We start from the raw sequence: 115,343 nt of genomic DNA, 5'->3' as shown, positions 1-115,343 counted from the left end.
CGGGTAGACCGCCGGTACGTGTGGGTATTTCGATTGGCGATTCTTTAGCTGCTTTGCATGCGGTGATTGGTTCCTTGATGGCCTTACGTCATCGTGAGGTACAGCAGGGCGGTGGTCAGGTGGTTGATGTGGCCTTATATGAATCTGTGTTCAATATGATGGAGAGTCTGGTTGCCGAATACGCACATTTTGGTGAGGTACGACAGCCTGCTGGTAGTAGTTTGCCAGGGATTACACCAAGCAATGCCTATTTATGTGCCGATGGCAAATACGCCTTAATCGCCGGCAATGGTGATAGTATTTTTAAGCGTTTGATGTTGTTGATAGGACGACCGGACATGGCAGAGGATCCGGCTTTTGCGCATAATGACGGTCGTGTTGCTGAAGCGGAATACATTGATGGCGTTATCGCTCAATGGGCGGCTCAGCATAGTTTGGATGAGGTCTTGCAGGCATTGCATGAGCACAGAGTACCGGCGGGTCGAGTGTATGATGTGGCAGATATTTTTAAGGATCCGCATTATCAAGCGCGTGAGATGCTCATTCAAGGAGAGTTAGAGGATGGTACAGCGGTGACCTTACCGGGTATCCTACCCAAACTGAGTAAAACTCCCGGCGGCGTCGAGCGTAAGGCGCCCACCTTAGGGCAGGATACGGATGAGGTTTTGCTTAGCTTAGGTTTTGATGAAGCAACACTTCATCAGCTTCGAGCGCAGGGTGTGATCTAGCTAGGGTGTTGTGCATCAATACGATGGTTGCCTAATACAGCTTGCTAGGCACAGTGTCTGGCGTTACAGCTAGACCCTAAGCTACTCCAATTGGATCTGGTTTTTATCAATAATTTGTTTATAGCGTTGACTATCCTTTGCGATCAGCTGAGCCATTGCCGTAGCGCTACTGGCTTTGGGGATAAAGCCGGCTTGCGTGAATTTTTGCTGCACTTGATCGTCTTTTAGAATAGCAGCAATTTCCTCCGTCATTCTTTCGATAATGGCATCAGGGGTGTGCTTAGGACTGATCAGAGCGACCCATGAGGAAAGATCAAAGTGTTGATAACCAAGCTCTGTCATCAAGGGAATGCTAGGCTCATCAGGCCATTTGCTCTTAGCCGACAGCGCTAGCACCTTTAGCCGACCCTCTTTTACATAAGGCATTGGCACTAAAATCGGGTCAAATACCATATCGACTCTACCGGCTAATAAATCGCTAATAATCGGTGCGCTGCCACGATAGGGAATATGTGTCATCTCGAGTTGATTAATATTGGCAAAATGCAAGGCAATCATATGGGCACTGGAGCCGGTGCCACTTGAGGCAAAGTTTAAATGATGCTTTTTGCCATAATCAACAAGCTCAGCCACATTATCGACTGGCAGCGCTTTAGAAACAAATAAAAACATAGGCAGCTCGGCCAGTTGCGTTACTGGCGCAAAGGACTCCTCATTGTAGGGGAGTTGATACAAATGAGGGTTGACCGCATGCGCAGCAATCACCGTGGCAAAATGATAGCCATCTGCCGGCGAGCGAGCTAATTGCGCTGTACCGATGGTGGCGTTGGCGCCAGGACGATTATCAATGATAATGCGTTGACCAAGTCGTTTGGAGAGCTCATTCATCACTATACGAGTGACCGTATCGGTTGCACCGCCAGGTGTATAGGGTACAATCACGGTAATTGGTTTTTGATGAGGCCAGTTAGTATCGGTTGCAATGCTTTGCTTGATGCTTGCACTATGCTCACTCGCATAGGCGCCACCTAGCATCAGGCTTAAGAGGCAAACACAAGATGTGCGTAAAAGCTGTTTGAACATGCATTATCACCGGACAGTCAAAAACATCATGATAAATTTCAATTGCTAAGGTCTCAAGGCATAAAAACCACAATATCTATGCAAATTAAACGAAGATAGGCGAAATTAAGCCATTGTCTGACTAATGCTTATAAGATATGGCAAGTTTGCTAGACAGCTCAGTTGCTTGATGATATCATATAAGGCTTGTTGAATTATCTATTTATCGCAATTTCTTTGCGGATTTTTGGTATTCACAACACGCTTCATCGAGTTTGGGCTCGTTTGCGCCAGTCCTAACTGCATAGTCTTAAGAGATTTCAGTTATTCCTAGCCTAGTCATAAGGTAGTGATGCTTTATGTGAGCCCTTATTTTATGGAGCTTATAACTCGTTATTATTAGGTCAAAAAAGTGCTGCACCTCATTGTAGCCACCTAGTTTTAGCAATCAATTTAGAGTGTTATTATGCCTAAAATTAAAACCAAAAAAAGTGCTTCTAAGCGCTTTCGCGTACGTCCGGGTGGTACCGTTAAGCGTGGTTTTGCCTTTAAAAGCCATATCTTAACTAAGAAAACCACAAAAAATAAACGTCAATTACGTGGCACTACTGAGGTTCATCAGTCTGATGTACCTTCAATCAAAGCCATGATGCCTTACGCATAATTAGGAGAAGAAGATGCCTCGTGTAAAAGGTGGTGTGACTGCCCGTGCTCGTCATAAAAAAGTATTAGCTGAAGCTAAAGGTTTCCGCGGTCGTCGCGGTAATGTTTTCCGTGTTGCTAAGCAAGCGGTAATGAAAGCGGGTCAATACGCTTATCGTGACCGTCGCAACAAAAAACGCACTTTCCGTTCACTTTGGATTGCTCGTATTAACGCAGCGGTTCGTGAGCACGGTGTGACCTATAGCGCCTTTATCGCTGGTTTACGTAAAGCCTCCATCGACTTAGACCGTAAGGTATTAGCCGATATGGCGGTAAATGACAAAGCTGGCTTTAAAGTAGTGGTTGAACAGGCTAAAGCAGCCCTTGCCGCTTAAGTTAGACTGTTAAGCACGTAGAACAGTGTAGCAATTCTGTATTCATATCAAGGCGGGGTTCTATTTTAGGATCCCGCCTATTTTTTTATCAATGGTTTGGACAATGACTGAATCCTTAGACGACTTAATTAAACAAGCAGAAGAAAAATTTGCAGCAGCGCCTGATGTGGCCAGTCTGGAAAATGAAAAAGCTAAATTTTTAGGTAAAAACGGTGCCGTTACCAGCTTACTTAAGGGACTCGCCAGCTTGCCTGTTGAGGAGAAAAAAGCAGTCGGCCAGCGCATTAACCAAATCAAACGAGAGATTGAGGCTTTGCTGACTGCGCGTCGCGAACGTTTTGCCGAGGAGCAATTGGCGCAGCGTCTGGCAGCTGAAAAAATTGATGTGACCTTACCCGGCCGTGGTTTAAATCGCGGTGGATTGCATCCAGTAATACAGTCGACTTTAAGGATTGAGGGTATTTTCCGTTCCATTGGTTTTGATGTGGCTGATGGTCCTGAGATTGAGACAGACTGGTATAACTTTACCTCCTTAAATAATCCGCTAAATCACCCCGCACGCTCCATGCAGGATACCTTTTATATCGACCATCAAGATGAAGCGGGTTTGCCCTTGATGTTACGTACCCATACCAGTCCGATGCAGGTGCGCTATGCGCGTCAGCATAAACCACCGATTAAGGTGATTGCGCCTGGCCGTACTTATCGTGTGGATAGTGATGCGACCCATAGCCCGATGTTCCACCAGGTGGAGGGCTTGTGGATCGATGAAAATACTTCTTTTGCCGAACTCAAAGGCGTTTATACCAAGTTTTTACAAGCATTTTTTGAGACGGACGATATTCAGTTGCGTTTCCGTTCATCTTTCTTTCCCTTTACCGAACCTTCCGCCGAGATCGATATGATGTTTAATAGCGGACCGATGAAAGGGCAGTGGTTGGAAATTTCCGGGGCGGGTCAGGTGCACCCGAACGTAGTACGCAATTTTGGCTTAGATCCAGAAAAATACATGGGTTTTGCCTTTGGTTCCGGTATTGAACGTCTCACCATGTTGCGTTATGGCGTTAATGATTTACGTTTATTCTACGAAGGTGATTTGCGTTTCTTAGAGCAATTTAATCGCTAGTTGATTTAGGTTTAAACGAAGTATTCATTTCCTATCCCATTCGTTTTTTGTAAAGAATTTACTATGTTTATTTCAGAATCTTGGTTAAGAAGTTTAATCAATCCGGACTTATCTACGGAGGACATTTGTCATCGCTTGACAATGTCAGGTCTTGAGGTTGAAGGCGTTGAAACCCTAGCGCCGGCCTTTGAAGGGGTGGTGGTGGCTGAGGTTAAAGCGATCGCAGCGCACCCAAATGCCGATAAATTGCGTATTTGTCAGGTCGATGATGGTTCCGGTGAGTTGATACAGGTCGTTTGTGGTGCGCCCAATGCCGCAGCGGGTATTAAGGTACCCATGGCGCGTGTTGGTGCAGTCTTGCCTGGTGATTTTAAGATTAAAAAGGGCAAGTTACGCGGTGAGTTATCACTCGGTATGCTGTGTTCAGCACGTGAATTAGGTATTAGTGACGAGCATGCCGGTTTGATGATTCTGGACGATAGCATGGAGGTCGGTACCGATATTCGACAAGCGCTAAATTTAGACGATAAAGTGATTGAGTTTAAATTAACTCCAAACCGCGCTGATTGTTTATCCGTATATGGTGTGGCGCGTGAGGTGCAAGCCTTAACCGGCGCTAAGTTGCAAAAGCTGGATTTCACACCAGTGGAGGTGAGCTTAGACGAGTCCATGCCAGTGCGCGTGGAGGCACCGGATTTATGCGGTCGCTTTGCTGGTCGTATTATTCGTGGTGTGAATGCCAAGGCTGAGACCCCAGATTATATTAAACAACGCATTATCGCAGCGGGTATGCGTCCAGTATCAGCTTTGGTGGATATTTCCAACTATGTGATGTTGCAACTGGGTCGACCAACGCACGTGTTTGATATTAAAAACATCGATACCGCTAAGGGCTTAAGTGTACGTTGGGCTCGTGCTGGTGAAAAGTTAAAGCTACTCGTGGGTGAAGAGGTTGAGCTAAGCGAGGATACTGGTGTTATTTGTTATGAGGATAGGCCAGAGAGCATAGCTGGTGTGATGGGTGGTGATGCGACTGCGGTGGATTTGGAGACGCAGGATATTTATCTAGAAGCTGCGTTCTGGTTTCCGGATGCCATTGCAGGTCTAACCCGTAAGTATAAAATTTCATCCGAAGCGGCTTATCGCTATGAGCGTGGTGTCGACTTTTTAAATATTGTTGAGCATATTGAGTATATTAGCCGTTTAATTCTTGAGATTTGTGGCGGTCGTGCCGGCCCGGTGCAGGACCAGATCATCAATTTACCTGAACGTAAGGCAGTCTCAATGCGCTTAGACCGATGTAATAAGGTTTTGGGCGTTGAGGTTTCGCTAGAAGAAGTCAAGCAAATCTTCACTAATCTGGAGTTTGATTTTGAAGTTGATGCGGAGCAGGTCTTTACGGTCAAGGCACCTTCTTATCGTTTTGATATCGCCATTGAAGAGGATTTAATTGAAGAGGTGGCGCGGGTGTATGGCTTTGAACGTATCCCAGCCCGTGAACCAATTGCACAAGCCAGTATTTTCCCATTCCCTGAGGTACGTCGTTCAGAGCATGTTTTCCGTCATTTGATGGCGGCTATGGACTATCAGGAAGTAGTGAATTATAGCTTTGTGGATGAAAGTTGGGAGCGTAATTATCAAAATAACGATAAGCCCATCCGTCTTTTAAATCCGATTTTTGCGCAGTATGCGGTGATGCGTTCAAGCTTAATTGGCGGCTTATTAAAAACCATCTCACACAATGCAAAATACCGTCAGAATCGTGTGCGTATTTTTGAGTTAGGTCGAGTGTTTTTTGATGCACCTCAGGTTGAGGCCAGTGAAACGACGGTCAAAGGCATTCATCAACCGTTGTACTTTGCGGCAGCCAGTTGGGGCTTAGCATTGCCCGAGCAGTGGGGTGAGAAATCACGGCAAGTGGATTTTTTCGATTTGAAAAATGATCTAGTAAACTTGTTGGGTTCACAGGCCAAGGACTTGCGCTTTGTGGCCGAAGCACATCCGGCCTTACACCCGGGTCGTAGTGCGACGATTTTTTATCGTGATCAAAAAATTGGTATCATCGGCGAACTTCATCCACAATGGTTAGCTGAGTTGGATCTGCCGACGGCACCTGTGGTGTTTGAAATTGACATTGCACCACTGATGGAACATGACTTAGCAGCGTATAAGGAAATTTCCAAGCAACCGGTGGTGATCCGTGACTTAGCAGTTTGGGCTCCTGCTGATATTGCTTACCAACAAGTAATGGATGCCTTAGCACCCATACAGGCTGAGGGTATTCTTCGGGATGTTACATTATTTGATGTTTGGAAGGATCCTAAATCTGAACAGAACGAACGCAGTTTAGCCATGCGCTTTATGCTGCAAGATGCCAAAGCCACGCTGGAAGATGCTCAGGTGGAGCAGTTAATGAGCAAAATTCTTAATACCCTCGTTGAAAAACTGGGTCTTAGATTACGATAGTTCGGGGAGAATAATAGATGACTACATCAGTAAAGCCTTCGTTAACTAAGGCCGATTTAACTGAATTACTATATGATCGCGTCGGTGTTAATAAACGTGAGGCAAAAGATATTGTTGATGGTTTTTTTGCGCAAATCAGCGATGTATTAATCGAGGGTAAAGCGGTGAGAATTTCCGGTTTCGGTAATTTCCAATTAAGAGATAAAGCCGCGCGTCCAGGTCGTAATCCCAAGACCGGTGATTTGATTCCGATTTCTGCTCGTCGAGTGGTGACATTTCATGCCAGTCAGAAGTTAAAAGAGCTGGTTGAGGATTGTGCCGATTAGATATTATTGGCCTTTTGTAGCATTAGGGCGGGCTGTTGCTAATCTGCAATGAACCGCCTTAATCTTTTTAGAGACCGAGATTGCCGTATTAGAGGTGCACGATAATAGTCGGTTTTGTGCTACACTTTGATAAGTCAAAACAATTACAAATGCCTACCCTCAGTGGTTTAGGCTAAAGATGCGATGGAACAAACCGAAATTCAAGAAACTGTCACAGTAGAGTTACCACCCATCCCTGCTAAACGCTATTTCACCATTGGTGAAGTGGCTGAGCTTTGCCAGGTAAAGCCGCATGTGCTGCGTTATTGGGAGCAGGAGTTTACCCAGCTTAATCCGGTCAAACGCCGAGGTAATCGTCGTTATTACCAGCATCATGAGGTATTATTGATTCGGCGAATTCGTACCCTGCTATATGATGAGGGCTTTACGATTGCCGGTGCACGTAATCGCTTGGGTAATCCACGCCAGCAGGAGGAAGCAGATGCTGCGGTGCGTATTCCAGCCAATGATCTGCAAACCATCCGTGCGGAGTTGGAAGGGATCATTCAGGACTTAAATAAGCTGATTTAGATTTTTGCTATTGATCGATAGGGCGTTTGATGATTGGATCAAACGCCCTAAGTATTTGTTAAGCGTCATATTTCTGCCATAAAACCGTCATTCTGTTGTCATATGGATATGTAATGATTAACACGATTGTTGGTAAATCATTAAAAGGATCGATAGTATGAAATTAAAATTATTCGCTGCCGCTGCGTTATGTTCAGTATCTGTTATGGCTCATGCGGCTGATATGCCTAAAGCATGTGAGGATTACTTTAATGCGGTAGAAGACTTTGCAAAAAAACATCCTCAAATGGCTGATAGCTACAAACAAATGGTTGAGAGCACGAAGCAACAATTAAATACGGTGGCTGATAAATCCATGTTAGCCCCAGGTTGTGAGCAGGCTTTAGAAACCTTTAAGCAATCAACCGTTGGCATGTAAGTCATTGCTTAATTGATTGCTAATAAAATAGCAGCTGTATGGTTGAAATACAGCTGCTATTTTTTTACTGCTTAAAAAGGGAGTTTAGCTAGCGAGTTTAGCCATTTGCTCTTTAACTTGCACTAATTGTTCGCCAAATTTAACTACACGCTCTTTCTCCTGTTCTACCACAGCGATAGGGGCTTTGCTAACGAAGTTTTGGTTATTTAGCTTCGCTTGTGCCTTGGCAATTTCACCCTCTAAGCGTTGTAGCTCCTTAGTTAAGCGAGCCAATTCAGCTTCTTTATCAATTTCTACCTTAAGCATTAATTGGCTTTGTCCCAAGCTTTGTACTGGGAAGCCGAGATCAGGCAACTCGTCCACAATCTGCACCTCACTTAGCTTGGCCAATGCTCGTAAATAAGGGGCATAGCTAGTTAGCTTGTCTGCATCGCCGACGGCCAGTAGCGGTACGCGCTCAGCAGGGGAGAGCTGCATTTCGCCACGTAATACACGAATTGCCTCAATATGTGCTTGCAGATCCTCAGCCATGGCAATGGCGTTCTCATCAATTAAGCTGTCATTGGCTTGAGGATACGGTCTGATACTAATGGAGGTTTTTTGCGATTTTGTCATGACGCCGGCGGCTAGTGCCACTTTTTGCCACAATTCCTCGGTGATAAAAGGAATCACCGGGTGAGCGATGCGCAATAAGGACTCTAACACATTAATTAGGGTACGACGTGTGCCACGCTGCAACGCTTCATTTTGATTTTGTAGCTGTACCTTGGCCATCTCCAAGTACCAATCGCAATAGACATCCCATACAAAATGGTAAATGGCGTTGGCGAGGATATCGAAGCGGTAGTCGGCAAAGGCTTTAGCAACGACCTTTTTGAATTTGTGTAGTTCACTAATAATCCAGCGATCGACAAAACTTAATTCGAATTCGGATTTGTCAAGGCTATGACCCTCCACATTCATCAACACAAAGCGAGTCGCATTCCACAACTTATTGCAGAAGTTGCGATAACCCCCGCAGCGGTTCAAGTCAAAGTTCATATTGCGGCCCGGCGTGGCGTAAGCAGCCATGGTAAAGCGTAGTGCATCAGCACCATAAGGCTCAATACCGGTAGGGAAATTGGCGCGCGTGGTTTTCTCAATTTGTGCCGCTTGCTGAGGATTCATTAGACCCTCTGTGCGCTTTTTGATTAGCGTTTCTAAGTCCACGCCGTCAATAATATCGACTGGATCCAGGGTATTGCCCTTGGATTTTGACATTTTCTGACCCTGGGCATCTAAAATCAGACCATGAATGTAGACCTGCTTAAACGGGATCTGACCGGTTAAGTGCTTGCTCATCATAATCATCCGAGCAACCCAGAAGAAGATAATATCAAAACCTGTGACCAGCACATTGGAAGGCATGTAGCGATTGTAATCAGGTGTTTTCTCCGGCCAGCCCATGGTAGTAAAGGGTACTAAAGCAGAGGAGAACCAGGTATCTAGCACATCCTCATCACGAGTGAGCGGGCCCTCAACACCAGCTTTTTTGGCTTGTTTTAGCGCTTCACTCTCGGTGCGCGCAACAAATACCTGTCCGTCTTTGCTGTACCACGCAGGGATCTGATGGCCCCACCAGAGTTGACGCGAAATGCACCAATCCTGAATATTATTTAGCCATTGGTTATAGGTGTTGACCCAATTCTCAGGGTGGAACTTAATCTCACCACTACTCACCGCCTCTAAAGCCACTTCGGTAATGCTTTTGCCGGGGTGATAGGTGTCCTCGGGAGCGGGTTTGGACATAGCCACAAACCATTGATCGGTTAGCATTGGTTCAAGTACGGTTTTAGTACGATCGCCACGCGGCACCATTAATTTATGAGGTTTAATTTCTGCTAATAAATCTAGTTCTTTTAACGCCTCTAAAATCGCTTGACGAGCCTCAAAACGATCCATACCTTGGTACTGTGCTGGGGCATTTTCGTTAATTTTAGCGTCTAGCGTGAGGATATTAATCAACTCCAGATGATGGCGCTGACCAACCGCATAGTCATTAAAATCGTGCGCGGGTGTGACTTTGACGACTCCGGTACCGAAGTCCTTGTCGACATAGTCATCGGCAATAATCGGAATCACGCGATTACTAATCGGTAAAATCACTTCCTTGCCGATTAAGTGCTGATAGCGCTCATCCTCAGGATGTACCATGACGGCTGCGTCACCAAGCATCGTTTCAGGGCGGGTTGTCGCAACCACGACATGGCTTAAGCCATTCACCGGCTCCACCAGCGGATAGCGAATATGCCAGAGCAGACCACTTTCCTCGGTGTTTTCAACCTCTAGGTCAGATACCGCTGTACCTAGTACGGGGTCCCAGTTAACTAAGCGCTTGCCACGATAAATCAAACCCTGTTCATATAGGCGCACAAAGGTCTCAATCACACCCTTACTCATGCGCTCGTCCATGGTGAAGTACTCACGACTCCAATCAGCTGAGGAGCCTAAGCGACGGAACTGCGACATCATGGTGTTGCCGGACTTTTCCTTCCAGTCCCAGACGCAATCGATAAACTTCTTGCGTCCTAAGTCATGGCGAGAGATTTTTTGTGCATCTAATTGGCGTTCAACAACAATTTGAGTCGCAATGCCGGCATGGTCGGTACCGGGCACAAAGACCGTGTCACAACCGAGCATCCGGTGGTAACGGATTAAACTATCCATCACCGTTTGGTTAAAAGCGTGCCCCATATGTAGGGTACCGGTGACGTTTGGTGGTGGGAATTGAATGGTATATGGCTTACCACTTTCGGGTGAGGTGGTTTGGGTAAACTGTCCCGCTTTAAAAATACCTAATTCATTCCACCGATCATACCAGGAAGATTCGATGTTTTTAGGCTCAAAACTTTTGGCAAGTTCATCGCTCAGAGGGGTTTGATTCATTTGATTACCGTCGTTAAATACTGGATTAATTCAAGTGTTATAAAATCATGCTTTTTCTTTTTAATGCTCTATTTTAAGGTGTAAGAGCAACTGTTTGCATGTTAAAATGAGTGATTCTGTAAAACAGCTCAAAAATACGCATAAATTAGTCATTAAGTAGCGAATAGTAATTTATCGAGTCGTGCCAATCCGTGCTTGATAAACAATTACTTATGGGCTTAATTGCTACGTTTATTAGCACATTATGGCATTAAGTGTAGCTTTCTTGAGCTTAAATGCTAGTTGAGCTTTTTATCTGTTTTTTACTATTAAACTTTTATTTGGGAGCAAACCATGGCGGTTGAACGTACCTTATCTATTATCAAACCTGATGCTGTCGCTAAAAATGTGATTGGTGAGATTATTTCTCGCTTTGAAAAAGCTGGTCTTAAAGTGGTTGAAGCAAAAATGGTGCAGTTATCTCGCGCTGATGCAGAGGGTTTCTACGCAGTGCACAAAGAGCGTCCTTTCTTTAATGACTTAGTTGAGTTCATGATTTCTGGTCCAGTGTTTGTGCAGGTCTTAGAGGGTGAAAATGCGATTGCTAAAAACCGTGAATTGATGGGTGCGACCAACCCTAAAGAAGCAGCGCCAGGCACTATTCGTGCTGATTTCGCTGAGAGTATTGATGCTAACGCAGTACATGGTTCAGACGCCCCTGAAACGGCTGCCGTTGAAATTGAGTACTTCTTCGCTAAGTAATACAATTTTTATTTCAATGACTGAAAAGCAAAACTTATTAGGCTTAGATTTAGACGCCCTGACCGCCGAACTACAGGCGGCAGGGCATAAGCCTTTTCGTGCTAAGCAGTTGCTGCGCTGGGTCCATCAGCGCGGCGAAGCCGATTTTGCATGTATGAGCGATTTGGCCAAGGACTTTCGTGCTGAGCTACAAAATCGCTACACCGTAGCCACGCTTACGCCTATCGTGGATAAAATTTCTAGCGATGGTACGCGCAAATGGCTGTTCGATGTGGGCGATAATAACGCCATCGAATCCGTTTTTATTCCTGAGGATGATCGCGGTACTTTGTGCATTTCAAGTCAAGCTGGCTGTACTGTGGCATGTCCTTTTTGCTCAACCGGTTATCAGGGTTTTAACCGCAATCTCACCACGGCTGAGATAATTGCTCAGCTTTGGTATGCGCGAGCTGAATTACTCAAGAATCAATCCGCTGCACGCACCGATGGGCAATTGCCTGTTGAACCATTACGCGTCATTTCCAATGTCGTGATGATGGGTATGGGTGAGCCCTTACTTAACTATCGCGAGTTATTGCCCGCCTTAAAATTAATGGTTGAGGATAATGCTTACGGCCTATCACGTCGTCGGGTGACGGTTTCCACCTCTGGCGTGGTGCCGATGATGGATCGTTTGGCTGAGGATTGTCCCGTGGCTTTGGCTGTTTCATTGCATGCGCCAAATGACGATTTACGCGATCGTTTGGTCCCTTTAAATAAAAAGTATCCTTTACGTGAGCTGCTTGCTGCTTGTAACCGTTATTTAGCACATGCGCCCCGTGATTTCATAACATTTGAATATATTATGCTTGATGGGGTAAATGACTCCGATCAGCATGCAGATGAATTAATTGCAATCGCTAAAGAGGTGCGTTGCAAATTAAATCTGATCCCATTTAATCCTTTCCCGCAATCTGGTTTGAAGCGCTCTTCCAATAATCGAGTGCGAGCTTTTGCCGAGCGTCTACAAGCGGCTGGTGTGATCACAACGACGCGTAAGACACGTGGTGATGATATTGATGCTGCCTGTGGTCAATTAGCGGGTGATGTTAAGGATCGCTCCAGAATTACTCAAAAGCGCCGTGGTGACGAGGTGATTCCCGTTGCCGATGGGGTTATTCCAATATACGAGGTACAAAAGTGAACCCTCAAGATCAAATGCCTGATTTAAGCAAAGAATCTGCGCCACAGCCCGAATTAGCGGATTCCTTAGGCGGTTTATTGCATGCCAGCCGTCTTCGTAAGAATTTAAGCTTAGAGGATGTGGCTAATGTGACTAAATATAGTAAGCGTCAATTACAAGCACTTGAAGATAAAAACTGGGATTTGTTACCTCAGGGTTTTGCTTTACGCGCCTTGGTGCGTAAGTACGCCCAGGCTTTAGACGTTGATCCTGCGTTAGCGCTTGAAATGTTGACCCGTGAAACGGGTAATAAGCCCGCTGTTGCTAAGGCCTCCAAGTCAAATTTAGTCAGTAGTCTGGATTATCGTATGTCGCCTACGCCGACCGGAGCATCTAAAGGGGGTGGTTTTTCCATTTTTACCATCATTTTCTTGTTGTTATTAGTGATTGTGATCGCGCTGGGTGTGGCGCTTTGGCAGGGTGCGATTAGCTTTGATGACCTCAATTTGGGCTTTGTCAAAGACTGGTTTGAGGCTGTTTAAACACGATGATAAAAACAAATCTTGAGTTGAGTGATAAACCATTTACTGTTGGTCCACTAAGACGGCACCATACACACCAAGTCAACATTCAATGGCAGGACCGGATTGTTGCTGTTGGTGGCTCAGCCCCGGTGGTCGTGCAGTCCATGACCAATACTGACACGGCGGATGCGATTGCGACAGCAATTCAGGTCAAGGAATTAGCCTTAGCGGGCTCTGAGTTAGTGCGTATTACGGTAAATACACCGGATGCGGCTAAAGAAGTGCCAGCCATTCGTGAGCAGCTTGATAAGATGGGCATTAATGTACCCTTGGTGGGGGACTTTCACTATAACGGTCATAAGTTGTTAAGTGATTATCCCGAATGTGCTCAAGCCCTTTCAAAATACCGTATTAATCCCGGCAATATGGGTGGTGGCAAGCGTCGCGATGATAATTTCGCCAAAATGATTGAGGTCGCTCTCAAAAATAATAAGCCAGTACGCATTGGGGTGAACTGGGGTAGCCTGGATCAGGACTTGATGGCCAAGATGATGGATGAAAATAATCATCGTGCCAAACCTTGGGAGGCGCAGGCCGTTATGCGTGAAGCGCTGGTTGTATCGGCTATTAGCAATGCTATGCGCGCTGAGGAATTGGGTATGACCGCAGATAAAATTATCTTATCTTGCAAGGTCAGTCATGTGCAGGATTTAATTGCCGTTTACCGTAATCTCGCTACTCGCTGTCATTATGCTTTGCATTTAGGTTTAACTGAGGCAGGGATGGGCTCTAAAGGCATCGTCGCATCGACGGCTGCCTTAGCAGTACTGATGCAAGAGGGGATTGGTGATACCATTCGTATTTCATTAACACCTGAGCCGGGCGGCAATCGCGCTAATGAAGTGATTGTGGCACAGGAAATGCTCCAATCTATGGGACTGCGTGCCTTTACACCGATGGTGGTCGCTTGTCCTGGCTGCGGTCGTACCAGCAGTACGTTTTTCCAAGAGTTGGCGGATAGCATTCAGCAGTTTTTAAGAAAAAGTATGCCTGAATGGAGTCAACGCTATCCCGGTGTTGAAAATATGAATGTGGCGGTGATGGGATGTGTGGTAAATGGCCCTGGAGAAAGTCGCCATGCAGATATCGGTATTAGCCTACCGGGCACTGGTGAAGTGCCTGCGGCGCCAGTATTTATTGACGGCGAGCGTCGCATGACGCTAAAGGGTGAGGGTATCGCTGAAGAGTTTCAACAGATTGTCGAAGCATATGTTGAGCAGCGTTATGGTCAAAAGTCTTAATTAAAACTATTTACAAATCGTTCTTATGTCAAAAACCTTTAATAAAGTTCATGCCATTCGCGGCATGAATGATATTTTGCCCAATGAAAGTTATAAGTGGGAGCAACTAGAAAGTATCATCAAATCCTTACTCGCACAATATGGATATCAAAATATCCGTACCCCCATTCTTGAGCAAACCCGTTTATTTGCACGAGGTATTGGTGAGGTGACCGATATTGTAGAAAAGGAAATGTACACCTTCACCATGAAAAAAGACGCTGATAAAGTCGACCCTGAGGATATGTTGACGATGCGTCCGGAATTTACTGCTGGCGTGGTGCGAGCCGCTATTGAGCATAATCTGTTATATGAGCGTCCGCTGCGGGCTTATGCCATGGGGCAGGTTTTTAGACATGAACGCCCACAAAAGGGTCGTTATCGTCAATTCCACCAATTGTCAGTCGAAGCGATGGGCTTCGATGGGCCGGATATGGATGTGGAAATCATCCTATTATTAGCCCGTTTATGGCGTAAATTAAAATTAACTAATATTCGTTTAGAGCTTAATTGTTTAGGTCAAAGTGCTGAGCGTGCACAGCACCGTGAGGCATTGATTGCCTATTTGGAAAAGCATGTGGCTATTTTAGACGAAGATGCTAAGCGTCGTATGTATAGTAATCCCTTGCGTGTGCTTGATACTAAAAATCCCACCATGCAAGAGATGGCTAATAATGCACCTAAATTATTTGATTATTTGGGGGCAGAGTCTAAAGCGCATTTTGAGGCGGTATGTGAACGTCTGCAGCAAGCAGGTATTGATTATGTTATTAATCCACGCTTAGTGCGAGGTCTAGATTACTACAACCTCACAGTCTTTGAGTGGGTGACTGATGCCTTGGGTGCCCAGGGTACTGTGTGTGGTGGTGGTCGCTATGATGGTTTATTTGAGCTCTTAGGCGGTAAAGCGACCCCGTGTGTAGGCTTTGGTTTGGGCTTAGAACGTTTATTAGAGTTAGCTGATGAGCAGGGTGTATTTCAGAGTCCGCAAGAAACAGAAATTTATTTTGTGCATCAGGGCGAAAAGGCTTCACAGGTAGCTGCCTTATTGGCTGAAAAATGTCGTGATGCGGGTTGGAAAGTGATGGTTCACGCCGGTTCAAGTGGCTTTAAATCACAATTCAAACGGGCTGACCTCAGCGGTGCTCGCTGGGCGGTCGTGATCGGCGAGGAAGAATTAGCACAGAATAAAGTAGCACTTAAGCCGTTACGTGCGACAGAAAATGGTACTATTGAACATCAGTTTGAGGTGCCTCAAGCCGATTTGGTTCAGGTGTTAGCAGAAAGGAAGTAGTAAAGCATGGCTTTTGATTTAGAAGAACAGGAAAAAATTGACCGGCTTAAGGCATGGTGGGAGCGTTGGGGTAATCTACTCAGTGGTCTGATACTTGTTATCTTATTGGCTATTTTAGGCTGGTATGGCTGGAACTGGTACCAAAGCTATCAAACACGTAATGCGCTGGCCTATTATGATATTGTAAATAGCACCTATAAAGCCAAAGATGAGGCCAGTTTACGTCGTTTGCAAGAGGCTAATCAAATCTTACAAGATAAGTACAGTGCTAATGTCTACGCCGGTCGTGCGGCCTTGTTGGCTGCACGTGCTTATGCTGATAAGGGTGATGATGCTCAGGCTGAGGCCGAGTTACAGCGTGTGTTAGATGCTGCTAATAAGCATCCAGAATTACAAGGTGCGGCCAAGTTGCAATTAGCGACCTTGTACACGAATCAAGAAAAGTATGATTCAGCTTTCAGTCTATTAACGCAGGATGTCAGTGGTTACGAGGCATTGTTTGCTGATAAACGCGGTGATATCTATTTTGCTCAAGGTGAGCTCAAGAGTGCGCTTGAGCAATGGTCTCAAGCAATACAAACTGCCGGCGTAAGCGCTGAATTCATTCAGACAGTACAGTTCAAGCTTAATGTATTAGGAGGGGTAAATGAGCAACCTCAAAGCTAAATTCAAATCAACTCGTTTATTTGCTGTGGCTGCACTGAGTGCCATGAGTTTAAGTGCTTGCGGCTTATTTTCATCCGAAAGTCGTTTTGACCCGGTGGAGTTAACGAGTTATGAGCAAACTGCACAGGGTCATCTGGTGTGGTCCCAAGCGATTGGTTCTGCGGGTGATCATGGTTTTGCTCCTATCGTGTTGGGTGATGAGGTCTTTGCAGCAACGCCAAACGGTCAAGTTGCGCGTCTAGCCCTAGCAAATGGCGCTGTTCGCTGGAATACAAATATAGGCACGCAGTTAGCGGCGGGCGTGGGTACCGATGGTCAAGTCGTTGTCGTCACCACGCGTGATGGTCGTGTTATTGCTTTGGATGCAGCCAGCGGTTCGCAGTTATGGGAAAGTAAGACCTCAACTATAAGCTCAACACCACCCGTGGTTGCCGCTAATATGATCGTTGTGCGTAATGATGATTATCGTGTCCAAGGGTTTGATCGCCAAAGCGGTGAATTGCAGTGGTCATACATGCGTACCAATGCACTGCTATCACTAAAGACTGATACCCGCATGATTGTGGTGGACAACTTAGTGATTGTGCCGGTGCCAGTAGGACGTATTGTGGCACTTAATTTAGCGGATGGTCGACCGCTATGGGATATTAAAATTAGTTCAGCGATCGGTGCGACCGATTTAGATTCGGTCATTGATGTTGTTGGTTTGCCGGTACGAGTGTCTGATGCGGTATGCGCTAACAGCTATCAAGGGGCGATTTTATGTTATCAAGGCGGTAGTGCTCAAGTGGCCCCTCAACTAAAATGGACTCGTCCTTTTTCTAGTTCGGTTGGTTTAGGCGCCTATCAAAATCGCCTATTTGCCTCTGGTATGCACGGTGAAGTGACTGCCTTAGACGGTGCGAGCGGCGAGATTATTTGGCAGGATAATGAATTGCGGAATCGCGGTTTAACTAATCCGGTTTATTTTAACAATAAAGTTTTTGTTGGTGATTACCAGGGCTATGTGCACTTCTACGAGCCTAATACAGGTCAGTTACAGGGCCGTATTTCGGTAGGCGATAGTCGCGCTATTCAATCACCGTTGACTGCCACTCCCTATGGTGTGCTTGTACAAACGGGTGGTGGTCGTTTAGTTATGCTAGGTGCGCAGTGAGGTCAACATTTAAACCTGTAGTGGCTATTGTTGGTCGTCCCAACGTTGGTAAATCCACTTTATTTAATCGTCTGACACGCTCACGCGATGCGATTGTAGCCGACTTCCCCGGTCTGACGCGCGACCGTCACTATGGTGAAGGGCGGATAGGTGATTCACCGTATTTGGTGATTGACACGGGCGGCTTTGAGCCTGAAACGAAAAGCGGTATTCTGGTCGAAATGGCCAGACAAACCGAGCAAGCCATCATCGAGTCTGATGTGGTTATCTTTTTAGTAGATGCTCGTGCTGGTATTAACAGTCATGACCATGATATTGCAGTTAAAATTCGCCGTATTGGTAGACCGGTGATTCTTGCTGTGAATAAGGCTGAGGGTATGCAAGCGGGGCAGGCTGCAGCGGAATTCTATGAGTTAGGTTTAGGTGAGCCCTATCAAATTTCCTCGGCCCATGGTGATGGTGTTAAGCAGCTGATTGATTTGGCACTCGACAAGGCACATGAAACTTATGCTAAGCACGAGGATTTAATTAGTCTTGATGCGGAAGAGTCCTCTCTGGATGAGCTGTACGATCCGGAGGCAGAGCTTAGCGAAGAGGCCATTGCTGCCTTAGAACAAGAGGCAGATGCGCTTGACGTTGATGAGCTGCTGCCACATGAGGCTGAGGCAGCCGAATCTGCAACGGCGGCTTTTAACGATCATCGTATTAAATTAGCCATTGTCGGGCGTCCTAATGTCGGTAAATCCACGTTAATTAATACCTTGCTGGGTGAAGAGCGCGTGATTGCCTATGATTTACCCGGTACTACGCGTGATGCCATTGAGATTGAATTTAATCATGGTGATCGTAAATATACCCTCATTGATACAGCTGGTTTGCGCAAGCGAGGACGCATATTTGAGAGCATTGAAAAGTTCTCTGTAATTAAAACATTGCAAGCCATTGAGGCTTCGAATGTGGTCGTTTTAGTGTTGGATGCACAGACTGAAATATCTGAGCAGGATGCGCATATTGCCGGTTTTGTTATGGAAAGCGGTCGCGCCTTGGTCGTCGCAATTAATAAATGGGACGGCTTGGACGACTATAACAAAGAGTGGATTGAGCGTGAGTTTAATCGTAAATTACGCTTTTTAAGCTTTGCCAAGATGCATAAAATCTCTGCCCTTAAGGGACGCGGTATCGGTGCTTTATTGCGTTCAGTAAATGAAGCCCATGCAGCTGCTTTTCTTAAGCTTTCTACGCCTAAATTAACCCGCATCTTGCGTGAGGCGGTTGAGCAACAAGCGCCACCCCGCAAGGGGATTTTCCGCCCTAAATTGCGTTATGCCCATCAGGGTGGTCAAAATCCGCCATTGATTGTGATTCATGGTAATCAGTTGGAAGCGGTGCCAGATTCCTATCGTCGTTATTTGGAAACGCGTTTTCGTAAGGCGTTTAAATTGGACGGCACACCGTTGAGGATTCATTTCAAATCCTCCCGTAATCCCTATATTTAAATTATAAAATAGCCTGTGACCTCAAGGGTTTAGTAGGCTATTTTAGTTAAATTCTATCCTGTTTATAAAGTCACGATTGAGTTAAGCATGAGTAAGTTTTGGAGCCCCTTTGTTGAGTCATTACAGCCCTATGTGCCAGGCGAGCAGCCTAAAGAGGGAGAGTTTATTAAGTTAAATAGTAATGAATCGCCGTTTCCTGCAGCGCCGGCGGTGGTGGCTGCGATTAAAGCAGCTGCGGACGGTGCATTACAGCTATATCCACCGGCTGAGTCGGAAGAACTGCGCCAGGTAGTAGCCGATTACTACGGGATTGAAGCAGCGCAGGTATTTGTTGGAAATGGCTCCGATGAGGCTTTAGGACATGCCTTTAACGCGTTATTTTGTCATCCAGGTAAAAAACTGGTATTTCCGGATCTCTCCTATAGTTTCTACCCAGTATATGCTGGTTTATATGAGATTGATTTTGCGACGATGCCTGTGACTGAGGATTATCGTATCAATATTGATGATTACTGTGCCTTAGATCCAGCAGAGGTTTCCAGTATTATTTTTCCAAATCCTAATGCACCGACCAGTGTGGCGCTGGGGCTAGATGAGATTGAGCGTCTCCTAAAAGCGCAGCCCAATATCCTGGTAGCAGTGGATGAGGCCTATGTTGACTTTGGCGCCGAGACGGCGATCCGTTTGATTAAGGATTATGCCAATTTGATTGTTTTTCAAACCTTATCAAAATCACGTTCCTTAGCGGGTTTGAGAGTGGGTTTTGCTTTTGCCCAGGTGGATTTGATTCAAGCCTTAACCCGTGTCAAAAATAGCTTTAATTCCTATCCTATCGATCGTTTAGCACAAGCTGGGGCGATTGCTGCATTTCAAGCGGATGATTATTTTCAAGAAACTCGTCAAAAAATCATCCGGTGGCGTGATGAACTCAGTGCGGATTTAAAGGCCTTAGGTTTTGAGGTGCTGCCCTCATCGGCAAATTTCCTCTTTGTAACCCATCCTGCACATGATGCAGAGGCATTGGCGCTCGCTTTACGGGAAAGAAAAATTTTAGTGCGTCACTTTAAAACAGAGCGTTGCGCCCCATATCTGAGAATTACAATCGGTCTTAAGGAAGCGTGTGATGCTTTAGTTAAGGCCTTAAATGATTATTTTAGTGCTACCGACACTAAATAAGCCTTTAAAAAGTGTTAAAGTAATAGCTTCCATTACATAATTACAATTTTAATCATATAAATACTAACGGAGTCTCAAGCATGAGCAATAAAGGACAATCATTACAAGATCCTTTCCTAAACACACTACGTAAAGAGCATATCCCCGTATCAATTTATTTAGTTAATGGTATTAAGCTACAAGGTCAAATCGAGTCTTTTGACCAGTATGTGGTGTTATTAAAAAATACCGTAACACAAATGGTCTATAAGCACGCTATTTCAACAGTGGTTCCTGCCCGTGCCGTTAATTTACAGGGCGAAGGGGAGCCGGAGGCTGAAGCTTAAGCCACGCCTAACATATACAGAGAGCACTTGGTATGACGACGATTACCAAGTTTTTTTAGCCGTAATAAGCCCGCTTTTTACGCGGGCTTTTATTGTTAATAGCCCGGTATATTAGTTTATTTCTATTACTTACTACCTTGAGGGAGACTCCCATACACGCACCTACAATGCAAGCATTTATTGTTGACGTTAATCTTTATGGCGATCTTGATTTCCAAGCCCATCACGAGGAGTTAATCATGTTGGCCAAAGGTGCAGGAGCAACGATTGTCGGCACCCTAGTGGCTAATCGAGAGCGTCCGGATCCTGCCTTTTTTATTGGTAAGGGCAAGGTTGAGGAAGCGGTGGCATTGGCAAAGGCGGCTAGTGCAGAGATCGTTATTTTTGGTCAACCCTTATCACCAGCACAACAACGCAACCTGCAAGAGGAGTTTAATTGCCGTGTGGTCGACCGAGTGGCACTGATTTTGGATATTTTTGCCCTTAGAGCGCAAAGCCATGAGGGTAAGATTCAGGTAGAGCTTGCGCAATTACAGTACATGCGTACCAGATTAAGTATGATTTGGTCCAAGTTCGAACAGCAGCAGGGCGGTATTGGCACCCGTGGTCCCGGTGAGACTCAGCTAGAATTGGACCGACGTATTATTGGTGGACGCATTAAGGCCTTGGGCGAACGTCTTAAAAAGGTGCGTAAGCAGCGTGAGAATCAACGTCGTCAACGTATGCGTAGTGGTACCTTTATGGTGTCTTTGGTGGGCTATACCAATACCGGTAAGTCCACATTATTTAATGCCATGACGCGGGCTGATGCGTATGCCGCCGATCAGCTCTTTGCTACGCTGGATACCACCACCCGGCGTGTTTGGATAGAAGGGGCGGGGCAGATAACTTTATCAGACACGGTGGGTTTTATTCGTGAATTGCCGACGACCTTAATTGAGGCCTTTAAGGCCACGCTTGAGGAGAGTTTATATGCCGATGTATTACTGCATGTGATTGATAGTAGTAGCCCTCAAAAAGAGGAGCAGATTTTTGAAGTAAATAAAGTTCTACAAGAGATTGGTGCGCAACACATCCCCACCATTCTTGTTTACAATAAGACTGATTTGACTGAGCAGGAGCCTAGACTGGAATTGGATGAGTCCGGCCGTGTTAGTCGTGTCTTTTTAAGCGCCGCCGAGCGCAGTGGTTTAGAGTTTCTTAGAGAGGCTATCGTTCTAACTAAACAGCAATTAGAGAAAACTATTGATGCTAAGTAAGATTTTTAATTTAAATGATCCGGGTTGGGGCAAAAAGCCTCAAAGCGATGAGGGTTCACGTGAGCCTAAGCGACCACAAGAGGGACCTAATAGTCCACCCGATTTAGACCAGGTTTGGTCTGATGTAGAACAAAAGTTTAAATCACTCTTTGGCGGTGGTAATCGCGGCGGTTCCCCCCAGGGTCCACGACCGGCAGGCGGCCGTTCTGGCAAACCCTTATCACCGAATTTCTTCCGTAAAGGCATTGTATTTGCTTTAATTGTCGGTCTGTTATTGTGGTTGGCTAGTGGCTTTTTTATTATTCGTGAGGGTCAAGTTGGCGTTATAACCCAGTTCGGTGAGTATAAACGTACGGTGATGCCTGGTTTTCAATGGCATATCCCACAACCAATCGAAAGTGTGGAGCATGTTGATATTGCTAATGTCCGTGCCTTTTCTATTGGTTACCGTGAAAACTCTCGCAACAAGGTTTTACCTGAAGCCTTGATGCTGACCGAGGATGAAAATATCGTCGATGTGCAATTTGATGTACAGTACCGCATCAAGGCGGGTGTGGCCGATGTGGAAAATGGGGATGTTAATACCCGCGCCTTAAGTCCTGCGGCGAGTTACTTATTTGCCACCGCTGACCCTGACGAGTCGGTACGCCAAGCGGCTGAAACCGCTATGCGCGAGGTGGTGGGTAAGGAATCAATGAATAATATTCTTTACGAAAGTCGTACTCAAGCGGCGCAAGATGTGATGCGTTTAATGCAGGTGATTTTAGACCGGTACAATACGGGGATTGAGGTGATCACCGTGGCGATTCAAAACGTACAGCCGCCGGAGCAAGTGCAGGCCGCTTTTGAAGATGCGATTAAGGCAGGTCAGGATAACGAGCGCCAGAAAAACGAGGGTCAGGCCTATGCTAGTCGCGTCATCCCAGAGGCTCACGGTCGTGCTTCTCGCTTATTACAAAGTGCTGAGGGTTATCGTGCCAAGGTGGTGGGTGAGGCCATCGGTGAAGCCGAGCGCTTTAAGCAAATCGCGTCTGAGTATGCGGCAGCACCTGAGGTGACACGCGAACGTATGTATATCAGCACCATGGGCGAAATCTATTCTAATGCCTCTAAGGTGATGCTTGATACGGCTGAACAGCAAAATAATCCTCTGATGTTTATGCCTTTGGACAGCATTTTAAATCGCAAACCTGCTGCTACCACTCGTACTGTGCCAGCGCCGCAGCAAGCGTCTGCGAGTGATGCCTCGTCCTTTGAGCATGGCAGTGCCAATGAATCGCACAGCACCGCTAGCAGTGCCTCTACTGAGGCCGAGTATCGTAGCCGTAATTTAAGTCGTGATCGCGAAGCGTCGGCGCGCCGTTAATTAAGAGGAAGTTAGTTATGAAAAGACCTGTTTTTTGGGCAATATTACTAGGGCTTGCATTTATCATCATTTCCTCTAGTGTGTTTACGGTCAATGAGCGTAATTTCGCCTTGGTGTTTAAACTAGGTGAATGGCAGCGCACGGAGACAGAGCCGGGCCTAAAATTCAAAATGCCGGCCCCATTTGCCAATGTGGTATTCTTGGATAAGCGTATTCAGTCAATTGAATCCAGAGATGCTGAGCGCATTCAAACGTCTGAGAAAAAGAACTTAATTATTGACTCCTACGTTAAGTGGCGTATTTCTGATCCTCGTCTTTACTACATTTCTTTTGGTAACTCTACCCAAGCTGCGCAGGATCGTTTGGCCGCACAAATCCGTGATGCGCTTAACGCAGCGGTTAACGTACGAACTGTGAGAGCGGTGATTTCCTTTGATCGTGATGTGGTGATGCAGGAAATTTTGGCAAATATTTCTACTCGTGCGGCTCCGCTAGGTATCGAGGTGGTTGATGTGCGCTTAAAACGGATTGAGTTCTCAGCCGAGGTTTCTGATTCAGTCTATTCTCGTATGCAGGCTGAGCGTAAGCAGGAGGCGAATAGTCTTCGCGCCAGCGGGGCAGCAGAAAGTGAGCGTATTCGTGCGGAGGCGGATCGTCAAGTAGCCGAAATTATTGCTCAAGCGCAAGCCGAAGCCGAAGCGGTACGTGGTGCTGGCGATGCCGCAGCAACCAAAATTTATGCCGAAGCGTATTCGCAGCAGCCTGAGTTTTTTAGCTTTTTTAATAGCTTAAATGCTTATCGTTCATCTTTTGCTAATAAAGAAGATACGATCGTGGTCTCGCCGGATTCCAGCTTCTTTAAATACTTCGGTAATCCAGTTGGCGAGTAGATGGAGTAATGATGCGAGCTAGTAACTGGTTATTACCGGAATTTATTTCAGATATTCTACCGGCAGAGGCGCGTAGACTTGAGGAATTGCGTCGTCAGCTACTTGATCTGTATCGATGCAGTGGCTTTGAATTGGTGGCACCACCTTTAGTGGAGTTTACCGAGTCCCTTTTTGCTGGACAACGCAATGACTTACCACTTAAAACCGCTATACTAGTAGATCAATTGAGTGGTCGCACCATTGGTATTCGTCCCGATATTACCCCACAGGTGACGCGTATTGACGCACATTTACTTAATCGTCAGGGTGTAACGCGTCTCTGTTATTGTGGTGTGGCTTTTCATACTAAGCCCAACGATCTGATCGGGGACCGAGAATTGGTACAAATCGGTGCCGAGATATTTGGCTACGCAGGTATAGAAGCGGACTTACAGATTATCGGTTTGGCGTATCAAACCTTAAAAGTGGCCGGTATTCATAATGCGACCTTGGATTTAAATCATCCTGGCATTATGCGAGCGCTGGTAGCCTCCCATCCCGCTTTAGAGTCTGAGGCTGATAAGTTGAACGCCTTTGTGCGTGAAAAAGCCATTACTAGTTTGCGGGTCTTTTTAAATCAGTTAGACGAGGTGCCTGAGGACATTAAAAAGGCACTCTTGGCATTACCCAATCTTTATGGTGGTAAAGAGGTACTCGAGCAAGCGCGTCAATGCTTGCCTAAGTTAGCCGAGATTGATAGCGCACTCAATGATCTAGAGCAGGTTGCACAGCGTTATCCAACGCTCAGCATCGATTTAGCCGATATTAGTGGCTATGATTATCACACGGGTATTAGCTTTGCTTTATATGCCGAGGGTTGGCATAATGCCTTAGTGCGTGGTGGTCGTTATGATAAGGTGGCTACGGCATTCGGCAGAGAACGTCCTGCGACCGGTTTTAGTTTAAATTTGCGTAGTTTGGTCCAAGGATTAGCCAGCGCTGAGCCTGCTGAAGCGATTAAAACGCTTTGGACTGACGATGCGGCTCAGCTCGCCATCATCCAGCAGCTGCGCCAAGCGGGGCAGATTGTGGTACAGCTTTTTCCTAACACTGAGCAAACCATTGAGGAGTATGTCTTTACGCAAGAATTGGTCTTAGATAATGATCAATGGCAGTTAAAAAGCATTAATAATTAAATTACTGCCGAATATGCAATTTTTGCGATAGACTAGCATAGTTGCGGTTTTTTTTTTATCTAAAATATGAGCAAGAACGTTGTAGTGATAGGTACCCAATGGGGTGACGAAGGCAAGGGTAAGATTGTTGACTGGTTAGCAGAATCGGTGCATGGTGTGGTGCGCTTCCAAGGGGGTCATAATGCCGGTCATACCTTATGGATTAACGGCGTTAAGACGGTATTACGTTTGATTCCATCAGGTATTATGCATCCGCATACGGTCTGTTATATCGGTAATGGCGTGGTTTTATCTCCCGAGGCATTATTTTCGGAGATTAAGGAGCTTGAGAGTGCCGGTATTGATGTGCGCTCTCGCTTAAAGATTTCTGAAGCTTGCCCCTTGATCTTGCCTTATCATGTTGCCGTGGATAAGGCGCGTGAGGCTCAAAGCGGTGCCGATAAAATTGGCACCACGGGTCGCGGTATTGGTCCGGCCTATGAGGATAAAGTTGCGCGTCGTGCTTTGCGTGTGCAAGACTTGTTTATGCCAGAGGTATTCGAGAAGAAATTACGGGCGGCGGTGGATTATCATAATTCCATTTTAGAGCATCAATTACAGGTTGAGCCTATCTCATTTGCCGAGGTTAAGGCACTCTGTGAGGAGCTGGCTGAGGTGCTTGAGCCAATGGTGGCAGACGTATCGTATCTACTTTATGAGGCTAAAAAGGCGGGTAAGCGCTTATTATTCGAGGGTGCGCAGGGAGCTTTACTAGATATTGATCATGGTACTTATCCTTTTGTAACCAGTAGTAATTGCATTGCTGGTCAAGCCTCGGCAGGGGCTGGTGTGGGTCCGCAAGAGTTGCACTACGTGTTAGGTATTACGAAAGCGTATTGTACTCGCGTGGGTTCGGGGCCTTTCCCTTCGGAGTTGTTTTGTGATATCGGTAGGCATTTAGCCAAACAGGGTAATGAGTTTGGTGCGGTGACTGGCCGACCTCGTCGCTGTGGTTGGTTTGATGCCGCCGCGCTTAAGCGTTCAGTGATTATTAATGGCATTAATGGTCTCTGTGTTACCAAGCTTGATGTGCTGGATGGCTTAGAGGAAGTCGGTCTTTGCGTTGGTTATGAAATCGACGGCAAGCGTTTAGATGTGTTGCCTTATGGTGCTCACAAGGTAGCCGAGGCACAGCCCATTATCGAAATGATGCCAGGCTGGTCTGAAAGTACTGCGGGTATTAAGCGCTATGAAGATTTGCCTGAAAATGCACGTAAACTGGTAGCACGCATTGGTGAGTTATGTGATGTACCGGTAGCGATGATCTCTACTGGTCCTGAACGTTCAGAAACGATTATGTTAGATAATCCTTTCGGTTTATAATTAGCGTTTTTTACGGATATTCTTAAGGAGAGAAGAGGGGTCACGTATGGGCATGCCACCAAGCACGGATAGAGACCTTTGGGTTAGTTGGAGTGATTATCACCGATTAATTGAACAACTAGCGCTCAAGGTGTATGAGTCAAAGTATCGCTTCGATGCCATTATTTGTTTAGCTCGCGGCGGTGTTAGGGTAGGTGATGTGTTATCCCGTATTTTTGATGTGCCCCTGGGTATTCTGGCGACAAGTAGTTATCGTGAGGCCGCGGGCACAGTGCAAGGTCATTTAGATATTGCTCAGTTTATTACTATCACACGTGGTAGTTTAGAGGGGCGTATTCTGTTGGTCGATGATATGGTGGATACGGGCTTTACTTTTCAAAAGGTCTATGAGCATTTGCTAAAGGAATTTCCGAGTATTGAGGAGATGCGTTCAGCCGTCCTATGGCTCAAGGGTCACGCTACTGTACAGCCAGATTATTACTGTGAGTATTTACCTACCAACCCTTGGATACACCAGCCGTTTGAGGATTATGATAGTTTACGCCCACATCAGTTAGAATCTTGGATCCGCAAGGGTACAAGTTCCGCAGATAGCTAGTTATGTCGCTTAATCGCTCAAAACCCCTTTATTTTCTGCTTTTTAGGCGGATAAGTACTAGATTTACTTGCTTTTTCTATGGTTTTAAGCTATAGTAGAGGGCTATTATTTTAGTTTCATTTATTAAACCTTTTTAGTTGATTGTCTATGCCACAAGTACGTATTAAAGATAATGAGCCGTTTGAAGTTGCTTTACGCCGCTTTAAGCGCACAATTGAGAAAACTGGTCTTTTAACTGAGTTGCGCGCTCGCGAATTCTACGAAAAGCCTACCGCTGAGCGTAAGCGTAAAAAAGCTGCTGCCGTTAAGCGTCACTACAAGCGCATCCGCAGCCAGCAATTGCCTCCACGTATGTACTAATTGATGTACTAAACGAGTAATTATCGTTATATTATTCTGAGTTGATTCCTGAAGACTTTATACAGGAGCTACTTGCACGAGTTGATATTGTTGATGTTGTCGGCAAGTATGTTCAACTAAAAAAAGGCGGCCAAAATCTCCAAGGACTTTGCCCCTTTCATCAAGAAAAAACACCTTCATTTACCGTGAGCCCTACGAAGCAGTTTTATCACTGCTTTGGTTGTGGTGCTCACGGTACTGCTATTCGTTTTGTCATGGATCATGTGGGCCTGAGTTTCCCCGATGCCGTACGGCATTTGGCGGACTCGGTCGGTATGGTGGTGCCTCAACCGAATTATAGCCCTGAGGCGCGAGCTCGTTTTAAAGCACGTAAAACACGCTATGACCTATTGCATGAGGCCTTAGATAAGGCACAAAACTTTTATCATCATCAATTAAGTCAATATCGTCCTGCGCAGGATTATCTGATGCAGCGCGGCTTAACGCCTGAAGTTGCTCAGCGCTTTGGATTAGGCTGGAGCGGCAGCGAGCGTCAGAATCTGCGACATGTTTTTGAAGACTATGCTGATGAGCTCTTAATTGACGCAGGTATTGTTATTCAAAACGAGCAAGGCTTGCGTTATGATCGCTTTCGTGAGCGCATTACCTTTCCAATCTACAATCAACGGGGTCGTATCATCGGTTTCGGAGGTCGTGTCATTGGCAAAGGGCAACCTAAATACCTTAACTCGCCTGAGACTGAGCTATTCCATAAGGGTAGCGAGCTCTACGGTTTATGGGAAAACCGACAAGGTATTCGTAAAGCTGCCACCGTGCTAGTGGTGGAGGGCTATATGGATGTGGTGTCCTTGGCTCGCTATGGTATTGACTATGCGGTGGCCACGCTTGGCACCGCAACCACGGCCGATCATATTAATAAATTAGTCAAAGCAACGAATCGCATTGTTTTTTGCTTTGACGGCGATGCTGCCGGGCAACGAGCGGCATGGCGTGCCTTAACGACTTCTTTGCCTTTATTGCGCGATGATATTGCTTTACGCTTTTTGTTTTTACCGAAAGAGCATGATCCCGACTCCTTTGTGCAAGCCTATGGCTTAAAGAAGTTTGAAGAAAAGGTGAGTGAGGCTCAGCCTTTGTCAGCCTTTCTTTTAGAGACACTGGCAGCGGATTACAATTTAAATGAGGCGGAGGGTAGGGCGGCTTGTCTTAATGCAGCGATTAGCTTAGTCGATCAAATACCGACCTCAACGATTCGCACCCAAATTGAAAAAGAATTGGCACGCTTAGTACGTTTTACTGTCGATGAGTTTAGCGTGGTCTTACAGCGTCATCAAGCGGGTAAAAATAGTACAACTAGTGTGCACTCAATGGCATCATCTAGCGCTAGTGAGCCGCTGCCCGAGCGTGTTGCGCCGACTGCGCCGTTGTCGGACCATGCTACTCAAACAAGGAAGACTAGCAGCTATCGTGCCACCCCCACTTACCAACGTGCTCGACCCAAAGCTGATGCTATCCGTCAGCCGATGCCTTTAGCGCGCCAGCTATTGAGCCTATTAGCGAATCATCCGAGCCTTTTGGATAAGATTGGGGAGCGACAGCTTGAAATTCTGCGTCAACATCCCCATATGGAAGTTGTCGTTGAGTTTATCAGCTTTGCTTTTCGTAGTGGGGCACGTCATATTGGTTCTCTGATACAGCAAGCAGAACATGGAAGCCCGCTTCATCAGCTCCTACTCTCATTAGGCAAAGATAGCTCAAGCATTGAGGCACTCCCAAATCCTGATGCGGAGTGGAACGATGCACTTAAAAAGCTTGAACTGGATATTTTACAAGCTGAGATAAATACATTAATAAGCTCAGGGATGGAAACAGAAAGTGAACGGCGGCGTTATATGGCGGTGCTAGCGCGTTTTAATTTTCTAAAGTCTTAAGCAGTTCATGCTACAATATTTAGTTATTTTACCGCCGAAACTTATGTTGACAGGGTACTTATTAAATGGTTAATAAAACTAGCACTACAAAAAAAGTGGCTGCCAAAAAAGCAGCATCAAAAGCATCCGAGTCTATTGATGAGACTATCAAAACTACGACAGCGTCAACTGAGGATGTAAGCGGCGCCGTTGCAAAAAAAGCGGCAAAAAAAACTACCGCTAAAAAAGCAGCAGCTAAAAAAGCAACGGCCAAAAAAGCCACTGCAAAGAAAGCGGCAGCAAAAAAGGTTGCCGCCAAAAAAGCGGTTGCTAAGAAAGCACCAGCAAAAAAAGCGGCTGCTAAAACCGTCCCTGAAATTAAAGCGGCTCCAGCTACCAGTGATGATTTCGATGATGATTTCGATGGTGAATTATCGGATGATTTCGATGCCGATGGTGATTACGATGAGTATGATGATGCCGATGAAATCGTTGACGTAGATGAGGACTTAGACGAGGTTGCGGCGACATCTACTAAGAGCCGTGCTGCCAAGGCAGGACGTAAGAGTCGTTCCGGCCGTGGCGCTGGCGGCAGTTCACGTAATGCCTCTCCTGAAATGTTGGAGGAGCGTCGTAGCCGCCTTAGACAGTTGATTAAGCTTGGTAAGGATCGGGGTTACCTGACCTTTAGTGATATTAATGACACCATGTCAGACGATCTGGTAGATACCGATGCGATGGATAGCATTATCGGCACCTTCGACGAGATGGGGATTAAGGTCTACGACCAAGCGCCTAGTGCTGAGGATTTATTACTGAGCGATGCCAATCCTATCAGCGATGATGACGATGTTGAGGATGAGGCTGAGGTTGCATTAACCACGGTAGATTCAGATTTCGGTCGTACCACAGATCCGGTGCGCATGTACATGCGTGAAATGGGTCAAATTAATCTCTTAGATCGTGAGGGCGAGATTGAAATCGCTAAGCGTATCGAAGACGGTTTAAAACACATGGTGATGGCCATTGCAACCTTCCCTGCAACCATTGAAGAAATTCTCAATAGCATCACCAAGGTACGTGAGGGTGAAGCTGCCATTGATGACTTTGTTGATGGCTTAATTAATGAAGAGGGTGAGGATTACGCAGGTTCTGGTGTCACCGCTGAGGGTGAAGAGGCGCAAACCGGTGCGATGAGCTCTAAGCAAATCGAAAATCTTGAGCTTCAAACCTTAGAAAAGTTCGATATTATTGAGCAATGCTATAAAAAAATGCAGGCCGAGGTTGATGCCGGCAATATTCGCTCCAAAGTATATTTGGAGGAGCAGGCTAAAATGCTTGATGAGTTGGTCGGTATACGCTTTACCGCAAAAATGACGGAGTCCTTATGTGACTTGCTACGTCATAAAATGGAGAGTGTGCGGGCCTTAGAGCGTTCGATTTTAGCTACGGTAGTGGACCGTGTGAAGATGCCACGTTCTGATTTTATCTCTACTTTCCATGGTAATGAGACGAATCTTGATTGGGTCCATCAGGTACTTGCTAAAAAGCCACCCTATGCAGAGGTTTTAGAACGTGCCATTCCTGATATTCAAGATGATCAGAAAAAGATTCTCGAGATCGAAGACGAGATGATGATGTCAGTGCAAGAGCTAAAAGAGATCAATCGTCGTATGGTTAATGGTGAGAATAAAGCCAAAAAGGCCAAGAGCGAGATGATTCAGGCAAACTTGCGTCTGGTGATTTCGATCGCTAAAAAGTACACGAACCGTGGCTTGCAATTCCTGGATCTGATCCAAGAGGGTAATATCGGTTTGATGAAAGCGGTTGATAAGTTTGAGTATCGTCGCGGTTATAAGTTCTCAACCTATGCTACTTGGTGGATTCGTCAAGCGATCACTCGTTCCATTGCGGATCAGGCGCGGACAATTCGGATTCCGGTGCATATGATTGAGACAATCAATAAGATGAACCGTATTACACGTCAAATTCTCCAAGAAACTGGTGCGGAACCTGATCCAGCAACAATTGCCCAGAAAATGGATATTACCGAGGATAGAGTTCGCAAGATTCTTAAAATTGCCAAAGAACCTATTTCTATGGAAACACCAATAGGTGATGACGATGATTCACATTTAGGTGATTTTATTGAAGACACAACCACCATGTCGCCGGAGGAGGCCTCTACTTATAAATCCATGCAGGAGGTATTTGATGAGGTACTGAACTCCTTAACTGAACGCGAGGGTAAGGTACTCCGTATGCGCTTTGGTATTGGTCTAAGCTCTGATCAAACACTAGAAGAGGTGGGTAAGCAGTTTGATGTAACACGTGAACGTATTCGTCAGATTGAGGCAAAGGCCTTGCGTAAATTGCGCCATCCAAGTCGTGCAGATAAGTTAAAAAGCTTCCTAGATAGCGACAACTCTAACTAGTGATTTTTTGTTATTCATCTGATCTTAAAGCCGAGAGTGAGCCCCCTCATGACTCGGCTTTTTTACTGTATCTATGTATTACCGAGCACAACATGCATAATGAAAATGATATTGTGATGTCAATCAAGGGCATCAGTAAATCCTACGATAATGGCTTTACCGCATTAAAAGAAGTGAATTTAGATATCCATCGGGGCGAAATTCTAGCCCTTTTAGGTCCGAACGGTGCAGGTAAAACCACGCTTATCGGTATTATCACTGGCTTGGTCAAGGCGAGTTCGGGTGAGGTGGTAATGAATGGATTAAATACCATGCAACATCAGCGCCAATTACGTCAAAAAATTGGTTTGGTGCCTCAAGAACTGCTGACAGAGTCTTTTGAAACCGTGTTAAACACGGTGCGTTTTAGTCGAGGTTTATTTGGCTTAGCACCTAATCCCGCATTTGAGGAACAGTTGCTGAAGGATTTATCGTTGTGGGACAAGCGTCACAATAAAATTCTCAGCCTCTCGGGTGGTATGAAGCGGCGCGTGTTAATTGCTAAGGCTTTAATTCATGAGCCGGAGGTTTTATTTTTGGATGAACCAACGGCTGGCGTCGATGTGGAGTTACGCCATGACTTATGGCGTATGATACGTCGCCTTTCCCAAGACGAGTCATTAACTGTGATTTTGACCACGCATTATATTGAAGAGGCCGAGGATATGGCGGACCGAATTGCGGTGATTAATGCGGGTGAAATTATGCTGGTCGAAGAAAAGGAGAGGCTGATGCAACAATTTGGGAAAAAAACACTGCGCATCAAGCTAAAAGAGCCACTTACCGAGTTGCCCAAAGCGTTGCAGGAGGCTGCCTTGGAGTTGGTGGATAATGGACAAAGCCTGCTGTATACCTATCATCAAGATGGTGACGTGGCTAATCAGGACGGTGCTAGTTTATCAGAGCTACTCAGCTTATTATCGGCCAATAATATAGAAATTCTGGATTTGATCTCGCAGAAAAGCAGTTTAGAAGAGATTTTTGTTTCTTTGCTGGAGAATCAAGATGGCGCAGCGAAAGCGCTTAAGGAGTAGGGATGAATTTTTTTGCAATTAAAGCGATTTATCGTTTTGAAATGGCGCGTGCTTTACGTACTTTTTGGCAAAGTATTTTTTCACCGGTGATAACGACTTCATTATACTTTATCGTTTTTGGTGCAGCGATGGGCTCTAGAATCGGTGATATCTCAGATGTCAGCTATGGCGCTTTTATTGTACCGGGCTTATTAATGATGTCTTTGCTAGGCCAAAGTGTCAGCAATGCCTCTTTTGGGATTTATATGCCGCGTTGGAATGGGGCGATTTATGAGGTATTATCAGCACCGATTAATGCAATGGAAATTATGCTCGGCTATGTCGGCGCTGCAGCCACAAAAAGTATTATTTTGGCTATTTTGATTTTAGTCACTGCTCGTCTTTTTGTGGATTATAGTATTCAGCACCCAGTCTGGATGGTGATCTTTTTACTACTGACAGTGATTAGCTTTAGTATGTTCGGATTTATCATCGGTCTCTGGGCGGATAGTTTTGAGAAGCTACAAGTCATTCCTTTAATGGTATTGACACCCTTAACTTTCTTAGGCGGTGCCTTTTATTCAATAGACATGCTCCCCGGTATTTGGAAAACGATTGCCTTATTCAATCCGGTGGTTTATTTAATTAGTGGTTTCCGTTGGAGCTTCTATGGGGTATCTGATGTTAATCATATCTTGAGTTTTGGGATTATTCTCGCTGTATTATGTGCGTGTAGCGTATTAATCGCTATTATTTTCAAAACCGGGTATAGACTAAGACCGTAGTCATGGTAGGCGGTGGTAAATGAGTTTATAGTAATGAGCGATACTGGATTTTTCTGATATCGCTTTTCTGTTAAAAATACTTTTTTTGTGGTTGTCTCATGAAAAAAATAGGGGTGATTTTTTTACAATTGATCGTTTTTTTCTTGGCTGTGCTGATACATATGTTTTTTGGCTTAGGTATGAAGCATACTTTCCTGTTTATCCGGAGTGGTTTATTCATTTGTTGCTCAGAATTTGCCATATAACTCAAAAATATTGCGGTCAAGAGACGCTTTACGACTTGTATTTCTTGAGCGGTTCCATTATTAATGTCAGCGTACTTGCGCTAAGTATCTATTTGATTTATCGTTTTTTAAAATCAAAGCAAAAAGCCGATAGCAGTACTTAGTCTGTCTATCGGCTTTGCGTTTTAGTCAAAATGACAAGCTACTTATTATCTTCGACTTTACGTAGATGTGGGAAGAAGAGTACATCACGGATGCTGGCGCTATCGCTTAAGAGCATAATTAAGCGGTCAATCCCGATACCACAGCCACCGGTGGGTGCCATACCATATTCTAAGGCACGAATATAGTCAGCATCGTAGAACATGGCTTCTTCATCACCCGCATCTTTTGCTTCAACCTGTGCTAGGAAGCGTTGTGCTTGATCCTCAGGGTCGTTTAACTCCGAGAAACCATTAGCAATTTCACGTCCTGTAATAAAGAGCTCAAAACGCTCAGTAATGTCAGGATTATCATCCGAAGCACGTGATAGTGGGGATACCTCAGCCGGGTAGTCAATGATAAAGGTAGGGTGCCATAGTTTACTCTCTGCCGTTTCTTCAAAAAGCGCCAACTGTAAAGCACCTAAGCCAGCACGACTTAATACCGGGCCATCCACTTCTGCGCCTAAGAACTTTCTTAATTCATTGCGTACAAAGTCGACGTCTTGTAATTGGGCTTCAGTGTATTCTGGCGCATGCTTTAAAATAGCTTGGATAATAGTTAGCCGCTCAAATGGCTTGGATAAATCCAGTGCTTGACCTTGATAGCTTAGTTCTTGCGTGCCTAGGGTGCGTTGCGCAACCTCGCGAATCACAAATTCGGTAAAATCCATCACCCAGCGATAATCACGGTAAGCAGCATAGAACTCCATCATGGTAAATTCCGGATTATGGCGCGGGCTGACTCCCTCATTACGGAAGTTACGATTAAGTTCAAACACACGTTCAAAGCCACCCACGATCAGACGCTTTAAATAAAGCTCTGGCGCAATGCGTAAGTACATATCCATGTCTAAGGCATTGTGGTGGGTAATAAAGGGTTTAGCCGCAGCGCCCCCAGGAATCGGGTGTAGCATTGGCGTTTCCACTTCCATAAAGTGATGCTCCGCCATGATCTGACGTAGGTTATTGAGCGCTTTACTGCGGGTGCGGAAAGTCTGACGTGTTTGCTCGTTCATAATCAGATCGACATAGCGCTGACGATAACGAATTTCTTGATCGGACAAACCGTGGAATTTATCTGGTAGTGGGCGCAAGGACTTTGAAATCAGACGCAAGCGATTAGCATGAATGGATAATTCACCGCGATTAGTTTTAAACACGCGTCCTTCAACCGCTAAAATATCACCAATATCCATGTGCTTAAAGGCCTCGTAGGCCTCCTCGCCAATGGCTTTTTTATCTAAGTAAATCTGGATGCGACCGCTACTATCTTGGAGGGTTGCAAAGCTCGCTTTACCCATAACGCGCTTTAGCATCATACGGCCGGCAACCTTAGCTGGATTAGCTTGGGGGTCAAGCACTTCTTTTTCTAAATCATCATATTTAGCGTGTAAATCAGCAGCATGGTCTGCGGGTACGAAATCATTAGGGTAGGCTTGTCCCTGCTGACGTAACTCGGCTAACTTTTGACGACGTTCGGCAATTAAACGGTTCTCATCAAGTTGGCCTTCAGCAGTGGCTGTGCTATTTTCTTGTTCTGACATATTTAAATTCCTTGTTTTAAGCTGGCCTCAATAAAGGGGTCTAAATCCCCATCCAGCACCTTTTGTGTATTTGAAACTTCAACTCCAGTGCGCAAGTCCTTGATGCGACTTTGATCCAGTACGTAAGAACGAATCTGATTACCCCAACCCACATCACTTTTAGCATCTTCGACAGCTTGTAGTTCACTTTGACGCTTACGCATTTCATACTCATAAAGCTTAGAGCGCAACATGGACATGGCTTCGGCTTTATTACGATGTTGAGAACGGTCGTTTTGGCACTGCACCACAATACCTGTAGGGTTGTGCGTAATACGCACAGCTGAGTCGGTACGGTTCACGTGCTGACCACCAGCCCCACTGGCACGAAAGGTGTCGATACGTAAGTCGGCAGGGTTAATTTCAACTTCAATTGAGTCGTCAATTTCCGGATAAACATAAATGCTGGCAAAAGATGTATGTCTGCCCTGAGCCGAATCAAAAGGGCTTTTACGTACCAAACGATGAACCCCGGTTTCAGTTCTTAAAAAACCGTAAGCATAGTCACCCTCAATTTTAAGTGTGGCGGATTTAATACCGGCCACGTCACCATCGGACTCTTCGAGTACCTCGGCTTTAAAATCCTTATGCTCACAATAGCGCAAATACTGTCTTAATAGCATCGATGCCCAATCCTGGGCTTCGGTACCGCCGGCACCGGCCTGAATGTCTAAAAAACAGTTTAAGGGATCAGCGGGATTAGAGAACATCCTTCTGAACTCAAAATCTTCAATGATTTTGGCGTAGCCAGCCACGCTTTTCTCAAGGGCAGCAAAGGCTTCCTCATCATTTTCATCAATAATCAAATCAAGTAACTCTCGGCTATCCTGCAAATTGACTTTAAGCTTGTCTAGTACTAACACTACATCATCTAGGCTCTTTTTCTCCTTGCTGATAGCTTGAGCTTTTTCTGGCTCATTCCAAAGTTCGGGATTTTCAAGCTCTAAATTAACCACTTGTAAGCGTTGCCACTTACCCTCGTAGTCAAAGATACCCCCGTAAACCGGCTTCTCGTTCGATTAAATCATCAATTTCAGCAGCCAAACTATTTTGCTTTTCGGCTTCCATGGATTATTCCTTTAAGTGTAAAATATATTATCTCTTCTAAACCCTATATTTTACAGGGTTTAGCAGCTTTTTGGGCAAAGTAGAAACGTTTAAATGCTAAGGACTTGGTGGGTTAGAGATGTTTCTATAAGCGCCACCTACTGTACCTACCATCTCATCAATTGCGCCGCGAGGATTTGGGTGAGCGCAAGCAAGGAGCGTACTTAGCAGTCCTAGCAGTAATGCTTTAGTCAAGGTATTCATATCCATTTGAATCAAGATCGATAGGCACAAAAACTAATCACTGAACCGCTGTGTAAGCTTCTGCATGTTGTATCAGCAATTGTACATTGACTTGCCCATTCCATTCATTGGCTTTCAGCTCATAAACCACACGTGCCATCTCTGGTAGTAGTTCTGTATGATTAAACCAAATGGCGTCATATAGCACCTGATCTTTTTCCAGTCGTAGCTTTAAATGCTTATCTTTGAGGATGCGTTGGGAACGCACGATAAATACATCATTAAAGCAGGGCGGCGGAAAACCGGCACCCCATACTTGTTGATCTAGTAAAGTGGCCACTCGGCTGCTCGCATGTTCAGTAGCAAGCGGACCATCGGTTTCAATCACAGAGGCAAAGCTGCTTTTACCGCTCATCGTGATAATGGCTTCGTGTAAGGCGAGCTTAAAAGCCTCAAAGTCTTCTTGGCGAATACTTAAACCGGCTGCCATGGCATGACCACCAAATTTTAAAATCATCTCAGGATGACGTTTAGAAACCAAATCTAATACATCTCTTAGGTGTATCTCTGGAATAGAGCGTCCAGAGCCACGCAGCTCACCATTATCGGCTGGTGCAAAGGCGATTACCGGGCGCCAAAACTTTTCTTTAAGGCGTGAGGCAACGATGCCGACCACACCCTGATGCCAATCCTCCTTATAAACAGCAATGGAGGCTAAGGGGGTAGCATTTTGCTCCTCTTCTTGGGCTAATGATTCCAAGGCCTGCTCATTCATTTCCTGTTCGATATGGCGACGCTCTTGGTTGATTTTATCGAGTGCCTGAGCTAGTTGCATCGCTTCTGCTTCATCTTCGGTGATTAAGCAACGAATACCAATGCTCATATCGGCTAGACGTCCAGCGGCATTAATTCGAGGACCGATTCTAAAGCCTAAATCACTGGCACTGGCTTGATGATAACTGGTACCAGATACCTCAAACAGGGCTCGTATGCCGGGGCGCATCAGTCCTCTGCGCATGCGTTCAAGACCTTGGCTTACTAGAATACGATTATTTGCATCTAGCTTGACCACGTCAGCCACTGTACCGAGTGCCACTAAATCCGCTAAGCTGTCTAAACGGGGCTGATTAGTTGCATCAAAATGACCACGCTGCTTTAATTCGGCCCGCAACGCCATGAGTAAGTAGTACATCACCCCCACGCCGGCCAGGTTTTTTGATGGAAAATGGCAATCCGCTTGGTTAGGATTAACAATGGCTAAGGCAGCGGGCAATTCATCCCCGGGTAGGTGGTGATCCGTCACAATCACATCAATGCCTTGTGCTTGGGCATAATTCACGCCATCGACACTGGCAATGCCATTGTCCACGGTAATAATCATGTCAGGTAGCTCATCGTAACGTGCCAAAATCAGATCAATGACTTCACGTGATAGACCATAACCCGTCTCAAAGCGATTGGGTACCATGAAGTCGACCGTAGCGCCCATAGCTTTAAGCCCACAGATTGCTACTGCGCAGGCAGTGGCACCGTCACAATCGTAATCAGCGACAATCAAGAGGCGCTTATTTTGTTCAATGGCATCAGCAATCAACTGTGCCGCTTTTTGGTTTTGGCTCAGTTGCTGGGGATGGATTAATTGATTCCAACGGTAGTCGGTTTGGCTTGCGGATTGTACACCGCGCGCTGCATATAAACGGGCGAGTAGGGGGTGTAGGCCGCTCGCCTCAAGTGCTTGACTATGTGCTGTTGAGCTTTGACGCTCTTTGATTATGACTGATGCCACCATGATTTCCAATGATTTGATTGTTTAAAGGTATTGACTGTGCGTTGCCAGAGGCTCAATGGTTGAAGCTTGATTAACTGATCGTAGCCGGCCAATAAAAACCGGCTGCTTTTGGGAACCGCAGTAACGGGTCCTCGATAAATAATTGCCGCGTGGCTATCCGCTTCCTCCTGCCCTGGTTTTAAACTATTAAATGGGTTATCAGCCTTGGCCTTGGCTGCGGCACGGGCGTGATGGTATTGGGCACTTTGGACCGTGTTAATATCCGCTTCAAGTTGCGGCAACAGATCAAGCCATTGGCCCCAATTCTCATTGCGATAGGCTTGCTCTAAGGTAGTAATCACGGCATAGGGAGATAAGGGAGTCGCCTGAATTTGCTTAGGATGTACACCGCCGTATAGCCACGGGCTGTTAATTTCTTTCAGTCCTTGAGCCTTGCGCTGCTGATTGACCTCATGCTCATGCCAAAGCATTTGCACTTCGTTTAGCAATTGGCGTAAGGACTGATTTTTGTCGTCTTTAGGCCAATAGTCGTGTAATTTTTTATACGATAATAGATTTGGTGTGGCAATACTGCCGGCAAAGGATTGGGGCAGGGAAATGACCCAATGATCGGCATGAATTGCAATTAATTTAATTTTTTTCTCAGCAAATAGATATTTGACCGCTTCAAATAATGCTAAGCTTTGCTCTTTAGTTATCTGTAGCTCATGACTTGGGAACAAGCGTGTACTTTGGAAGTCTATGTGTATATTACAGAGGGCTAGCGTGTAAATGCCGTGATAGTCATCAATGCGTTGCGTCTGATAATCCAAACTTGGCAACGCATCCGCATAGCGTTGACCGGCAATGGGGTTAAAATCCTGCTGTTGCACCTGATAGTATTCCGCTGGGGTGCAGCCAATCAGATCACTATCAAGTTGATAGCGAGTCGGCTGATGCTGCTGTAAGCGCTTAATAAAGGCCGAGTCTTGAGGGATTTCTTTGATAAGCGCAGTTGCGATGCGCTTTGGTGGTAGTGCACCGGTAATAATAATTTCCATCATATAATTGTAATAGTTAACGCAGTAGAAAGGTTTAAAGTGTTCAAAACACCATATGAATTATGGATCGGTAGTCGTTATGCCGGTTTAACTCGTTCGCGCGGGCGCGGTAAGCGTCGTGACGGCTTTGTGTCATTTGTGGCCGGTAGTTCCATGGCCGGTATTGCTTTGGGTGTGGCCGCGCTCATCGTCGTGATGTCGGTGATGAATGGCTTCCAAGTGCAAGTCCGAGATCGTATGTTATCAGTTATTCCCCATATACAGGTCTTTCAAGCAGATGTGGATGCGGTGACAGGCTTAGAAAAATGGCAAGAAATTGCTGCTATTGCACAGCAAAACCCCCATGTTATCGGTGCCTCGGCCTTTGTTTCGTCGAGCGGTATGCTGAGCCGAGGCGATACCTTACGTGGGGTAGAAATCCGCGGTATTGATCCGCTCAATGAGCATCAGGTCTCTGATTTGCCTAAGCAAATGATTGCCGGTGAGTTGGCAAGCTTAGAAAAAGGCTCTTTTAATATTGTGCTCGGTCGTTATTTGGCTAATATGTTGGGTGCCTATGTGGGGGATACGGTGCTGTTAATGTCGCCTCAAGGCTCAATTAACCCATCGGGTTTTGCCCCTAGAATGCGCCAATTTACCGTATCCGGCATTTTCTCATCGGATCATTATGAGTACGACTCCTCCATGGCCTTTATCAGCGTGGATGATGCAGCGATTTTATTTAGGGACAAGGGCTTAGCCGGCGCCCGTTTGCGCATTAAGGATATGCTTAAGGCACAAACGGTGGCCGATGAGCTGTTAGTGTCTATGCCGGCTGGTTTGGTTGTCAGAGATTGGACGCAGGATAATCGCACTTGGTTTGCAGCGGTTAAAACTGAGAAGCGTATGATGTTTTTGATTTTAACCTTAATTGTGGCGGTGGCTGCCTTTAATTTACTGTCATCTTTAGTGATGGCGGTTAAAGATAAGCAGTCGGATATTGCGATTTTACGTACTTTGGGTGTGAGTCCTTTTTCTATCGCAAAAATCTTTTTGGTGCAGGGGTCCTTAATCGGTATTATCGGCACCTTCTTGGGGGTCGTGTTGGGTTGTTTGATTGCCTATCATATTGATGTGATTATTCCGGCGATTGAAGGGCTGTTCGGTGTGCAGTTTTTGGATCCGAGCATTTACTTTATTACCCAATTACCGTCCGAGCCGGTACCTCATGATATTTTAGTGGTGGCCGTGGTGTCTTTGGTGCTGTCGTTATTGGCTACACTGTACCCAAGTATTCGAGCTTCACGTTTACAACCGGCGGAGGTGCTACGTCATGATTAATTCCGTAGCTAAGCAAGCCGTGATTATCGCTAAGGATGTGACCAAGGTCTACCATGACGGTAGGGAAGAGTTGCAAATACTTAGTGGTGTTAATATCTCAGTGGCTTTGGGCGAGATGCTAGCCATTGTTGGCGCATCTGGTTCAGGTAAAAGTACCTTATTGCATATTCTTGGCTTATTGGATAAACCAAGCTCTGGTGAGGTATTAATTGACGGCCAAAGTAGTCACAATTTATCGGAGCATGAGCGTAGTATTATCCGCAATCGTAAATTAGGCTTTGTCTATCAATTCCATCATTTATTGCCCGAGTTCTCAGCCTTGGATAATGTCGCCATGCCCTTAATTGTACGCCGGATGCCGCGCTCAGAAGCACGCGAACAGGCGGCTGAGGTGCTTGAAAAAGTGGGCCTAGCAGAGCGCATATTGCATAACCCCGGCCAATTATCTGGTGGTGAAAGGCAGCGTGTGGCCCTAGCACGTGCTTTAGTGACGCAGCCTTTATGTTTGTTGGCAGATGAACCTACTGGTAATCTTGACAGCCGCACAGCGGCCAATATGTTTGATTTGCTAGTGCAGATTCGTCAAGATTTTAATACTGCTTTTATTATTGTGACTCACGATCAGAAATTAGCTGATTTAGCCGTCCGTCAACTCCTGATGGAGCGTGGGGTGCTATCAGCCGCTAGATAAGAGTTATATTAAATTCTGATGCCTATGTTGATCGATAGCCACTGCCATTTAGATGATGCTTTGTTTGACTCTGACCGCGAGGATGTGATTCAATCTGCACAGTCTGCTGGTGTCAAAGCCATTATTATCCCAGCCGTGATGCAGGCAAATTTTGCTGTGGTACGACAAGTGGCGCAGCAATTCGAGGGTGGTTTTTATACCTTGGGTATTCACCCGATGTGTGTGCAGCAAAGTGATGAGGAGGATTTAGACTTTTTGGCAGATGCGGTAAAGGAATCCATGTCAGATCCACGTTTTGTTGGTATCGGTGAGATAGGACTGGATTTTTTTATCAAGAACATTGCTGAGGGTGAGCCGCGTCAAAAGCAAGAATATTTTTATAATGAACAATTAAAGTTAGCTCGACGTTATGATTTCCCCGTGATACTGCATGTGCGCCGTTCACAGGATATCATTTTGAAGTATTTGCGTCGTTATGATGATTTACGAGGCATTGCGCATGCCTTTAACGGGAGTGAGCAGCAAGCTAATCAGCTGATTGAATTAGGTTATTTACTTGGCATTGGTGGCGCCATGACTTTTGAACGTGCCAAACAAATACGCGCTCACGCCACACGTTATGATTTGAGTCATTATGCCCTGGAGACCGATTCTCCGGATATTGCGCCTGCGTGGTTGGGGTCGCACACAGCCCGTAATACACCTGCTCAGGTCAAGGGGATTGCCGAAGCCTTTGCTGTGCTTAGAGGGCAGAGTTTAGCAGAGATACAACAACAAACAGGGGAAAATGTCTTAAACACTTTCCCCAAAATCAAAGCGTTATTGATTTAACACAAGTGCTGGATTAGTACATGTGTAAACCGCCGTTGATAGCGATATTGGCACCGGTCATAAAGCCTGCGCTTTCAGAGCAGATATAGGCGACTAATTCACCGATCTCCTCAGGCTTACCTAAACGACGCATCGGGATTTGTGGGATGATTTGCTCATTCACAATCTCTTGAGGCATTTGAGCGACCATCTCAGTCATGATATAACCTGGTGATACCGTGTTAACGGTAATGCCTTTAGCCGCAAACTCTAAGGCTAAGGTTTTGCTAAAGCCATACATACCGGATTTAGCAGAAGAGTAGTTAGCTTGACCAAACTGACCCTTGCTACCATTGACCGAAGAAATAGTCACAATACGACCCCACTTGGATTCAAGCATATCATCAATGACTTGCTTAGTGACATTAAATACTGAATCTAAGTTAGTACGTAATACGGCTTCCCAGTCTTCATAAGACATTTTGCGGAATGAACGATCCTTGGTGATACCGGCGTTATTAACCAAAATATCAATTTTGAAACCATCCACATGAATTTTTTCAACCATTTGCTGACAAGATTCAAAATCGGCAACGTCAACAGCATAAGCTTTAAAATCATAGCCGTCTTCTTTTTGCTTGGCGAGCCACTCAGTGGGATTGTCGGATACATAATAGGCAACTAGTACTTGATGACCGCGATCGGCAAGTGAACGAGCGATAGCAGTACCTAAACCGCCAATACCGCCGGTAACCAAAGCTGTTCTTTTTGTTTCACTAGTCAAAACACTTCTCCTAAAAAAGGTTATTTAATAACGTGTTAATACTTATCTAAATAATAACAAGTTATTATGAAAATAATGTTGCAACGCAACAAAAAAGTTCGAAATTTAAGCCTCGTCAAAGGATAAACAGGGGAGAAATTCGCCGCTTTTTGGGTTTCTATAGTACAACATACCGGAGGCGATACCAAAGTAGGCCCCGTGTAGAAATAAATCACCGCTTTCTACACGTTCCTTAACCGTTGGGAAAGTCATTAGATTATTAAGACTATGCTCAACCACACCTAATTCAATTTGACGAATCCAAGAGGCCTCATCCTCTTCAGCTTCGGGACGTGGACCGATTTTATCCACCACACCTTTGATTTGCGACATCCATTTGCCGATAAAATCGCTTTTTGAAAGCGGGGCGATTTTATTCGCATAGGCGCGCACACCGCCACAGTTAGCGTGACCTAAGACCACAATATGACGTACACGCAGTGCATTAGTTGCGTATTCGACTGCCGCGGAGGTGCCATGTTGGGTGTCGGCATTAGAGTGACCGCTCTCGACTGAGGGCACTAAATTAGCAATATTACGAATGACAAAGAGTTCACCCGGTCCAGCGCCGAAAATAATCTCCGGTGCTACGCGTGAGTCACCACAGCTGATGACCATAATTTCAGGGACCTGTCCCTGCTCACCGAGTTGCTTATAGAGATGGCGCTCCTTTTCCATGCGCCCGTTAAGGAAGTCGTTATAACCGTTAATTAATCGTTGGGGAAACATAGTTAAAAAGATTAAGTTAATACCCTTATATTTTACACTGCAGCACACCATTTCTCTTTAAAAAAGCCGCTTTGAATGGACAAATTTAGCCGCTGGTGAACTATGTAATTGCTGTTGCAGTAGCCTAAGCCTATGGATGACAGGGTTTGGAAAGATGGTAATTTGGTTTTTAATGATCTTGTCGGCGCTTAGTGGTTTTGTGGTAGTGCAGCAATTACCAAGTTTGGTGGCACTTACTAACTTATTGTGGGCCTTTGGCCTTTGTTTAGTGAGTGGCTTGTATATTACTTTTTTTAGTACTTGGCGTGCTGAATTACGGCAGCCCTTAGTGTTGCTTATGAGCGGTTTGTTGCTGTTTTTAATGAGTTTTACTTATGCCACGTGGCGTGCAGAAACTAGACTAGCTGATGCACTGGCGCCCCAGCATGATAATCAAGTATCTAAATTGGTAGTAGAAGTCAGTGATCTAGTGAACTACGGTGATAGCTATTTACAGTTTGCGGCGCGCGTTCTGAGCTCTAGGCCAGCAAGCGGGATTCCTAAGCAGGTGTATTTGCGTTGGTCCTTTGGCGCTTTTAGTGGACCTTATCAGCAAAGACCACCACTGCAAGAGCCCATGCCTGAAATTAAACCGGGTGAGATCTGGGAATTTTCGGTGTTATTAAGAAAACCTTATGCGGCCTTTAATCCAGGGCAAGGGGATATGCTGAGTTATCGCTTTGCGAATAATCAGCGTGCGATTGGTACGATTAAGGGGCAAGGCAAACGTCTGGCTGAGCAAGGGGATTGGCGTTGGTCTATAGAAGTAGCGCGCTGGCGCCATGAGTTACGTAAGACAATGAATCGTTACTTAGTCGATAAGCGCTATGGTGCCGTTATGATCGCTTTGGTGATGGGTGATCAAGCAGCGATTTCGCAAGAGGATTGGCGCCTATTTAATCGGGCTGGATTAACCCATTTGGTTTCAATCAGCGGCACCCATATTACGATGCTTAGTTCTTTAGCCGCTTTGCTCAGCCTAATGTTGTTACGCCGTTGCTCCTTGGCTACAAAACTGTTGGCTGAGCGTGTGGCAGCACAGCGTTTAGCGGCTATCGTTGCTCTCTTTGTTGCTTTTTTATACTGTCAAGTAGCGGGCTGGGGTGTGCCAGCACAGCGCAGCTTTTTTATGCTGTTGATTTTTTTTGTAAATTGGCTATTTGCTTTGCAATGGTCTATTCAAATGGTGCTTAGTCTCGCGGCCTTATTCATATTAGTACTTGATCCGTGGGCATTGATGAGTATTGGCTTTTGGCTTTCCTTTGCGGCTATGTTGCTGCTAGTTACTCTTCTCAAAGAAGTGGCTAAAGGGCAGAATCTCAAGCAACGATTACAGTTCGCTATACGCTCATGGCTGCGGGCGCAGCTTGCGGTGTTTGTCGGCTTAGCTCCCTTATTAGCTTTGCTGTTTAATCAAATTTCATTGATTTCACCGATAGCCAATGCCTACGCTATTTTTATCATCGGTACTGTAATCACGCCCGCAAGTTTACTGCTAGCCTTTACCTCACAATTTGATGCCTTAGCCTTTATTAACCAAGCGCTTGCTGATGCCGTGCATTTTTTATTGTACTTAACGCTGACACTCAGTGCCAAACTGGCGGCCTGGCCTTATGCCTTATTAGATGTGTCAATGCTTTCAAAAGCAGCTGTGGTGTTTGCCTCGATGGCGTTCTTGCTGTTACTTAAGGTAGGTTTATCTAAATGGACTGTGCTTGCGATGTTGTCTTTTGTGCCGATTGTTAGTGGCAGCGGTAGTACTAAGGAGCTTTTAAAGGCAGGGGAATGGCAAGCCCATGTGTTGGATATCGGTCAGGGTAGTGCAGTTTTAATCAGTACCGAAAATAAGCATTGGTTATTTGATTTAGGACCTCGTACCTCCTATGAACATGAGGCTTCTAATCGTATTACGATACCGGTCTTAAGAGCTTTGGGTGTTAAACATCTGGATTATGTTGTGGTCTCGCATAGTGACCTGGATCATGTGGGTGGTTTTTCTGAATTGATTAGTCAAGTGTCAGTCGGGCATGTGTTTGCCTCTTTTCGAGTGGATCAGTGGCTTAATCAGGAGGAACAGGTATTTGCTAAGGACTATAGTCCATTAAATTCCGCACTTAAGGCAGAGGCTTGTTATGCTGGGCAGCAGTTCGAGCACGATGGGGTGCGTTTTAGCTTTATTTGGCCTGAGCCCCTGGATATCTTACCGCTTAGCGCAAAAAGTGCCAATGCAGAGAGCTGTGTGTTATTAGTCGAGGGGCGCTACCATAAGTTGTTGCTTACTGGCGATATTGATAAAGGTGTGGAAAATAAACTGCTGGTGGCACAGCGTTTGCCACCGGTGGATGTGATGGTGGTTGCGCATCATGGTTCAAAAACCTCTTCCTCTAAGGCTTTTGTAGAGCATAGCCAAGCGACGATAGCGATTGCTCAAGCAGGGCATTATAACCGCTATCATCACCCTGATCCGCAAGTGGTCCGTCAATGGCAGCAAGCAGGGAGTCTTTTTTACAGCACCATTGATAGCGGTGCCATCCGGGTGCAGTCACGTGCCTTGGGTCTATTGCATCAAGCAGAAAAAGAGCAACGAAAGCGTTATTGGCATTAAAGGACTATAATAGAACAAGCTTAAGTTGTTAGATCAACGCTAAAATTTATAGGATAGCTCATTGAACATTAATCATTTTATGCCAGTGGATTTGCATTGCCACTCTACCATTTCAGATGGTGTTTTAGCACCTGCCGCAGTAGCTGAGCGTGCCTACCATAATGGTGTACGTTTGTGGAGTCTCACTGATCATGATGAAGTAGCAGGTCAAGCAGAAGCACAACAAGCGGCTCAGGCCTTAGGCATGGATTATGTCACGGGGATCGAGATTTCAGTGACGTGGCAGGATCGTACCTTACATATGGTGGGCTTAGCCTTTGATCCTGAAAATCAGACCCTAAATGAGGGTTTAGCGGCGATTCGTGAGGATCGTAACAGTCGCTCATTTAAAATTGCTGAAAAATTCGATGCCTTAGGTATTCCAAACACCTACCAAGGTGCTTTAGCCTTGGCTGACAACCCAGACTTAATCAGCCGTTCTCATTTTGCCCGTTATTTAGTACAGGCAGGGCATTGTAAAAGCATGCAGGAGGTGTTTGATCGTTATCTGAGTGATGATGGGCCAGCCAATGTACGAACTGCGTGGGCCTCATTACCCGAAGCCGTGTCTTGGGTGAAGGCGGCTGGTGGGGTTGCGGTGATTGCGCACCCGGGACGTTATAAGTATAGTCGCAGTCAGTTTGTGGAGTTATGGCGTACTTTTAAGGCCTTGGGCGGAGAGGGTGTTGAGGTTGTCACCGGTTCACACACACCGGATCAGTATTATCAATACGCTGATGTTTGCAGACAATACGGCTTTTTTGCTTCTGCCGGATCGGATTTCCATGGGCCTAAGGAGGGGCGTTTAGATTTAGGTCATTTACCGCCCTTACCAAGTGGCTTAACACCCATTTGGCATCATCTTGGGTACCGCCAGTATTAATTTGGATTGAATAATGAGTAAGGCGTTTGTAAAAGAAGATAGCGAGCTTGATGATGACTTAATGACTGCGGATGCATCAATTCCGCAGGGCGTTAAAAACTATATCACGCGTGAGGGCTACAATAAAATGCGTGAGGAATTAGCGGATTTGCTCAATAACGAGCGTCCCGCTGTGGTCAATACCGTTTCTTGGGCCGCCTCAAATGGCGACCGTTCGGAAAATGGTGACTATATCTATGGTAAAAAGCGCTTGCGTGAAATCGATCGACGCATCCGTTTTTTAACTAAACGCATTGAAAGCATTGAGGTTGTGGATACGCATCTACAAACAAATCGTGATCAAGTGTTTTTTGGTGCCACGGTCGACTATATCAACCAAGACGATGAGGCTTTCAAGGTGACCATTGTCGGGATAGATGAAGCAGAGCCATTAGCCGGAAAAATCAGTTGGATATCACCGGTTGCACGTGCCTTAATGAAAGCAAAAGAGGGGGATGTGGTGTTTGTTAAAACCCCTAATGGCATGCAAGAACTGGAAATCCTTGAGGTTAGCTACCCAGAACACTAAGGTTTTGCGCTATGTGCATTGATTCTTGATGATAGATAGTTGATAATGATTCTCAATATTGTATTATTTTATCATACTTAAGTTATATTGAGGAGTGTCAATGACTAAGTTAGCAAAAGTACTGTTCGTGTCTTTTTTGTTTAGTCTACCCACTCGCTTATCGGCGTTTGAATTAAAGCACAGTGAGGGTATCGTAAAGCTTGCCGCACCCCCTCAAATCATCGTGAGTTATGATTTGGCGGTACTTGACAGTTTACATTATCTGCAAATACCAGTGGCTGGTATGCCCGATGTGCGTCAGCGTGAGCCATTTCAAAAATATGGGGAAATGCCTAGCGTTGGTAGCTTGTTTGAGCCTGATTATGATGCTTTGAATAGTCTTAAGCCTGATTTGATTTTTGCCAGTCGCCGCACTCAGGATAAGTTAAGCAAGCTGAATCAAGTCGCACCGGCTGCCTATTTGTCAACGGCGCCGGGGCAGTTTTTAAGTGATTTTAAATCGCATCATTTACATCTAGCGAAAGCTTTTTCAAAAGAAGCGGAGGTAGAGCCTAAGTTGGCAGCAATTGAGGAGGATTTAACTAAGCTACATCAACTCAATCAGGGGCGGACTGCAGCCTTATTAATGGTCTTTAATGATAGAAAAATCATCAGTCAAGGAGCCGGCGATGTGATGGCTTATGCCTTTGAGGTACTAGGACTTAGCGTCGTGCCGACTGCTAAGCCTGAGCCAGCTGCTCAAGCCAAAGCTCACCAAGCTCATTCACCAAAGAAGCGTAAGCAAGGGGCAGCTGAAAATGCTTACCGACGTCATCAGCAACAACTACAAGCCATCGCCGAGGCAAATCCTGATTGGTTGCTTGTGATGGATCGCCAAAAAATGCGTACTGGAAAACTGCAAGCGGATGCCATCATTCAAGCGCATCCTGTGTTAGGCAATATGGATGCGGTAGTGCATAAGCGTGTGCTTTATCTTGACCCGGCTAGGTGGTATTTGATGCGAGGTGGTCTTGATAACTTGCACCAACTTATCACTACGACCAGTCAAGCGATGCAAGGAGACTAAAGCGCATTATTTTAATGACGAGCCGCCATTCTTCTTTATTAATCCGCTTTTCATCTTAAAATGATGGGTTAATTATTTACTCAATTCATGGATATAGATTGAATGTTAGATTTTATTCGTAAACATCAGAAGTGGATGTTGGTGTTCATCATTATTCTTGTGGTACCGTCTTTTGTGTTTTTAGGCGTTGCAAACTATCAAGGCATGCTAAGTAATGATGCAACACTTGCCCAAGTAAAAGAGCAAAAAATTAGCCGCGAGCTATTTAATATGGAATGGCGCGATCGTCTAAATCAGCTTAGAATCCAAGGTGGCAATCAGTTCGATATCAGTCAGGTAGATGTTCCGCAAAATCGTCGCGCCTTTTTAGATCAAATGATTAATGCACGTGTGCTGCATGAGCAAGTGCTGGCTAAGCATTACTCAGCGACTGACGATATGGTGCGCCAAGCCATTGCTGCAGATCCTCAGTTCCATGATGAGGGTCGTTTTAGTGTACAAAAATACAGTGACTTTTTACAACGCCTCGGTATTGATGCCAATATGTACCAAAATAGCGTGCGTTATAGTCTGGCCTTGGAGCAGGTGACTGAGCCTGTTACTGCTGCATTATCGGTGCCCGTAGCGGTGGAAAAGGCAGTACTCGCTTCTTTATTGCAAGAGCGCTCGGTACGTTTAAGACTGTTTGAGGCCTCAACATATTTTGCAGAAAATGAGCCGACAGAAGCCGAAGCAAAAAGCTGGTATGAGCACAATAAAGAGTCGCTCAAAGTTCCTGCCTCAGTGGAGGCACAGTATATTATTCTGAATGAAGCGGCAGCGGTCAAGGCGGTACCTCAACCGACGGATACCGAATTAGAGCAGTATTATGAGTCTAATAAAGCACGCTACGCATCACCGGAGCGTCGTTCCATTAATCATATTCAGTTAAATTTACCTGCCGCAGCAACGCCTGAACAAGTGGCTGAGGTTGAGCAAAAAGCGACAGAGCTCAAGCAACAATTAGATGCTGAGCCAGCAAAATTTGCTGAGTTAGCGAAGCAATACTCTGATGATGCTGGTTCGAAGCAATCAGGCGGTCGTTTGGGTATGCTCGCCAAGGGAGATATTCCGGAGTTAGATGAGCTGGCGTTTAGCCCCGCAGAAACCGGTATTTATGGTCCGTTGCGTATTGATAATGCCTTACATATTATTCAGCTTGATAGCATTGAAGCCGCAGTGACAAAACCCTTTGCTGATGTACGCGATGACTTAATTCATGAAGTCCGCTTACAAGTGGCTTCCGACCGCTTTGCTGATTTATCGAGTGAGTTAGTGTTATTGGCCAATGATGCGCATCAAAGTTTAGAAGATATTTCTACACGTTTAGAATTGCCCATTCATACGGTAAAAGGGGTAGGCCAAGCAGGCATGGTGGCTGGTGCTGAGCAAACTGAGGACACAGCTATTTTTACTAAGTACCCGCAACTGCGTGAGACCTTATTTAGTCATGCCTTATTAGAGGAAGGCGCAACCTCCGGGGTAGTGGAATTATCACCCACCGAATTGGTGGTGCTTAAAGTAAGTGAGCACACGCCAGCTTATGTACCCGAATTTGATAAGGTTAAAAATGAGGTGGTGACGGCGGTTAAAACGGAGAAAAGTCTGGCTCAAGCGAAGGCCTCTGCAGAGGAAGCAATGGCTAAGCTAAGCTCTGGACAAAGCACCTCATTAACAGATTTTGATGAGCCCATCACGGTTAGCCGCTTAATGGGCAATTTACCACAAAGTTTATTAGATGCGATTATGTCGGCGCCGGTAGATAATTTACCGTCTTATACCACCTTCTGGATCCCTCAGGGCTATGTGGTGGCTAGAATTGAGTCGGTACAAGAAAGCCAAGCAGCTGACGATGGCTTGAAAGCACAGATTGAACAGTTATTGTTGATTGGTCAACAAACGGAGCTGCAAAGACAGATGCTATATACGCTTAGAAATAATATGAAGGTCAAAGTATTTGACGAAAGTGAGCGTGTCATCAACGATGTGGGCATGGAATGATGCTGATGCCTGTGGGCCAATATTAGTTTTTAATGCGAGTGATTCGATGGACTGCGCGAATGGTACGTAGCTTACGAATCACTTTGGCTAAGTGGTCGCGATCCTCGACTTGAATGGTGGCATGAACCTTAGAAATATTCATACCACCGTCCTTGGTGGTGATATTAATAATATTTGAATCCGCCTCGGCAATTTTAATCATTAATGCACCTAAGGCACCTTTTTCATTGTCCAAAGTGATTTCTAAGCGCGTCGATAAATGCTTAGAGGGATCCTCATCCCAGGCTACCTTAACCCAACGCTCAGGTTCTTTTTCTTTGGATCGTAAAGCGGTAGGACAGTCATTGGTATGTACGACAATACCGTAACCGGGTCGTAATACAGCCATGATCTGATCGCCGGGGATCGGCATACAACAAGGCGCTAATTGAACTGCTTGTCCTTCTTTGCCTTGGATTAAAATGGTGGAACGATAGGCGGTTGACATTTCATCTAGCACGGCGGCCGTGGTCGCCAACAGTGGATTGTCGATCAAGAAACGCCGTGCTACCACCTGTGCTAGGCGTGTGCCCAGACCAATATCTAAAAATACTTCATCAATACTCTTGGCACCGGCATTAATTGCCAAGCGATACCAAATCGGGTCTTCATCTTCAGGAACGCGAATGCCTAATTCAGCCATCGCTTGATGTAACAGCTTTTCGCCGAAGCGCATGGAGTCATTAGAATTTGATTTACGTAAAAAATTACGGATTTCTGCGCGTGCTCGTCCAGTACGTACAAACTCCATCCATGAGGTTTTAGGGGTGGCGTCCTCAGCCGTGATGATATTTACCGTTTGGCCGCTGTGCAATGGTGTATTGATGGCAACTGCTTCACCATCAATCTCGGCAGAAACAACGTGATTACCCACATCGGTGTGAATAGCATAAGCAAAGTCAACTGGCGTGGCACCGCGCGGTAATGAAATAATCTTGCCGCGTGGTGTGAGCACAAATACCGCATCGGGGAAAAGATCTACCTTAACATAATCCAAGAACTCCGCTGAGTCATGCGTTTGTTGTTGGATATCGAGTAGCGACTGTAACCATTGATGCGTTTGCTGCTGAATATCGTTAAGATTGGCTCCCTTGGATTTATAGATCCAATGCGACACCAAGCCTTTTTCAGCCATATTATGCATATCACGGGTACGGATTTGAAATTCAACGGCATTACCATGTGGACCGATTAGGGTTGTATGCAATGACTGGTAGCCGTTAATTTTAGGGATCGCAATATAGTCTTTAAACTTTCCCGGCACCGGGCGATAGAGCTGGTGTAATACACCGAGTGCTAAATAACACTCCGGCAGAGTATTAACAATCACTCTAAAACCATGCAAATCCAGGACTTCCGCAAAACTTTTCTTTTGCTCGACCATTTTGCGATGCACGCTGTAGAGTGACTTTTCACGACCATTGACCTCTGCCTCAATGCCTTGGGCTGTTAAGCTAGAGACCACGGTATCGAGAATTTTAGTTAACACCTCACGGCGATTACCCTTGGCTGCCATCATCGCTTTTTCAAGCACTTGATAGCGGAAGGGGTGGGCTGCAGCCAGACAAAGATTGTGGAATTCACGTACTAAGGTATTGAGACCAAGACGATCAGCAATAGGGGCATAAATTTCTAGGGTTTCACGTGCCACACGGCGCCCCTTTTCAGGTGTCACGCCGCCTAGAGTGCGCATATTGTGCAATCTATCCGCTAGCTTGACCAAAATAACACGTACATCCTTAGCCATGGCCAGGAGCATTTTTCTAAAACTCTCAGCCTGTTGTTCGGCCTTTGATGTAAAGCGGATTTTATCTAATTTGGTGAGGCCGTCAACGAGTTCAGCAACGTCGCTATTAAAGGCCTCAGCAATTTCCTGTTTGGTGACGTCTTGATCTTCAATGGTGTCGTGCAATAATGCTGCCACCAAAGCATTAATATCTAGCTTCCACTCAGCGCAGATCTCGCACACAGCTACCGGGTGCGTAATATAGGGAAGACCGCTATCACGCATTTGTCCTAGATGTGCTTTATCTGCAAAATGATAGGCACGGACAACGGTATCGATATCTTCATCGGATAGATAAAGACTGATTTTTTGTAAAAGATTATCAAGAATCCCAGCCTTTGCGGGATCCTTGTCCTGTGACTTAGCTTTAGCGTAGCTATTTAATAATAAGTAGTTTTGTACCGCAACTTGAAGGTTTTTTGCTTTAGGCACAGCCTTGTCCTCACGTGATGCTGAACCACGTCTAAAACGACTTAAGAAATCGCTTGCGCCTTTTTTACTCATAAGCTTGTATTATTCCAATTCATTACGCACAGTACAAATGCCACCACTTTAAGTATAAAGCATTAAAGCGGCACTTTGCGAAGCATTTCTAAACCAGTTTTACCTGCTGCAATTTCGCGCAAAGCAATCACGGTAGGTTTGTCACGGTTGACATCGACACGCGGTTCATGACCTTGTGCAATTTCACGGGCACGGTAGGTTGCTACTAGGGTTAAATCAAAGCGGTTATTAATTTTTTCTAAACTATCTTCAACGGTGATACGAGCCATATGTTAATAATTCTCATGAAAATGGGTTAAAAACTGAAGCCATTCATTAAAGATGGCTTCAATATACTGATAAAAAAGCTGGTGAAGGCTATTTATTGAGCTAAAATTCCATAACTTTGGAAGAGCTCACTATGCTTTTTTGCTTGACTGGCAAAACGCAGACGAGCAACCGCAACAATTTGTTGCAATTGCTGTAGCGCCACACTAAAGTCATCATTAATAATAACATATTCACATTTATCAGCTTGCGCTATTTCTTTGCTCGCTGCAAGGACACGACGCTCGATCACTGCCTGACTATCTTGGCCACGCTTATTTAAGCGTTCATTTAAAATTTCAATCGACGGTGGCAGGATAAAAATATCAATCACTTGTGGAAATTGCTCACGTACTTGAGCAGCACCTTGCCAGTCGATTTCCAATAAAATATCTTGTCCCTTGTTGATACGCTCCTGGACATAGGCTTTAGGGGTGCCATAGTAGTTGTCGTGCACTTTGGCCCACTCCAGCAGTTCATTATTATCTCTTAGCGTTTCAAATTCCTCGACCGAGAGAAATTTATAATGCACATTATCCTGTTCGCCGGGACGCGGCGCACGGGTAGTGCAGGAGATAGATAAGCCGATATTGCTGTCTTCCTTTAAGAGTGCACTGATCAAGCTGGATTTACCAGCACCACTGGGTGCCACAACCATAAAGACATTGCCTGGGAAATTTTTCATGGATGCTACTTTGATAATTCAATAATTCAATTAATATATTACAAATTGTACATAATTTAGATCGTTTATCGGAGTTTTAGGTGCAAAGTTGGCAAGAGTTAATTGAACATGAGCAGTCGCAAGCTTATTTTAAAAATTTATGTTTATACCTTGAGCAGGAACGTGCCGCAGGGCAGGTGATTTATCCACCGTCTGCAGAGATATTTAATGCCTTTAAATTAACTCCTTTGGAACAAGTTAAGGTGGTGATTTTAGGTCAAGATCCCTATCATGGTCCGCAACAAGCCCATGGATTGGCATTTTCAGTAAATCCAGGCATAGCCATACCACCATCGTTAAAAAATATTTATAAAGAGTTAGCAAATGATATTGCAGGCTTTACCACGCCGAGACACGGGGACTTACGCAGTTGGGCCAAGCAGGGGGTATTTTTACTTAATACGGTCTTAACCGTGCGTCATGCGGCTGCGCATTCGCATGCCGAGATTGGCTGGGAGCGCTTTACGGATGAAGTGATTGCCGCCTTAAATAAGCAAAAAACTGCTTTAGTCTTTTTATTATGGGGCTCGCATGCCCAGAAAAAAGGTCGCTTTATCGATAAGCAAAAGCATTTGGTACTGACTGCCCCACATCCTTCACCTTTGTCTGCTTATCGGGGATTTTTCGGCTGTGGGCATTTTTCAAAGGCGAATAACTATTTAATTAAGCACGGTGTGGCGCCTATTCATTGGCAGCTTTAAGGAGCTCGGCCACTGCCTGTCAAGCACATTGCGTATGGATATCCATAGTTAGTTCTGTTGATTGTTGTTTGATCTGCTCTGTAGGAAACTGAAATACCAACACACATTTCAGGAGTAGAAAATGACAATATCCAAGCATCATCCCATGACAGGCGGTGCCGCTGCATTGCCTGCGCAAGGCAAAGCAACAGTGGCAGCTCGGGGTCGCAGCTTGTGGCGACAAAGTGGTCAAGCCATGACCGAATACATTATCATTGTGGCCTTAGTGGCGGTGGCTGCCATTGCTACCTATCAGCTGTTTGGTCAAGTGGTTCGTTCACAAACTGCTGCCATGGCCAAAGAACTGGCTGGTGAGGACGGTACTGCGCAATCACAGATGGCACAGTCAGCAGCCCAGTCGGCCGAGCAGCAGACGGCCTCAAAATCTTTAAAATCCTTTACTGGCAACGCGGACGCCGCCGGTGGCTAGTCATTGTTAAGTGGGTGTTGACGATGAAAGGCTTTAAGGCGCTCGCTTTGTCTTGTCCGCTTAGCTATATGCGCATGTTTAAAACACAACAGGCATTGAACCAGCAAAGCGGACAGGCATTGATACTCGGTTTAGCCATGTTACTGGTATTGGTCGTGCTTTTGATGAGCTTATTTCAACAAAGTCGACTAGTGAATGCTAAGGCTAAACAAATTCATACCGTAGAAGCGGCGGCTTATTCTGGTGCCTTAATCCAAGCGCGTGCTTTAAATATGCAGGGCTATATCAATTTGGCTCAAGTTGGTCATCAAATCGCGATGGCGCATTTAGTGACCTTAGGCTCTTGGGCCAAGTTTGCAGCCACTGAAAATCGTCAATACCTCACTGCTAATCCACCTTCTTATCTGATTGGTATGATGTTTGGCATTTCTCATCAAAATGCTTATGCGGCCTCACGTCGTGCAAGTTCAATTATTTCTTTTGCAGAACGTCACAATGAGTTAGAGCAGCGCTACGCCAAACACGATGAGATTGTGAATCAGGTGCTATTGGAAGTCGCTTACGCAATTCGAAAGCATCAAACAACGACGCGTGATGCGGCGATACATGCAGTAATTGAAGCCAATTATCCGGGTTATCAAGTGGCTATCACAGACGCTGCCCTCAGTTCAGCTACTGTTGATATGTCAAAGCAAGTACGTTGGCAGCTGACGGAGCAAGATAATCAGCATTTCACTACGGTTTATAAGCCAAGCGGTAATTATCGCTCCTTGATCACTCAGGTTGCAAAAGTATATAAATTTTTAGATCCGCGTCAGGATTTAACAAGAAATAACTGGCCTGTGAGTAAACGTTGTCCGCATTTACGCCATGAATTAAGACGTCAAGGCACTACCATTTTGAATCAGCATGGTAATTGGCAAGCTACCGATACGCAATCTTTCCATGCTTTACGCTCTAACCGTTGGATTGGCTGCTATTACCGTGAATATCCGATGGCTTGGGGTTGGGTTTCGGGGGCATTGAATACTATCCCAGAAGGTATGGAGTATAGCGAAAATCCGCCGGATGATTTTGCGAATCAAGACTTTTGGCGCTGGGTCAAAGAGGCGACACAGTGGGATTTATTAGGCGGCGTACAAAATCCTTTGGCTAACTCCCGCGCTATCAAGCAGCGCGTGCAATGGGGTGGTGGCGGTTTAGTGCCTTATGTGGATATCAATTCTGAGGCTAAGGATACATTAAGCTTTCAATTGCATTTAAGTGGGCCTGAAGTGGACGGTCAATTGATGACGGTGAGTGCCCAGGCTGAGAGTTTTTTTGAGCGTTTTAAGGCACGTACTGACGCTAAGCATGAAAAAGCCAATCTATGGCATCCCTATTGGTTAGCACGTTTAGCTGAGACCGCTGAGTCTTCCTCAGAAGCGGCTGACAGTGCTAGCAAATTAGCAAATTTTAAGGAGTAGCTATGGCTAGTTATTTATTGACATCATGCCGCCATCCAAGTTTAGCAGCGCAAAGTGGTCAATCCATTGTGGAAAGCTTGGTTTTGTTGTTAGTGCTGATGGTCTTTTTTAGCGCCATCCCATGGTTTGGGCGTATTAGTGATATTGCACTACAACAGATGAATGCTAGCCGCTATGCCGCATTTCAATTAACGCGGCATGAAGAGGGTATTGATGAAGCCGATTTAAAGCACCGTTTCTTTTTATCAAAAGAACATCAGTGGCGCGATCGTGCGCATAACAAAATCATTCAGCACGATAGGATTCACGTTCAATTGGATCGCTCAAAAAAACTAGCCGCCGCAATGCAGCCGGGTGCAGATGAAATCCATGCAACAAGGCTGCGGCAAGAGTGGCAGGTTGAGGATAAGGGAGTGGCAGCGGTGCATGTGACTACCCGTCCTCACTACACCCAAGTTGACGATCGAAGTCATGTGGCGATGAGGCCAGGACTGTCATTTTTTGATCAGCAACTGCTTAATATTCAACGGCATACTGCCATATTGACTGGTGCGGCGCATAGTGCCACTGATATGAATGCACATCGACGAACCGCAGAAAGTGATTTGGCGTGGCGTGAAGCAAGCCAAGCTTCTTATGAAAGCGGTCGCAAGGTGGCGGAGATTGCTGCGCCTATTGATGCCGCATGGAATCGTCCTGCACCAGTTTTTGATTGGCTATCTCCTTGGGCAGGGGCATTACCCGGCCATCATTTAGAGCATGTAACAGATGGGAGTAAGTGATGCGGCTGACTTTAAATGATTGTAGAGCGCTGTTGATCTTGCTATTGATGATGGCGAGCACACTTGGCAGGGCTTCAGAGATTGATCAAGGGGCGGCCATGGTGGCACATGAAGTAAGTCAACGCCTATCGCTGGAGCTTAGGGAAAAGGTTTTTCAAGGGCAGGTATTTTCTCAAGCACTGAGTGCCTGGCAAGTGAGTTCGGAGACTGATTTTTCTAATTTGCTGAGGCGCTTAGCTAAGCAAAGTGTTTTTCAGCAATATCACAGCATTGGCAATATCATCATCTTAAGCGGTGAGTTGGGCAAGTATTCGCTCTTGTTGCAGCTTGAACGCATCAATTTCGACGCTTATCAGGGCCTATTAAGTGTGATGCCGGCGACTCCGTTTGCATTTCATACGAGTTCATCGGCACCGCTCTATACGCACTTAGTCAATGAGTTTAAGGAGCTTAGTCCTCAACGTTTAGCTTGGTTGCCATCATCGTCGTTGCTATTAATGAATATCCAAAGCGATAATCAGCGCTCGCAACAGATTTACTTTGATGCGATGGATATTGCATCGTTCCAGCAGCAGCTTGAGAACAATTTAATCTTAGCTGGTTGGGAGCGGAGTAACAGCACAGAGTTTGGGCTCAGTTTGTGGTCTAAGCAAGGACGTCAAGTACGTCTGTATTACAGTGCTCAGGCCGAAGGTACCGCACTGTATGTATTAAGTGATGATTTATCAAAGGATAGTTATGAAATTACAGATCAATAAAAAAGCGACGGTTGTGATTTCTTTGGCCGTTTTTGCCGGCTTGTTAGCTGCTTGGTCAGCACAAAAGTACATTAATGAAAAGGTGGAAATGCTGGAAGCGCAAGCACGTGTCGAGACCGTGCAACGTGTCGTAGCAGCCTACGATTTACCTGAGGGTACAAGAATTGATTCACACCATGTAGCGGTGCGTGATATTCCCAAGGAATGGGTTGCCGGTGGCAGTATTTTGCCCGAGGAATTTATTCATATTCAGGGGCAGGTGGTGACAGCTTCGCTAAAGCGTGGTGATCAGCTTTTATGGGCAAATACGGCGCATGTTAAAAGCAAGCCTTTTTCTGACAAAATCAGCCCTGGACGTCGTGCCGTCACCATCCCAGTGGACACCATCAACTCGGTCTCAGGTATGTTGGTGCCTGGCGATTTAATTGATCTTTATGTCTCCTTTGAATATCGACGCAAGCAAATTACCGCCCCCTTATTACAGGGTGTATTGGTAATGGCTACGGGTCAACAAAGTCGTCCGGGTGTGGAGCCAGGTGATGTTAATTCAAGGTATTCCACGGTAACTCTGGATACGGCACCGGAGGAGGCGGCAAAGTTGGTAGCGGCTAGGCAAGCCGGCACCATTACGGCCTTATTACGTAATCCGACAGACGATAAAGCCGCTCAAAAAGGGGTGAGAGGTGATTTAGCCAATATGCTCGGTATTGCGACACCGCCACCACCGATTAAGCGTAAACCACAGGTGATTTATGGTGATCAAAATAATAAGAAACTGCCTAATTTAGCCATTAATCCAGAGGTTGAAACGACCACCAAGGACGATCGCGGTGTCTTTGAATTACCAGCTCAGGAGGATTTGGTTAGCGCTTGGATTAACTCATTACCTAAGACCCAAATTAGTGAGGAGCTTAGCTTAAATGGCCCGCTAACTGAGGAACATGAAATGGTATTAGGCGATTAACGGTCTAGCACTTGAAATGCTTTACAAAAAGAGGAGATGTCTAATGAGTCAGTTTAAATCACATGCAAAAGAGGGATATATGCTTAAGTCCTTAAATACTATTTGTTTTTATGTTCTGACGATTTTGCTACTGCTATTCCCTGCGATTGCTATGGCGCAGCAGAAAATTAATTTAACCGTAGGGCAAATTCATGTTTTGCCATCTGAAAATATAGCGCGGGTAGCGGTAGGTGATGGAAATGTGCTGAATGCCGTAACCGATGATGATAAGGAGGTGGTACTCTTTGCCAGAGCAGCGGGAGATACCAGCTTACAGTTATGGGATGTGGATGGCAACTCCAAAAATTATCATATCACGGTAGGCTCGGCCGTGCAGAATCGCTTACAGCATGAGATTCGCAATATGTTGAATCGCATTCAAAATGTTAAAGCGACTGTACTCGGTGAAAAAGTCATCGTGGAGGGCGAAAGATTAAGTGATGCCGATAGAGAACGAGTGCAGTTATTAGCTAAGCATTACCCACAAATAATTGATATGACCAGTCAGATAGGCTGGGATCAAATGGTGTTATTGGATGTGCAGATTCTCGAAATTCCTAGAAGTTTTTTGCAAGAGCTTGGCGTCAGTTGGCAGAGCAATACGGTGGGAGGTTTTAATGCCGGTGTGGTTTGGGATAGTGTTGGTCGTAATTTATTAACGCGACCTGGTGAACAAGCGCTGGATGCCGTCTTAGCCCAAAGTCACCCCCTTGGCTATTTCGGCGTGAATGCTTTACTGAGCTCCAGTCTTAAGGCCATGACGAATGAAGGTAAGGCCGTGATGCTAGCGCAGCCTCAGTTAATGGCTCGTAGCGGTGCGACCGCTGAGTTTTTAGCTGGCGGTGAGGTGCCATATGCCATCGCAGACGGTAACGGTAATACCCAAACCGTGTTTAAGCCTTACGGCGTCAGCCTACAAATCACACCACGGATTGAGAAAAACGGTATTGTACGCTCGAGTATTAATGTGGAAGTAAGCTCCATTGATGGTTCTATGGCTTTGCAGGGTGGACCAGCGCTGAAAATTCGTCGTACTAACACGGAATTTAATGTGCGTTCGGGTGAAACCTTAGTGCTGTCCGGATTTATTTCTCGGGATCAAATGCAGAACATGGATAAGGTGCCGGGCATGGGTGATGTGCCAATCTTAAGTGCTTTATTCCGTTCTAAAAAGTTTCAAAACCAGGAAACTGAATTAGCTATTTTTGTGCGCCCGGTCGTTGTCTCCTCAGATAATGAAGATATGCAAAGACGGATTATGCGTTCTCAGGCTATTGTCGATAGTAGCTTTGAACAACAACCCTTAATTAATGTAGCGATTCGCCAAGAGGTGGGTTCTAAAGCTGCACAGATGCCAGTATCTACTCAAGCGAAAGTGCAGAACGGTCGTGTTGATGTGGCTAAAACCTTTGCTGCGCATCATTTTTATAGTCGCGAGCTACCGGCATTCACCGTGCCTAAAAAGTCCAAATTAATCCTTCGCCCGCTTAATTCTAAAAAACTAAAAAAAGGAAAGGTCTCATGAATCGACTATGCTTAAATTTACAATTTGAAGATGGTAGATGCGAAGAAAAGTGGTTTGACTTACCCCTTGATATCGGCAGGCATAGTCAGGGATTAGTGCTTAAAAGTTGGCGCGTGGCAAGAGAGCATGCCAAAATCGAAGCTAAGGACGGTGAGCTTTATCTGCAGGATCTGGGCTCCTTGGGTGGTACGCTATTAAACTCGCAGCGTATTCATCATCTTCATCCCTTAAAGCTCAATGATCAAATCGTCATCGGTCCTTGCTTAATACGCATTGTAGCGATTGATAGTGGTCAGGAACCGGGGCACACAGTTAACGACGCCTCTGATCCTCAGAAAAACCGTGTGCAAACCACGGCAAGGCCTTTGTCTAAAGCAGACTCCGCTACTATTATGCCTCAGGCTGTACCACCCTCCGAGCGGACGAGCGGTATTGTGCAAGCGCCTGATGCTAGGACCTTGATTGCGCAACGAAATCAATTGCATAAGCTTTTGCTTGAAGCACTCGATCTGAAGCGTAATAACATCACGGCAATGGATGATGCTTTATTACGTGAGGAAGCGGCTAAATTGCTAAACAAAATTATTCAAGCTGATAAACAATTTAGTGAATTAAGTTATGCTCAAGAGCTATCGCAGATGGTCATTGATGAGGCAGTAGGCTTGGGTCCTTTAGAGCCATTATTACAGGATCCAAGCATTACCGAGATTATGGTAAATCGCTTTGATGAGATTTACATCGAACGCAATGGCAAGCTTGAAGCCCATCCCATGAGTTTTAGCAGTAATCAGTCGGTGATATCCATCATTGATCGCATTGTCTCCCCCATTGGCCGACGGATTGATGAAAGTTCGCCGATGGTGGATGCACGCTTAAAAGATGGTTCCCGAGTCAATGCAGTGATCCCACCCATTGCCATCAAGGGGCCCAGTATCACCATCCGTAAATTTCCCCTCAGACGTCCCGCCATGGCAGATCTAGTGGCCTTGGAGTCGTTGGATAACTATATGCGTGAATTCTTGGATCTATGCGTGAAGCATCGAATGAATATGATTATATCTGGTGGTACCGGCTCGGGTAAAACCACCTTATTAAATGTGCTGTCAAATTGTATTCCTGAGGATGAGCGTATTGTGACCATTGAGGATGCGGCGGAGTTGCGTCTGAATCATCGTCATCTCATTAGCCTTGAATCACGCCCAGCAAATACTGAGGGTAGAGGGCAAGTTAGTATACGTGACTTAGTAAAAAATGCCTTGCGGATGCGACCGGATCGTATTGTGGTGGGAGAATGCCGTGGTGGCGAGGCTTTTGACATGCTTGGGGCCATGAACACGGGTCACGAAGGCTCTTTAACCACCTTACATGCGAATTCACCACGTGATGCCATTGCTCGCTTAGAAGTCATGATCTTAATGGCTGGCATGGATATACCGCTTAGTGCGATCCGTGAGCATATTGCCTCCAGTATTGATTTTATTGTACAGCAAACACGATTAAGTAATGGTCGCCGCGTGGTGTCTTCCATTGTTGAGGTGTGTGGTTTAGAAAGCGGAATTATAAAAATTCAAGAGATATTTAAATTTCAAAAGGGGGCGAGCAGTGGTTTTTATGGGCTTGGTATTATCCCGGAGCAATTTGAGCGTCTAAAGGAGCAGGGCTTGGCCTTGGATATCGAGCAGTTTAATCAAGTGACCTTGTCAACGACGCAGTCTGCGCATAGTTTGCATTGATAGTGGAGTCACCATGGTTTTGCTTAGTCTCTTTTGTGCTGCTATCTCCATTACACTAATTTGTTGGTTGCTCTTAAAGGGCTTTAATCAAGCAGCTAATCGTTATGAGCATCAGCTCAAAGAACAAATGCGGGTGCAGCTAAGTGATGCGTTTATTTTCTTTGACCCGGTGCAGCTTTGGAGTCTTTCGGTAGCTGCAACGGTTGGTGTGTTTTTTGTGTCATGGCTACTGTTTCAGTTGTGGTGGCTGTCGCTGTTATTCGCATCGCTCGTCTTTTTTATGCCTAAGTTATTGTTGTATTTGCTAAAGAAACGACGTTTACATACTTTTGATAAACAGTTACCTGACTTTTTAATGGCCTTATCCGGTGCCTTAAGAGCGGGTTCTGGAGTGCAAACCGCTATTCAATCGCTGGCTGAGGATGTGCCTTCACCCTTGGCCCAAGAGCTTTCACTGGTGCTTAGAGAGCAGCGATTAGGGGTGCCTTTTGAGCAATGTTTACAGCACCTCGCACTACGTATGCCTTCGGAAGCGTGTGAGTTATTTGTTTCCTCGCTACGCATCAGTGCTCAAACAGGTGGTAATTTATCCGAGGCGATTGAAAGAATTGCCTCTACCTTGCGTTCGCGCTTACAAATTCAGGCAAGAATTAAGGCCTTAACCTCACAAGGTAAAATGCAGGCGGTGATCATGTGCTTATTACCCATTGGCTTGATGTTTGTGTTGCATCATCTGGATCCTGAGGCCATGAGTCAATTATGGCAAAGCTATATGGGCTGGGCTGTGTTAGCAATTATCTTCTTTCTAGAGGCTTTAGGCATTTGGATGATTAGCAAAATCGTTGCCATTGATGTGTAGGAGTGTTTATGTCGCCCTTATTCATTTATTTAAGCTTGTCCGCTACTGCGCTCTGCTTAGGGCTGATGGTGTATTGGCTCTCAATGCCTGGCATTAAAGAGGATGTTGAAAAACCCCAGCAACTTGAAATTCATCGTGCTTGGGGACCAGTGTGGCCATGGATTACTTTATTCGCCAATTTAGCTAAGCCCTTTATGTCATGGCGTTATCGGCTGGCTGTGGAAAAAGCGATTATCAGGGCGGGGCGCTTGGATTCACTGGCGCCAGAGCATGTGTTGGGCATGCAAATCGGATCGGCAATGTTTGGTGCTGTAGTCGCTTATTTTCTTGCTGTAAGCCTGGACTTTTCTCAGCTAATCGCGGTGATATTGTCCTTTTGTAATGCATTATTATTTTTTTATTTGCCACGTTATCACTTAGTGCAGCAAGGCAAGCTACGGCAAAAGCAAATCCTTAAGCAGTTTCCCTTCTTTTTAGACATGATTACGCTTTCGGTTGAGGGTGGTTTAAATTTTCACGGAGCCTTGAGCCAAACCCATCACTTATTACCTAAAGGACCTTTGAAAATGGAGATAAACCATGTGCTCAGTGATATCAGGGCCGGACTTTCAAGAAACGATGCCTTAAAAGCCTTGGCACAGCGTACTGATTTAGAGGAGTTAAATCATTTGGTTTCATCCATTGCGCAAAGTCAGAGGCTCGGGGTTAGTTTAGGACCTATTCTAAGGGCGCAATCTGAACAGCGACGTAGCGAACGCTTTATGCGTGCTGAAAAGCTTGCCTTGGAAGCGCCTGTCAAAATGCTTTTTCCTTTGGTGACATGTATTTTTCCTTGCACCTTTTTAGTGATTGCCTTTCCGATTGGACTAAAACTGATGGAGGCAGCATGGTAGCTAGCGACAGACAGCAAACAATCACTTACTGCTTAAGTCCTTTGGCCAAAATAAAAGGCTTATTAACTAAAACTAGTCTGCCGGCAGGGGAGTATTATGTTTTTCCGTCGTGTCAAGCGATTCATACCTTTGGTATGCGTTTTGCTATTGACGTGATTTTTTGCAATAAAGAGGGATTAATCCTAAAGTATTGTCGACAAGTCGTTCCTAATCGTATAGTCTTTTGCAGAGATGCTTTTTTTGCGATTGAGTTGTGTGCAAATGAATTTTTAAATCAAGAGCAGCTTAAAATCATTGTAAGCACATGTTTAAAACTTGATAAATCGTATCCACAGCGTATTCGGTGGATTTAATTAGCTACACGATTTTTATAAACTAGATGGAGGGGGTATGAGTTACAAAGTACCTGTCGATGATATTAATTTTAATCTTAAAGTGATGGGTTTATTGGAGCAGATCCAAGCCTTGTCGGCTTACGAAGAGATTAGCGATGATTTGGTTGATGCCATTATCGAAGAAAATTCACGTTTAGTTGAGGAAGAAATTGCGCCATTAAATGTGGTCGGTGATCAGGATCTTCCAAGCTGTGAGCAGGGTGAAGTGAGCTTATCCAAAGGCTTTAAAGAGGCCTTAGCCTTATTCGCCGAGGGTGGATGGCAATCGTTGGCGCATGGGCCTGAGTTCGGTGGTCAAGGTTTTCCAAAGCTCATTTCTACCGTTTTATTTGAAAATCTAAACGCGGCTAATATGGCGTTTGCCTTATGCCCAATTTTGACTGATGGTTGTATTGAGGCAATCAACCAAGCCGGCACCGAAGAGCAGAAGCAATTATATATTCCACCGATGGTGGAGGGGCGTTGGACGGGAACGATGAACTTAACTGAACCTCAAGCGGGTTCTGACCTAGCGCTTTTGAAAAGCAGAGCAGTACGCCAGGACGATGGCAGTTATCGCATCAGTGGTCAAAAAATCTTTATTACTTGGGGTGAGCACAATGCCTCAGAAAATATTATTCACCTTGTCTTAGCGCGCACGCCGGACGCTCCCGCCGGGGTTAAGGGGATTTCTTTATTTGTGGTTCCTAAGTTACTGGTCAATGAAGATGGTAGCTTAGGCAAACGCAATGATGTGGTGTGTGCCTCACTTGAGCACAAACTAGGTATTCATGGTAGCCCTACTGCCGTGATGGTTTTCGGTGACAACCAGGGTGAAGTAGGCGAGGGCGCAATTGGCTACCTCATTGGCGAAGAGAATGACGGTCTACGCCATATGTTTGTGATGATGAACGAAGCTCGCTTTGCTATCGGTTTACAAGGTACTGCAATCTCTGAACGGGCTTTACAAATGGCTTGGGCTTATGCTCAAGAACGTTTGCAGGGGAATGCGGTTGAAGGCGGTCATCGTGATACCGTCGCGATTAATCAGCATCCCGATGTACGTCGTATGTTGATGACCATTAAAAGCCTAACCGAAGGTAGTCGCGCCACTGCCCTGTATGCGGCGAGCTGTGCGGACCTGGCTAAGCATCATGAAGATAGCGAGCAACGAGCGCATTATCAAGCGATTTATGAATATTTAGTGCCAATTGTTAAAGGCTTTGCGACAGAAATGGCGCAAGAGGCTACCTCATTGGCTCTGCAAGTCCATGGCGGTATGGGTTATATCGAGGAAACCGGTGTGGCACAGCTGTACCGTGATGCGCGCATTCTGCCAATTTATGAAGGTACGACCGCCATTCAGGCAAATGACATCATTGGTCGTAAGACCATGCGTGACGAGGGCGTTGTGGCTAAATACTTTGTGGCAGAGATATTGGAGACGGCTTCGCGTTTGGCAGCTCACCAGCATGCAGACTTGAAGTTCATCGGCAAAGCGCTACAAGCTGCCGCAGAATCCTATGCTAAGGTGGTTGATAGCATTTTGAGCTTGGGTGCTGAACGTGCTATGAGGCAGGTGTTTACAGCCAGCGTATCTTATTTAATGTTGGCAGGTTATATGCATACTGGTTGGCAATTAGCCCGCCAAGCGCTCGTTGCCGCTGAGCTGGATAATGGCAATAATAAAATAGCAACAGCCTTATTTTACGCTGCACAAATTTTGCCACGTGTGGATGCATTAGCAAATGCTGTATTTGACAGTGAGCAATGTGTAAGAAGCTTTGAGGGTATTGATTTTGATGCTTAATCACTCAAAGCATAGCTGCTGATCTATCAACGGGGACCTTTGTGTCCCCGTTGGCTATTTATGGCGCTAACTTGTGGACATCAAAACGATTAGCTAAACGACTTGTTGCAATAATACCGCAAGCCGCACGCAGGATAAAAATAAGCTTGCTAAAATTACTGTATAAGTGTACAGTACTAGATATCGATACAGTAGTTTTGTTCGATTATCAGGTTTAGGGTCCTGATAGGTTTGCTCAGTTGTTTATGTGCAAAGTTTAGACTGAGCAAACCACCACAGATAGACCCATTGGCAATGCCTGTTAGCAATCCTATAAGTCAATCAGGTTTAGGAGTCAGTTATGTCTAGTAAAGCGCCGATTCGTAGTATTTATAGTGTAAACAAAAACGATACACAGTTACAAGCTTCACGGCATGATGCTGTGCAGGATGCTTTATCCATGCATCCAAGCTTTACCCACCAGTATAGTCACAACTATGTGACGCTTTACAAGCGCCGTCCGAGCTCATTTTTATCTAAGCTCAAATCAATTGATATGGCTAGAGTAGGTGATGTCTTAGGAGTAGTATTATGGGCGGTATCCATACCCTTTGTCTTCAGCCTAGCTGCTGTTGCAGTCGTTTAAGCTAGTAGGACTCCGACCATTCAATTACTATTACTTTATGTGCGTTCAGCGCCATGGTAATCGTGATGAAGATTAGCTAGGCCTTATGCCGCCAAAGCTTAAATTGAAGTGGACAGGGCATCTTGAGGGGCTTGGGTGAGCAAAATTTCTAGCACATAATAATGCTATAAAACAGAAAGCCCCACATTATCAAAGCATTATGGGGTTTGTGAAATTCTTTTTATGATCCCATCTAGGTATTGGTATGTGGGACTTGGTGCGTAAATTATTCTGAGCCTGTAAGTGCATGTTTCGGCAAAGAGCCTGTAAATAATCTTGAATATCCAATATTATCTTTCTAAATCGTCGTTATCTTTACTCAATCTGTATTGGATAGCGTGATTGCTTTAAGTCAAAACTGGCGATTAAATATAATGCGCTTTCACGTTCAGTCAGTTTTGCTTGATCTCTTATGTTCTCTTTGTTCTTAAGAATTTCTGTATCAGGGTAGAAATATGAATGCTTATCTTGCGGCGAATATTTACTCATTTTAATCAAAGTTATTAACTAGCTTAACAGCTTCTTCTGATGTGATTTTCTTCTCCACTAGCTTATTTAAAACCTCAAGCGTTCTTTCAGTTGGTACTATACCTTCTAAGGCTAATGAGCCTATAGCTTGATCTAATATTTTTTTCTTTCTTCAATAGAATCTGTGTATACTGCTTGATTGCCCACTTTAAACTCCGTAATTGAAAATAATATTATAACTAGTCCCTTACTGCTTTTTAAACATCATATTGACAAAGAAAAGATGTAATGATCCAGCATAATTTTCATAACCTTTCAATATCTTAAATGTTTAGTGTTTTCGTTCATAGATTAAGTTCATTAGGGATGTTGCTGTATCTGGATAATGTCGCTCATTTATTAAATTAATTTTAATTGAAGGAAATAACTCTTCAATGTCATTTTGAAGGCCACCTAAAGTAAATAAGCATGTTCCGACAGGATAGGTAATCATAATATCTAAATCACTGTCTTCCGTATCTTCACCTCGTGATACAGATCCAAATACTCTTGCCTTTTCTATTTCTGGATATTTAGCAAAGAGCTCCAGCAATTTGCTGTAGTTTTGTTTTAAAAGTTCGGATGGTTTCATAACAAAAGAAAAAACCCCATAAAATCAATGTCTTATGGGGCTTATGCAGTTCTATACAATCCTATGCAATATAGGCAATGGTAGGCGGTACCGGAGTCGAACCAGCGACCTCTACGATGTCAACGTAGCGCTCTAACCAACTGAGCTAACCGCCTATATTTGATAAGAAAATGATTATAGGGCGTACTTTTAATTTTGTCAAACTCACCCGCCGTTTTATTCAATATTTAAGGCCTGTTCACGTAATTGTTCTACATGGAGTTTCATTTCAATAACGGCGTTAGTATTGTCCAAGGATGCTGATTTGGAGCCTATGGTATTGATTTCCCTATTCATTTCCTGAAACAGGAAATCTAAACGTTTACCCAGGCTTTGCTTATTTTTAGTGTTGTTTTTTGGAAGTGGCTTAGTCACTTCTTCTGGGTGAAGTTCAGCTGCGCTTGGCCCATCGTGTTTATTACTTAATAAAGAGCTTAATTCACTGGTATGTGATTTTAAGCGTGTGATTTCCTCGGCAATATCCACACGCATACCAAAGAGGGCGCTTTCTTGGGCGATGCGCATAGATAGCTCTTCACCCGATATTTGCTCAAAGCCATTAGGGGCAACGGCTTGTAGGGCTTCTGTCAGACGTTGTTGGATTTTTTCTTTTTGTGCCTGGATTAAATCGTCTTGGCGCAGTTCAAGTTGAGTAACTAGGGCTAGAATCGCTTCGGCGTAGCCTAACATAGTATCAGCTAATCTAGCGCCTTCTCTTAAACGCATAGCCTTGAACTCCTTAATCGCTAAATGCACCGTGTCTAAACAACGCTCATAAATTAACTGCCAGCGTTGTGCTTCTTCATTTTGCTCAGCTTCCGAGCTTTGTGCTAGGGCTTGTGCTGTTTTGGCTAATTGCACAATCTCCGTAAAGCCTGGCGTCGGCATATCTGGAAAGTACTGCCGTACTTTTTTAATTTCTGTTAAGACCGGCGTCATGGCCTCCGCACTAAATTCAGTTTGCTCCTCAAAAAGCGCAGGTTTGAAGCTGATCTTTAATTCGGCTTTGCCACGCTGTAAATGTTGTGCAAGTACTTCTCGGAGCTGCTCTTCAAGTACTTTAAAATCTTCAGGCATGCGTAAGCTCAAGTCCAAATAACGGTTATTCACGCAACGCAACTCCACTGAAAGTGTGCCGTATTCAAACTCTGTTTTGACATTACTAAAAGCAGTCATGCTGGAAATCATTTTAAGTCCCTTAAAAGTGCGGTGCCAATGGTATAAAACTCACGATAAAGCCTTATAATATGGCATATCTGAATATTTGTAAAAATTATCGAGGAAATTATGCCTAACACACCCTTTAGTATTGATATTCAACGGCCTTCCGGACGTGAAATTTCTGCCATGCGTCAGGTTAAAATTACTCGCAATTTTACGCCTTATGCTGAGGGTTCGGTACTGATTGAAGTAGGGCAGACAATCGTACTATGCAATGCCAGTGTGCTGGATAAGGTACCACCTTTTTTAAAAGGCAAAAATCAAGGTTGGGTGACTGCCGAGTATGGTATGTTGCCGCGTTCAACCCATAGCCGTTCTGAGCGAGAGGCGGCACGTGGTAAGCAGAGCGGCCGTACTCAAGAAATTCAACGTTTAATCGGTCGCAGTTTGCGTGCGGTGACAAATCTCTCTAAACTCGGTGAACGTACGATTCATTTGGACTGTGATGTGATTCAAGCCGATGGTGGCACCCGTTGCGCTTCAATTACTGGTGCTTGGATTGCTTTGGCAGATGCTGTATCGAAGCTGCTGAGGGAAAAGCAAATTGATGATAATCCCTTAAATGACCGTGTTGCTGCGGTTTCAGTAGGTATGTGGCAAGGACACCCCATTCTGGATCTCAATTATGAAGAGGACGCATCATGTGATGCTGATATGAATGTGGTGATGACAGGCAGTGGTCACTACGTGGAGATTCAGGGCACGGCTGAGGGACAGGTTTTTTCTAAAACTGAATTAGATGCCTTATTGAGCCTAGCAGGTAAGGGCATTGCCCAACTATTGCGCGTGCAGCAAGACGCTTGGCCCCAACTATAACCGATTAATCAGCAGCTTATGTCTTTACTTACTACCCTTGATGAGATTGTTTTAGCTTCAAATAATCAGGGCAAACTCAAGGAGTTTGTCGCTTTATTTAATCAGTATGGGATTAGCATCAGAGCGCAGGGCGAGTTTCATGTCGCCGAGTGTGACGAGCCTTTTCATACATTTTTGGAAAATGCCCTAGCCAAGGCACGTCACGCCAGTAAAGAGACGGGTTTAGCAGCGATTGCCGATGATTCAGGTATCGTTGTGCCAGCGCTTAAAGGCTTTCCCGGTGTGATGTCAGCACGCTATGCGACCTTATTCGGCGAGCCAAAGTCAGATGCCAATAATAACGCCTGTTTAATCCGTCAATTACAAGCACATAGCGACAAATCAGCGGCCTATATAGCGGTGCTTGTCTTTGTTCGACACGCTGACGATCCGGCGCCTATAGTGGCGCAGTCCTGGTGGCATGGGGTGATTGTGGAGGAACCGCGTGGAGCCAATGGCTTTGGTTATGACCCGCATTTTTATTTGCCTGACTATGGCCTGACGGCTGCCGAGATGGAGCCTACACTTAAAAATAGTTTAAGCCATCGAGCCGCTGCTTTAAAAAAATTAATTGCAGAAATGGATGAAGCGCAGCAGTGAAGACCATTCCAATTCACCGCTCCACCACCGTAGCTAAGGTAGCCTCTCAGCCAGGGGATTCATTAGGTGGCGCACGACCACAGTTTGTAGAGACATTGCCACCTTTGTCGCTCTATGTGCATGTGCCATGGTGTGTGCAAAAGTGTCCTTATTGTGATTTTAATTCACATGCCTTACAGGGTGGTATTCCAGAAGCGCATTATTTACAGGCCTTGGAAGCGGATTTAATACATCATTTGCCGCATATTTGGGGACGCACCATACACACCGTCTTTATTGGTGGTGGTACCCCAAGCCTCCTTTCTGCAAAAGCCATGGACCATTTGCTAAGTATGTTAAGAAATCTCTTAGGCATTGTTCCCGCGATTGAAATTACGATGGAGGCTAATCCCGGTACGGTCGAAGCGACTAAATTTAAGGAGTTTGCCGCAGCCGGCATTAATCGCTTATCATTAGGCATTCAAAGTTTTAATAACGAGCATTTGCATACGCTGGGACGTATTCATAGTGCTGAAGAGGCTATGACTGCGATTGAGATTGCACAGCGCTATTTTCCACGGATTAATCTGGATCTGATGTTTGCCTTACCTGCTCAGAGCTTGTCAGATCATGAACGCGATTTACAGCAAGCCTTAGCTTTTGGTACTGAACATTTATCACTCTATAATCTAACCCTCGAAGCAAATACGGTATTTGCTAAATATCCTCCTCCTAATCTGCCAGAGGAGGATTTGGTGGACGAGATGCTAGAGCAAAATATTGCCTTAACTTCAGCACAGGGCTTTGAGCATTATGAAGTATCTGCCTACGCCAAGGCAGGTGCCTATGCACGGCACAATGTGAATTATTGGCAGTTTGGTGATTATGTTGGTATCGGCCCCGGCGCCCACGGCAAAATCAGTTTCCCTGATCGTATTGTGCGGACGATGAATCAACGCTCACCACAAAACTGGATGGACAATGCAATTAAAGCAGATGGCTCGCATCAGGTGGAATGGCGTGAATTGCAAGCAGAAGACATTCCTTTTGAGTTTATGCTCAATGCCTTACGCCTAAGAGAAGGGGTGCCAGTAGGCTTATTTGAGGAACATACCGGTCTCTCGTCTTTACTGATGAAAAAGCCCTTGCAGCGTGCCATCGATAAGCAATTACTTGAAGACTCCGCTTTGGTATATAAAGCGACTGACTTAGGCTGGCGTTTTTTAAATGATTTGCAGGCGATATTTTTGGACTAAGTCGCATTAAAATTTGTTTACATTAAAATTCAGCAAATTGTAAAAAATTCCACACAAAACCGTTCATAATATAGTGTTAGCTATTAAATTTGTTGTTTCAGGAGAATTTCATGACAACCCCCACCCAGGTGCTTGAGCTTATTGGTCAACACGAAGTTAAATTTGTGGACTTACGCTATACCGACACCGTAGGTAAAGAGCATCATATGAGCATTCCGGCCAGACATTTAGACGAGGACTATTTCGAGTCGGGCTACGCCTTTGATGGCTCCTCTATACCCGGGTGGAAGGGGGTGGAGGCCTCCGATATGCTGTTAGTGCCGGATGCTAGCACGGCGCGTTTAGACCCTTTCCGCGAGGAAACCACCTTAATCATGAGCTGTGATGTGTTGGACCCGGTCGATCTTAAAGGTTATGAGCGTGCGCCTAGATCCGTTGCTAGACGTGCTGAAGCCTATTTAAAATCTACCGGTATTGGTGATACGGCCTTTTTTGGGCCTGAGCCGGAGTTTTTTGTTTTTGACGGTATCACCTGGAATGCAGAGCCACAGCATTGCAGCTTTAAGGTGACTACCGATCAGGGTCCCTGGGTTAGCAATGATGAGATGAATGGCCGTAATAACGGCTTTAGACCACGACATTTAGGTGGTTATGCGCCAGTACCACCGACCGATGCCTTTGCAGATTTTAGGGCTGAGGCTTGTTTACTATTAGAGCAACAGGGCGTGCCAGTAGAAATTCATCACCCAGAGGTGGCGACCGCCCAATTAGAAATTGGTACTCGTTTTTCTACCTTGGTTGAGCGTGCGGATTGGAATCAGATTTTAAAATATACTGTCCATAGTTTGGCTCAAATCTACGGCAAGACAGCTACCTTTATGCCTAAGCCGCTTTTTGGAACCAATGGTTCGGGCATGCACGTGCATCAGTCTATTTGGAAGGATGGTCAGAATATCTTCTCGGGTAATGGCTATGCCGGTTTGTCGGATACGGCATTGTTTTATATTGGTGGCGTGATTAAGCATGCACGTGCTTTAAATGCGATCACTAATCCGGGCACTAATTCGTATAAGCGTTTGGTGCCGCATTTTGAAGCGCCCGTGAAGTTAGCCTATTCTGCGCGTAACCGCTCGGCTTCCATTCGTATCCCGTATGTGAGTAGCCCTAATGGACGACGTATTGAGGTGCGTTTCCCAGATCCGTTGGCAAATCCATATTTATGTTTTGCCGCTTTATTAATGGCGGGTTTAGACGGCATTCAAAATAGAATTCATCCCGGTGATCCAGCCGATAAAAACCTCTATGATTTACCCCCAGAAGAGGATGTCAAGGTGCCAACCGTGGCTTCTTCTTTGGAGCAGGCCTTAGAGGCTTTGGATGGCGATCGTGATTTCTTGTTGGCTGGTGGCGTCTTTACCGACGATCTGATTGATGCCTATATCGAGCTGAAGATGAAAGAGGTGGATAGATTACGTGTCACGCCGCATCCCATTGAGTTTGAAATGTATTATTAATTTCAATTAAGCCATTGTAAAGGACGAGTTTTGAATCAAGACTCGTCTTTTTAAGTATTTGTACAGTATAGTAGTACTGGTACTAGTATATCGATTTGTCTTGTTACGCCTTTTAATAGTTGGGACAATTGTTTAAGAAGGTTTTTTAGCATTTGGAGATAAGCATGGCTAAAACATTGTACGACAAGTTATGGGATGAGCACGTAGTGCATCAACAGGAAGACGGTACCTGTATTTTGTACATTGACCGTCATTTATTGCATGAGGTTACCAGTCCGCAGGCGTTTGAGGGCTTGAAAATGGCTGGTCGTCAGCCATGGCGCATTAGCGCCAATTTGGCGGTAGAGGATCATAATGTGCCCACAGTGAATCGTGAACAGGGGATAGCGGATCCGATTTCCAAGCTACAAGTCGATACCTTGCAAAATAACTGCACCGAGTACAAAATCGTTCGTTACGGTATGGATGATATTCGTCAAGGGATTGTGCATGTGAGTGGTCCAGAGCAGGGCGCAACCTTACCCGGTATGACGGTAGTTTGTGGCGACTCTCATACCAGTACCCATGGAGCCTTTGGCGCCTTGGCTTTTGGTATCGGTACCTCCGAGGTTGAGCATGTATTAGCGACGCAGACCTTATTAAAGAAAAAAGATAAAAACATGCTGATTAAGGTCGAGGGTAAACTACCTTTTGGCTGTAGTGCCAAAGATCTCGTGCTACATGTGATTGGTGTGATTGGTACTGCCGGTGGCACTGGTTATGCGATCGAATTCGGTGGCAGTGCTATTCGTGATTTATCGGTTGAGGGCCGTATGACCGTCTGTAATATGGCGATCGAAGCAGGTGCTCGTTCCGGTATGGTCGCAGTGGATGATAAAACCATTGAGTACTTCAAGGGACGCCCTTATGCGCCTAATGCAGAGCAATGGGAGCAGGCGGTCGCTTACTGGAAGACCTTGGTGTCTGACGAGGGTGCGCATTTTGATAAAGTCATTGAAATTGATGCCGCCGATATTCGGCCTCAGGTGACCTGGGGTACTTCACCGGAGATGGTCTTAAGTATTGAAGACAAGGTGCCTAATCCAGCTTCTGAAAGTGATGCGGTTAAGCGCTCAGGTATTGAACGCGCTTTATCCTATATGGGCTTACAGGCCGATATGCCGATGAATGAGATTAGGATTGATAAAGTCTTTATTGGCTCCTGTACTAACTCTCGTATTGAGGATTTGCGTGAGGCTGCTGCGATTGCCAAGGGCAGAAAGGTCGCCGCCAATGTGACTCAAGCGCTAGTGGTCCCCGGTTCAGGCCTAGTCAAACAACAGGCTGAGGCGGAGGGGCTGGATAAAATTTTCTTAGAGGCTGGTTTTGAATGGCGAGAGCCGGGTTGTTCTATGTGTTTAGCGATGAATGCTGACCGTTTAGAGCCGGGTGAGCGCTGCGCCTCGACCTCTAATCGTAACTTTGAAGGGCGTCAGGGCATGGGTGGACGTACCCATTTAGTTAGTCCGGCGATGGCTGCCGCGGCTGCGGTTAGTGGCCATTTTGTTGATGTTCGTCAATTAGGAGAGTAAGCATGGACGCATTTACTATTCATCAGGGCTTAGTTGCTCCCTTAGATCGTGCTAATGTTGATACGGATTTGATTATCCCCAAGCAATTTTTAAAATCCATTAAACGCACGGGTTTTGGTCCTAATTTATTTGACGAATTGCGCTATTTAGATCATGGTGAGCCGGGTATGGACAATACGAAGCGTCCTTTAAATCCGGATTTTGTGTTAAATCAAGATCGTTATCAAGGAGCATCAATTTTATTAGCTCGGGAGAACTTTGGTTGCGGTTCTAGTCGTGAGCATGCACCTTGGGCTTTGATGCAATATGGTTTTAAAGCCATTATTGCCCCATCTTATGCGGATATTTTCTTTAATAACAGTTTTAAGAATGGCTTATTACCGATTATTTTAAATGAAGCTGAGGTGGACAAACTGTTTACAGAGGTTGAGGCTAATCCTGGCTACGAGCTTCGGATTGACTTGGAGCAGCAGGAGGTTACTGCTCCTTCAGGCGATAGCTATCATTTTGACATTGATAGTTTCAGAAAGTATTGCCTACTGAACGGCCTTGACGATATTGGTCTAACATTGCGTGAAGCGGATAAAATTAAAGCCTATGAGGCCAAGCGCTTAGCTGAGAAACCATGGCTTGCCAACGTTGTGGCTTAATTTAAGACGACAATTATCAATCCACAGACCTTAAGGCATTTAAGGTCTGATTTTATAAAAAGATATCAATTATGACTTTTAAAGTAGCAGTTTTACCCGGTGACGGTATTGGTCCTGAAATTATGGCGCAGGCTTTGCGTGTACTAAAGGCCTTAGATTTGGAGCTGAGTTTTGAAGAGGCACCCGTGGGCGGTGCCGCTTATGAGAGAGACGGTCATCCTTTACCCGAGCGCACTTTGGAATTAGCAAAAAATGCAGATGCGATTTTGTTTGGCGCTGTGGGTGATTGGAAGTATGACGCCTTGCCGCGTCATTTACGTCCTGAACAGGCAATTCTTGGCTTACGTAAGGCCTTAGGACTTTTTGCTAATTTGCGCCCGGCCATTTTATACCCTGAATTAGCAAACGCTTCTTCTCTAAAGCCGGAAGTGGTCGCAGGTTTAGATTTACTCATTGTACGCGAATTAACTGGTGATATTTATTTCGGTACGCCACGAGGTGTGCGTAAGGTAGAAGATGGGCCATTCCAAGGTGAGGACGAGGGTTTTGATACCATGCGTTATGCTGATAGCGAGGTCCGTCGTATTGCCAAAATTGCTTTTGAAGCGGCTAAAAAGCGTCGTGGTAATTTACTCAGTGTCGATAAGGCCAATGTACTCGAAACCTCACAATTTTGGCGCAATATTATGATTGATGAGAGTCGTCATTATCCCGAGGTGGAGTTAAATCATATGTACGTGGATAATGCGGCGATGCAACTCGTGCGTGCACCTAAGGAATTGGATGTGGTTGTGACCGGTAATTTATTTGGCGATATTTTATCGGATGAAGCGGCGATGTTGACTGGCTCTATCGGTATGCTGCCTTCAGCCTCATTAAATGAAAAAAATCAGGGCCTTTACGAGCCAAGTCATGGCTCTGCACCAGATATTGCTGGCCAGGATATTGCTAACCCCTTGGCGCAAATTCTCTCTGCTGCTATGATGTTACGCTACAGCTTTGATCTGGAAGCACCCGCACAGCGCATTGAGGCTGCAGTGCGTCAGGTGTTGGCTGAGGGTTATCGCACGGCCGATATTTATGAAGCAGGTACTAACAAGGTCGGCACCAAAGCCATGGGTGATGCGGTATTAGCTGCGCTACAGGACTAAGCATTGTCAGTACAATTTAATCGTGACAATTAAAGCCGATTATCTACTCAGCTAGGGTGATAATGATATTATTTCAGATTAAGTATTTTTATAAGTGAGCAAATCTATGTCAAAAGCAGTTGGTCTTGTCGGTTGGCGAGGCATGGTGGGTTCGGTTCTCATGCAGCGCATGCGCGATGAGGGTGATTTTAAATTGATCGAACCGGTATTTTTCTCTACTAGCAATGTTGGTGGTGCCGCACCCGAATGGGCTGAAGGCGCAGCGCCTTTACAGGACGCCTATGATATCGACACGCTTAAGAAATTACCCATCATTGTAACTGCTCAAGGTGGCGATTACACCAATGAGGTGTACCCTAAGCTACGCGCAGCGGGCTGGGATGGCATTTGGATTGATGCGGCTAGCGCCTTACGCATGCACGATGACGCCGTGATTGTACTTGATCCAATTAACCGTGATTTAATTGATGCCTCGCTGAGCAAGGGGGTGCGTGATTTTATCGGTGGTAACTGCACTGTTAGCTGTATGTTAATGGGTGTTGGTGGTTTATTTAAAGCCGGTCTGGTTGAGTGGATGAGTAGTATGACTTATCAGGCAGCGTCTGGTGGTGGTGCACAGCATATGCGTGAGCTGTTGACGCAGTTTGGCATTATCGGCAACTCAGTTCAATCATTATTAGATGATCCTGCCTCGGCTATTTTAGACATTGATCGTCAGGTATTAGCTACGCAACGTGATGAGAGCCTACCACACAGTAACTTTGGCGTACCTTTAGGCGGTAGTTTAATTCCTTGGATCGATACTCAGTTGGACAATGGTCAATCACGTGAGGAGTGGAAGGCGCAGGCTGAGACCAATAAGGTGTTAGGTCGTAGCGGTGATGAGCTGATTCCGATCGACGGTTTATGCGTGCGTATCGGTGCCATGCGTTGTCATAGTCAGGCCTTAACCTTCAAGCTGAAAAAGGATGTGCCTTTAGATGAGATCAACGATATCATCAGTAGCAGTAGTGATTGGGCCAAATTAATTCCGAATGAACGCGAAGTGACGATGCGTGAATTAACACCGATTGCGGTAACGGGTACTTTAGATATCCCGGTGGGTCGTGTACGCAAGCTTAATATGGGTCCGGAGTATATTAGTGCCTTTACCATTGGCGATCAGTTACTTTGGGGGGCAGCAGAGCCTTTACGCCGTATGTTACGAATTGCCTTGGGTGAGCTGTAAATCCTAGCTGATTCAGTATTTGATTGTCTGAGCCTTTAGAAAGATGAAATTATTGCTTTTTATCAATGACCATGTCGCCATAAGTTTAGTGATACTTGTTGTCTTGATTGCATTATTCGTCTTTCTAGCTCAGAAAATATCAACGAGTGGTCGGAGCAATTGCGCAGAAGCTCAGCGTGACAAGTCCGGCACAGTGCCAAAGCCACGTGCTGCCTCCGAGCTCGATCAAAGTCCAGCTGCTAAAGCGTTTAGAGCCAAACTTAAAGAAATCAATCTCGATTTGGATAGCGATTGATGGCTAAGCATCGTATAGCTTTAGGTATTTCCTATCAAGGGCAGGCCTACTCGGGTTGGCAAATTCAAAGTGAACGTGCTACCGTGCAGGGGGCGGTGGAAGCAGCCCTCAGTCAATTTATTACCACACCCACGCAGGTTATTTGCGCCGGTCGTACCGATACCGGCGTGCATGCAATTAATCAAGTAGTGCATTTGGATACGGATGCTAGCCGTAGCGATAATTCCTGGGTACGCGGGGTTAATGCCTTTTTACCCCCGGATATACGGATTAAATGGGCGACCGAGGTGGCGGCGGATTTTCATGCTCGCTTTGATGCCAAAGCCCGTACCTATATCTATATTTTGCGCAATCACCCGGTTGCTTCGGCACTCCTCAATGGCTTAGTGGGGTGGTTTCATTTGCCTTTAGACTTAAAGCAAATGCAGGCAGCAGCTACTTATCTAGTGGGTACGCATGATTTCAGTAGCTTTCGTTCTTCAGAGTGTCAGGCGCATTCGCCGATCCGTACCATTTATGATTTAAGTATTCGTCAACAGGGTAATTTATTTATCTTTACAGTTCGTGGTGACGGGTTTTTACATCATATGGTGCGAAATATTGTTGGTTCTCTCGTCTATGTCGGTAAGGGAAAATATCAACCCGAGTATATGGCTGAAATTCTGGCGCATCGCGCACGTAAATACGCTGCCCCCACCTTTATGGCGGATGGTTTGTATTTAGCCCATATTGCCTATCCAAAACATTCGGGCATTAATCACTTATTGCCCGAATTAACACTCGCTGAAAGTCTGAACCACTTACTGAATGCGTAGTTTGCTTAGTTGCTCTTATCCATACGATCCGCACGCGCCGATGGGTTAGGGTGGGAGGCGAAGATGCTGGAGTTATTGCCACCTAGGGCGGCCAGTTTACGTAGCGCAGACACAGCCGGCTCCTTGCCTTTGCCATGCGCTTTTAAGACTTTAAGCCCGTAGGCGTCAGCTTCATACTCATGTGCTTGAGAGTATTGCGCATTGATTAGCTGATGACCTAATTGACCGATGGCGCCACTTGATAGGGCAGCGACTGGCGAACCACTGGAAGCAACCGCTTGTAGTGCTGCTGAGCTCAGTAATTGGGTGCGAGCTTGCTGCTTAGAGTGACCATGCACCACATGCCCGACCTCATGCCCAATGACATAAAGCAATTCATCATCCGTCATTTTATCCATCAGACCACTATAGACGCGAATACCGCCATTTGGCAGGGCAAAGGCATTAATTTCAGGGGTCACATAGACCTTATAATTTAACTGATGACCGCTATCGCTTTTAAGATTACGTGTGATGCGATTTAAGCGCTTAGTATAGGGACTGGAGGCAGAAGCCACCTTGTTTTCACCGTCCAGTTTTTGTTGGGTACGCACTCCTAAAGCTCGGATTTCACCATCGTCAATCGAAGCTGCGCTAGCCAAGGTACCAGCGGCACCAATCATACCGGCAATATCCATCCCTTGGCAGGCTGTTAAGCTAAGACTAATGGCGGCGGCTGCTAGTAGCTTTTTAGTCATGATTGTATTTCCTCAGTCAATTGAATTCAGATTAATAGCGCTTTCACTAAACTAAGCGCTTTGATATATTTGTTTGTAACTAATATACATGGCACAGTAAAGGCTCATTAGTAGTGATATTAAAATTAGTTGCAGTATAAATGCAAGAAAAGCGCCGACAGCGCCGAATGACATTGCAACAAAAATTAAATTCCATATCACATAGCCACCAAGCAAAACGGGTAGGCCTAACATGACAAAGGCGCCTAAATTACGCATCACGCCGATCACAGAAAAGACAATAGATTTTACAACTTCAGTGCCATTCCATAAAATTAATGAAGGGACAAACCAGTAGACTAGGGTGATCAGTAGCGAATAAACGATCATCACCACGATAGCAAAGACATTTATCGAGCTGGCGATAGCAGCATACGACTCCTCGGTAATCTCGGCTGCGGTGAGCGCATCGATGAGATGCGACATCTCACTTTCTTCAATCAAAGCGGGGGTGAAAAACATATTTAGGATGATAAAAATCCCCCCATAAAAAAAACCAGCCACTAGCAACGACTTCAGGATGTTATCCTGCTTAAAAACATCAACTAGCTCATTTAGACTAAAGCGCTTTCCTGCGTTGATATGATGGCAACATAGCAAAATAAAAGCGACATATAGCGGCTGCACCAAGGCCACACTAAATAAACCAAAAAGCCCTAGTAGCTGGATGCTAAAGATCGTATTTAAATGCCAGATAAAGGCGAGTAAAAGAAAAAACGCAGGGCGCTTTTTGAAAATAGCAAAGCCCTTGAGAAGCCAGTCGAAACCGGCGCTTGCTGGAAGTCTTAATGCTTGCATTAACAGTCCTTAGCGGATGGGTAAAGGCGGAATTTCGCCATCGGTACGAGCTTTAAGGATGCGCTCAAAGTGTGTAGGATCGTGTGGTTTTAAGCTTTGCGCTGGGCGTGGCAGATAAAAATCATAGAGTCTAGAAGTCCAAAATCTCAGTGCTGCTGCTCGTAGTGCAACTGGCCACAAGGCTCGCTCTGCATCGGTAAAGGACCGACCCTGGTGATAGCTATTAAGCCAAGCCTCCACTAACTCAGGTATTAATTCACCACTTTCGCGCTCAATACACCAGTCATTAACCGCAACGGCGACATCAAACAACCAGCGATCGACCCCAGCAAAATAAAAATCAATCACACCGCCTAAACTGGGGTGCTCGTAAGTGCCGTCAAATAAGACATTATCGCGGAACAGGTCACAGTGACAGGGACCTCCGGGCATTTGACGCCATGCATAGTCGCTTTGTATCTCTATCTGTTCGGCTAATGATTTTGCATATAAATCCTGTTGCGCAGGGCTAAGAAATTCTTTGATTTTTGGATAAGTCTCTTGCCACCAGCTTAAGCCACGTAAATTAGGCTGGTTTAAGGGTAGGTCATAGGCGGCAATATGCTGTCTAGCCTGAGCACGTGCCACGATTTCACAATGCCTAGCGCTCGGATGCGCTTCCCAACCACCGTTGAGACGCACCACAATACACATCGGTTTACCCTCAAACAAGCCCCAAATGGTACCGTCACGACGCTTTTGTGGCATCGGTACCGCCTGCTTTTTGAGCCCAAGACCATACATCAAATCCAAGTAGAAGGGGATTTGCTCCTGTGTCAGTACTTCAAAAATGGTCAGTACATACTCGCCCTGGGTGGTGCTCAAAAAGTAATTGGTATTTTCAATGCCGGCCGTGATGCCTTGCATTGACACAAACTCACCTAAATCATAATCTTGTAAAATCTTCTGAGCAGCTTCAGGAGAGACGGGAGTAAAAACAGCCATAGAGTTAATTTAATCTTATAAAATGGAAAATGCTTAGTAAAATAATGACTTTAGGGTGATTTTACCAGTCTATGCTGCGAAATCCTAATCAAGGCCAGCCTCGTACCCTAGATTTATTGTTTATTTTACTCACAATTAGCAAGCGCAATGATAAAGCGACGTTTAAATTATCTTCGTCGACGCCTAAGTAGTCGTCCTGTCTTTCACAGCCAAGCCATCTTATTGTTTTGGGCCTTATTGATGGGGGTGATCGGCGCCTTGGCCACCTTATTGTTTTTTCAAGGGGTTAAGCTCTTACAGTGGTTGATGGTGGGTAGGAGTGGCAGCATTAGTGATATCGTCAGTCAATACAGTACCTGGCAGACCTTGCTTTATCCAAGTCTTGCGGGTTTAGTTGGTGGCTTGTTGTTAACTTGGTCGGCTCGGATTAAGACTGACACCAACTCCGACTACATGGAGGCGGTTGCGCTTGGCGATGGTCGTCTTTCAATTAAGCAAGGCGTTTTGCGTATTCTGTCCTCCCTGACCGTGATCACCGCTGGCTTTTCCATCGGTCGTGAGGGACCGATGATTCATATGGGCTCCATGATTTCCTCGGCCATTGGTCGTTTTTTCTTTATGGATGCCAAGCAATTACGCTTAATTGTTGCATGCGGCGCAGCCGGTGCTGTGTCTGCCGCCTACCATACGCCCATTGCTGGGGCCTTATTTGTGGCAGAGATTGTGGTTGGTAGCATGTCCATGGTGATCGTTGCGCCTTTATTATTAGCTGCCATGACGGCCCATCTGACAACACGTTATTTCGGTAGTCATTATTTAGCCTATGAGGTGAATTTAGAAATTTCCTTAAGCGCTGAACTATTAATTGCTGCTGTGCTGGTCGGTTTATTAGGTGGGATCTTATCGCCACTTTTTTTAAAAACCTTGGACTGGGCTAAAAAGGGTTTCAAGTTTATCCCCTTACCATTGCCACTTCGCATGAGTTTAGCCGGTTTAGTGGTCGGCGTCTTTTTACTTTACGATCCTCGTCTAGCGGGCAATGGTGATTCGATTGTTTCTACCTTAATTCATGGAGCCGATTGGAACTGGCAGTTATTAGCCATGTTTTTATTCTTAAAAGTGGCGGCGACCTTAGTTTCCGTCGGCTCTGGTGCGGTCGGCGGGGTCATTACACCAATTATGTTTATCGGTGCAGCTGTCGCCTTGTTAAGCCTTAACACGGCGATGCTTGTCTTTCCCGAATTGCATTATTACAGTCCGGTTTTTGTGATTCTCGGTATGGGGGCATTTTTATCCGCTGCTTCCAGTGCGCCTTTAATGGCCATTATTATGATGGTGGAGATGTCTTATAACCAATCCTTAGTGGTGCCGGTGGTTTTTGCATGCGTTAGCGCTGCTTTTCTAGCACGTCGCATCAAAGGATTAGTGATGTTTAACGTCACCACGAACCGCGAAGAGGATATCCGCTTACGTCATCGCTTGAGTAATGTCCGCATTGAGCAACTGATTAACAAAAAGCCTGAAAATGTGATTCATGCCGATACGCTGGTGGGTGAAGCCATTGATTTATTTACTGAACTCAGTGTGCGTTATCTTTATGTGATTAATGATAAAAATGAATTTTTAGGTGTTCTGGCGCATAAAGACATTACCCGTAGCCTCTTAGGTGCCTTAAATCTAGAGGAGCCTATCCCTGCGCATTTAATCTCACGCACCTATTTGGAGCCTTTACATTTGCGAATGACCTTAGATGAAGTGCAGGACGCTTTCGTCACTTATAATGGTGAGCGTTTACCGGTATTGGATTTTGCCGATCCGCCGCATTTGATGGGTGTGGTTTATAAATCCGAAGTGCTACGTCGCTATAGTGAGATAAAAAAATCCATCGATAAAAGTAGTGAAATCAAAATGAATCCCTTTATACGTGCCTAGTTTTTGATGAGTAATTGTATTTTAAACACTGTCGCTCAGCAGTCATTGTATGAGTCGGCCGCTAAGCCTTGGCGCTTATCCATCGCACCGATGTTGGATGTGAGCGATAGGCATGCGCGTTTTTTCTATCGTTTATTAGCGCCTAAGGCCTTACTTTATACTGAGATGGTAACTACCGGTGCCTTAGTTTATGGCGATGTGGCCAGGCATTTACAGTTTAATCAAGAAGAGCATCCGGTGGCCTTACAATTAGGTGGTAGTGAGCGCACAGATTTAGTGCATTCTGCAAAGCTCGGTGCGGCATGGGGCTATGATGAAATTAATTTGAATTGTGGCTGTCCCTCGGAGCGGGTACAAAAGGGTGCCTTTGGTGCTTGTCTGATGGCAGAGAGTGAGTTAGTGGCGGACTGTCTCAAGGCCATGCAGGATGCAGTCAGCATACCGGTGACAGTAAAGCACCGCTTGGGCCTGGATTACAGTGAGGATTATGGCTTTGTACGTGATTTCGTCGGCACCTTAATCCAAAAAAGCGCAACTCGCGTATTTATTGTGCATGCACGTAATGCCGTGTTAAAGGGATTATCACCAAAGGATAATCGTGATATCCCACCTTTACGCTATCAATGGGTGGCTCAGCTAAAGCAGGATTTTCCCGAGGCCCGCTTTATTTTAAATGGTGGTCTGAGTGAAGTGGCACAGATGTTTGAGCAAGCACAACGCTTTGAGGGCATTATGGTCGGGCGTGCAGCGTGGCATGAACCCTATCGCATTGGCGAAATCAGTCGCTTGCTATGGCCGGATATCGACCATCCTGATACCGATAGCCTGATTCAAAGCATGTATGACTATGCCGTGAGGCAGCATGCTGCAGGGGTGCCACTACGATTTGTGTTCAAGCCCTTACTTGGTCTATTTAATGGTCAAAAAGGGGCTAAATTATGGCGTCGAACCTTATCAGATGCGAGTCTGCTTAAAAAAGCGGATCCAAATTTGTTGTTAAAGACTTACGCTGAGTTCAAAAAACACAGCAGTTTTTTTTGCTCAAACTTAAACTAATTAGTTGATAGTGCAGCTCAAAAGGCGTAGCCACCTGTGCTTAGCACTCCTTAAATTGTATTCGCAAAAAGTCAAGCATTTAGGCTGTTAAAATTTAAATTCTTTAGCACTTAATTTCACTTGATTTTGCTGTGCTTTTATCATCTAATACTACATATTGTTTTTGAAAAACATATTTTCACTATATATAGGTTTTTTGGCTTTGCTTGGCACAGATGCGAAGTAAGTCCAAAAGGCCCATTTTTAAGGGTTGGCTCATGAATAAATCTCTTTTGGTGACCAAGCGAGACGGTCGTCAGGAAGCGCTTGATCTCGATAAAATCCACCGTGTCTTAGATTGGGCTGCCGAGGGCTTGGATAATGTCTCAGTTTCTCAGGTAGAGTTACGTTCGCAAATTCAGTTTTATGATGGTATTAAAACTGAGCATATTCACGAAACCATTATTAAAGCTGCCGCTGATTTAATCTCTGAAGAAGCACCGGATTATCAGTTTTTAGCTGCTCGTTTAGCCATTTTCCACTTGCGCAAAAAGGCCTACGGTGAGTTTGAACCACCACGATTGTATGAGCATGTACAAAGGATGGTTGCGGATAATCGTTACGATGCACACTTGCTAGAGGACTATAGCGAGGCGGAATTTGATGAAATGGATTCCTTTTTGGTGCATGGGCGCGACTTAAACTTTGCTTATGCGGCAGTGAATCAGTTACAGGGTAAGTATTTAGTACAGAATCGCGTGACTGGTGAGATCTTCGAAAGTCCGCAATTTTTGTATGTGCTAGTGGCTGCTTGCTTATTTTCAAAATACCCTAAAAGCACGCGGCTACAGTATGTTAAAGACTTCTATGATGCCATTTCCACCTTTAAAATTTCTTTGCCGACGCCCATTATGGCTGGGGTGCGTACACCCACACGTCAATTCAGTTCATGCGTCTTAATTGAATGTGACGATAGTCTGGACTCAATTAATGCCACCAGTGCCGCCATCGTACGCTATGTGTCTCAGCGTGCCGGTATTGGTATTAATGCCGGACGTATACGTGCGGTGGGTAGTGCGATTCGTGGTGGTGAAGCCCAGCATACCGGTTGTATCCCGTTTTATAAGCACTTCCAAACAGCGGTTAAATGTTGTTCTCAGGGCGGGGTGCGTGGTGGTGCGGCGACCTTATTCTACCCAATGTGGCATTTAGAGGTTGAGTCCTTATTAGTACTTAAAAATAACCGTGGGGTTGAGGAAAACCGCGTGCGCCATATGGATTACGGTGTACAGATTAACCGTTTACTCTATCAACGTCTGATTAAAGGTGGCAATATCACCTTATTCTCACCCTCGGATGTGCCTGGCTTATATGATGCCTTCTTTGCCGATCAGGATGAGTTTGAACGCTTATATGTACAGTACGAACAGGATGAGTCAATTCGTAAGCGTTCGGTTAAAGCTGCCGACTTATTCTCCCTAATGATGCAAGAGCGGGCTGGTACGGGTCGTATTTATATTCAAAACGTTGACCATTGTAATACGCATAGCCCATTTAATCCGCAGGTGGCACCGGTGCGTCAATCGAATTTATGCTTAGAGATTGCGTTACCGACCAAGCCTTTAGATGATATTAATGATGAAAAGGGCGAGATTGCGTTATGTACGCTATCTGCCTTTAACTTGGGTGCGCTTGAGTCTCTAGATGAATTAGAGCATTTAGCGGATTTGATTGTACGTGCCTTAGATGCTTTACTAGACTATCAAGACTATCCAATTAAAGCGGCGAAAATTGCCACCATGAATCGTCGTACTCTGGGTGTCGGCGTGATTAACTTTGCATATTATTTAGCTAAGAACGGCGCTCGCTACTCCGACGGCAGTGGTAATGCCTTAACTCATCGTACTTTTGAAGCCATTCAGTACTATTTGTTAAAGGCATCAATGAATTTATCTAAGGAATTTGGTCCTTGCTTAGCCTTTAATGAAACAAGCTATGCCGAAGGCATTTTGCCTATTGATACTTATAAAAAGGATATTGACGCATTCTGCCAAGAGCCTTTACATTTGGATTGGGAATCTTTGCGCGAAGAAATTAAAACTCACGGTTTGCGTAACTCAACCTTAACGGCCTTGATGCCTTCAGAAACCTCAAGTCAGATTTCTAATGCCACTAACGGGATTGAACCACCGCGCGGACTGATCACGATTAAGGCTTCCAAAGACGGTGTGTTACGTCAAGTGGTACAGGAATATCGTCGCTTAAAGCATCAATACGAGACCTTATGGCAAATGCCATCCAATGACGGCTACCTACGTTTAGTCGGTATTATGCAGAAGTTTGTCGATCAAGCCATTTCTGCTAACACTAACTATGACCCGTCACGTTTTGCTGGTGGTCGTGTGCCCATGAGTGAATTATTAAAGGATTTACTCAATGCGTATAAATACGGTCTTAAAACCTTGTACTACCATAACACGCGCGACGGCGCACAAGATGATCAAGGTGATTTAGTCACGATGAGCGGTGCTGAAGACGACGATTGCGCAAGCGGTGCGTGCAAAATTTAATCTGCTTCATTCATAGACGGCACTTAAACTGACTGCTTTTAGCTAAGGCTTCTTTAAGTGCCTCCACTAGTTTTTTATTCGAGTTTTTATGCTATATAGTACCTTTAATGAAACCCCCAATAATGCGCTTTTAGAACCGATGTTTTTCGGTCAGAGTGTGAATGTGGCGCGCTACGATCAGCAAAAATTTGAGGTGTTTGAAAAGCTCATTGAAAAGCAATTATCCTTCTTCTGGCGTCCGGAAGAAGTCGACGTCTCACAGGATAGAATTGATTATGCAAATTTGCCTGAGCATGAAAAGCATATATTTATTTCTAATTTAAAGTATCAAACTTTGCTTGACTCCATTCAAGGGCGTAGTCCAAATGTGGCCTTCTTGCCGATTGTGTCGCTACCGGAGTTAGAGACGTGGATTGAGACGTGGTCATTCTCAGAAACCATTCACTCTCGCTCTTATACCCATATTATTCGTAATATCATCAATGATCCCTCCGTGGTATTTGATGGTATTGTCAGCAATGAGCATATTTTAGAGCGTGCGCGTGATATCTCGAAATACTATGATGATTTAATCCGCACTGTGTCCTTATATCAACTCTTTGGTGAGGGTACGCATACGCTAAATGGCAAGCAGGAGAGCGTCAGTCTTAGAGAGCTTAAGAAAAAGCTTTATCTCTGCCTCATGTCGGTCAACATTTTAGAAGCCATTCGTTTCTATGTGAGCTTTGCTTGCTCCTTTGCCTTTGCCGAAAGAAAACTGATGGAGGGAAATGCGAAGATTATTAAATTAATCGCACGTGATGAGGCCCTGCATCTGGTGAGCACCCAGCATATGCTGAACTTAATGCGGAGTGGTCAAGACGATCCGGAAATGGTCGATATTGCCAAAGAACTTGAGCAGGAATGCTTTCAAATGTTCAAAGACTCGGCCGAACAGGAAAAGGAATGGGCTGCTTATTTATTTAAGGACGGCTCGATGATTGGTCTAAACCGCGATATTTTATGTAAGTACGTGGAGTACATTACCAATACACGCATGATGGCGGTGGGTCTTCAACCTGCCTTTGAAGGCGCTACCCAAAACCCCATTCCTTGGATTAATGCTTGGTTATCCTCGGATAATGTACAGGTAGCCCCACAAGAGGTAGAAATCAGTTCCTACCTTATCGGTCAAATTGATGCTGAAATTAACCCAGACGACTTATCAGGCTTTGAGTTATGAGTCGAGTCTATACATGGGACGGTAGCTTTGAACTCTTAAGCGGTGAGACCATGCTTGAGGGTCTAGAACGTCAAGGCTATGTGGTTGAGTATCAATGTCGAGCAGGTTACTGCGGCTCATGTCGTACCCCCTTAGTTGATGGTCAGGTGGAGTACCTCATTGAGCCCTTGGCTTACATCAATCCGGATGAGGTACTGCCTTGTTGCTGCCGCCCAGCACCGGAGGCGAGGGTGGATGTTGAGGTCTTAACAAATAACCGCAATCATAGCGATGAGGCAAACTCAGAGGCGTGGGATGAGTCGTTAGTTAAGCTCTTCTAAGCTAACAGCCCGGAACAATTGTGTTCCGGGCTGATGCTTTTAATAGATCGCACTGACGGGTACGTCTTCATTATCAATCGTCTTTTGTACCGCTGCGTAGATACGTTCATCACTCAGCACCTGCGCCATATTTTTATCGAATAAAAAGCAGTCAATTAAGGGTTTTAGCGACTGCTGATCGCTACAGACCAAGGCCCATACCCCTTCTTTACTATCAGTACCGCGCATCACATAGCCTAAATCGGCTAAGGCCTCCAGTACATTGTGAATATTCAAATAGTTACTTGGAATCATCGCCATCAGTTGGGATTCGCTAAGTCCGGGTTGCTGCTGCCTGGTTTCATTCAGGGCACGGATGACTTTGATAGCAAGCAGTAGCCGGGCGCCAGAATGGCTATCCTTAGCAATCACACCACGACGGATTTGCGGCATCAAAGAAACAATATAGGCGCCCAACAATAACACTAGCCAAGACATATAAACCCAGATCAAAAAGATTGGCAAAATAGCAAAGGCACCATAAATCAGGGTATAGGTCGGGAAATAGCTAAGGTAAAGGGTAAAGCCGTTGCGCATTATTTCAAAGATTATGGCGGCAAAAAAACCACCCACCATCGCATCGCGGAATTTAATACGACGATTAGGCACCATCAAATAAAATAAACTCATTAAAAAGCCAGAGAAGATAACGGGCACAATAAAGCTAATTAAGCTTTTCAAAAAGGAGAAGCCTGCCACCATCGTTTGTTGTAAAAACATGGCACTAGCCCACAAACTAAGCGCTAAGGCAAAAGGCCCTACCGATAAAATCGCCCAAAATACTAAAATGCGCTGAAATAGTGGACGTGGCTTTTTGATTTGGAAAATCTGATTTAAGGCATCCTCAATGGTCATCATCAACAAAATGGAGGTGACAAATAAAAATATGGTACCAATGGCTGTCAACCGGGTTGCCGCATCAGCAAAACTATTTAGGTAGGATAGGACTTGATTAGAAATGCTCTCAGGGAACAGACTACGACTTAAAAACTCATCCAAATAAAACTTAAAGTCATTAAAAATTGGAAAGGCCGTAAATAAAGCCAGTACCACCGCTAATAAAGGCACGGCTGAGGTTATGGAGGTGTAAGAGAGGCTGGCAGCCTTGCTCGTTAAGCCCTCATTGAGTAAGCGAGAAAGCGCAAGCAGCAATACGTCTTTATAAAAGCGCCAATCCCCGCGAGAGTCGCGCTGATTCATAATAAAAATACTGTCATCGGAAAAGCTTTCTTCAGCCGCTGGTGGTTGGGGCGTGTTCTTTTCCATCGCAGGTAAACTCATGGTTTCTTCTCTAGTAGGTGTGATTTAGTTGATGGCGGATAATTTATTTAAGCCGCCGCTCACGCAGCCTAAAAATATAGCATACAATAGGCTATCAGTATAACCGTCTTAGCCTTATGAGCACGATACCTTTAAACCCACATTATCGATATATCGCCTTTATCGGCACGGCCTTATTATTTATACTTTGTGTGCTTTGGGAGTGGATCCTAAGTCCAGTTGAGCCGGGCGGCACATTACTAGTGCTAAAGGCCTTACCGTTATTATTTCCATTGTATGGTTTATGGCGCGGTAGCTTATACACGATGCAGTGGACTTCCATGATGATTTTACTTTATCTGATGGAGGGAGTAGTACGCTGGATGAGTGATACCACGACACTGTCGCAGCAGCTAGCCTTAGTTGAAACCTTATTGGCGATGATCGTATTTTTTGCCACGATCATGTATGTACGACCGGCCAAGCGTGTGGCCAAACAGCGCAAAAGAGCGGGTCAATAGCAGTGCTTAGGATACATTTATGAAGTCACTAAAAGTTTCTAATTCCTTTGCCGAATTGTCACCCGAGTTCTATACCCGGCTTAAGATGCAGGGTCTGCAACATGAGGTGCAGCTAGTGCATGTCAACCCCTGGGTGGCAAGCCGTTTAGGCATTGATGAGACAATTTGGCAGAGCCGGGAGTTTCTTGAAGTCATGTCGGGTCAGCGTGATTTACCTGGCGGTGTTACGTTAGCGGCGGTTTATAGCGGCCACCAATTTGGCGTCTGGGCAGGTCAGTTAGGCGATGGTCGGGCACATTTACTGGGAGCCTTAGCCTGCGCATCGGGTGGTACGCCCTTAGAGATTCAGTTAAAAGGCGCTGGTTTAACACCGTATTCACGCATGGGCGATGGGCGAGCCGTCTTACGTTCCAGTATTCGTGAGTATTTAGCAAGCGCTGCGATGGATGGTTTAAACATACCCACCACCTTGGCCTTATCCATTACTCATTCGCAGGATCGGGTGCGCCGTGAGGGTATTGAGACAGCAGCTATCGTCTCACGGGTCGCTCCTAGCTTTATACGTTTTGGCTCATTCCAGCATTGGTACGCTAATCAACGTCCGGACTTGTTGCAGGAGCTGCTAGACTATGTGTGCGCTCACTTTTTTGTTGATGAATTACAAGCGAGCTATGCCAATCCAAAGGATAAGATCTTAGATTTTCTGGATCTGGTCACCCAAAAAACCGCCCATTTGATGGCGCATTGGCAAAGCGTCGGTTTTGTGCATGGGGTAATGAACACGGATAATATGTCCATCTTAGGGCTGACCATTGATTATGGTCCCTATGGCTTTATGGAGAATTTTTATCCAAATTGGGTCATTAATCATAGTGATCAGGGAGGGCGCTACGCCTTTGCCCAACAGGTCAATATCGCATTATGGAATCTGCATCAACTGGCTATTTCATTTTCTATTTTGGGCCTGTCAGAAGCTGATTTAAGAGAGGTGTTAGCAGGCTATGAATCGTATTTCTATGATAAATACTTTGAAATACATGCTCAAAAACTCGGTCTAAAGCAAATTACCAAGGCTGATGAAGATCTTTTTAATGATTTTTGGCGCTTAATGGCAAGCCAGGCCAGTGATTTTACCCTCAGTTTTAGACGCTTGGCTGCCATTGATCGTGATGAAGCTGCTTGGCTTGCGCTATTTCCCCAAGCGGCAGAGGCAAAGGCATGGTTACAGCGCTATAGGGTGCGATTAAAGCTAGATAATCTTAGCATTGAAGCGCGTCAAGCCATGATGAATCGCATTAATCCACTCTATACCCTAAGAACCTATATGGCTCAAGAAGTGATTGATGAGGTGCAAAATGGCTCCTTTGAACTGATTGATTTTATGATTCGGATTTTACAAAATCCCTACATTGTGCATCCGGGGGCAGAGCGTTATGCGGAGCCGACGCCTATTGAAAAACAAAATAGCTTCCTGAGTTGTTCATCTTAATAGGTAGCGATCTTCAGTATAATCAATTATTCAAGTTAATTTTTGCATAGGAAGTTACATGGCTGGTAACACACTTGGTCGTTTTTTTGCAGTTACTAATTTTGGAGAATCACATGGTCCGGCCATTGGTTGTGTGATTGATGGTTGCCCGCCGGGTGTCGCACTGAACGAAGCGGATATTCAGCATGACTTAGACCGTCGACGCCCCGGTACTTCACGGCATGTGACACAACGCCAAGAGCCCGATAGGGTAGAGATACTCTCTGGTGTTTATGAGGGTAAAACCACAGGTACCCCCATTGCTTTACTGATCCGTAATCAGGATCAACGCAGCAAGGACTATGCCAATATCACGGATCGTTTCCGACCAGGCCATGCTGATTATAGTTATTGGCATAAATACGGTATTCGCGATCCCCGTGGGGGTGGTCGTTCTTCGGCTCGTTTAACAGCGCCTACCGTAGCAGCCGGTGCCATCGCTAAAAAGTGCTTGGCGCTACGCTACGGCACACAGGTACGTGCTTATATGAGTCAATTAGGTCCGATCCAAATTCCTTTCCAAAGTTGGGACGAAGTGGCTAACAACCCATTTTTTGCGCCGAATGCCGAGATTATTCCTGAATTGGAAAGTTTTATGGATCAGTTACGACGCGATGGTGATTCTATCGGCGCCCGCATTGAGGTGGTAGCTTCCGGGGTGCCTGCGGGTTTGGGTGAGCCCATTTATGATCGTTTAGATGCCGATATAGCCCATGCCATGATGGGGCTCAATGCCGTTAAGGCAGTCGCAATTGGTGCTGGTTTTGATAGTGTGAGTCAACGTGGTTCTGAACACGGTGATGAAATCACACCAACGGGTTTTTTATCAAATCATGCCGGCGGTATTTTAGGCGGTATTTCAAGTGGTCAGGATATTACGGTATCGCTTGCAATTAAGCCTACCTCTAGCATTCGTATCGAGCGTCGCTCGGTGACAACTGCCAATGAGCCTATTCAAGTTCAGACCTTGGGTCGACATGATCCCTGTGTCGGTATCAGAGCCGCACCGATTGCAGAGGCATTACTCGCTATTATTTTAATGGATCATAGTTTGCGTCAAGCAGCTTATCAAGAATATAAAGGCCTTGAATAGCAAATTCTGATATCATTTTGCTAATAAAAACTAATTATCTATAGCGTATGTCTATTTATAATGACTGCGCTTATTTTTAACACAGCTATAGGAACTCCTATGAGTAAAGAAGTCGTATTTACGGATAAAGCCCCGGCCGCACTCGGTCCATACTCGCAAGCAGTTAGCAGCAGTGCAAATTCTATCGTCTTTATTTCTGGCCAGTTAGGTCTAAATCCGGAAACGGGTGAATTAGTGTCAGCACAGTTTGAAGAGCAGGTAAGACAGGCCATGAGCAATTTAAGCGCTGTGATTGAAGCGGCGGGTGCTAGCATGGAGGATATTCTACGTGTTGGTCTTTATCTAACTGACCTAAATAATTTCGGTATTGCCAATAGTGTGATGCAGGAGTTATTTCCCGAGCCATATCCTGCGCGCTCTACCATTGAAGTGTCCGCTTTACCCAAGGGGGCGCAATTCGAAATTGACGCTGTGCTAGCGCTCAACAAGTAGTTGCCACCGAGCACATAGAGGTGCTTGCTACGCTAACATGCGTTTTACTAAGTGCCTTTATTCAGCATAGGAAAGCACCTCAGCATGACCCCCAGTAACAAGTCCCGCCTAAGCGCCACCGAGCAAAAACTGCACAAGCTCGGCTTGGTGGAGCCGATGGACTTTGTTTTGCACATGCCTTTACGCTATGAGGATCATAGTCGTATTCATAAGATAGCAGAATTAACCCCTGGGATGCATGCGCAGCTTGAGGGTACCATCAGCTCAGTACGGGTAGTGCACCATGGACGCCGCCAATTAACGGCGCTGTTTAAGGATCAAAGCGGTAGCATCCAACTGCGTTGGTTGCATTTTTACCCCAGCCAAAAAGCTGCCCTTGAAAAAAAAGGACTTCTTCGCATTCGTGGCGAGGTGCGCGGCAGCTATCAATGGGGCTTAGAAATGGTGCATCCTAAATTATTAAAAGCAGGGGAGAGCTTAAAAAACAATTTAGTCCCTATTTATCCTACGACCGAGGGTCTTAGCCAAGAGGTACTTAGCGCAGCTATCCATAAGCACTTAAAAAGTTGCGTCTTGGAAGACACTTTGTCAGCTGACATCCGTGAGCGTTTTGATTTAATGGAAATTAATCAGGCCTTGCAGTTGTTACATGAACCCCCTTTAGGGACAGCGATTGAATCGTTGCAGCTACGCTATCACCCAGCCTGGGAGCGTTTAAAATTTGATGAAATGCTGGCCCAACAAATCGCCATGTATTTAGCGCGTCAGCGGCGTAGTGCCTTGAAGGCACATGCACTTTCAAGCCTCAAAGGTCCTTTATATCAGCAGGTGCTAGCACGTTTTTCTTATCCATTAACCGCTGCCCAAGAGCGCGTCTTGGCTGAGATTGAGAACGATCTGAGTCGAGCCTTTCCTATGCATCGCCTTATTCAGGGGGATGTGGGCAGTGGTAAAACCATTGTGGCGGCCTTAGCGGCGACTTTTGCCTTGGAGCAGGGGCTGCAAGTTGCCTTAATGGCACCGACCGAGCTATTAGCCGAACAACACTTTCGTAAAATCCAAGCATGGTTTGCGGCTACGGGAGTCGCCGTTGTGTGGCTTAGTGGCAGTATGAAAGCAAAGGATAAGCGTGAAGCTTATGAAGCCATTGCCAATGGCACAGCGCAGTTCATTGTTGGCACCCAAGCCTTAATTCAAAAGGATGTTAACTTTCATCAATTGGCTTTAGTGATAGTGGACGAACAGCATCGCTTTGGTGTAGGTCAGCGTTTAAGCCTTAGCGAAAAGGGCTTAATCAATGAAGCTCACCCTCAAGCAGACAGCGCTACAGTACCGAGACCGGAGACTGTAGATGCCGAGTCCATCATCTATCCGCACCAATTAAATATGAGTGCTACGCCGATTCCTCGTAGTTTGGCGATGACTTTTTTATCTGACCTTGATGTCTCTGTGATTGATGAATTACCACCTGGGCGACAGCCGGTAGAAACTAAGCTACTGGATAATAAACGACGGGATGAGTTAATCACCTTGATAGCAAATGCCTGTCATGAAGCTAAGCAGGTGTATTGGGTTTGCCCGTTGGTGGAAGAAAGTGAAGCTTTACAATTGCAGACAGCGGAAGAAACCTATGCGCGTTTAGCTGCTGAATTAGTAGGTATTCGGGTGGGCTTAGTGCACGGTCGCCTAAAAAGCGAAGAGAAAAATCGTATCATGCAGGATTTTCAACAGCATAACATCGATGTATTGGTAGCGACCACCGTGATTGAAGTTGGGGTGGATGTGCCTAATGCCAATATTATGGTGATTGAGCATGCGGAACGTTTTGGTTTGGCTCAATTGCACCAGCTACGAGGTCGGGTCGGACGAGGTCAGGACAAGGCCATTTGTTTATTACTTTATCAGCAACCCTTATCGGAAACAGCCAAGCTTCGCCTTAAAGCCATGTATGAAACAAATGATGGCTTTGAAATTGCTCGACGCGATTTAGAGCAACGTGGCCCAGGAGAGTTTTTAGGTTTGAAGCAATCGGGCACTAGCCTAACTCGTTTTATTAATATCGACGAGGATGTAGCGATTGTAGAAGCGACTAAAGCCTTCGCCGTGGAGCTGGTACAACAGGATTTGCCCACAGCGCTAGCACATCAGCAACGCTGGGTGGGTATGAGTGCGGATTATTTACGCTCTTAACAGCGCTTCAGGCGCTTGAGTCTATAGGTTGAAAATGTATGACGTTAACTGAATTACGATATATTGTGGCCGTTGCGCGCGAGCGTCATTTCGGACGTGCGGCAGAAACGTGCTATGTGAGTCAGCCTACCTTATCGGTGGCCATTAAAAAATTGGAAGATGAATTAGGCGTGCTGATTTTTGAACGCGGTGGCACTGAAGTCGGCATCACGGCGATTGGTATGCAAATTATTAATCAAGCGCGCAAGGTGTTAGAGGCCAGTTCCGAAATTAAAGAAATTGCTCGCCAAGGTCATGATCCCTTAACCGGTCCGCTCAAGGTGGGTGTAATTCATACCGTAGGGCCTTATTTATTGCCGTATCTGATGCCCGTTCATATGCAGTTAAATCCTAATATGCCCTTGGTATTACAAGAAAGTTTTACTGTGCGCTTAGTGGAAATGCTGCGTCAAGGAGAAATTGATTGTGCCATTATGGCCGCACCCGTACCTGATAGCGGTTTGGATTTTCTTAGTTTGTATGAGGAAAAATTTATTCTGGCCGTACCTGCTAATCACCCGTGGGCCAATTTCAAGCGTATTAATATCGATGAGCTTAAGGACGAGACCATGTTATTACTGGGTAATGGTCATTGCTTTAGAGATCAAGTACTAGAGGCTTGTCCGGAGATGTCGCCTTTTTCCTCATCCATTGATGGTATGCAACGCTCCTTTGAAGGTTCCTCCCTGGAGACAATTCGCCATATGGTCGCATCTGGCCTTGGTATTACCCTCTTGCCAGAAAGCGCCATATCCTTTGATGAGTATGCAAAACGTCAGGAAAGGATTAAATATATCCCAATTGAAGAGCCTGCTCCTTCGAGAGAAATCGTGCTGGTTTGGCGTAAGAGCTATACCCGCCAAGCAGCGATTAGAGCTTTAACTGAAGCGGTTGAAAAAGCAAACTTACCGTTTGATATGCACGCAGCATCATAGTCCAACCCTGAGTTACTCATCCTCAACATCTTGTCGTGCTTGTGTTAGCACATAAGAGCGCATCAAAAGTGTCCATGAAATAGGGGAGGTCATAAAAATAAAAATCACCACCAACATTTCATGGAAAAAGCGCCGGTCGCCAAGCACATAGGAAATGAGCATTGAGGCCACCATCAAAAACCAAAGACCCAAGCTATTACCGAGGGTAGGTGCATGAATACGCTTTCTGAAATACAATAGATTCACCAAGCCGATATTACCAATCAGGGTAATGATGCCACTTAAAATGATCAGAATAGAGGCCGTAATTTCTATCCATAAAGGGATGTCGTGTGTCATGGCTCAATCACCTCACCACGCAGTAAAAACTTAGCCATGGCAGCCGTGGTCACAAAACCTAATAGGGCAATCAACAGACCGATATCATAGTACCAAGGCGTTCTAAATAAAATACCCAAGGTAAACACCAAGAGCATGCAATTGGTGTAGGTGACATCAGCACTCAGCACACGATCCTGCGGCGTAGGACCCTTAATAGCACGATAGAGGGTCAGCACATTAGAAAGGCTATAGCAGGCAATGGCAAAATAGCAGGCAAAATTTAGTAGACCCATTATTCAAAAATCTCCATCAACAAAGGCTCATAACGTTGTTGAACCGTGTGGTGCCACTCTTCTTCTGACACCAAACCAAACACGTGTAAGCGTAGGATATAACCATTTTCAGTTAAACCGCTCCAAACCGTGCCGGGTACATAATTAATAATACAAGCCAATAAGGCGATGGCATGCGGATCTCTCAGGCTTAAAGGAATATTAACAAAACCGGCGACCGGCTGCTTATCTGGTCTGGCTTTGAGGGTTAAGCGCATCACGTAGAAATTAGAGAGGTAAATATCCTTTAGCACGATAAAAAAGAGCTTAATCATGGCACCAATGCGGCGAGGATAGGCCTGATCAGGTCGCAGTCGCGTTGATAACAGAATCAAACTGAAGGAGAGCACAAACCCCAGCGTCAATTGGCCCAAGGATAGACTACCGGTTAGCATGATCCATGCCACAAAAAGCGCCATGGTCATCGGAATCCAGAAAAATAAACTGCGCATATTAATGGGCTCCTTGGAGTGCTTGTTGTTGCATCACGGCATGAATATACAAAAAGGGCTCATCCAATGATAAAGCGATATTATTCATTAACTCCATGACTGGATTGGCAAAAATACTGATTAAAACACAGCCACTTAAGAGTAAAACAATGGGTGCGGCTTCTCTAAAACTCAGCTTGGGTCGATTGACCCGTTCTGGCACCCAAAACGTCAACATGCCGGTACGCATATAGGAAATTAAGGCAGCCAGCCCGGATAAAATCAAAAAGCTCAATAATAACCACGTATGAATCGCAGAGATTTCATAGTTATTAAGCTTTAATACATTGGAAAGTAGGGCGATTTTACCGATAAATCCAGACAAAGGGGGAAGTCCAATGATGACCAAGGCCGCAATAATATAGGCAATCCCCAAAAAGGCAAAGGCACTCGGCACGGTAAAACCAATGACCTGTGCACTATAGTCACTGTCCTCCTCCTCATTTAAACCAAAGGCCTCCATACTGACGGAAAGTAAGGCGCTTTCGTAGTGGTCAATGCGATTAATTAATTCCACCAGTAGGAATAGGGCACTCGAAGCAAGCACCGAACTAAGGAGGTAGTAGAGTGAGGGACCGGTCATTGAGACGCCCGGCATGCCTAGGGCAGAAAGTAATACACCAGAGGATAAAATCACACTGTAGCCGACTAAACGACCAATTTGCTTTTCGGCAAGCACCCCAAGCGCACCAAACGCTAAGGTCGCAATCCCGATAAAAAACATCCACTCACCACCAAAGGCGGCGGGTGCACCGGAAGGCAGTAAGAGTGAACCGACGCGTAAGAGGGCATAAATACCGACCTTAGTCATCACCGCAAACATCGCAGCCACGGGTGCACTAGCGACGGCATAGGCATTAGCTAGCCAAAAGTTAAGCGGCCAAGCAGCAGCTTTAATTAAAAAAGCCACTCCTAAAATCGAACAGGCGGTTTCAAACAACAAGCGATCTTCGGCATCCAAAGCACCCGCTTTAGCCGCAATTTCTGCAAAATTAAGGGTGCCGGTAATCGAGTAAATCATTGAAATACCGATTAATAATAAGGAAGCTCCCACCATATTGATGGTGATATACAACATGCCGGAACTGACGCGTTGGGAGCCAGAGCCATGCAATAAAAGACCGTAGGATGCGGCTAAAAAGACCTCAAAAAACACAAATAGATTAAATAAATCACCGGTCAGAAAGGCGCCATTTAAACCCATCAAAATAAACTGTAACAGCGGATAGAAATGGATCCCTACACGATTCCATAATGCGGTCGAAAAGCTAAGCGAAGTTAAACCTAAGAAGGCTGTTAAACAAAGCATTAAGGCTGCCAATTGGTCGGCCACCAAGACAATACCGATGGGCGCTTGCCAATTACCTAATAAATAGACAGCGATATTATTAGTCCATTCAACCTCTAAAAAACTACTGGTATAGAGTAATAATTCAATCGCCACCGCTAATTGCGCCAGCACTGAGGCAAAGGAAATAAAGGTATTTAGGCTACGCCTTTTTTCTTTGAGCAAAATCATTAGCCCCCCAGCAAAGAGGGGAATAATAATGGGCAGAATGGGTAAATGCATTAAAAAACCACTCATTCATCGCTCTCCGCACCATCGACATGGTCAGTATTAGTAAGACCGCGCTGCGCTAATAATAAAACTAGAAATAAAGCGGTGGTAGCAAAACCAATCACAATAGCAGTAAGCACGAGAGCCTGCGGAATGGGGTTGGCATAGTCTTCAGGATTCACTAGTGCTTCACCATGAATAATCGGAGGCATCCCCACATTTAATAAACCACCGCCAAAGATAAAAAGATTCACCGCATAACTCAGTATTAACAAGCCCATAATCACTTGAAAGGTTCTGGAACGCAGAATCAACCAAACACCGGAACCGGTCAGGATACCGATGGCTAAGGCAAAGACAATTTCCATAGTGTGAATTCCTTAAATTAATTTTTATTAATGGATTTTGCGAGCTTTTTAGCCGTAGGGCTTAAGCTTTGATCCAGTTGTAGATCGGCTTGAATATTTTTACGATAATAGCGTAATGATTGGTGTGCTAAGGCAACCAACATATAGGTCGTGGTACCTACGACCAGGGCAAATACACCTAAATCAAAGAGTAACACCGTAGAAAAATGTAATTTTCCATAAAAGGGCAGTACCGGCTCCCACACCATGGCCGATAGGAAAGGCAAACCATAGAGCATTGGCAAGACCCCAGCACCCCCGGCTAACAGTAAACCCACCGCTAACCAGTTTTGGGGACGAATGCGGGATTTAGACTCTACCCACAACATACCGCTAATAATAAATTGGGTAATCACACCGGTCGCAAAAATTAAGCCACCGACAAAGCCACCACCCGGTAAGTTATGACCACGGAAGAAAAAGTAAAAAGCAATCAAGCTGGTGATGGGCATCAGTAAACGACCAATCACATTCGGTACCAGCATGGTACCTTTGGGCAGCTTACCATCCTCCTTAATCCGGCGTAAATCCGTTGTCAGCTCCTCACGCACGCTGTCCAGTGCATGCAGCATTTCCTGAGGTGGTCTAAAGCGTCGTAACAGCGCATATACGGTTAACGCCACAATCCCTAATACCGTAATTTCGCCAAAGGTGTCAAAGCCACGGAAGTCGACTAAAGTCACATTGACCGCATTGGTACCATGCCCCTCAGGCACGGATTTGATTAAAATGATATCGCCAATATCATTGCGATTATTAGGGCGCATCATCAGGAAGTAGGCTAATAAACTCATGCCGATACCGGCCGTTAAGGCAATGATTAAATCGCGCCGGCGTCTTAAGGCCAGCACCGGATCCTCATCCAGCTCATTCGGCGTTTTCTTAGGTTCAGGCAACCAGCGCAAACCTAAAAGCAGTAACACGCAGGTAACCACTTCAACCACTAATTGGGTTAAGGCCAAATCCGGGGCCGATAGCCAGGCAAAGGTCACGACCACCACAATCCCAGTGGCACTTGAAAAAATAATGGCTCTAAAGCGATTATATTGGGCATGATAAGCAGTCAGAATAGCACCCATACAGCCAACGATCCACAAGGCAAAAAATAACCAATTAATATCGGCTAGATCGGGGCTGGGTATATCGTAACGCCCCATCAATGGTAAGGTGGCTACCACAATACTAATTAACACCACCAGGACCAGTTGAATCTGCATACGTTCCGAAGAAGCCCAGCGCACGGTGTAAAAGGCGAAAATATCCACATAATCCATGATCTTATCAAAGATACGACGCCCCTCGAATCGTTCGGTAAATGGCGTCACATCCGGATAGGCCAATAAGGATCGGTGCATAATCAGGGCCAGACAAATCCCCCCAACCATGGCCAATACACTCATTAATAAGGGAATATTAAAACCGTGCCATACGGCTAAATCGTATTCAACACCATGATTAGGCCCTAACACTCCCGATACTGCCGTGCTTAAAAGCGGGCCAATGGTATGCTGCGGTAATACACCCACTAACACACAGAGAAAAACCAAAATCGCACTAGGCACTAACATCCACTTATAGGGATCGTGCGGTTTTTTAGGGAGTGATTCAAAATGTGGCTCACCAAAAAACACACTAACAATAAAGCGATAGGAATAGGCCACACTTAAAATACTGCCTATCACTGCCATAATGGGTAAGAAGTAGGGATTAGATAAAGAGGCTTCGGCAAACAAGGTCTCTGAGAAAAACATCTCTTTTGAAATAAAGCCATTTAGTAAGGGCACCCCGGCCATGGCGGCCGCTGCTACCGCTGCTAATAAAGCCGTCACCGGCATGGCTTTGCGGAGACCATTTAAAATCGTAATATCACGCGTACCCGTTTCATGATCCACAATCCCTGCTGCCATAAAGAGTGAGGCTTTAAAGGTCGCATGATTAAGCATATGGAAAATAGCCACCACCAAAGCAAGACGGCTATTCATCCCTAATAAGGTACAAATCAAACCTAAATGACTAATGGTCGAATAGGCCAAAATACCCTTCATATCCTTTTGGAAAAAGGCATTGTAGGCCCCGATAACAAAGGAGATAAGCCCAGCACCACTAATCAGATAAAACCATAAATCAGTACCTGAAAGTACCTCCCAAAAACGAGCTAAGGCAAACACCCCCACCTTAACCAGCGTAGCGGAATGCAAATAAGCCGACACCGGTGTCGGTGCCGCCATCGCATTAGGTAACCAGAAGTGAAAGGGAAATTGCGCACTTTTCGTTAAGCAACCAAGTGCAAAGCAAATCACAATCGCTGGATAATAGGCACTGTTACGTAATACATCACCGGAGCTTAAAATTGTTTCTAAATCATAGCTACCGACTACGTAACCTATCATCAGTACCGCGGCTAATAGGGCAAAGCCACCACTTGCTGTCACAGTAAAGGAAATTCTTGCGCCTCGACGAGCATCGACCCGATGGAACCAATAGGCAATTAGCATAAAGGAAGCCATACTGGTCAGTTCCCAGAAAATCACCATTTGAATCACATTGCCAGATAGTACTAAGCCCAGCATGGCGCCCATAAAAATCATAAATAAGGCATAAAAGCGCGGGCGAGGATCAGCCGGATCCATATAGTAACGGGCATAGAGTGAAATTAATGCGCCCATTGCCGAAACTAGCAAGGCAAAAACAAAAGAAAAGCCGTCCATGCGGAAAGTAAAGACTAAATCCAGGGCTGGGATCCAGTGATAACGCTCCACAATCACCGTGCCGTTCATGATGTCGGGACTTTTTAAAAGGACTAAGCTTAAACAGAGGAGGGCAGTGATACCGGATAACCACGCCTCTCGGTTGCGTGTATCATCCGGCAATATTGCCGCAATTAAACTAGCTAAAAAGGGGAGTAAAACAATGCCGGCTAAGTACATACGTCAACTGTCCTAGGATTTGGAATCTAAATCAACAGCTGAACCTTGGAAAAGAATGCTGCCGCTGGGTTTATTGGCACTTGAACCACCTTTAGGCTCAAGACTGATATAAAAACGTTGATTTGGCTGTAGTTCATTGAGGCGAGACGCTTCAATTCGATTAACGCCAGTAGCATCTAAGAGCGCAATAGCACGCATGGTTTGACCATTATCAGTGCTACTCCATAACTGCAAATCAAAACCGGACTGCCCGATCTGCTGATAGCTGGGGGTAATTGATGCCTTGCCATTTGCCGTCATTTTAAGCACCCAAGCAACCGAAGGGTTGGCTGAACGATCCGTCAGTACGGCTACCCAACGTAGCGTATTACCAGAACTGGGCCATAACAAAACCGCTAAAGCAACTAACAATGAACCTAGACCAAGCGCCTGCCAAAACTTAATGGAGCGCCAGAGGAAATGCAAACGTAGGGAAAGTGGCATTTTTTTACCCTCTTTAGCCAACGCCTTAGCTTTGTCCGCTAGTTCCTGATCTAGCGGATCACGCTCACCTTCATAGCTACTATCGTATTGCTTACGTTCCTGCTCTTTTTGTTGATGATGCAGTTGCTTAAGCTTATCATTTAAGGAGCGCCATAAACTAGGATTCAGCGAGCAGGGCTGCAATTGGGCAATAAACTCGGTAAATAGCTCCTCCCACAGCAAAATAATACGCGTACTATCGACGTTTTTATTAAGAATGTCATAAACCCGGTTGAGATCACTATCACTCATGCCACCTAGCACATATTCTCCTAAGATAAGCCCCTCCTCATGCTGTGGCAAATGGGGAAAAGAGCGGGCCAGATGGTGTAAGCCGATGCTGATATCCTCTTTAATACGAGCCAAGGATATGCCCATACGGGTGGCGGCGACAGGCTGCGTGTCGGGACTTAAATATACCGTCAATAAGGAGCTCTGCTGCTCCTCAGTGAGTTGCTCAAAATAGAAATGCAGCGACTCCTCAGGCTTTATATGCGGGTGTAACTGCTGTTGGATCTCAGCCATGCCCAAGGGCTTAAAGGCGGGCTCTTTGGCAAGGGCTAAGGCATGACTTTGATAGTGCGTCTGGTAATACTCACGAATTTGAAAGCGTAAAATACTATAAATCCAACCTCGGGCAGAGCCAATCTCAGGTGCATAACTATCCGCATTTTCCCAAATCGTCAAAAAAGTTTTTAGTAATACCTGTTGGGCAGATTGCTCTTGTAGTAATGATTGACGGGCTAGCGCCATCATCGATTCAGCTTCTGAATCAAACAGCTGTTGCAGCGCATTTTTCTGCTTTTTTGCAATTGCTGTGAGTAATTTTTCAAGATATTGGGCGCTATTTTTGTCTGCTTTCATATGTTACGCTTAGTACTGAATCTTAAGAGCTAAACTTAATAAGCTGTTTGAACTAAAAATATTATAGTAGAGAGTCAACTCATATGGCTGAGATACGAAACTCATTTTTAAACAACTTTAAACTGAATAATAAAATCGCTTTAGTTTCCGGTTCCTCCAGTGGCCTTGGTCTCGCAATGGCGATGGCCCTGGCGCGTAGTGGCGCCGAGGTAATTATCAACGGCCGTGATAAAGCAAAATTAATCACGCTGCAACAGCAGGCGGCAGAGCAGGGCATACAACTCCACTACTTATGCGCAGATCTTAGCGATTTCGACGCAATTGATAAGGCAATCCTAGAAATTAAAAGCAATTATGCTACCTGTGATATTTTAATCAATAATATCGGTGCGCGTATAAGAAAATCGCTTCAAGACTTTAAACGGGATGAAATTGTGTCCCTTGTGCAGCAAAATCTCACGGCCGCGATTTATTTATCACAGCAAGTGGCCGAGCTTATGATGGAGCAGCAGTGGGGGCGTATCATTAGCATTTCATCGATTGCGGGGCGTCTAGCTCGGGCCGGGGATTCTGTGTATCCCGTCACGAAAATGGGCTTGGAGGGTTTGGTGAGAAGTTTAGCCGTACAGTATGCTAGCCATAGTATTACCAGTAATGGTATTGCGCCCGGATTTTTTGAAACCGAGAGAAATCTGTCCATGATGCGCACGCCGGAGGAAAAGGCCTCTCATGTGCAGCGGGTACCATTGAAGCGTTGGGGTAAACCGGAGGAACTGGCAGGGGCGGCGGTGTTTTTTGCATCTGAAGCCGCTTCCTACATCAATGGTCAAATTCTAACCATTGACGGCGGCTTCAGCGCAAGTTTTTAGTACTAACTCAGATGAGGCTTATAGCGATAAGTTGAGGCTTTTAATTAAGGGCTCCCAACGATTCTTTTCCTCCTCCATGTAGGCTTTAAACTGTTCGGGCGTCGATGGAGTAGGTTCCATATATTGTGCTCTCAATGTTTTAACCACTTCTTCTTGATTTAAAGCATCAACTAAGGCCTGTTGTAGTTTTTGCTTAATCGCTTGAGGCACTTTATTGGAAATAACAAAGCCTGACCATGCCGCACCAACAATATCAGCCACACCACTTTCCTTAATCGTTGGCACATCGGCCAAAGCCTCAATACGCTCAGCACCAGTTTGTGCCAATAAGGTTAAACGACCGTCTTTTGCTAATGGCACGAGCGCAATGGGTGCCAAGGCAGTAAATTGGGTATCACCGGCGACCAAGGAGTTTAAGGCTTGTGGTGAGGAGTTGTAAGGAATCGCTTGCGCCTTAGCGCCTACGGTTTGTAAAAGCAGCTCTTGGCTTAAATGTGAACCTGAACCGGTACCAGGAATGGCAAAATTCATGCTATCTGGCTTCTGCTTAAGTTCCTCCACCAATTGCGCTAGGGTCTCAATACCACTCTCAGCCGTCACTGCAATCACATTAGGCTGAGTCACGGCCAAGGTCAACGGGTATAGATCCTTATTTGGATCGAAACTTAGGTTTTTGTAGAGAAATTGGTTATACACCAAGGGGCCGTTAATGCTAATACCAAAGGTATAGCCATCTGGCTTAGCCTTAGCAATTGCAGCGGTACCGATATTACCGCCAGCACCCGGTCGATTTTCAATAATAATGGGCTGATTAAGGCTTTTAGAGGCCTCATTTGCAACCACACGCGCAATTTGATCTGGGGTTGAGCCAGCACCAAATGGCACAATGAGTTTTAGCTCCTTATTGGGCCATTGCGCCTCGGCTTGAGTTTGGGCCATGGCAGTCCCCGCGCTAGCAACACCAACAGCCGTAGCAACTAGCGTAGCGCCAAAAAATTTAGTAAAAAAGGAGGTAAAAAGTTTGTTTTTCATACAATTTCCAGATTATCAATTAATTAATCAGTAGGGTAGCCTCATCTAAACCCAGCATAATACGATGATACTGATCTAAGAGCGCTGAGGTTTCAGGACTTGGGTAGGGGCTGTAGGGCGTATCAAGCAACCATTGCTTATAATGGGCATAGGGAATTTCTTGCATCAAGCGCTGATAGCGAGCATTACAGGTCGTCATCGCATCCTCTTCGGCAGGGTGCTCTTGATAAAGCTGCACATACTGTACGGTCATACACATAATAATCGCTTTGTGTCGATCCTGATCGCTATAGCTGTCCTCACTGACTTCTGCTAATACAGATGAGTTCCAAGAAAGACTTAAACAAGAGAGGATTAGCACCTTTAGGGCCTTGATTTTAAAGGTCTTATTCATCTTTATCGCCTAACCCAAGCATGATTTTGGAGATTTGTTCAAATACGCGCTGATCATTGTCCGAAAGATTATTATAAACATCACTTAAAACATACTTCTGCCTAAACGCACGTTCAAAGCTTTGATATAAATGTAGCTGATAACGTGCATAATCCTCATAATTGACCTTTTTAACAAAGTGGCTGAGCCGGAACTCGCACAGTTCCAAATTTTTAGCAATATTCTCTTTTTGGTGATTTTCAACCAACACCGGTGTCTGACCGGACATAATACCCTCCATACACATGGCGAGTAAATCATTTTTTACCGATTGTGGGTAGGGTTGCTGAGTGCAAGCGGATAAAAGCAGGGGACTGATGAGTAACGCTATGATTTTTAAGGGTTTAAATTGCATAAGAGTGTAAATCGCCTTGTCTATCGTAGCCATAGTTTAATATACTTAAGCTTGAAATGCAGCTAACCACAGCACACTTTATGTGCTTTATTTCTTTATATGCGCCACCACTTACATCATTTTATTCCTTTTAAAGCCTTCATCAGCATCGCTTTTACACTCGTCTGTAGTGTAGCCGCAGCGCAGTCTGGGGTGGCGACGGATGTGGACAGCGATTTAGGTCCGCTACCACAGCTTGATAGTGATGTGGCGTTTAAAGGCGCTTGTCGTAGTGCAGCCTGTGGCGCCGCCTATCGCGAAGATATTCGTTTTGAAAGTATTATCAAAAAGCCGGTAGCAGGCGGGCGCATTTCATCTCATTATGGTTGGCGTATGCATCCTATTGCCCAGACTCCACGCATGCATACTGGTATTGATTATGCCGTACCCATCGGCACTGAGGTAAAAGCAGCTGAGCATGGCAAGGTTGTGTTTGCCGGTTATCAGGGAGGCTATGGCAATTTACTAGTGATCAAGCATAATTCCACTTATCGTACGGTCTATGCCCATTTAGATAAATTCAAGGTCAATATCGGAGATTGGGTGAATCAGGGTGATATCGTCGCCTATACAGGTAATACCGGTTTATCTACCGGACCACATTTGCATTTTGAAATTCGCAAAAACGGTTTATCACTTAATCCATTAACAGGTGAAAGTGGCAGCGATCATTTATTGGTACTAAATAATGACAGTAGCCCTAAAATACAGGGTGGTCGTGTTAATCGACAGGCAAATGGTCGTGTTCGTACCATTCTTAAATAAGTTTCGGGGTAGTCGTATGAGTTTCAAGCATGATAGCTAGTTCAGTGCATTTATCTTTATAAATATCGTACTTTACATAATATACATTATGCGAATTTTATATGGCTTATTCTTAGCCTAGGGCTTATTTGCTACAATAGTCAGACTGCATTTAAAGCAATTATTGCTATTGGAGATTTAAATGATTGATTTCTATTATTGGACGACACCAAATGGTCATAAAATCACCTTATTCTTAGAAGAAGCTGGTCTACCCTATACGGTACATCCGATTAATATCGGCAAAGGTGATCAATTTGATCCAGATTTCTTAAAAATTGCACCGAATAATCGTATTCCAGCCATTGTGGATCAGGATCCTATTGGTGGCGGTGAGCCGCTGGCTATTTTTGAATCGGGTGCTATTTTAGAGTATTTAGCCGATAAGACGGGTTTATTTTTAGCTAAATCAGGACCGAAACGCTACCAAGCTTTACAATGGCTATATTGGCAAATGGGTGGTTTTGGTCCAATGCTCGGTCAAAATCATCATTTTAATCAATACGCTGATGAGAAAATCCCCTATGCCATTAATCGCTATGTCAATGAATCACGTCGTTTATATGGTGTACTAAATAAGCAATTAGCAGGCAAAGACTTTATCATCGGTGATGATTACACCATTGCTGATATGGCTTGCTATCCTTGGGCACTGTATGCTGAGCGTCAAGATGTGGATTTAAATGACTATCCACATATTCAAGCATGGATTAAACGCATTGCCGAGCGTCCAGCGACGATTGCTGCCTATGCCTTAATTCCTCAATACAATCCAGATCAAGGCAAGCCCATGACGGATGAAGCGAAAAAGCATCTATACGGTAAAAAATAATAGTTTAAAAAGGAAGTATTGAGTTTATTATGCTACAGATTCATTATATGGCTAAGCTACGAGAGGAGCTCGATGTGAGCAATGAGCGCATCGATTGGGCTGGTGGTACGGTTGATGAGCTTTTAAACGTTTTACGTGGCCGCGGTGAGCCATGGCAATCCACCCTCTCCCCAGCCAATGTTTATAAAGTGGCAGTAAATCAAGAGATTGTGCATGATTTCCAAGCGCAGGTGGCGCCTGATGCCGAGGTAGCTATTTTACCGCCAGTAACTGGAGGCTAGTATGCATCGCATCAGCATTCAGGAGCAGGATTTTTGTCTGCAGCAGGAACTTCAAGCGCTTGAGTCCGGCGTATCCAATACGGGCGCTATGGTTAGCTTTACGGGAAAAGTGCGTGGGCATGACCATGACAAAGCGCTGAGCCATTTATTTTTAGAATACTTTCCCGGAGTGACTGAAAAAGAGATAGAAAAAATCATTCTACAAGCTAAGGCACAATGGCCAATTCACTATGTGCGTGTGATCCATCGGGTCGGACGCATTGCAGTTAATGAAAACATTGTGTTAGTGTTGACGGCGAGTGAGCATCGAAAGGCCGCCTATCAGGCTAACGAATTTATTATGGACTATCTTAAAACCCATGCCCCCTTTTGGAAAAAGGAGCATTTTGTTGACGGCAGCTCGCACTGGGTTGAGATGAAGCAGTCTGATTTAGAGCATACCGCATGCTGGCAGGCTTAAGCACCCCGCTCCCCTCCTTTGCCGCAGTTATCTTAGCTGGCGGCTTAGGACGGCGGATGGGCTATCAACAAAAGGGCTTGTTGAGCTTAAATCAACGCCCTTTGATCGAGCATATGCTAGATAAAATACGCCCTTATACAGAGCATATTATGATCAGCGCCAATGCGGTTCATGAGCAATATCAAGCCTTCGGTTACCCGGTGGTTGCCGACCTTGCGCCTTATCAGCAGCGCGGTCCCTTAGCAGGCATCTATAGTGGCATCACGCAGTTGGCAGAAGATATTGAGTTGATACAGATTTTGCCCTGTGATAGCCCATACTTACCAAATAATTTAGCGTGGCTTTTTTATCAATACTTAGAAAGTCATCCTGATAAAGATTTAGTCGTTGCGGCGACCGATGATAAAGTGCATCCTGTGATTATGCAATGCAGACGACGTATTTTGCAGCCACTTAAGACCTACTTAGATGATCCTGCGAAGCAAAACCGAGTGATGGGCTTTATTCGCAACTGTGATTATGGCACTATCCAGTTTAGCAATCATCAGCAATTTACAAATATTAATGAGCCCAGCCTATTAGCTGGCTACCGAGTATAAAGGATAAGCATGAGAGACTATTATGACGCCTTAAATGATCTACTAAGCAATGCCCTAAGCACGCAAGACATTGAGGAAGTGCCCTTAGAACAGGCCGTGGGTCGCATATTAGCCAAGGATCTATTAGTTCAGTATCCCGCACCGCAATTTGATAATAGCGCCATGGACGGCTATGCAGTAAATGATATGCAACGCTTAACATGGGAAGTGATTGGGACCATTGCTGCCGGCGATGAAAGTGCACAGTTCGACTTGAAGCCTGGCCAAGCCGTACGTATTTTGACTGGTGCAGGCATGCCTAAGCATTGTGACTCCGTGATTCAGCAGGAACTGGTCGAGCGCGACGGCGATCGTATCAGTATTAAAGAAGCCTTTGCCGCAGGAAAAAACATTCGCTATATGGGCGAGGAGCTACAACAAGGTGAGGTATTACTTGATGCAAATCGGGCTATCACGCCGGCGGCCATTGGCTTATTAGCAAGCCAGGGTTATGCTACTGTGCCCTGCTTTGCTAAGCTGAAACTAACGGTATTTTCTACTGGCGATGAATTAATACCCTTGGGACAAGCCTTAGCCATCAATCAAATCTATGATTCTAATCGGCCGATGTTATTAAGCTTTTTAAAGCGCCACAGTTTTTTAGAGATTAGCAGCGGTGGTGCCATTGAGGATAAACTGGAGACGCTTAAAGCCCGTATCAGTGAGGCAGCGAGCACCCAAGATGTATTGATTTTTACCGGTGGCGCATCCGTTGGTGAAAAAGACTATTTAAAGCAAGCACTTGAGGAATTAGGTGAAATTGAGCATTGGAAATTAGCAATTAAACCGGGTAAGCCATTTGGCTGGGGTAAGGTAGGGACTAATACCAAAGTGTTTTTACTACCCGGTAATCCGGTAGCGAGTTATGCCACTACCCTACTATTGGCGCTGCCTGCTATGAAGCGTATTGCTGGCGTCAGCATTGACAAAGCAAAGCCATTTAGCTTTAAGGCCAAAGCTGCATTTGATATCAGTCAAAATAAAAGTATCAGAAGGGATTTTAGACGAGGCCGCCTAGTTAATAATGAGGAAGGCCTTTGGGTGGAGTTATTAAGTACGCAAGACTCACATATGCTCTCCGGCATTTCCTATGGCGATGTCTTGGTTGAAATTCCCCCACAAGCGGATGTTAAGACTGCACAGCTACTCAATGTCTATCCACTCGCAGGGGCCTTGGACTAGCTTAGCTGAGGCAGAGCGTCACTCAGTGAACACATGCTCTGCCCCATGATAAATCACCTGACGTTGGGGTCGGGCAAAACCGATTAAGGTTAAACCGGCCTCTTTGGCTAAGTTAACAGCAAACTGGGTAGGTGCGGATACGGCGACCAAGCAGGAAATACCACTTAAGGCGGATTTTAAAACCATCTCATAGCTGGCTCGACTAGAAACTACCACAAACCCCTCTTGCCACGGAAGCTGATGCTTCATCGCATAACCGATCAATTTATCAAGGGCATTATGACGTCCCACATCCTCAAAACTCAGTTGAATCTCACCGCTTTGCGTAGCCCACGCTGCAGCATGTACGGAACCCGTAGATTCACGCAAAGGTTGCATCTCATCAAATTGGATTAAGGCCTTTTTAATCGCCTCGGCAGTCAGGTCGACATGATGGCTAATTTGGGCAATTTCAGGCTTTACCGCTGCTAAATTTTCAATCCCGCATAGGCCACAGCCCGTACGTCCTTGAAGATTACGGCGCCGATGCTTTAACTCGACAAAAGCGGCGGTGGCTATTTCCATATCCACAATGATGCCTTGCTCAGTTTCGTAGAGCTGCACATCATAAAGCTGTGAAGGACGTTTAATAATCCCCTCACTTAAGCTAAAGCCTAAGGCTAGCGCCTCCAGGTCGGCGGGTGTCGCCATCAAGACAATATGTGAGACCCCATTGTATACGAGTGATACTGGGGTCTCCTGAATAAGAACGTCTTGAGTGGGTGTGATAACCCCATGCTCAAGACGCCAGACAGATGCTTTTGATAAAGGATTCATCAAGCAAAAATGAACTACACCGTGGTATTAGTGGTTTTGGCCTTTTCATCACGCTTGGCCATCACCTCACGATACCAACGGGGGTGATGCGTACGCGCCCAAGCCTGAGACACTACGCCTTCAACCATGGCGCGAATAGTGCCTCTAACCCAAATAGCGGCATACACGTGCACAATAATACCGGCAATTAATACTAAGGCAGCAGCAGCATGTAGCAACAGAGCGATACGCTTAACTGGGATTGGTACCACATGACCAAAATAGGCATGCCACGCTAGCAAACCAGTAATGAGCAAAACTAGCATACAGCTGCTCATTAACCAGAACATGGCCTTTTGACCAGCGTTGTACTTGCCAACATCACCCACAGCTCGACCGCGCAATACATCACCCACCGAGGTCAGCCACTTCACATCCTCTTTATTTAAAAAGTTATGGCTGAAGTAGCGGAAGAACATGATCATGAAACTAATAAACATGACCACGCCAATCCATGGGTGTAACATGCGAGCTAATTGGGGTGTACCAAAAATACCGGTAAGCCAGAAGAAAGCAGGATAGAAAAAGGCTAAACCTGAAATGGCCAGTAACACAAAGCAGCCGGCAGTAACCCAGTGATTAACACGCTCTACCTTGCGGTATCGCTGAATCACGGGTTCATTGATTTTAATATGCTGAGTCATGCTTATGCCTCCTCTTCGCTAGGTAGAACATCACCGTCCTTATTGATTACCTCAGCCCGATCCTCATCGGTGCGGCTAGGACCAATCGTAATGTAGTGCAACCAACCTAGAAAACCGGCTGCCGCAATACCAACGGTGGCTAATGGCTTTAAGATGCCCTTCCAGATTTGAACGCTTGAGCTGATCTTAGGATCAGTAGGTAAGCCACTATATAAATCAGGCCTATCAGCGTGATGTAGAACATACATCACATGCGTACCACCTACTCCCTCAGGGTCATAAAGACCGGCGTTTTTAAAGCCACGACGATTAAGATCCTGGATACGGTCCTCGGCAAATGTCTTCATCGCCTCTTTGGAACCGAAGCGAATGGCACCCGTAGGACAGGTCTTAACACAGGAGGGCTCCTGACCGACAGCAACACGATCAGAACATAAAGAACACTTATAGGCCTTATTATCCTCTTTGGAAACGCGTGGAATATTGAAAGGACAACCGGCTACACAGTAACCACAACCAATACAGTTCTCCTGATGGAAATCCACGATACCGTTAGCGTATTGAATAATTGCACCCGGCGAAGGACAGGCCTTTAAACAACCTGGGTCCGCACAGTGCATACAGCCATCCTTACGAATTAGCCACTCAAGCTTACCGAATTCCTCAGTTTCGCTATAGCGCATCACCGTCCAACTTTTTGGGGTGAGGTCAGCCGGGTTGTCATAGACACCGACGTTAGTGCCGACTTCATCGCGTAAATCATTCCACTCGGAACAGGCAACTTGACAGGCTTTACAGCCAATACAGGTAGTCGTGTCAATCAGCTTAGCAACTTCTACCACAGGCTTGCGAACTTGAGGTGGTGGCGTGACTGTCGACGTCGCTGAGCGACGCTTAATATCCAGTGATTGAAGCGCCATCACATATCTCCTAAAAAAAATTAAACACTTAGATAATTGCTGCTTAGCGAGCAGCAATTACATAAAGCTCGCGTATAACACGTATAACGCCTACATTATACTCCTTGTGGATAAAAATGTAAGCTAAGTGATACCCTAAAAAAAAGCTAATCAGCTCGTCGGACGAAATCACCCGATTTACCACCACTTTTTTTAAGTAGCTGCAGCTGTTCAATGACCATGCCTTTATCAACCGCCTTTAACATATCGTAAACCGTGAGTAAACCGACACTCGCAGCGGTCAGCGCTTCCATCTCCACGCCTGTTTTACCAATGGTTTCTACCGTCACTTCAATGCTCGCTTTGCGGGCCTCGGGAAATAGCTGGAAATCTACATTAATATGGGTTAGGGCTAAGGGATGGCATAAAGGAATGAGCTGAGCTGTTTGCTTAGCAGCCTGAATTGCCGCAATACGGGCAATGCCTAAGACATCGCCCTTTTTACTTTGACCAGAGGCAAGTAAATCATAAGCCACCTGATTCATCACAATGGCGCCAGCGGCCACCGCTTGACGTTTGCTGCTGTCTTTGGTGCCGACATCGACCATATGTGCTTGACCGTCTTCATTAAAATGCGTAAGTTTTTTTGCTGACATAAATGCTATGCTCCTCTTAGTTTAGCTTCATTTTGACTTCCTCCCCTCCCTAAAGGGATGGGATTC

Annotated in this window: 109 protein-coding genes and 1 tRNA gene (1 of these 110 running past the window's edge); 77 read left to right on the top strand and 33 right to left on the bottom strand. The window is 45.4% G+C overall.

Annotation, left to right across the window (positions count from 1 at the left end; translation table 11 throughout):
- On the top strand, positions 1–728 hold the 3' portion of the coding sequence (locus tag HMPREF3179_RS00625) for a CaiB/BaiF CoA transferase family protein (RefSeq protein WP_070469260.1). Its footprint begins 463 nt before the window's first position; the window shows 728 of its 1,191 coding nt (coding positions 464–1,191); the start codon falls outside the window, past its left edge; the stop codon is at positions 726–728.
- A gap of 81 nt (positions 729–809) precedes the next feature.
- Here HMPREF3179_RS00625 and HMPREF3179_RS00620 read toward each other — a convergent pair whose 3' ends face one another.
- Positions 810–1,811 (bottom strand): Bug family tripartite tricarboxylate transporter substrate binding protein, encoded by a 1,002-nt coding sequence (locus HMPREF3179_RS00620; protein WP_246824314.1) that lies wholly within the window; start codon positions 1,809–1,811, stop codon positions 810–812.
- 445 nt (positions 1,812–2,256) lie between these two features.
- Between HMPREF3179_RS00620 and rpmI the strand changes: the two genes are divergently transcribed.
- The 7 genes from rpmI to HMPREF3179_RS00585 all read left to right on the top strand — a co-directional run bounded on the left by rpmI (position 2,257) and on the right by HMPREF3179_RS00585 (position 7,733).
- Complete coding sequence (gene rpmI / locus HMPREF3179_RS00615) at positions 2,257–2,454, top strand: 50S ribosomal protein L35 (protein WP_018026005.1); 198 nt, start codon at positions 2,257–2,259, stop codon at positions 2,452–2,454.
- A 13-nt stretch (positions 2,455–2,467) separates the two neighbouring features.
- Complete coding sequence (gene rplT, locus HMPREF3179_RS00610) at positions 2,468–2,827, top strand: 50S ribosomal protein L20 (protein WP_018026006.1); 360 nt, start codon at positions 2,468–2,470, stop codon at positions 2,825–2,827.
- A gap of 103 nt (positions 2,828–2,930) precedes the next feature.
- A complete protein-coding gene (pheS, locus tag HMPREF3179_RS00605) occupies positions 2,931–3,953 on the top strand; it encodes a phenylalanine--tRNA ligase subunit alpha (protein ID WP_070469259.1) in 1,023 nt (340 codons plus the stop codon).
- A 63-nt stretch (positions 3,954–4,016) separates the two neighbouring features.
- Positions 4,017–6,419 carry a phenylalanine--tRNA ligase subunit beta gene (gene pheT, locus HMPREF3179_RS00600; RefSeq protein WP_070469258.1) on the top strand — a complete coding sequence of 801 codons (2,403 nt, stop codon included), beginning with the start codon at positions 4,017–4,019 and terminating at the stop codon, positions 6,417–6,419.
- Positions 6,420–6,436: 17 nt separating this feature from the next.
- A complete protein-coding gene (locus tag HMPREF3179_RS00595; protein WP_018026009.1) occupies positions 6,437–6,745 on the top strand; it encodes an integration host factor subunit alpha in 309 nt (102 codons plus the stop codon).
- A 183-nt stretch (positions 6,746–6,928) separates the two neighbouring features.
- Positions 6,929–7,315 carry a MerR family transcriptional regulator gene (locus HMPREF3179_RS00590; protein WP_018026010.1) on the top strand — a complete coding sequence of 129 codons (387 nt, stop codon included), beginning with the start codon at positions 6,929–6,931 and terminating at the stop codon, positions 7,313–7,315.
- A 157-nt stretch (positions 7,316–7,472) separates the two neighbouring features.
- The gene (locus tag HMPREF3179_RS00585) at positions 7,473–7,733 is read left to right on the top strand and encodes a DUF5339 family protein (RefSeq protein WP_018026011.1); all 261 of its coding nucleotides are present in this window, start codon (positions 7,473–7,475) and stop codon (positions 7,731–7,733) included.
- Positions 7,734–7,817: 84 nt separating this feature from the next.
- Here HMPREF3179_RS00585 and HMPREF3179_RS00580 read toward each other — a convergent pair whose 3' ends face one another.
- Positions 7,818–10,658 (bottom strand): valine--tRNA ligase, encoded by a 2,841-nt coding sequence (locus HMPREF3179_RS00580; RefSeq protein ID WP_070469257.1) that lies wholly within the window; start codon positions 10,656–10,658, stop codon positions 7,818–7,820.
- Between the two features lie 333 nt (positions 10,659–10,991).
- Between HMPREF3179_RS00580 and ndk the strand changes: the two genes are divergently transcribed.
- The 21 genes from ndk to HMPREF3179_RS00475 all read left to right on the top strand — a co-directional run bounded on the left by ndk (position 10,992) and on the right by HMPREF3179_RS00475 (position 33,731).
- On the top strand, positions 10,992–11,399 hold the full coding sequence (gene ndk / locus HMPREF3179_RS00575; RefSeq protein WP_018026013.1) for a nucleoside-diphosphate kinase: 408 nt from the start codon (positions 10,992–10,994) through the stop codon (positions 11,397–11,399).
- Between the two features lie 10 nt (positions 11,400–11,409).
- Positions 11,410–12,582, top strand: coding sequence for a dual-specificity RNA methyltransferase RlmN (gene rlmN, locus HMPREF3179_RS00570; RefSeq protein WP_231552469.1), 1,173 nt, complete (start codon positions 11,410–11,412; stop codon positions 12,580–12,582).
- Positions 12,579–13,103, top strand: coding sequence for a helix-turn-helix domain-containing protein (locus HMPREF3179_RS00565; protein WP_018026015.1), 525 nt, complete (start codon positions 12,579–12,581; stop codon positions 13,101–13,103). Before rlmN ends, HMPREF3179_RS00565 begins: the two co-directional genes overlap by 4 nt.
- Before the next feature lie 5 nt (positions 13,104–13,108).
- Positions 13,109–14,386 (top strand): flavodoxin-dependent (E)-4-hydroxy-3-methylbut-2-enyl-diphosphate synthase, encoded by a 1,278-nt coding sequence (gene ispG, locus HMPREF3179_RS00560; RefSeq protein WP_070469256.1) that lies wholly within the window; start codon positions 13,109–13,111, stop codon positions 14,384–14,386.
- Between the two features lie 25 nt (positions 14,387–14,411).
- Positions 14,412–15,719 (top strand): histidine--tRNA ligase, encoded by a 1,308-nt coding sequence (gene hisS / locus HMPREF3179_RS00555; RefSeq protein WP_070469255.1) that lies wholly within the window; start codon positions 14,412–14,414, stop codon positions 15,717–15,719.
- Positions 15,720–15,725: 6 nt separating this feature from the next.
- Entirely contained in the window at positions 15,726–16,385 is a 660-nt protein-coding gene (locus tag HMPREF3179_RS00550; RefSeq protein ID WP_018026018.1) for a YfgM family protein, read from the top strand.
- Positions 16,366–17,541: an outer membrane protein assembly factor BamB gene (gene bamB / locus HMPREF3179_RS00545; protein ID WP_018026019.1), complete on the top strand. Its 1,176-nt coding sequence runs from the start codon at positions 16,366–16,368 to the stop codon at positions 17,539–17,541. Before HMPREF3179_RS00550 ends, bamB begins: the two co-directional genes overlap by 20 nt.
- Positions 17,538–19,037, top strand: a complete 1,500-nt coding sequence (gene der / locus HMPREF3179_RS00540) for a ribosome biogenesis GTPase Der (RefSeq protein ID WP_070469254.1) — start codon at positions 17,538–17,540, stop codon at positions 19,035–19,037. Before bamB ends, der begins: the two co-directional genes overlap by 4 nt.
- A gap of 87 nt (positions 19,038–19,124) precedes the next feature.
- Complete coding sequence (hisC, locus tag HMPREF3179_RS00535; RefSeq protein WP_070469253.1) at positions 19,125–20,213, top strand: histidinol-phosphate transaminase; 1,089 nt, start codon at positions 19,125–19,127, stop codon at positions 20,211–20,213.
- Between the two features lie 80 nt (positions 20,214–20,293).
- Positions 20,294–20,539: an RNA chaperone Hfq gene (gene hfq, locus HMPREF3179_RS00530; protein WP_018026022.1), complete on the top strand. Its 246-nt coding sequence runs from the start codon at positions 20,294–20,296 to the stop codon at positions 20,537–20,539.
- 167 nt (positions 20,540–20,706) lie between these two features.
- Positions 20,707–21,798: a GTPase HflX gene (gene hflX / locus HMPREF3179_RS00525; protein ID WP_036557690.1), complete on the top strand. Its 1,092-nt coding sequence runs from the start codon at positions 20,707–20,709 to the stop codon at positions 21,796–21,798.
- Positions 21,788–23,164: an FtsH protease activity modulator HflK gene (hflK, locus tag HMPREF3179_RS00520; RefSeq protein WP_070469252.1), complete on the top strand. Its 1,377-nt coding sequence runs from the start codon at positions 21,788–21,790 to the stop codon at positions 23,162–23,164. Before hflX ends, hflK begins: the two co-directional genes overlap by 11 nt.
- Positions 23,165–23,181: 17 nt before the next feature.
- Positions 23,182–24,054 (top strand): protease modulator HflC, encoded by an 873-nt coding sequence (gene hflC, locus HMPREF3179_RS00515; RefSeq protein WP_018026025.1) that lies wholly within the window; start codon positions 23,182–23,184, stop codon positions 24,052–24,054.
- Between the two features lie 11 nt (positions 24,055–24,065).
- On the top strand, positions 24,066–25,229 hold the full coding sequence (locus tag HMPREF3179_RS00510) for an ATP phosphoribosyltransferase regulatory subunit (protein ID WP_070469251.1): 1,164 nt from the start codon (positions 24,066–24,068) through the stop codon (positions 25,227–25,229).
- A 66-nt stretch (positions 25,230–25,295) separates the two neighbouring features.
- Positions 25,296–26,591: an adenylosuccinate synthase gene (locus HMPREF3179_RS00505; protein ID WP_018026027.1), complete on the top strand. Its 1,296-nt coding sequence runs from the start codon at positions 25,296–25,298 to the stop codon at positions 26,589–26,591.
- A gap of 46 nt (positions 26,592–26,637) precedes the next feature.
- Positions 26,638–27,189, top strand: coding sequence for a phosphoribosyltransferase (locus HMPREF3179_RS00500; protein ID WP_018026028.1), 552 nt, complete (start codon positions 26,638–26,640; stop codon positions 27,187–27,189).
- Positions 27,190–27,336: 147 nt separating this feature from the next.
- Positions 27,337–27,549, top strand: coding sequence for a 30S ribosomal protein S21 (rpsU, locus tag HMPREF3179_RS00495; protein ID WP_018026029.1), 213 nt, complete (start codon positions 27,337–27,339; stop codon positions 27,547–27,549).
- Between the two features lie 41 nt (positions 27,550–27,590).
- Positions 27,591–29,480 (top strand): DNA primase, encoded by a 1,890-nt coding sequence (gene dnaG, locus HMPREF3179_RS00490; protein WP_070469250.1) that lies wholly within the window; start codon positions 27,591–27,593, stop codon positions 29,478–29,480.
- A gap of 65 nt (positions 29,481–29,545) precedes the next feature.
- Positions 29,546–31,894: an RNA polymerase sigma factor RpoD gene (gene rpoD, locus HMPREF3179_RS00485; protein ID WP_048768251.1), complete on the top strand. Its 2,349-nt coding sequence runs from the start codon at positions 29,546–29,548 to the stop codon at positions 31,892–31,894.
- Between the two features lie 92 nt (positions 31,895–31,986).
- A complete protein-coding gene (locus HMPREF3179_RS00480) occupies positions 31,987–32,967 on the top strand; it encodes an ABC transporter ATP-binding protein (RefSeq protein ID WP_070469265.1) in 981 nt (326 codons plus the stop codon).
- Positions 32,968–32,969: 2 nt separating this feature from the next.
- Positions 32,970–33,731, top strand: a complete 762-nt coding sequence (locus HMPREF3179_RS00475) for an ABC transporter permease (protein ID WP_048768250.1) — start codon at positions 32,970–32,972, stop codon at positions 33,729–33,731.
- Between the two features lie 426 nt (positions 33,732–34,157).
- On the opposite strand, the gene lysS is transcribed toward HMPREF3179_RS00475, so the two are convergent.
- The 4 genes from lysS to HMPREF3179_RS00455 form a co-directional block, all read right to left on the bottom strand.
- Positions 34,158–35,702, bottom strand: coding sequence for a lysine--tRNA ligase (gene lysS / locus HMPREF3179_RS00470; protein WP_070469249.1), 1,545 nt, complete (start codon positions 35,700–35,702; stop codon positions 34,158–34,160).
- Between the two features lie 2 nt (positions 35,703–35,704).
- A protein-coding gene (gene prfB / locus HMPREF3179_RS00465) for a peptide chain release factor 2 (RefSeq protein ID WP_115074321.1) occupies positions 35,705–36,809 on the bottom strand; the annotation gives its coding sequence in 2 pieces (ribosomal slippage) (positions 35,705–36,727 and positions 36,729–36,809; 1,104 coding nt in all).
- 280 nt (positions 36,810–37,089) lie between these two features.
- Complete coding sequence (recJ, locus tag HMPREF3179_RS00460) at positions 37,090–38,820, bottom strand: single-stranded-DNA-specific exonuclease RecJ (protein WP_018026037.1); 1,731 nt, start codon at positions 38,818–38,820, stop codon at positions 37,090–37,092.
- Positions 38,802–39,863, bottom strand: a complete 1,062-nt coding sequence (locus tag HMPREF3179_RS00455) for a hypothetical protein (RefSeq protein ID WP_246824313.1) — start codon at positions 39,861–39,863, stop codon at positions 38,802–38,804. The genes recJ and HMPREF3179_RS00455 overlap by 19 nt, the downstream gene beginning before the upstream one ends.
- Before the next feature lie 36 nt (positions 39,864–39,899).
- Between HMPREF3179_RS00455 and HMPREF3179_RS00450 the strand changes: the two genes are divergently transcribed.
- From HMPREF3179_RS00450 to HMPREF3179_RS00440, 3 genes are read left to right on the top strand one after another with little or no spacing between them, the layout of a single operon-like run.
- Positions 39,900–41,180 carry a lipoprotein-releasing ABC transporter permease subunit gene (locus HMPREF3179_RS00450; RefSeq protein WP_036557664.1) on the top strand — a complete coding sequence of 427 codons (1,281 nt, stop codon included), beginning with the start codon at positions 39,900–39,902 and terminating at the stop codon, positions 41,178–41,180.
- Positions 41,173–41,871, top strand: coding sequence for an ABC transporter ATP-binding protein (locus tag HMPREF3179_RS00445; protein ID WP_070469246.1), 699 nt, complete (start codon positions 41,173–41,175; stop codon positions 41,869–41,871). The genes HMPREF3179_RS00450 and HMPREF3179_RS00445 overlap by 8 nt, the downstream gene beginning before the upstream one ends.
- Before the next feature lie 24 nt (positions 41,872–41,895).
- Positions 41,896–42,702: a TatD family hydrolase gene (locus HMPREF3179_RS00440; RefSeq protein WP_070469245.1), complete on the top strand. Its 807-nt coding sequence runs from the start codon at positions 41,896–41,898 to the stop codon at positions 42,700–42,702.
- A 13-nt stretch (positions 42,703–42,715) separates the two neighbouring features.
- Here HMPREF3179_RS00440 and phbB read toward each other — a convergent pair whose 3' ends face one another.
- Complete coding sequence (gene phbB / locus HMPREF3179_RS00435) at positions 42,716–43,465, bottom strand: acetoacetyl-CoA reductase (RefSeq protein ID WP_070469244.1); 750 nt, start codon at positions 43,463–43,465, stop codon at positions 42,716–42,718.
- Positions 43,466–43,570: 105 nt separating this feature from the next.
- On the bottom strand, positions 43,571–44,233 hold the full coding sequence (locus HMPREF3179_RS00430; protein ID WP_040614047.1) for a carbonic anhydrase: 663 nt from the start codon (positions 44,231–44,233) through the stop codon (positions 43,571–43,573).
- A gap of 154 nt (positions 44,234–44,387) precedes the next feature.
- Here HMPREF3179_RS00430 and HMPREF3179_RS00425 point away from each other — a divergent pair, with 154 nt between their 5' ends.
- The 5 genes from HMPREF3179_RS00425 (at position 44,388) to HMPREF3179_RS00405 (ending at position 51,473) form a co-directional block, all read left to right on the top strand.
- Positions 44,388–46,877 carry a DNA internalization-related competence protein ComEC/Rec2 gene (locus tag HMPREF3179_RS00425; protein WP_070469243.1) on the top strand — a complete coding sequence of 830 codons (2,490 nt, stop codon included), beginning with the start codon at positions 44,388–44,390 and terminating at the stop codon, positions 46,875–46,877.
- 79 nt (positions 46,878–46,956) lie between these two features.
- On the top strand, positions 46,957–47,799 hold the full coding sequence (locus HMPREF3179_RS00420; protein WP_018026045.1) for a PHP domain-containing protein: 843 nt from the start codon (positions 46,957–46,959) through the stop codon (positions 47,797–47,799).
- A gap of 13 nt (positions 47,800–47,812) precedes the next feature.
- The gene (gene greB / locus HMPREF3179_RS00415; RefSeq protein WP_048768875.1) at positions 47,813–48,367 is read left to right on the top strand and encodes a transcription elongation factor GreB; all 555 of its coding nucleotides are present in this window, start codon (positions 47,813–47,815) and stop codon (positions 48,365–48,367) included.
- A 100-nt stretch (positions 48,368–48,467) separates the two neighbouring features.
- Positions 48,468–49,433 (top strand): ABC transporter substrate-binding protein, encoded by a 966-nt coding sequence (locus tag HMPREF3179_RS00410; RefSeq protein ID WP_083290655.1) that lies wholly within the window; start codon positions 48,468–48,470, stop codon positions 49,431–49,433.
- A gap of 102 nt (positions 49,434–49,535) precedes the next feature.
- Entirely contained in the window at positions 49,536–51,473 is a 1,938-nt protein-coding gene (locus HMPREF3179_RS00405) for a SurA N-terminal domain-containing protein (protein WP_070469242.1), read from the top strand.
- A 22-nt stretch (positions 51,474–51,495) separates the two neighbouring features.
- On the opposite strand, the gene HMPREF3179_RS00400 is transcribed toward HMPREF3179_RS00405, so the two are convergent.
- The 3 genes from HMPREF3179_RS00400 to gmk form a co-directional block, all read right to left on the bottom strand.
- A complete protein-coding gene (locus HMPREF3179_RS00400; RefSeq protein ID WP_018026049.1) occupies positions 51,496–53,802 on the bottom strand; it encodes a RelA/SpoT family protein in 2,307 nt (768 codons plus the stop codon).
- Positions 53,803–53,864: 62 nt separating this feature from the next.
- A complete protein-coding gene (gene rpoZ / locus HMPREF3179_RS00395) occupies positions 53,865–54,071 on the bottom strand; it encodes a DNA-directed RNA polymerase subunit omega (RefSeq protein WP_018026050.1) in 207 nt (68 codons plus the stop codon).
- 92 nt (positions 54,072–54,163) lie between these two features.
- Complete coding sequence (gene gmk / locus HMPREF3179_RS00390) at positions 54,164–54,793, bottom strand: guanylate kinase (RefSeq protein WP_070469241.1); 630 nt, start codon at positions 54,791–54,793, stop codon at positions 54,164–54,166.
- Positions 54,794–54,873: 80 nt separating this feature from the next.
- On the opposite strand from gmk, the gene ung reads away from it, so the two are divergent.
- The 13 genes from ung to HMPREF3179_RS00325 all read left to right on the top strand — a co-directional run bounded on the left by ung (position 54,874) and on the right by HMPREF3179_RS00325 (position 67,830).
- Positions 54,874–55,533, top strand: coding sequence for a uracil-DNA glycosylase (gene ung, locus HMPREF3179_RS00385; RefSeq protein ID WP_070469240.1), 660 nt, complete (start codon positions 54,874–54,876; stop codon positions 55,531–55,533).
- A gap of 235 nt (positions 55,534–55,768) precedes the next feature.
- On the top strand, positions 55,769–56,002 hold the full coding sequence (locus HMPREF3179_RS00380) for a hypothetical protein (protein WP_102705937.1): 234 nt from the start codon (positions 55,769–55,771) through the stop codon (positions 56,000–56,002).
- 23 nt (positions 56,003–56,025) lie between these two features.
- Positions 56,026–57,468 carry a hypothetical protein gene (locus HMPREF3179_RS00375; RefSeq protein ID WP_083290654.1) on the top strand — a complete coding sequence of 481 codons (1,443 nt, stop codon included), beginning with the start codon at positions 56,026–56,028 and terminating at the stop codon, positions 57,466–57,468.
- Positions 57,469–57,470: 2 nt separating this feature from the next.
- Positions 57,471–58,250 (top strand): hypothetical protein, encoded by a 780-nt coding sequence (locus HMPREF3179_RS00370; protein WP_070469239.1) that lies wholly within the window; start codon positions 57,471–57,473, stop codon positions 58,248–58,250.
- Complete coding sequence (locus HMPREF3179_RS00365) at positions 58,250–59,008, top strand: hypothetical protein (protein ID WP_070469238.1); 759 nt, start codon at positions 58,250–58,252, stop codon at positions 59,006–59,008. Before HMPREF3179_RS00370 ends, HMPREF3179_RS00365 begins: the two co-directional genes overlap by 1 nt.
- Entirely contained in the window at positions 58,989–59,972 is a 984-nt protein-coding gene (cpaB, locus tag HMPREF3179_RS00360; RefSeq protein ID WP_070469237.1) for a Flp pilus assembly protein CpaB, read from the top strand. Before HMPREF3179_RS00365 ends, cpaB begins: the two co-directional genes overlap by 20 nt.
- 43 nt (positions 59,973–60,015) lie before the next feature.
- Positions 60,016–61,536 carry a type II and III secretion system protein family protein gene (locus HMPREF3179_RS00355; protein ID WP_052043549.1) on the top strand — a complete coding sequence of 507 codons (1,521 nt, stop codon included), beginning with the start codon at positions 60,016–60,018 and terminating at the stop codon, positions 61,534–61,536.
- Positions 61,533–63,269, top strand: a complete 1,737-nt coding sequence (locus HMPREF3179_RS00350) for a TadA family conjugal transfer-associated ATPase (protein WP_036557633.1) — start codon at positions 61,533–61,535, stop codon at positions 63,267–63,269. The genes HMPREF3179_RS00355 and HMPREF3179_RS00350 overlap by 4 nt, the downstream gene beginning before the upstream one ends.
- Before the next feature lie 13 nt (positions 63,270–63,282).
- Positions 63,283–64,128 (top strand): type II secretion system F family protein, encoded by an 846-nt coding sequence (locus HMPREF3179_RS00345; protein ID WP_018026060.1) that lies wholly within the window; start codon positions 63,283–63,285, stop codon positions 64,126–64,128.
- An 8-nt stretch (positions 64,129–64,136) separates the two neighbouring features.
- Positions 64,137–65,021: a type II secretion system F family protein gene (locus HMPREF3179_RS00340; RefSeq protein ID WP_018026061.1), complete on the top strand. Its 885-nt coding sequence runs from the start codon at positions 64,137–64,139 to the stop codon at positions 65,019–65,021.
- Positions 65,015–65,374, top strand: a complete 360-nt coding sequence (locus HMPREF3179_RS00335) for a DUF192 domain-containing protein (RefSeq protein WP_018026062.1) — start codon at positions 65,015–65,017, stop codon at positions 65,372–65,374. Before HMPREF3179_RS00340 ends, HMPREF3179_RS00335 begins: the two co-directional genes overlap by 7 nt.
- A 37-nt stretch (positions 65,375–65,411) precedes the next feature.
- Positions 65,412–67,205: an acyl-CoA dehydrogenase family protein gene (locus HMPREF3179_RS00330; RefSeq protein WP_070469236.1), complete on the top strand. Its 1,794-nt coding sequence runs from the start codon at positions 65,412–65,414 to the stop codon at positions 67,203–67,205.
- A gap of 340 nt (positions 67,206–67,545) precedes the next feature.
- Positions 67,546–67,830 (top strand): hypothetical protein, encoded by a 285-nt coding sequence (locus HMPREF3179_RS00325; RefSeq protein ID WP_048768843.1) that lies wholly within the window; start codon positions 67,546–67,548, stop codon positions 67,828–67,830.
- 529 nt (positions 67,831–68,359) lie between these two features.
- Here HMPREF3179_RS00325 and HMPREF3179_RS12610 read toward each other — a convergent pair.
- From HMPREF3179_RS12610 to HMPREF3179_RS00310, 4 genes are all read right to left on the bottom strand, one after another.
- Positions 68,360–68,497 carry an antitoxin VbhA family protein gene (locus tag HMPREF3179_RS12610; RefSeq protein WP_161797543.1) on the bottom strand — a complete coding sequence of 46 codons (138 nt, stop codon included), beginning with the start codon at positions 68,495–68,497 and terminating at the stop codon, positions 68,360–68,362.
- Positions 68,498–68,668: 171 nt separating this feature from the next.
- Entirely contained in the window at positions 68,669–68,968 is a 300-nt protein-coding gene (locus tag HMPREF3179_RS00320; protein ID WP_053087532.1) for a nucleotidyltransferase family protein, read from the bottom strand.
- 78 nt (positions 68,969–69,046) lie between these two features.
- Positions 69,047–69,123, bottom strand: a tRNA-Val gene (locus HMPREF3179_RS00315).
- 61 nt (positions 69,124–69,184) lie between these two features.
- On the bottom strand, positions 69,185–70,183 hold the full coding sequence (locus HMPREF3179_RS00310; protein WP_246824312.1) for a YicC family protein: 999 nt from the start codon (positions 70,181–70,183) through the stop codon (positions 69,185–69,187).
- Positions 70,184–70,294: 111 nt separating this feature from the next.
- Between HMPREF3179_RS00310 and rph the strand changes: the two genes are divergently transcribed.
- The 9 genes from rph (at position 70,295) to truA (ending at position 80,142) form a co-directional block, all read left to right on the top strand.
- Entirely contained in the window at positions 70,295–71,044 is a 750-nt protein-coding gene (rph, locus tag HMPREF3179_RS00305) for a ribonuclease PH (RefSeq protein ID WP_048768839.1), read from the top strand.
- 18 nt (positions 71,045–71,062) lie between these two features.
- Positions 71,063–71,683 carry an RdgB/HAM1 family non-canonical purine NTP pyrophosphatase gene (gene rdgB, locus HMPREF3179_RS00300; RefSeq protein ID WP_048768836.1) on the top strand — a complete coding sequence of 207 codons (621 nt, stop codon included), beginning with the start codon at positions 71,063–71,065 and terminating at the stop codon, positions 71,681–71,683.
- Entirely contained in the window at positions 71,680–72,918 is a 1,239-nt protein-coding gene (gene hemW / locus HMPREF3179_RS00295) for a radical SAM family heme chaperone HemW (RefSeq protein ID WP_070469234.1), read from the top strand. Before rdgB ends, hemW begins: the two co-directional genes overlap by 4 nt.
- 110 nt (positions 72,919–73,028) lie before the next feature.
- The gene (glnA, locus tag HMPREF3179_RS00290) at positions 73,029–74,432 is read left to right on the top strand and encodes a type I glutamate--ammonia ligase (RefSeq protein ID WP_036557609.1); all 1,404 of its coding nucleotides are present in this window, start codon (positions 73,029–73,031) and stop codon (positions 74,430–74,432) included.
- 164 nt (positions 74,433–74,596) lie between these two features.
- Positions 74,597–76,003: a 3-isopropylmalate dehydratase large subunit gene (gene leuC / locus HMPREF3179_RS00285; protein ID WP_070469233.1), complete on the top strand. Its 1,407-nt coding sequence runs from the start codon at positions 74,597–74,599 to the stop codon at positions 76,001–76,003.
- 2 nt (positions 76,004–76,005) lie between these two features.
- The gene (leuD, locus tag HMPREF3179_RS00280) at positions 76,006–76,653 is read left to right on the top strand and encodes a 3-isopropylmalate dehydratase small subunit (RefSeq protein ID WP_048768827.1); all 648 of its coding nucleotides are present in this window, start codon (positions 76,006–76,008) and stop codon (positions 76,651–76,653) included.
- Between the two features lie 71 nt (positions 76,654–76,724).
- Positions 76,725–77,804, top strand: a complete 1,080-nt coding sequence (gene leuB / locus HMPREF3179_RS00275) for a 3-isopropylmalate dehydrogenase (protein ID WP_070469232.1) — start codon at positions 76,725–76,727, stop codon at positions 77,802–77,804.
- Between the two features lie 106 nt (positions 77,805–77,910).
- Complete coding sequence (asd, locus tag HMPREF3179_RS00270) at positions 77,911–79,032, top strand: aspartate-semialdehyde dehydrogenase (protein ID WP_070469231.1); 1,122 nt, start codon at positions 77,911–77,913, stop codon at positions 79,030–79,032.
- Positions 79,033–79,326: 294 nt separating this feature from the next.
- A complete protein-coding gene (gene truA, locus HMPREF3179_RS00260) occupies positions 79,327–80,142 on the top strand; it encodes a tRNA pseudouridine(38-40) synthase TruA (protein ID WP_070469229.1) in 816 nt (271 codons plus the stop codon).
- Between the two features lie 5 nt (positions 80,143–80,147).
- Here the strand turns inward: truA and HMPREF3179_RS00255 are convergent, their stop codons facing one another.
- From HMPREF3179_RS00255 to HMPREF3179_RS00245, 3 genes are read right to left on the bottom strand one after another with little or no spacing between them, the layout of a single operon-like run.
- Complete coding sequence (locus tag HMPREF3179_RS00255) at positions 80,148–80,879, bottom strand: M48 family metallopeptidase (RefSeq protein WP_036557590.1); 732 nt, start codon at positions 80,877–80,879, stop codon at positions 80,148–80,150.
- Positions 80,880–80,930: 51 nt separating this feature from the next.
- Complete coding sequence (locus HMPREF3179_RS00250) at positions 80,931–81,716, bottom strand: BPSS1780 family membrane protein (RefSeq protein WP_070469228.1); 786 nt, start codon at positions 81,714–81,716, stop codon at positions 80,931–80,933.
- A gap of 9 nt (positions 81,717–81,725) precedes the next feature.
- Complete coding sequence (locus HMPREF3179_RS00245) at positions 81,726–82,700, bottom strand: homoserine kinase (RefSeq protein WP_070469227.1); 975 nt, start codon at positions 82,698–82,700, stop codon at positions 81,726–81,728.
- A 147-nt stretch (positions 82,701–82,847) separates the two neighbouring features.
- On the opposite strand from HMPREF3179_RS00245, the gene HMPREF3179_RS00240 reads away from it, so the two are divergent.
- The 5 genes from HMPREF3179_RS00240 to yfaE all read left to right on the top strand — a co-directional run bounded on the left by HMPREF3179_RS00240 (position 82,848) and on the right by yfaE (position 89,779).
- Complete coding sequence (locus HMPREF3179_RS00240) at positions 82,848–84,632, top strand: ClcB-like voltage-gated chloride channel protein (protein ID WP_070469226.1); 1,785 nt, start codon at positions 82,848–82,850, stop codon at positions 84,630–84,632.
- A gap of 6 nt (positions 84,633–84,638) precedes the next feature.
- The gene (gene dusA, locus HMPREF3179_RS00235) at positions 84,639–85,688 is read left to right on the top strand and encodes a tRNA dihydrouridine(20/20a) synthase DusA (RefSeq protein WP_083290653.1); all 1,050 of its coding nucleotides are present in this window, start codon (positions 84,639–84,641) and stop codon (positions 85,686–85,688) included.
- A gap of 257 nt (positions 85,689–85,945) precedes the next feature.
- Complete coding sequence (gene nrdA / locus HMPREF3179_RS00230; protein WP_070469225.1) at positions 85,946–88,237, top strand: class 1a ribonucleoside-diphosphate reductase subunit alpha; 2,292 nt, start codon at positions 85,946–85,948, stop codon at positions 88,235–88,237.
- Positions 88,238–88,325: 88 nt separating this feature from the next.
- Entirely contained in the window at positions 88,326–89,459 is a 1,134-nt protein-coding gene (nrdB, locus tag HMPREF3179_RS00225; protein WP_036557583.1) for a class Ia ribonucleoside-diphosphate reductase subunit beta, read from the top strand.
- Positions 89,456–89,779 carry a class I ribonucleotide reductase maintenance protein YfaE gene (gene yfaE / locus HMPREF3179_RS00220; protein ID WP_036557582.1) on the top strand — a complete coding sequence of 108 codons (324 nt, stop codon included), beginning with the start codon at positions 89,456–89,458 and terminating at the stop codon, positions 89,777–89,779. The genes nrdB and yfaE overlap by 4 nt, the downstream gene beginning before the upstream one ends.
- A gap of 39 nt (positions 89,780–89,818) precedes the next feature.
- Here the strand turns inward: yfaE and HMPREF3179_RS00215 are convergent, their stop codons facing one another.
- Entirely contained in the window at positions 89,819–91,099 is a 1,281-nt protein-coding gene (locus tag HMPREF3179_RS00215; RefSeq protein WP_070469224.1) for a YihY family inner membrane protein, read from the bottom strand.
- 116 nt (positions 91,100–91,215) lie between these two features.
- Here HMPREF3179_RS00215 and HMPREF3179_RS00210 point away from each other — a divergent pair, with 116 nt between their 5' ends.
- The 6 genes from HMPREF3179_RS00210 to HMPREF3179_RS00185 all read left to right on the top strand — a co-directional run bounded on the left by HMPREF3179_RS00210 (position 91,216) and on the right by HMPREF3179_RS00185 (position 97,876).
- The gene (locus HMPREF3179_RS00210; RefSeq protein ID WP_036557578.1) at positions 91,216–91,599 is read left to right on the top strand and encodes a DUF2069 domain-containing protein; all 384 of its coding nucleotides are present in this window, start codon (positions 91,216–91,218) and stop codon (positions 91,597–91,599) included.
- Positions 91,600–91,618: 19 nt separating this feature from the next.
- On the top strand, positions 91,619–93,088 hold the full coding sequence (locus HMPREF3179_RS00205; RefSeq protein WP_070469223.1) for a protein adenylyltransferase SelO: 1,470 nt from the start codon (positions 91,619–91,621) through the stop codon (positions 93,086–93,088).
- 58 nt (positions 93,089–93,146) lie between these two features.
- Positions 93,147–94,220 carry a chorismate synthase gene (gene aroC / locus HMPREF3179_RS00200; protein ID WP_018026089.1) on the top strand — a complete coding sequence of 358 codons (1,074 nt, stop codon included), beginning with the start codon at positions 93,147–93,149 and terminating at the stop codon, positions 94,218–94,220.
- Between the two features lie 99 nt (positions 94,221–94,319).
- Positions 94,320–94,712, top strand: a complete 393-nt coding sequence (locus tag HMPREF3179_RS00195; protein WP_018026090.1) for a Rid family detoxifying hydrolase — start codon at positions 94,320–94,322, stop codon at positions 94,710–94,712.
- An 84-nt stretch (positions 94,713–94,796) separates the two neighbouring features.
- Entirely contained in the window at positions 94,797–96,902 is a 2,106-nt protein-coding gene (recG, locus tag HMPREF3179_RS00190; RefSeq protein ID WP_070469222.1) for an ATP-dependent DNA helicase RecG, read from the top strand.
- Between the two features lie 38 nt (positions 96,903–96,940).
- Entirely contained in the window at positions 96,941–97,876 is a 936-nt protein-coding gene (locus tag HMPREF3179_RS00185; RefSeq protein WP_070469221.1) for a LysR substrate-binding domain-containing protein, read from the top strand.
- Between the two features lie 12 nt (positions 97,877–97,888).
- Here HMPREF3179_RS00185 and HMPREF3179_RS00180 read toward each other — a convergent pair whose 3' ends face one another.
- The 7 genes from HMPREF3179_RS00180 to HMPREF3179_RS00150 are packed head-to-tail and all read right to left on the bottom strand — an operon-like array spanning position 97,889 to position 105,298.
- Complete coding sequence (locus tag HMPREF3179_RS00180) at positions 97,889–98,215, bottom strand: monovalent cation/H(+) antiporter subunit G (RefSeq protein ID WP_048768801.1); 327 nt, start codon at positions 98,213–98,215, stop codon at positions 97,889–97,891.
- Positions 98,212–98,490 carry a K+/H+ antiporter subunit F gene (locus tag HMPREF3179_RS00175; protein ID WP_018026094.1) on the bottom strand — a complete coding sequence of 93 codons (279 nt, stop codon included), beginning with the start codon at positions 98,488–98,490 and terminating at the stop codon, positions 98,212–98,214. Before HMPREF3179_RS00175 ends, HMPREF3179_RS00180 begins: the two co-directional genes overlap by 4 nt.
- The gene (locus tag HMPREF3179_RS00170; protein WP_048768796.1) at positions 98,490–98,981 is read right to left on the bottom strand and encodes a Na+/H+ antiporter subunit E; all 492 of its coding nucleotides are present in this window, start codon (positions 98,979–98,981) and stop codon (positions 98,490–98,492) included. The genes HMPREF3179_RS00175 and HMPREF3179_RS00170 overlap by 1 nt, the downstream gene beginning before the upstream one ends.
- 1 nt (position 98,982) lies before the next feature.
- Positions 98,983–100,605 (bottom strand): monovalent cation/H+ antiporter subunit D, encoded by a 1,623-nt coding sequence (locus tag HMPREF3179_RS00165; protein WP_070469220.1) that lies wholly within the window; start codon positions 100,603–100,605, stop codon positions 98,983–98,985.
- A complete protein-coding gene (locus HMPREF3179_RS00160) occupies positions 100,602–100,946 on the bottom strand; it encodes a Na+/H+ antiporter subunit C (RefSeq protein WP_048768791.1) in 345 nt (114 codons plus the stop codon). The genes HMPREF3179_RS00165 and HMPREF3179_RS00160 overlap by 4 nt, the downstream gene beginning before the upstream one ends.
- Before the next feature lie 17 nt (positions 100,947–100,963).
- Positions 100,964–103,912 (bottom strand): monovalent cation/H+ antiporter subunit A, encoded by a 2,949-nt coding sequence (locus HMPREF3179_RS00155; RefSeq protein ID WP_070469219.1) that lies wholly within the window; start codon positions 103,910–103,912, stop codon positions 100,964–100,966.
- A 12-nt stretch (positions 103,913–103,924) separates the two neighbouring features.
- Positions 103,925–105,298, bottom strand: a complete 1,374-nt coding sequence (locus HMPREF3179_RS00150; protein WP_070469218.1) for an anti-sigma factor domain-containing protein — start codon at positions 105,296–105,298, stop codon at positions 103,925–103,927.
- 83 nt (positions 105,299–105,381) lie between these two features.
- Between HMPREF3179_RS00150 and HMPREF3179_RS00145 the strand changes: the two genes are divergently transcribed.
- A complete protein-coding gene (locus tag HMPREF3179_RS00145) occupies positions 105,382–106,167 on the top strand; it encodes an SDR family oxidoreductase (protein ID WP_036557550.1) in 786 nt (261 codons plus the stop codon).
- Between the two features lie 18 nt (positions 106,168–106,185).
- On the opposite strand, the gene HMPREF3179_RS00140 is transcribed toward HMPREF3179_RS00145, so the two are convergent.
- Genes HMPREF3179_RS00140 through HMPREF3179_RS00130 form a run of 3 tightly spaced genes read right to left on the bottom strand, consistent with a single transcriptional unit; the run spans position 106,186 to position 107,987 of the window.
- Entirely contained in the window at positions 106,186–107,199 is a 1,014-nt protein-coding gene (locus HMPREF3179_RS00140; RefSeq protein ID WP_070469217.1) for a Bug family tripartite tricarboxylate transporter substrate binding protein, read from the bottom strand.
- A 19-nt stretch (positions 107,200–107,218) separates the two neighbouring features.
- Positions 107,219–107,593, bottom strand: coding sequence for a hypothetical protein (locus tag HMPREF3179_RS00135; protein WP_070469216.1), 375 nt, complete (start codon positions 107,591–107,593; stop codon positions 107,219–107,221).
- Entirely contained in the window at positions 107,586–107,987 is a 402-nt protein-coding gene (locus HMPREF3179_RS00130; protein ID WP_070469215.1) for a hypothetical protein, read from the bottom strand. Before HMPREF3179_RS00130 ends, HMPREF3179_RS00135 begins: the two co-directional genes overlap by 8 nt.
- Positions 107,988–108,086: 99 nt before the next feature.
- On the opposite strand from HMPREF3179_RS00130, the gene HMPREF3179_RS00125 reads away from it, so the two are divergent.
- The 6 genes from HMPREF3179_RS00125 (at position 108,087) to glp (ending at position 112,223) form a co-directional block, all read left to right on the top strand.
- Positions 108,087–108,791, top strand: a complete 705-nt coding sequence (locus HMPREF3179_RS00125; protein ID WP_070469214.1) for a M23 family metallopeptidase — start codon at positions 108,087–108,089, stop codon at positions 108,789–108,791.
- Between the two features lie 181 nt (positions 108,792–108,972).
- A complete protein-coding gene (locus HMPREF3179_RS00120) occupies positions 108,973–109,662 on the top strand; it encodes a glutathione binding-like protein (protein WP_018026105.1) in 690 nt (229 codons plus the stop codon).
- Between the two features lie 29 nt (positions 109,663–109,691).
- Complete coding sequence (locus tag HMPREF3179_RS00115; RefSeq protein ID WP_018026106.1) at positions 109,692–109,943, top strand: MoaD/ThiS family protein; 252 nt, start codon at positions 109,692–109,694, stop codon at positions 109,941–109,943.
- 1 nt (position 109,944) lies between these two features.
- Positions 109,945–110,403, top strand: coding sequence for a molybdenum cofactor biosynthesis protein MoaE (locus HMPREF3179_RS00110; protein WP_048768769.1), 459 nt, complete (start codon positions 109,945–109,947; stop codon positions 110,401–110,403).
- The gene (mobA, locus tag HMPREF3179_RS00105) at positions 110,388–111,002 is read left to right on the top strand and encodes a molybdenum cofactor guanylyltransferase MobA (RefSeq protein WP_070469213.1); all 615 of its coding nucleotides are present in this window, start codon (positions 110,388–110,390) and stop codon (positions 111,000–111,002) included. Before HMPREF3179_RS00110 ends, mobA begins: the two co-directional genes overlap by 16 nt.
- Before the next feature lie 9 nt (positions 111,003–111,011).
- Entirely contained in the window at positions 111,012–112,223 is a 1,212-nt protein-coding gene (gene glp, locus HMPREF3179_RS00100) for a molybdopterin molybdotransferase MoeA (RefSeq protein WP_070469212.1), read from the top strand.
- A gap of 18 nt (positions 112,224–112,241) precedes the next feature.
- Here the strand turns inward: glp and fdhD are convergent, their stop codons facing one another.
- From fdhD to moaC, 4 genes are all read right to left on the bottom strand, one after another.
- The gene (gene fdhD / locus HMPREF3179_RS00095; protein ID WP_070469211.1) at positions 112,242–113,039 is read right to left on the bottom strand and encodes a formate dehydrogenase accessory sulfurtransferase FdhD; all 798 of its coding nucleotides are present in this window, start codon (positions 113,037–113,039) and stop codon (positions 112,242–112,244) included.
- Positions 113,040–113,053: 14 nt separating this feature from the next.
- Positions 113,054–113,722, bottom strand: coding sequence for a formate dehydrogenase subunit gamma (locus tag HMPREF3179_RS00090; protein ID WP_036557529.1), 669 nt, complete (start codon positions 113,720–113,722; stop codon positions 113,054–113,056).
- Positions 113,723–113,724: 2 nt separating this feature from the next.
- Entirely contained in the window at positions 113,725–114,642 is a 918-nt protein-coding gene (gene fdxH, locus HMPREF3179_RS00085) for a formate dehydrogenase subunit beta (RefSeq protein WP_018026112.1), read from the bottom strand.
- Positions 114,643–114,788: 146 nt separating this feature from the next.
- Entirely contained in the window at positions 114,789–115,277 is a 489-nt protein-coding gene (gene moaC, locus HMPREF3179_RS00080) for a cyclic pyranopterin monophosphate synthase MoaC (RefSeq protein WP_070469210.1), read from the bottom strand.
- Positions 115,278–115,343: the final 66 nt, after the last annotated feature.

The organism is Oligella sp. HMSC09E12, assembly GCF_001808505.1.
Classification (GTDB): Bacteria; Pseudomonadota; Gammaproteobacteria; order Burkholderiales; family Burkholderiaceae_B; genus Oligella; species Oligella urethralis.
The sequence above is the reverse complement of the archived record's forward strand: the minus strand, read 5'-3'. Positions and strand labels throughout refer to the sequence as shown.

Excerpts from the sequence above, each read along its gene's own strand:
- rplT (WP_018026006.1), top strand. The coding sequence starts at position 2,468 with ATGCCTCGTGTAAAAGGTGGTGTGACTGCCCGTGCTCGTCATAAAAAA.
- HMPREF3179_RS00255 (WP_036557590.1), bottom strand. The coding sequence starts at position 80,879 with ATGACTAAAAAGCTACTAGCAGCCGCCGCCATTAGTCTTAGCTTAACA.
- asd (WP_070469231.1), top strand. The coding sequence starts at position 77,911 with ATGTCAAAAGCAGTTGGTCTTGTCGGTTGGCGAGGCATGGTGGGTTCG.
- HMPREF3179_RS00250 (WP_070469228.1), bottom strand. The coding sequence starts at position 81,716 with ATGCAAGCATTAAGACTTCCAGCAAGCGCCGGTTTCGACTGGCTTCTC.
- HMPREF3179_RS00455 (WP_246824313.1), bottom strand. The coding sequence starts at position 39,863 with ATGATGGAAATTATTATTACCGGTGCACTACCACCAAAGCGCATCGCA.
- yfaE (WP_036557582.1), top strand. The coding sequence starts at position 89,456 with ATGAGTCGAGTCTATACATGGGACGGTAGCTTTGAACTCTTAAGCGGT.
- HMPREF3179_RS00500 (WP_018026028.1), top strand. The coding sequence starts at position 26,638 with ATGGGCATGCCACCAAGCACGGATAGAGACCTTTGGGTTAGTTGGAGT.
- hisC (WP_070469253.1), top strand. The coding sequence starts at position 19,125 with ATGAGTAAGTTTTGGAGCCCCTTTGTTGAGTCATTACAGCCCTATGTG.
- nrdB (WP_036557583.1), top strand. The coding sequence starts at position 88,326 with ATGCTATATAGTACCTTTAATGAAACCCCCAATAATGCGCTTTTAGAA.
- HMPREF3179_RS00090 (WP_036557529.1), bottom strand. The coding sequence starts at position 113,722 with ATGACTCAGCATATTAAAATCAATGAACCCGTGATTCAGCGATACCGC.
- pheS (WP_070469259.1), top strand. The coding sequence starts at position 2,931 with ATGACTGAATCCTTAGACGACTTAATTAAACAAGCAGAAGAAAAATTT.
- HMPREF3179_RS00185 (WP_070469221.1), top strand. The coding sequence starts at position 96,941 with ATGACGTTAACTGAATTACGATATATTGTGGCCGTTGCGCGCGAGCGT.
- HMPREF3179_RS00165 (WP_070469220.1), bottom strand. The coding sequence starts at position 100,605 with ATGAGTGGTTTTTTAATGCATTTACCCATTCTGCCCATTATTATTCCC.
- HMPREF3179_RS00380 (WP_102705937.1), top strand. The coding sequence starts at position 55,769 with ATGACCGAATACATTATCATTGTGGCCTTAGTGGCGGTGGCTGCCATT.
- HMPREF3179_RS00620 (WP_246824314.1), bottom strand. The coding sequence starts at position 1,811 with ATGTTCAAACAGCTTTTACGCACATCTTGTGTTTGCCTCTTAAGCCTG.
- HMPREF3179_RS00510 (WP_070469251.1), top strand. The coding sequence starts at position 24,066 with ATGCGAGCTAGTAACTGGTTATTACCGGAATTTATTTCAGATATTCTA.
- hisS (WP_070469255.1), top strand. The coding sequence starts at position 14,412 with ATGTCAAAAACCTTTAATAAAGTTCATGCCATTCGCGGCATGAATGAT.
- HMPREF3179_RS00135 (WP_070469216.1), bottom strand. The coding sequence starts at position 107,593 with ATGAATAAGACCTTTAAAATCAAGGCCCTAAAGGTGCTAATCCTCTCT.
- HMPREF3179_RS00335 (WP_018026062.1), top strand. The coding sequence starts at position 65,015 with ATGGTAGCTAGCGACAGACAGCAAACAATCACTTACTGCTTAAGTCCT.
- gmk (WP_070469241.1), bottom strand. The coding sequence starts at position 54,793 with ATGAAAAATTTCCCAGGCAATGTCTTTATGGTTGTGGCACCCAGTGGT.
- HMPREF3179_RS00590 (WP_018026010.1), top strand. The coding sequence starts at position 6,929 with ATGGAACAAACCGAAATTCAAGAAACTGTCACAGTAGAGTTACCACCC.
- HMPREF3179_RS00320 (WP_053087532.1), bottom strand. The coding sequence starts at position 68,968 with ATGAAACCATCCGAACTTTTAAAACAAAACTACAGCAAATTGCTGGAG.
- rpoZ (WP_018026050.1), bottom strand. The coding sequence starts at position 54,071 with ATGGCTCGTATCACCGTTGAAGATAGTTTAGAAAAAATTAATAACCGC.
- HMPREF3179_RS00580 (WP_070469257.1), bottom strand. The coding sequence starts at position 10,658 with ATGAATCAAACCCCTCTGAGCGATGAACTTGCCAAAAGTTTTGAGCCT.
- HMPREF3179_RS00585 (WP_018026011.1), top strand. The coding sequence starts at position 7,473 with ATGAAATTAAAATTATTCGCTGCCGCTGCGTTATGTTCAGTATCTGTT.
- glnA (WP_036557609.1), top strand. The coding sequence starts at position 73,029 with ATGACAACCCCCACCCAGGTGCTTGAGCTTATTGGTCAACACGAAGTT.
- HMPREF3179_RS00150 (WP_070469218.1), bottom strand. The coding sequence starts at position 105,298 with ATGAAAGCAGACAAAAATAGCGCCCAATATCTTGAAAAATTACTCACA.
- cpaB (WP_070469237.1), top strand. The coding sequence starts at position 58,989 with ATGAAATTACAGATCAATAAAAAAGCGACGGTTGTGATTTCTTTGGCC.
- recG (WP_070469222.1), top strand. The coding sequence starts at position 94,797 with ATGACCCCCAGTAACAAGTCCCGCCTAAGCGCCACCGAGCAAAAACTG.
- HMPREF3179_RS00115 (WP_018026106.1), top strand. The coding sequence starts at position 109,692 with ATGCTACAGATTCATTATATGGCTAAGCTACGAGAGGAGCTCGATGTG.
- HMPREF3179_RS00350 (WP_036557633.1), top strand. The coding sequence starts at position 61,533 with ATGAATCGACTATGCTTAAATTTACAATTTGAAGATGGTAGATGCGAA.
- leuC (WP_070469233.1), top strand. The coding sequence starts at position 74,597 with ATGGCTAAAACATTGTACGACAAGTTATGGGATGAGCACGTAGTGCAT.
- HMPREF3179_RS00205 (WP_070469223.1), top strand. The coding sequence starts at position 91,619 with ATGAAGTCACTAAAAGTTTCTAATTCCTTTGCCGAATTGTCACCCGAG.
- HMPREF3179_RS00195 (WP_018026090.1), top strand. The coding sequence starts at position 94,320 with ATGAGTAAAGAAGTCGTATTTACGGATAAAGCCCCGGCCGCACTCGGT.
- ispG (WP_070469256.1), top strand. The coding sequence starts at position 13,109 with ATGATAAAAACAAATCTTGAGTTGAGTGATAAACCATTTACTGTTGGT.
- HMPREF3179_RS00595 (WP_018026009.1), top strand. The coding sequence starts at position 6,437 with ATGACTACATCAGTAAAGCCTTCGTTAACTAAGGCCGATTTAACTGAA.
- HMPREF3179_RS00400 (WP_018026049.1), bottom strand. The coding sequence starts at position 53,802 with ATGAGTAAAAAAGGCGCAAGCGATTTCTTAAGTCGTTTTAGACGTGGT.
- rph (WP_048768839.1), top strand. The coding sequence starts at position 70,295 with ATGCCTAACACACCCTTTAGTATTGATATTCAACGGCCTTCCGGACGT.
- HMPREF3179_RS00245 (WP_070469227.1), bottom strand. The coding sequence starts at position 82,700 with ATGGCTGTTTTTACTCCCGTCTCTCCTGAAGCTGCTCAGAAGATTTTA.
- HMPREF3179_RS00365 (WP_070469238.1), top strand. The coding sequence starts at position 58,250 with ATGCGGCTGACTTTAAATGATTGTAGAGCGCTGTTGATCTTGCTATTG.
- HMPREF3179_RS00330 (WP_070469236.1), top strand. The coding sequence starts at position 65,412 with ATGAGTTACAAAGTACCTGTCGATGATATTAATTTTAATCTTAAAGTG.
- HMPREF3179_RS00110 (WP_048768769.1), top strand. The coding sequence starts at position 109,945 with ATGCATCGCATCAGCATTCAGGAGCAGGATTTTTGTCTGCAGCAGGAA.
- hfq (WP_018026022.1), top strand. The coding sequence starts at position 20,294 with ATGAGCAATAAAGGACAATCATTACAAGATCCTTTCCTAAACACACTA.
- HMPREF3179_RS00170 (WP_048768796.1), bottom strand. The coding sequence starts at position 98,981 with ATGCGCAGTTTATTTTTCTGGATTCCGATGACCATGGCGCTTTTTGTG.
- HMPREF3179_RS00480 (WP_070469265.1), top strand. The coding sequence starts at position 31,987 with ATGCATAATGAAAATGATATTGTGATGTCAATCAAGGGCATCAGTAAA.
- HMPREF3179_RS00160 (WP_048768791.1), bottom strand. The coding sequence starts at position 100,946 with ATGGAAATTGTCTTTGCCTTAGCCATCGGTATCCTGACCGGTTCCGGT.
- HMPREF3179_RS00145 (WP_036557550.1), top strand. The coding sequence starts at position 105,382 with ATGGCTGAGATACGAAACTCATTTTTAAACAACTTTAAACTGAATAAT.
- rpmI (WP_018026005.1), top strand. The coding sequence starts at position 2,257 with ATGCCTAAAATTAAAACCAAAAAAAGTGCTTCTAAGCGCTTTCGCGTA.
- hflX (WP_036557690.1), top strand. The coding sequence starts at position 20,707 with ATGCAAGCATTTATTGTTGACGTTAATCTTTATGGCGATCTTGATTTC.
- leuD (WP_048768827.1), top strand. The coding sequence starts at position 76,006 with ATGGACGCATTTACTATTCATCAGGGCTTAGTTGCTCCCTTAGATCGT.
- ndk (WP_018026013.1), top strand. The coding sequence starts at position 10,992 with ATGGCGGTTGAACGTACCTTATCTATTATCAAACCTGATGCTGTCGCT.
- glp (WP_070469212.1), top strand. The coding sequence starts at position 111,012 with ATGAGAGACTATTATGACGCCTTAAATGATCTACTAAGCAATGCCCTA.
- HMPREF3179_RS00240 (WP_070469226.1), top strand. The coding sequence starts at position 82,848 with ATGATAAAGCGACGTTTAAATTATCTTCGTCGACGCCTAAGTAGTCGT.
- recJ (WP_018026037.1), bottom strand. The coding sequence starts at position 38,820 with ATGGTGGCATCAGTCATAATCAAAGAGCGTCAAAGCTCAACAGCACAT.
- rpsU (WP_018026029.1), top strand. The coding sequence starts at position 27,337 with ATGCCACAAGTACGTATTAAAGATAATGAGCCGTTTGAAGTTGCTTTA.
- HMPREF3179_RS00325 (WP_048768843.1), top strand. The coding sequence starts at position 67,546 with ATGTCTAGTAAAGCGCCGATTCGTAGTATTTATAGTGTAAACAAAAAC.
- HMPREF3179_RS00405 (WP_070469242.1), top strand. The coding sequence starts at position 49,536 with ATGTTAGATTTTATTCGTAAACATCAGAAGTGGATGTTGGTGTTCATC.
- HMPREF3179_RS00505 (WP_018026027.1), top strand. The coding sequence starts at position 25,296 with ATGAGCAAGAACGTTGTAGTGATAGGTACCCAATGGGGTGACGAAGGC.
- HMPREF3179_RS00345 (WP_018026060.1), top strand. The coding sequence starts at position 63,283 with ATGGTTTTGCTTAGTCTCTTTTGTGCTGCTATCTCCATTACACTAATT.
- HMPREF3179_RS00215 (WP_070469224.1), bottom strand. The coding sequence starts at position 91,099 with ATGAGTTTACCTGCGATGGAAAAGAACACGCCCCAACCACCAGCGGCT.
- HMPREF3179_RS00180 (WP_048768801.1), bottom strand. The coding sequence starts at position 98,215 with ATGACACACGACATCCCTTTATGGATAGAAATTACGGCCTCTATTCTG.
- HMPREF3179_RS00310 (WP_246824312.1), bottom strand. The coding sequence starts at position 70,183 with ATGACTGCTTTTAGTAATGTCAAAACAGAGTTTGAATACGGCACACTT.
- HMPREF3179_RS00120 (WP_018026105.1), top strand. The coding sequence starts at position 108,973 with ATGATTGATTTCTATTATTGGACGACACCAAATGGTCATAAAATCACC.
- hflC (WP_018026025.1), top strand. The coding sequence starts at position 23,182 with ATGAAAAGACCTGTTTTTTGGGCAATATTACTAGGGCTTGCATTTATC.
- HMPREF3179_RS00175 (WP_018026094.1), bottom strand. The coding sequence starts at position 98,490 with ATGGGTCTACTAAATTTTGCCTGCTATTTTGCCATTGCCTGCTATAGC.
- HMPREF3179_RS00355 (WP_052043549.1), top strand. The coding sequence starts at position 60,016 with ATGAGTCAGTTTAAATCACATGCAAAAGAGGGATATATGCTTAAGTCC.
- HMPREF3179_RS00445 (WP_070469246.1), top strand. The coding sequence starts at position 41,173 with ATGATTAATTCCGTAGCTAAGCAAGCCGTGATTATCGCTAAGGATGTG.
- HMPREF3179_RS00425 (WP_070469243.1), top strand. The coding sequence starts at position 44,388 with ATGGTAATTTGGTTTTTAATGATCTTGTCGGCGCTTAGTGGTTTTGTG.
- bamB (WP_018026019.1), top strand. The coding sequence starts at position 16,366 with ATGAGCAACCTCAAAGCTAAATTCAAATCAACTCGTTTATTTGCTGTG.
- HMPREF3179_RS00550 (WP_018026018.1), top strand. The coding sequence starts at position 15,726 with ATGGCTTTTGATTTAGAAGAACAGGAAAAAATTGACCGGCTTAAGGCA.
- HMPREF3179_RS00370 (WP_070469239.1), top strand. The coding sequence starts at position 57,471 with ATGGCTAGTTATTTATTGACATCATGCCGCCATCCAAGTTTAGCAGCG.
- HMPREF3179_RS00440 (WP_070469245.1), top strand. The coding sequence starts at position 41,896 with ATGTTGATCGATAGCCACTGCCATTTAGATGATGCTTTGTTTGACTCT.
- aroC (WP_018026089.1), top strand. The coding sequence starts at position 93,147 with ATGGCTGGTAACACACTTGGTCGTTTTTTTGCAGTTACTAATTTTGGA.
- mobA (WP_070469213.1), top strand. The coding sequence starts at position 110,388 with ATGCTGGCAGGCTTAAGCACCCCGCTCCCCTCCTTTGCCGCAGTTATC.
- hflK (WP_070469252.1), top strand. The coding sequence starts at position 21,788 with ATGCTAAGTAAGATTTTTAATTTAAATGATCCGGGTTGGGGCAAAAAG.
- HMPREF3179_RS00130 (WP_070469215.1), bottom strand. The coding sequence starts at position 107,987 with ATGCAATTTAAACCCTTAAAAATCATAGCGTTACTCATCAGTCCCCTG.
- HMPREF3179_RS00340 (WP_018026061.1), top strand. The coding sequence starts at position 64,137 with ATGTCGCCCTTATTCATTTATTTAAGCTTGTCCGCTACTGCGCTCTGC.
- rpoD (WP_048768251.1), top strand. The coding sequence starts at position 29,546 with ATGGTTAATAAAACTAGCACTACAAAAAAAGTGGCTGCCAAAAAAGCA.
- fdhD (WP_070469211.1), bottom strand. The coding sequence starts at position 113,039 with ATGAATCCTTTATCAAAAGCATCTGTCTGGCGTCTTGAGCATGGGGTT.
- HMPREF3179_RS00155 (WP_070469219.1), bottom strand. The coding sequence starts at position 103,912 with ATGTACTTAGCCGGCATTGTTTTACTCCCCTTTTTAGCTAGTTTAATT.
- dusA (WP_083290653.1), top strand. The coding sequence starts at position 84,639 with ATGAGTAATTGTATTTTAAACACTGTCGCTCAGCAGTCATTGTATGAG.
- nrdA (WP_070469225.1), top strand. The coding sequence starts at position 85,946 with ATGAATAAATCTCTTTTGGTGACCAAGCGAGACGGTCGTCAGGAAGCG.
- HMPREF3179_RS00420 (WP_018026045.1), top strand. The coding sequence starts at position 46,957 with ATGCCAGTGGATTTGCATTGCCACTCTACCATTTCAGATGGTGTTTTA.
- HMPREF3179_RS00475 (WP_048768250.1), top strand. The coding sequence starts at position 32,970 with ATGAATTTTTTTGCAATTAAAGCGATTTATCGTTTTGAAATGGCGCGT.
- fdxH (WP_018026112.1), bottom strand. The coding sequence starts at position 114,642 with ATGGCGCTTCAATCACTGGATATTAAGCGTCGCTCAGCGACGTCGACA.
- moaC (WP_070469210.1), bottom strand. The coding sequence starts at position 115,277 with ATGTCAGCAAAAAAACTTACGCATTTTAATGAAGACGGTCAAGCACAT.
- truA (WP_070469229.1), top strand. The coding sequence starts at position 79,327 with ATGGCTAAGCATCGTATAGCTTTAGGTATTTCCTATCAAGGGCAGGCC.
- HMPREF3179_RS00140 (WP_070469217.1), bottom strand. The coding sequence starts at position 107,199 with ATGAAAAACAAACTTTTTACCTCCTTTTTTACTAAATTTTTTGGCGCT.
- HMPREF3179_RS00125 (WP_070469214.1), top strand. The coding sequence starts at position 108,087 with ATGCGCCACCACTTACATCATTTTATTCCTTTTAAAGCCTTCATCAGC.
- HMPREF3179_RS00210 (WP_036557578.1), top strand. The coding sequence starts at position 91,216 with ATGAGCACGATACCTTTAAACCCACATTATCGATATATCGCCTTTATC.
- greB (WP_048768875.1), top strand. The coding sequence starts at position 47,813 with ATGAGTAAGGCGTTTGTAAAAGAAGATAGCGAGCTTGATGATGACTTA.
- leuB (WP_070469232.1), top strand. The coding sequence starts at position 76,725 with ATGACTTTTAAAGTAGCAGTTTTACCCGGTGACGGTATTGGTCCTGAA.
- HMPREF3179_RS00375 (WP_083290654.1), top strand. The coding sequence starts at position 56,026 with ATGAAAGGCTTTAAGGCGCTCGCTTTGTCTTGTCCGCTTAGCTATATG.
- HMPREF3179_RS00430 (WP_040614047.1), bottom strand. The coding sequence starts at position 44,233 with ATGTTTCCCCAACGATTAATTAACGGTTATAACGACTTCCTTAACGGG.
- lysS (WP_070469249.1), bottom strand. The coding sequence starts at position 35,702 with ATGTCAGAACAAGAAAATAGCACAGCCACTGCTGAAGGCCAACTTGAT.
- pheT (WP_070469258.1), top strand. The coding sequence starts at position 4,017 with ATGTTTATTTCAGAATCTTGGTTAAGAAGTTTAATCAATCCGGACTTA.
- rdgB (WP_048768836.1), top strand. The coding sequence starts at position 71,063 with ATGTCTTTACTTACTACCCTTGATGAGATTGTTTTAGCTTCAAATAAT.
- HMPREF3179_RS00410 (WP_083290655.1), top strand. The coding sequence starts at position 48,468 with ATGACTAAGTTAGCAAAAGTACTGTTCGTGTCTTTTTTGTTTAGTCTA.